Below are 108,069 nucleotides of genomic sequence, written 5' to 3'. Positions count from 1 at the left end.
TCGCGCTGCATCCAGGTGTCAGGAATCGACCGCGCAGCGTAGTCAGAAAAACGCATGATGGTGACCGATTTGGGATCCAGCCCGTCGATGATCACCGTCTCGGTGGGCCGCTCTGCACCCAGTTGGGGCTGGTAGCGGCGGTAATAGGCGGTTTTGAGCAGGCGCGAGGAATCCGCAAAAAAGCGCGCCTTAATGGGGCGATTGTTTTCGGCATCAACCCACATCTCGATGCTGGCATACGTCACATCCGGGTTGGCAGCCGTCAGCGCCAGTTTATGCGCCTTGCGCAACTGGCGCTCGCCGTTTTGTACCTCTTCTTCGCCAGAGAGAACGGCGGTGTAGTCTTTGGCCAGGTTGACGGTGGCCACGTCGCCATTGGAGGCCTGGCCCAGCAGGCGTTGCTGCGGCGACAAGCGCACACTGGCTTTGGACAGCGGGTCGTAAAACCACATGTCGTTGCCGTTCTTGAGCATCAGCTTGCCCGCGTCACGCGCAGGCAAGACAAACTGCACCAAGCTGGCAAATTGCCCGTTGGACTGTGTTCTGGAATAACTGGTCAAGGTGCTGGCATCAACCTGTTTGCCCGCCTGAAACTCGGTCAGAGTCACTGTGACGCTGAAAGCGCCGCCCGGGTTGCGTATGGCGTCGCTGGCGCCCAGGATGCTGTTGGCAGTGGGCGCCGCAGACGCCGCGCTGGCCGCGAAGAAAAACAGCGGTAGCAAAAGGGATGTCAGGGTCTTCATGGTGTGCTCCGAAGCGGCTTGCGCTTGATGTTCTGGACAAGACCATCCTTGAGAAAAATGGTGTCGTCGGCCGCCTTGATCACTTCGCGGTCGTGCGACGAGAAGATGAACGAAATCTCGAAGCGGTTCACCATGTGGCGCATCAGCGCCAAGATGCTGGCGCCGGTGACGCTGTCCAGATTGGCGGTGGGCTCGTCGGCAATCACCAGTTTGGGCTTGCGCGCCAGGGCGCGTGCAATGGCCACGCGCTGGCGCTGCCCGCCAGAGAGCTGCCCCGGCAGATTCTTGGCGAGGTCGGCTAGGCCTACGGCCTCCAGCAGTCGGGGCACCCGCTCGCCGCGGGCCTTGGCCGATTTGCCCGCCAACAGCAGCGGGTATTCCACGTTTTCGTAAGCGCTCAACACCGGCAGCAGGTTGAAGTTTTGAAAGATGAAACCGATGTTTTTGGCCCGAAAGTCCGACAACTCGTCGTCAGAGAGCGCGGCTACCTTGCAGTCGGCCACGATGACTTCGCCTTTGTCAGGCTTGTCAATGCAGCCAAACATGTTGAGCAGGGTGGTCTTGCCGCTGCCAGACGGCCCTAGCAGCACGGTGAAACAGGCGGGGCGCACCAGAATGTCCACCCCTTTGATGACCGGCACGCTGACCGAATCCATGGTGTAGGTTTTCTCAACCCCGGTCAGTAGCGCTACCGGCCCCCGGACCGCGGGTTGCTCGGTATTGGGTTCGGTCATGTCTGGCTATTGTGGTGGGAACCACAGCGGTGAGAATCGGAGTGGCTCATGGCGTAAATTATTACCGCGTAGCGCAAGCTTAACCACACTAATTGCCATGCTGTGAGGCTGTAACTATTTACTTAAGCACTTTGAAAAGTCTAATCTCGGCAACCATTGCCCGAGCAACCAGGTTTGCGTTCAATTGCGCGAGCTGGTGCCAGCTGTGAACTTGCAGTTCAGAGGCTCACAAAACCACAAAGTGGTCTGGTTTGGCCCCGTGAACGGCGCTCAACGGGATGCGCTGGTCGAAGCTGACCAGGCAGCCTTGATGCTTGACTGCCAGGCCCAGCAAATACACATCGGTTAGCTGTTTGGGGCTGTGGATGCGTGCATGAACAAATGCGCTTGCATCGAGAAGGCTGAGGTCATCGCTCCACAGCGCATGCCAGGCCGTGGCTGTCGAATTTTGCAGCATCTGAACCAGCACTGACAAGGGCTGAGGGTTGCTGTAAGCGCTTTGGCTCATGATGCGCAAACAGCCGTTTTGCGTCAGCGGGCTGCTGGCCCAGCCCTGCGCACTGTGCGCGTCAAGCCAGTCGGCCGCCCGCGTGTGGTGCACATGGTCCTGGTCGTGCAGGGCAATCAGCACGTTGATATCGAGCAGCGCGCGCATCAGATGCCCTCAGCATCACGCAGTCGGTCAATTTGTTCGTTGCTGACCACGCCGCCGCGCTTGGGCAAAGGACGAATGCCATAGGTGGCCAAGCCTTCGGCGGCCTGCAGTGGCGCATTCGGGTTAACGGGATTTGACCCGGCAGGGGCGGCAAATGCGCGCCTGGCCAGTTCGCTGATCACCTGGCCGAGCGATTTTTTCTCACGCTGCGCCAATTCTTTGGCGGCAAACAAGATGTCGTCGGCAATGTCCAGGGTTGTGCGCATGATCGGTCCTTTAGGGTGATGTTTGATGCTAGCACATCAAACATCACCAAGCAATTAACCCACACCAGACGCGCCAGCCCATCGGAACTGGCCTGGGCTGGCACCTGCGTGCAACGGCTCGGCGGCAGTGTTGCTGGACAGTCGGGCTGTGTCCGCCCTACCGGCTGCTCGGAAAGCTAAATACCGCACCTTCTCGCACACCGGCGCTGGGCCAGCGCTGGGTGATGGTTTTGCGCTTGGTGTAGAAGCGCATCGCATCCGGGCCGTAGGCATGCAGGTCGCCAAACAGGCTGCGTTTCCAGCCGCCAAACGAGTGGTAGGCCACTGGCACGGGCAGCGGCACGTTCACGCCGACCATGCCGACCTGAATGTGGTCGGTGAAGTATCTGGCGGCTTCCCCGTCGCGGGTGAAGATGCAGGTGCCGTTGCCGTATTCGTGGGCGTCGATCATGTCCATCGCCTCTTGCAGCGTTTTGACGCGCACCACGCCCAGCACCGGGCCAAAAATCTCTTCCTGGTAGGTGACCATGCCGGGTTTGACGTTGTCAAACAGGCACGGGCCGAGGTAGTAGCCGTCTTCATGTTCGGGCACTTTCAGCCTGCGGCCGTCCACCACCAGCGTGGCGCCTTCTTTCACGCCTTGGTCAACATAGGCTTTGACCTTCTCAAAGTGCGGCTTGGTTACCAGTGGGCCCATGTCCACGCCCGGCGCGGTTCCGGGGCCGACTTTCATCTTGGCAATCTCGACTTTCAGGCCGGCAATCACCGCGTCTGCTGTGGCGTCGCCCACCGCCACCACCAGCGGAATGGCCATGCAGCGTTCGCCGCAGGAACCGTAGGCCGCACCCATCAGCGCGTTGACCGCATTGGCGATGTCGGCATCGGGCATCACCACCGCGTGGTTTTTGGCGCCGCCCAGGGCTTGCACCCGCTTGCCGTGCTTGCAGCCCTCAGAATAGATGTACTCGGCAATGGGTGTGGAGCCGACAAAGCTCACCGCCTTGACGCGCGGGTCATGCAGCAGGGCATCCACCGCTTCTTTGTCGCCATTGACCACGTTGAGCACACCGGGTGGCAGACCCGCCTGCAGCGCCAGCTCGGCAATGCGCAGGGTGCTGCTGGGGTCGCGCTCCGATGGCTTTAAGATAAAGGTGTTGCCGCAGGCCACCGCCATCGGCCACATCCACAGCGGCACCATGGCCGGGAAGTTGAACGGGGTGATGCCGGCGGTCACGCCCAGCGGCTGAAATTCGGACCATGAGTCGATGGACGGCCCTACGTTTTTGCTGTGCTCACCTTTGAGCAGTTCGGGCGCGTAAGAGGCGTATTCGACGTTTTCAATGCCGCGCTGCAGTTCGCCCAAGGCGTCTGACAGCACTTTGCCGTGCTCGGCGGTGATGAGCGCGCAGAGTTCGTCGGCGTGTTGCTCCAGCAAGACTTTCAGGTTGCTCATGACGCGGGCGCGCTTGAGTGGCGGCGTGTTGCGCCAGGCGGGGAAGGCGGCCTGAGCGCTGGCAATGGCTTGCTCCAGCGTGGCGGCGTCGGCCAGCAGCAGGGTTTTCTCAATCTGGCCGGTAGCGGGGTTATAGATTGGCTGGCTGCGGGTGCCGCTGTGAACGGTTTTGCCGTCGATCAAATGGCCAATGGTGGGAAGCTGGGACATGGTTTTATACGTAAAAAACGCCGCTAGCCCCTGTATAACAAGCGCAAGCAGCTATTAAAAAAAGAGTAATCGGGGTGCTCAGGCGGTCGCGTTCAGGCAGTCGCCCAACGCGTTGACCAGGCTGTCAATTTGTTCGGGGGTGCTGATGAAGGGTGGGGCGAGCTGGATGGTGTCGCCGCCGTAGCGCACATAAAAACCTTTTTCAAGCATCGCCATCGCCACCTCATAAGGGCGTTTGGCGGGCTCACCGGGCAAGGCGTCGATGCTGAAGCCTGCGGCCAGACCCAGGTTGCGGATGTCGGTCACATGTTTGGCGCCTTTGAGGCTGTGCACCGCGTTCTCAAAATAGGGCGCCAGCGCCTTGACGCGGTCAATCATGTTCTCGCGCACCAGAATGTCCAGCGTGGCCAAGCCCACCGCGCACGGCACCGGGTGGGCCGAGTAGGTGTAGCCGTGGGCAAACTCCAGCATGTACTCCGGGCCGCCTTGCGCCATGAAGGTGTCGTAAATGTCTGTCGTGGTCATCACCACGCCCAGCGGCTGGGCGCCGTTGGTGATCTGCTTGGCGGCGTTCAGGATGTCAGGCGTCACGCCAAAATACTCGGCGCCGGTGTAGCTGCCCAGGCGGCCAAAGCCGGTGATCACTTCGTCAAAAATCAGCAAGATGTTGTGGGCGGTGCAGATCTCGCGCAGGCGCTGCAGGTAGCCTTTTGGCGGTACCACCACACCGGCTGAGCCCGACATGGGTTCGACAATGACGGCGGCGATGTTGCTCGCATCATGCAGGTTGATCAGGCGCAGCAGGTCGTCGGCCAGGGCCACGCCAGTGTCAGGGCAGCCACGGTAAAACGAGCCGGCAGGCGGCTGGGTGTGCGGCAGGTGGTCGGCCTGGATGCCCTGGCCGAAGGTTTTGCGGTTGCCCACAATGCCGCCGACCGAAATGCCACCAAAGTTCACGCCGTGGTAGCCTTTTTCGCGGCCAATCAACAGCGTTTTGCTGGCCTGGCCCTTGGCACGCCAATAGGCCCGCGCCATCTTCAGCGAGGTGTCGGCCGACTCGGAGCCCGAGCCGGTGTAAAAGGTGTAGTCCAGCCCAGCAGGAGTGAGTTCTTTGAGTTTATTGGCCAGCGCAAACGACAGCGGGTGGCCGTACTGGAAGGCGGGGGAATAGTCCAGCGTGGCCAGTTGGTGGCGGGCCGCCTCGGTGATCTCGGCCCGGCCATGGCCTAGGCCGCAGCACCAGAGGCCCGACAAGCCGTCGAAAATCTTGCGGCCGTCGCTATCGGTGTAGTAGCAGCCTTCGGCGCTGACCATCATGCGCGGGTTGGCCTTGAAATTGCGGTTTGCCGTGTAAGGCATCCAGTGCGGCTCCAGCCAGGCAGCGTCAAGGCGGGGCTGGGCGAGAATTTTGGCATCGGTCAGGTTCATGGGTAGGCCCTCGGTGGAAAACAAGATTGACGATTGTCAAGGTCTGATCACTCTTATGATTGCTTAACTATCACTATTTGGTTGCTGCTCAATGCAAGTAAACACCCGTGCTGCGCTGGGTCAGTTGAGTGACATGGACATCCGCTTGCTGCGGGTGTTTAAAACCGTGGCCGACTGTGGCGGCATGACAGCCGCCGAGCTAGAGCTCAACATTGGCACCAGCACGGTGAGTCGCCATATCAAGGACCTGGAAACCCGCTTGGGCCTGAGCTTGTGCCGGCGTGGCCGCGCCGGTTTTGCCCTCACGCCCGAGGGCGAGCAGATTTACGCCGAGACGCTGCAGCTGCTGGCCGGGGTGGACGCGTTTCGCAGCCGGGTGGATGAAATCCACCAGCGCATGGGCGGTGAGCTGCACCTGGCGGTGTTTGACAAGACCGCCAGCAATCCGCAAGCGCACATTGGCGAGGCGATTGCGCTGTTTGCTGCGCAGGCGCCAGGCGTGAGCCTGCACCTGCATGTGGCGCCGCTGAACGTGATCGAGCGCGGCGTGCTGGACGGGCAGTTTCAGATGGGCATCATCCCCGGCCACCGCGCCTCGACCGCGCTGGCCTATGACGAGCTGTTTACTGAAAAGATGTTTTTGTACTGCGGCCAGGCACACCCGCTGTTTGTAGCCAGCGCGGCACAGGAGCCCGCCGACTGGCGCGCCTTGGACCCGTACCCGTTTGCCGGGCTGGGTTACCACTCGCCGAATATGGAGCTCACCCAGCAAGTGCGCCTGAGCCGCCAGGCCACCGGTTACGACCAGGAGTCAATTGCCACGTTGATCCTGTCCGGGCGCTTTTTGGGTTTTTTGCCGGACCACTACGCCGCAGACTTTGTGCAGCGCGCTCGCATGCGGGCGCTGCGTTCGCAGGTGTTTGGTTATCAGTGCAGCTTTTTTGGCATTTTGCGGGCCTCGCCGCAGCCCGCGCGGGTGACGCTGGCGCTACAGGCCTGCCTGCGCCAGGCACATGCCATGAATGCACCGACCGGGAGTGCAACAAACTGAGGCCATGATTTAGGCGTGTTTTTGGCCTCTAGCCCTTATTCTATAAGCGGTAGAAGCTACTTATTTAATAGGGTTCACTGCTGCGCTGGGCACGTGACCCGTTTGCCGTGCGGCAGGCTGGACAGCCGGGTGAACATGTCACGGCAGTAGCCGTTGATCTTCAGGCACTTGTTGATTTCATCCACCGGCAGCGGGCCAGACACCACCACGATGTCATTGGCTTTGGCCAGCGCGCCCGAGGCCCGTAGCCGTCGACGGGCATTGGCGGCCCAGGAATGGATGCGCATCGGGCTGCCATGTTCACGCAGCGCGCCAGTGCTGGCATCAAACGCGATGGCAATGGTGTCTGATTTGAGCCGCAACCGATGCTCGCCGGTGATCCGGCTGGCGGGGGTGCTCAGGTCGTACAAATGGTAGTTGCCGTGTTTGAGTTGGTATTGCAGTGTCATGAAGTCTCCGGTTCTGCTCATTATTTTGCAGTATGGCATGGCCTGCTAAAGCGCCAAAAGCGGGTAAAAGGTCTTTTTTTTGTACTCTGTCTAGAGCCGTACGGCTGGCGTGCGTGTTGGCAGCCTGGGGTGTGCGTGTGCGGCCCGAACTCAAGGTGCATGAGCCTGCATGGTGGCCGGCTGGTTGATCTGCTGCCTAGGCCTCGCTTTGTGCTGGCGTTGTGTTGGCACTGTTGGAATCTCAACTCAGCGGTGCTGGACGCACTGACACACGCGCTCAAGAGCGCAATGAATACGGCTCTCCTGCCGCCGCTGCATGAATCTAAACCAGTTGGTAGTAAAACAGTCAGACTGGCCATAAAGTAAAGCCTTGGGCTAGAATAAGGCCATGAATGCTATTACTACCCCCAAAGCCTCTTTCAAGCAACGTATGCTGCAGGTCCGCGAAGACGCCATTGTTCACGCAGTAAACCGCTTGCTGGCTGAAAAAGGTTTCGACGCCATGACGGTGGACGAAGTGGCCGCCCAGGTGGGCATTGCCAAAGCCAGCCTGTACAAACACTTTCCCAGCAAAGAAGACCTGGCCGCCGCTGCCATGGTGCGAGTGATGCGCCGCGCGCAGGATTTCATCAGCGAACTGCCCGCTGATGCCGCCCCGGTGGAGAACCTGCGCGCTGTGGTGCGCTGGGTGTTGCAGGTCAAACTCGCCGGCGATATGCCCACCCTGCCCAGCCAGAATTCGAGCTTGCGCGCCACCCTGATGGGTAATCCGGATTACATGGACGGTTTGATGGAGATCAGCGATCAGCTCGGCGGCTGGATCGAGGCGGCGCAAGCGCGCAACGAGCTCAGCCCGACTTTGCCTGCCATTGCCATCCTGTACACCTTCTATGCGCGCGCCTGCGACTCGGTGGTGGAGTTTTTGCAGATGGGTGGGCTGTTCCCCGACGAGCAAATTATGGAGATGGTGTTGACCACCTGTTTTGAGGGCTTAAACGCCCGCTAGCCCTTACAGATAAAGCGCAAGTAGCTACTTAATAAGTAGCGGTTTAGCGTTTAGCGCTAAGTGGTTTAGCGGACGATCAGAACCGGCACCTTGCAGCCTGCCAGCACCTCGGTAGCCACCGAGCCCATCACCAGGTTCATAAACGCGCCGTGGCCGTGGGATCCCATCACCACCAAGTCAAAGTTGCCTTCTGTGGCCGTTTTGGAGATGAATTCACCAGGTTTGCCAGTTTTCCAGAGGCATTTAGCAGTAATGCCATGGCGCAACAGGTATTTGGTGACTGGTGCCATCACCCGCTGACCTTCGTCTTCGTAATACTTGTGGACCAGTTCCCTGCCCAGTGCAGTGCGTGCTTGTGAGGGCAACGCCATCTGGGCCGTGACGGCGGTGTATTCATTCGTTGCCGAGAACAACTCGTGCGCCGCCATATAAGCCAGCATCTTTTTGGTATAGGTGCTCCCGTCAACGGCTAACAATATCTTCATTTTCCAACTCCTGCAAGTGTGCACAGTAGTTTAACCAGAGGCCCCGGCACGGTCTGGCGGACAGCGTATCCCCCATTTGGGGGATAGGCAAGACGCTGATTTCAGCGTAAATTGCGCCAACTTTGTCGACTGATCAACAATAATCAAGGCGTAATGCTGGTGAGAATCCTCCTGTTGGCTTTTTTTTACGCGTGCGTTGCTAGTGCCCCCCGGCGTGCTGCACTGGATTCGCATTGGCGCATGTGTTGATTGATCTTTTTACCCAGCTGCTGGCAAACCTTGGTAACGAGGGCATGGGCCTGGCGGGGCGCCCGTCGGCGCTGGTGGCATCGCGTCAGCGTTTTCAGAGCCTATTTCAAAACGTGGCGCAGATGGTCTGGCTCAAAGACCCCCAGGGGCGCTACCGGGCCTGCAACCCGGCTTTTGAGGTCTTTATGGGCTTGCCAGAAGCCCGGTTATGCGGCAAGTTGGACGACGACCTCTACAACCCCGAAGATGCACAACGCTACCGTGAGAGTGATCTGGCCAGCCTGCGCGCCACCCAGCCGGTGGTCAAAGAGTTATGGGCCAGCGCGGTCGGCGGCAATGGGCGCGCGTTGCTGGAAATCACCAAGGTGGCCTTGCGCGATCCGGACGGCACACCCAACGGTGTTTTGGGCATTGCCCGCAACGTGACCGCGTGCTGGCAGCTGTCGCAGTTTGAGCAGTTGCGCAGCCGCACGCTGGAGCTGCTGGCGCATAGGGCTGAGTTGTCACACTTGCTGCGGGTGCTGGTCGACGGCTTGCGGGTTTTGCAACCCGAGCAGGCGTGTCTGATGGCGCTGGTGACTCCTGGTGCAGGCGGGTTAGTCTGGCGAGTGGCCGCAGCGGCTGGCCTGAGCAGCGCTGTCATTGGCGCGGTGGAGGGTCAGCCGGTGCAGGCCGGACAAATGCCTTGTGTTGCGACTGCCCTGCACTGCGCAGCCCAGCCCTTTGCCAATGCCGATGGCAAGATGCTGGGGGTGCTGTTGGTCTACGCAGCTTTGCCCACCCAACCTGACCCGGTTGGTCTGGACCTGCTGGCGCAGTTGGCCCGCTTGGCCGGTCTGGCGGTGGATCGCCACCAGGTGACAGAGCAATTGCAGGCCAACGAAGCCAGTTTTCGGGCGCTGGCCGAGCACACCCCCGAAGCGGTTCTGGTGCACCGCAATGGCAGCATTTTGTATGCCAACCCGGCGGCGCTGCGCTTGTTTGGCGCGCGATCGGATACCGATTTGCTGGGTACCTCCGCACAAGACCGCATTGCGCCGACCTACTTGGGGCAGCAGTTGTCGCGCCGGGGAGCCATCGAAGCGGGTCAACCCATTGAGCCCCTGGTGGAGTCGCGCTTTGTGCGCCTGGACGGCAGTGAATTTGACGTGGAGGTGCAGGGCACGGCCTTGGTGTATGGCGGTCAGCCAGCCATCCATGTATCCATCCGCGATATTTCGCAGCGCAAGCACGCTCAGGAGCAGTCGCGCGTGGCCGCCAGCGTGTTCAGCCACGCGCTCGAAGGCATCATGATCACCCAGCCTGATGGTTGCATCATGGATGTCAACGCCGCCTTCAGCCGCATCACCGGCTACAGCCGCGAGGAAGTGCAGGGCCACACGCCCAGCATGCTGAACTCGGACCGCAATTCGCCGCTGTTTTACCAGGAGTTGTGGCAAAGCCTGGTGCAGCAAGGCAGTTGGTCAGGCGAGTTGTGGAGCCGCCGCAAAGACGGTGAGGTCTACGCGCAGCTGCTGCATATCAGCGCTGTGCACGACCAGTTTGGCCAGGTGATGCAGTATGTCGCGCTGTTTTCAGACATCACCGAGCGCAAAGTGCATGAAAAGCGGCTTGACCAGTTGGCCCACTTTGACGCGCTCACAGGGCTGCCCAACCGGGCTTTGCATGCTGACCGGCTGCGGCACGCCATGGCGCAGGCGATCCGGCGCAAACAAAAGATTGGTGTGGCGTTTGTTGATCTGGACGGCTTCAAGGCCATCAATGACACCTATGGTCATGAGGCGGGCGACCACCTGCTGATTACCCTGGCACAGCGCATGCGTCAGGCGCTGCGCGACTCAGACACGCTCTCGCGCCTGGGCGGTGATGAATTTGCCGCAGTGATTGTGGATCTGGCGCATGAGAGCGACTGCGACCCGCTGCTGCAGCGCCTGCTTGCGGCTGCCAACCAGCCGGTCATGTTTGGCACATCGTTGTTGCAGGTGTCAGCCAGCGTTGGGGTGACGTTTTTCCCGCAGGCCAAAGCGTTGAACCCGGAGCAATTGCTGCGCCAAGCCGACCTGGCGATGTACCAGGCCAAGCTGGCTGGAAAAAACCAGTACCAGTTCGCGGGCTTTGTCGAGGCGAAATTTTGACTTGCCGGGAAGTGCCCCGGGGCTTACCGTGCCCGGGTGCCCAGCCAGGCTGCAGCGATGATCATTGCCGTGGCCAGGCCAACGTTCCAGGTCAGGGGCTTGTCGCTCACCGCGATCAGCACGGCGGTGGACAGCAGCGGCGTCAGGTAGCTCAAGATGCCAATGTGCCGCGTGTCACCCAGCTTCAAAGCCTTGTCCCACAGAAAAAACGCCGCGCCCATGGGCCCCAGCCCGATCACGGTTACCAGCGACCAGTCGCGCAGGCTCAAAGACACGGCAGGCTCCATCAGCGCATGGCACAGCAGCGACAAAACGCCTGAAGCCAAAGCGAAGCTGCCGATGGCTGCTGTCGGAAACGCGGCCACCCGCTTGGTCAGCAGCGAGTAACTGGCCCAGATGAAAGCCGCCGCCAATGCGGGCAGGTAGCCCCAGGCCCAGACCGCCGTGCTGCCCTCAGAGCCGCTGCCCACAGAGGAACCACCCAGAATCACCGCCGCCGCCCCGGCAAAGCCCAGCAGCGTGGCAAAAACATGCACCGGGCGCAGTGTCATGCCTGGCAGCAGGACTGGCGAGAGCACCACCATCAGCAGCGGCCACAGGTAATTCACCAGATTGGCCTGCACGGGTGGCGCATGGCGTAGCGCCAGGAAAAGTAAAAAGTGATAACTGAAGAGGCCGTAAATACCCAGGGCGAGCGTCGATAAAGGCACTTTCCAGCGTGAGAGGTTGAAGCCCGACATTGGCAACGCAATCAGGCTGCCAATCAGTAGCGACAAGCCAGTCAGCTAAAACGGCGGCACATGGCCCAGCGCCACACCCAGCGTGGCCAGACTGCTCCACAGCCCGATAGCACCAAGGGCTAGCAGGCTGGCGCGGCCAGACCTTGTCATGCGCGCAGGGTTTGCCAGGCTGCCCGGTGATCCATTGCGGGCACGCCCGCCATCTTTCCCACGACGTGGCGCTGCTGGCGCATCAGCTTGATGCCGAGGAGCGTTGCCACAGGTTGATGCCGCCGTCCACCGCTTGTTGGTCAATGCGCGCCAACTCTTCGGGTGAGAACGTCAGGTTTTTCAGTGCGCCCAGCAGCTCGGTGATCTGCTCTGGCTTGCTGGCGCCAATCAAGGCCGAGGTCACCCGTGCGTCGCGCAGCACCCAGGCGGTGGCCATCTGCGCTAGGCTCTGGCCGCGGGCCAGCGCCATGTCGCTCAGCGCGCGCACATGTTGCAGGTTTTTCTCGTTTAGGAAATCCGGCTTGAACGAGCCGCCGCCGGGCTGGTTGATGCGGGCGTCGGCGGGCACGCCGTTCAGGTATTTGTCGCTCAGCAAACCTTGCGCCAGCGCACTGAAGGCAATACAGCCCATGCCGAGTTCGCCCAGAGCATCCAGCAAGTCTTCCTCAACCCAGCGATTTAGCAGGCTGTAAGACGGTTGATGAATCAGCGCTCGCACACCCATGCTTTGCAGAATAGCGTGGGCTTCGCGGGTTTTGGCGGCTGAATAACTGCTGACACCCACGTACAGCGCCTTGCCCTGCTGCACGGCCGTGGCGAGGGCGCCACAAGTTTCTTCCAGCGGCGTGTGCGGGTCAAAGCGGTGGCTGTAAAAAATATCGACATAGTCCAGCCCCATGCGCTTCAAGCTCTGATCCAGGCTGGCCAGCACATATTTGCGCGAGCCGCCGCCCTGGCCGTAGGGGCCGGGCCACATGTCGTAGCCGGCCTTGCTGGAGATGACCAGCTCATCGCGATACGGTTTGAAGTCACGGCGCAGGTGTTCACCAAAGTTGGTTTCGGCGCTGCCGTAGGGCGGGCCGTAGTTGTTGGCCAGATCGAAATGTGTGATGCCGGCATCAAACGCGGTGCGCAGCATGTCGCGCTGCGTCTGAAACGGCGTGGCATCGCCAAAGTTGTGCCACAGGCCCAGGGTGATGGCAGGCAGTTTCAGGCCGCTGGCGCCGCAACTGCGGTAGGCCATGCTGTCGTAGCGGGTAGGAGCGGCTGAGTAACCCATGATGTCGACCTCAAATCTTATATGTAAAAAACCATTCTAGCCCTTATTGAATAAGCGCTAGTAGCTATAAACATCATAGTATTGAAGTCAAGCCGAATGTGGTCTGGCTGGGTGCCAGGGCGGCTGCTGTGGCGCGGGAGCAGCGCTTTTTTGGCGGCTTGGCTGGCGCAGGTGGCCCGCCAGTGAGGGGCTCAGTTCAACAGGTAGTCGTCCTGGGCGTCAACGTCTTGTGCGTCAATCATCGCGTCATAGGCGGCGCGGCTGGCCAGTGCGGCTGAGGTGTAGGGAATCAGCGGTTTGTCCAGCGGGCGCAGTTTGTGGCGGCGCAAGGACCGCAGTTGCTGGGAATGCGCCATGGCCTGCAGCACAAGCTCAGGCTCCATCATCAAGCTGAACGGGTTCAGTGCTTCGGTAGCGGTGGTGGTCATGGTGTGCTCCTGCTTCTGTCAAACACGCTTTGCGAATTGCAAATCGTTGAATTGAACTGTATCCCTGCCGCTTCAAAAGCTAAAGTCGGCGAATAGACCGATCTTGTGTCAGAAGTTGCCTGACACGCTGTCAGTGGTTTGCGGGATCAGGCATGCGCTGACGCAGGTGTTATGGCGTTTCGGAAGTGGCGTTGTGCACGGTATCGGCAACGCCGCGCAGCAGCCGGTGTTTAGGGGCGTCCGCGGAATTTTCAGAGCACACCACGGATGCCCCATTATTTGGACCGCTGCCCGCACCCATCAATATTCATGCGTTCAATGAACAGCATGTCCATGCTGGAAGTCCCTCACGATGGGTTGCAAAGTCACGTCTCGGTATGCAGAGCGTGGGGCTGCAGAATAGATCGTGGGGCGGCGGCTGGGAGTTACTCCGCGTAGCGGCTTCGTCCAACAATGAGTTCGCCTCCACAGTTCGGGCAAATGCCCAGAAGCACGCTCTATGCTTACGAAGCGCAAAAAGTGCACTCGAATGAGCAAATCCGTGCATCAGATGACTCTGGCGGAAGTGCCGGCTGTCACAGCATTCGCATGACGGTTAAAGATATAGCATTTCGTGCCAATGTCATTTTCTAGAAGGCCTGCAGCATTCAAGGCCCACTTATGGGGAGTTATTCTTCGCGGTATAAGTTTTAAAGTGAGCCGCTAACGTTAAACGGTGGCGGACTTCAGGTACTGGTACACGGTCTCGCGACTCACACCAAAGTCCCTGGCCAGCGCCGCTTTTGACTCGCCGGCCGCTGCCCGCGACTTAATTTCTGCCACCTGTTCCTGTGCTAAGGACGGCTTGCGACCCTTGTAGGCCCCAGCCACCTTGGCCAGTGCTATCCCCTCAGATTGCCGCTCACGAATAAGCGAGCGCTCGAACTCCGCAACCGCGCCCAGCATCGACAACATTAGGTTTGACATCGGGCTGTCTTCGCCGGTGAAGCGCAGACCCTCTTTATGGAACTTCACGACCACTCCCCTGGCCGTCAGCTCCAGGACCAACTTGCGCAGGTCGTCGAGGCTTCTGGCCAGCCTATCCATGGCGTGCACATGAAGCACATCATCAGCTCGCAGGTGCCCCAGACAGGCCTCCAAACCAGGTCGTTTTGTGTCTTTGCCGCTGACCTTGTCGTCAAACACCCTGTCGAGCGCAACCCCTTCGAGCTGACGTTGGTTATTCTGACCCGCGCTGCTGGCGCGAATGTATCCGACTTGTTGACCGACAGCCATAGAGATCTCCGAAGTGTCAGGTTAGGTTCTGAACCTTGCTGGCATTATGTCAGGAAACTCAATAAACCACCCCAGCCTGACATAAAATATGTGTCAGGCAAAACTGAACTCGTTGGGTACAGCCAAATCTGACAGTGCTGAGTCCGTGTTTTATGTATATCCTGTATATACTGCAGTTTTCAGGAGGTTTGCCATGTTGACCAGAGTTTTCAAAAGCGGCAATTCGCTTGCAATGCGCATCCCCAAAGAGTTGGGCTTTGTAGATGACGCGCAGGACGTTGAGGTTGAGCGTGTTGGCAACACTCTGGTGGTGCGCCCGGTCGCGATCGGCACCTTGTCCGGCCTGGGCGATATCTTTGCCAGTTTCAGTTCGAGCTTCATGGCGCAAGGTCGTGAGTTTCACGATGAGCGTGAGCGCGACTGGACTGGAGGCGACCAAGCACAACAAAAAGGGTGATTCATGCGCTACATGCTCGACACCAACATTTGCATTTACCTGATCAAGTGCCAGCCCCCGCAGGTACTGCGCCGCCTGGAGGCATTAGCGCAAGGCAGCACGGTGATGTCTATGGTGACCTATGCTGAACTGCGCGCTGGTCTGGAAATGCAAACCAGCAACCGGGCGCAAGATGAGCGTGTGCTTCAAGCCCTGACGAGCCGTATCCCCGTGTTGTCCCTGGATAAGGCTGCAGCCGAAAGTTACGGCGTGCTCAGAGCTGCGCTACGCGAACGCAGCCGCGACGCCATGGACCGATTGGTTGCTGCGCACGCCGTAAGCGTTGGTCTCACGCTCGTCACCAACAACGGGGCCGACTTCAGAGACTATCCAGGATTGCAGGTTGAGAACTGGGCAGAGTCTGCGAAGGGGTGCAGAGGGACGTGACCAACCCCAAAACGAAGCGCTGCCAATCACCGCTGGGCGACATTCACGTCGCAGCTCAGAGTTGTGACCTTGGTACGTTTCGCAAATCAAATGGGTGAATTTGCTTGACCAGGGACTTCGACGACCGCTATCTTGCAAATGCATGGAAGACTGCTGTTGGTCGGGTGCCACCATATGAGGCCAATTTGTTAGATCAACCGCCTGTGCCGCCAGCCACCGGCATTTCACCACCCAGTGCCTCCAGCACATCGGGCAGCATCTTTTGCAACTCGCCGGTGGAGATCGCCACATCGGCGTCAAAGTCGTCGTCCTTGTGTTTGCTGGCGCTGCTGGCTTCAAACACGCCGTCCAGAAACGCCAGCTTCTTTAATTGCAGCCCTTCGGTCAGCATGAACGACACCCGCTCGTTCCAGGTCAGCGCCAGGCGGGTTGGCATCTTGCCTTCTTTGATGTGCTGCTGCACTTCTTCGGTATCCAGGCGGTGGCGGGCGTAGCGCACCACGGCTTTGGTTTCGTCAGCGGCTTTCAGCTCGCATTCGCGGTCCACACTGAAACCCGCTGGGGCTTCCAGGCTCAGTAGCCACTCGGCCATGGCGGCCACTGGCGACACCTGGGTATTGATCAGCGTGGCAGCAAAACCGGGCAGGGCCTGCACCAGAAGCGCCACCACCTCATCAGCGCGCGCCTGGCTGGCGGCGTCCACCACCAGCACCTTAGCGTCACGGTCCAACCACACCAGCGAACTGGACTGCTTGGTAAACGCCATTGGCAGCAGTTCCAGGCGCATATCGTCTTTGATGTCACGAGTTTCTTTCTTGCCGGGTTTGCGGCCCGTGGTGGCCTCGATCTGTGCCAAGCGCTCTTGCGCCTTGCGGTTCACTACCGAGGCGGGCAGCGCGCGGGTTTCCACCATCAGCTTGATAATCCATTGCCCGGCCACCACTTCGAGTAAGGGGCCGCTGGCCTGGCCGCGGGGCTCGATCCAGCCAAAGGATTTTTCCTGGCTGGCGCCGCACTCGACAAAGCGCCCAGCTTTCAGGCGCTCTTGAACTTGCTCGGCCGACGTGGTCCAGCTGGGGTCGACACGGTAAAAAATGATGTTCTTGAACACGGGGAGCCTTTTTGTTGGTCGCTGTCAGATTTGACAAGGCGCCGATCATCCCACCAATCCAAGTGCAAACCCTTCATGCATCTTTACATTGTTACGAACAGGCGTCATAGTCGCGATACATGCGGCGTTGATACTTCTTCTCACGCCGATGCCATTTTCAGGTCAGCGGCTCTACGCAAAGGAAGTCATCATGAAATCAACTCTCAAACTCTCTCTCATCACCGGACTGCTGGTTGCTACCAGCGTTGCCTACTCTGGTCAGCGTGGCGGTCAGTGGAACGACTGTGACCCAATGATGGGCCCCGGTAACAGCACGCTGACCTATGGCATGCGCAATGACCGCATGAGCAAGATGGACCCTACACGCATGCAAGCCATGATGGACCAGCGTCACGCGGCAATAAAGACCCTGCTGAAGATCACCCCTGAGCAGGAAGCGGCTTGGACTCTGTTCATCGATTCGGCGAGACCTGGTGCCGCCATGATGGCCCAGTGGCCTGACCCTTCTGAGATGGCCAAGCTGACGACCCCTGAGCGCATTGACCAGATCAAATCCCTGCGCAGCCAACGCATGACTGACATGAACGCTGCGATGGACAAACACTTTGATGCCACCAAAGCGTTGTACACGGCACTCACGCCCGAGCAGCAAAAAGTGTTTGATATACAAGCCATGCAAGGCCCGGGTCGCAGTGGCAAGCGCGGCCCTGGCAACGCCCCAATGCAGCCGATGGCCCCCAGGTATTGAATCGCTTTTTCCAACAGCTCCGGTTAGCCCAAATTGACCGGATGCTGCAACCCTGGGTTGGCATGAAGAGCAGGCTTGGCGTGACGCTAAGCCGGGCATTCCAGAAATCTTGTGGCAACATGGCGGCGTTTTCAACGTCACAAGGGGTCGCCGGTGCCTAGGGGCTACCGTTGCGGCACCACCATTCAAAAAGCGCCATGCCCAATGTCCCGTCAAAGGTTCTGCCTGCGCAGCACGCTGCGTTTGCCGGGGTGCGCACCGTTGCGCTTAGCCAGCCACTGCGCTGGCTTGGGCTCGGCTGGAAGGACTTATGGCGCGGGGGTTGGCTCAGTCTGATGCACGGGGTAGTTATGGCCTTGATGGGCGCCATCCTTTTGGGTCTTGCAGGGCAGCGGTTCTGGTTTCTGGTTGGCGCCTTCTCAGGGTTTTTGCTGGTCGCGCCCATTCTGGCGACCAGTCTTTATGCCATCAGCCGGGCCATCGCGCGAGGCGAACTGGTGCGCTTTGCGCTGATTCTGCGCACTTGGCTGAATTGGCAAAACGGGCGCGTTGTCGCCTGGGATGCCGGGCATTGGCGTCTGGTGAAGTTTGGCCTGCTGTTAGCCGTGGCAGGCACGGTTTGGGTGCTGACGTCGGCCTCGCTGATCACGCTGATGGCGTCGACGCCTATCACCACGCCGATGGCGTTCATCGAGCATGTGGTGTTGGCCCCTCAGGGCTATCTGTTCGAGCTGTGGCTGGCGCTTGGTGGCATGCTGGTTGCGCCCATCTTTGCCTCGACGGTGATCACCGTGCCACTGCTGCTGGATCGTGACATCAGCGTCAAACAGGCCGTGTTGAGCAGCTGGCAGGTCGTTGTGGCCAATCCGCTACCGATGGCGTTCTGGGGCGCATTGATCATGGGACTCACTTTGTTGGGTTTTGCTAGCGCGCTGGTTGGGCTGATCGTGTTGGTGCCACTGCTGGGCCACGCCAGCTGGCACGCCTACCGTGACCTGATTGATGCGTCGGCACTGCCTGAACGGGAGCCAGGCTGATGTGGGGTTTTACCGAGGCGCAGATCAGCGAATTTGGCATGACCTTTGGCATCGGTGCGGGCATTCTCTTCATGCTGTTCATCATCGGCCAACTGGCCTGGGAGTCCAAGGCCGGCAAATTTGGTACGTTTGTGCTGTTTCTGGGGCTGGCGTTTGGTTTTGTCGGGTTTCTGGCAAAGTACCTTATCCAGTATTTCATGGGCATCAAGTAAGGCGGCGTGGCCACCCCACCCGTCAGTCCATCGGCCTATCAGCCAAACGGCTTGACACCGAACAGCCAGCCGTGCAACCAAAAGGCAAACACCACCCAGCTCACCACCCCCACCACCACGGTGATTACCGTGGCTTGCGCGCTGGTGGTTACCGGCACTGAGGCGGTTTGGCGGTCACGCTTTCGGGCGGCAATGAAGTCCACCACCGCCCAGGCCAGAAAGCTGCCAAACAGGATGATGTGCGCCAGGTTGCCGTTGGCCATCAAATGCGCTATCGCCCAGAGCTTGACGCCAGCCACCATCGGGTGATGCACCCGCGCCCTAATGGCGTTGCCCGGCACATAAGCCGCCACCAGCAAAATGAACGCCAGCAGGTTCAACAGCGATGCAGCGTGGCGCATGCCCAGCGGCGGTATCCACACCCAAGTAGGCGCTTCACGCACCATGCCCCAGCCCCAGACCAACAGTACCAAGCCGATCAGTGACAGCACTGAGTAGATGCCGCGCCAGGTGTTCACCCCTAGCTTGCGCCGCTGCGTGTCACGCCAGTCGTCCGCCACGATGCGCACCGAGTGCACGCCCAGAAACAGCAGCAATCCCGCCAAAAAAATCATCATGGCCATGTCAGACTCCTTTAAATATCAGCTGAATCAGGCACCCAGCACGCGGTTTTTACCCGCACGCTTGGCCAGGTACATGGCCTGATCGGCCCGTTTGATGGCCTGCGGCCCGGTTTCATCAGGGCCCAGTTGCGCCACACCCGCACTAAAAGTGATCAGCACCTTTTCGGTACCGGCCATGAAAAAGCGCTTGGTCAGCTCGCGCTGCAGCCGGGTCATGGCCTCAATGCCTTTGTCCAGCGGCGTGTCGGGCAGCAGGATGACAAATTCTTCGCCGCCATAACGCGCCAGCGTGTCCTGCGGGCGCATCACCTCGCGCGTGACGCCGGCCAGGTGCGCCAGCGCGATATCGCCGGTGGCGTGGCCCAGGGTGTCGTTGAGCTTCTTGAAGTTGTCAATATCCAGCAAGGCCATGCACAGCGGCGTGTCTTGGCGTTTGACCTTGGACACTTCACGGTTCACGGCTTCTTCCAGACCCTGGCGATTCAGCGCCCCGGTGAGCGGGTCGTGGCGTGCCTGGGCGCTGACGCGGTCCAGCTCCCTGTGCAGTTTGGTGATTTCAGCCTCGGTGGCTTCGGCGTGTTTCTTCATGCTTTGCAACTCGTCGCGCGCCACCTGGCTGTCGCGCGCCATGGTGCGGGTGGCACCCACAATGTCTTTCAGCACCGGTGCAATGTCGGCCAGGGTTTTGGCCTGATCAATGAGTCTGGCACCGGCCTCCAATTGCTCATGAAAGCCGCTGGTGGACTCGTTCATGGCGGCGAGGCGCTCGATGAAGGTGGCCAGCATCTGGCGCATTTCTTCCTGCGCTTGCACCGCGCGGGATTTGGCCTCGGTCTGCTGGAAGATCACGTCTTTGAGCTTTTGCTCCACGTCGTCTAGGCGGCGCAGTGTCAGCGGTGGCACACAGGCAGCCATCAGCGCCTCGGTCTGGCCTGTGAGCCAGCTGTCGTCAATGCCCAGGTGGCTGATGTTTTCCACCAGCAAGTACAGCAGCTTCAGCAGCACCGTCTTGATCTCGGCCTGGTCTTCGGCTGCAAACGACAAGCGGTGGCTGTACTGCGCCAGCATCTGCTTGACGGTGATCGCATCAGTGGATGGGTCACGCAGGGACTTCAGCAGCGCTTGCGTCTGCTCCAAAAAGCGATCGTCGTCGCTGCCCAGCGCGGGCAGGGCGAACTCGATCATGCGGGCAATCTGGCCAAAAAAGTCGGCGGTCAGGGCGGGCGCGGTGATCACCGCAGGCGCCAAGGCGATCTCGATGGGCGGAGAGGGCAGCAATTTGGGCGTGTCCGACAGCAACAGGCCGGTTTTGCCCGACTCGGGTGCCGCCGGGCTGAAGCCGCCATAGGCCATGAGGGCGGTTTTAACGCCGCCCCAGTTGAGCTGGTTGATGGCGGACTCCAGCAGGCCGCGCTGCTTTTGCTGGCCAGGCGTTTTGGTGGGCAGCGCCAGCGCAATCTCCCGAAGGCGCTCGGCTGGAAACGGCGGCTCGAACGGCAACTGCGCAACTTCGCTATAAATCTTCTGGTAATTCAGCGGCGTGGGTGCCAGCTTGCGAAGCGTGAGCTGTTTCAGCGTTTCCCGCGCAATCTCGAACGGAGTTTTCTCGGCCATGGCGTACCTTGCTATGAATTTAGGTGCTGCTCGCGCTTACTGCATAAGGGCTAGAGGCGGATAATGTCTGTAACCTGTGAAAGTCGATACAAAGATAGGTTGAATCAAAATCAACTGCCTTTGCAGCGTATTTGAGCGTTTTTTAACTTTGTTCTTACGCAGGCTGCAAATATCCTGCAGCGCTGACACAGCATTCAATTATCGCCAAGCCCACAGGCCGCTTGAAAATCGCCTCGCCATGCATCATCCCTACGCCATTGAACCCACCCGGTTCAATCGTTGGCGACGCGAACGATCAGTTTGCCGAAGTTTTTGCCTTCGAGCAGGCCGATAAAGGCTTGCGGTGCGTTCTCCAGCCCGTCGACGATGTCTTCGCGGAACTTGATCTTGCCTTGTGCAAGCCATTGGCCCATGTCTTTGGCAAATTCAGGGTAGCGGTGGCCGTAGTCGTCAAAAATGATGAATCCCTGCATGCGGATGCGTTTGGTCAGCAGGTTGCGCATCAGCACCGGGGTGCGGTCCGGGCCGTCGGGCAGCGTGGTGGCGTTGTAATGGGCAATCAACCCACACACCGGCACGCGGGCGCTGGTGTTGAGCAGCGGCAACACCGCCTCAAACACCTTGCCACCGACGTTTTCAAAATACACGTCGATGCCTTTGGGGCAAGCTGCTGCCAGCAGCGCGGGCAGCTTGGGGCTGTGGTGGTCGATGCAGGCGTCAAAGCCCAGCTCTTCCACCGCAAAGCGGCATTTCTCCGCACCACCGGCAATGCCCACCACGCGGCAACCCTTGATCTTGGCGATTTGCCCAACGACCGAGCCGACCGCGCCCGTGGCAGCAGCCACCACCACCGTCTCACCGGCCTTGGGTGCGCCAATATCCAGTAAACCCATGTAGGCGGTGAAGCCGGGCATGCCCATCACGCCCAGTGCGTAGGAAAGCGGTCCGATGTTCGGGTCCAGTTTGGTCAGACCGGTGCCGTCGGACACCGCATAGTCTTGCCAGCCCGCATAGGCCAGCACCCAGTCACCCACGGCAAATTTGGGGTTGTTTGAGGCCTCAACGCGGCTGACCGTCCCCGCCACCATGGGCGTGCCCACGGCCACCGGTGCTGCATAGCTGGCGGCATCGCTCATGCGGCCGCGCATGTAGGGGTCAAGCGACAGGTACACCGTGCGCAGCAACACTTCACAAGCGCCTGCGCTCGGCACGGGCGTAGTGACCAGTTTGAAATCGGCAGCCTTTGGCGCGCCTACCGGTCGGGCAGCCAATTGGATCTGGCGGTTTTGGGTCGTGGTTTGAGTCATGGCCAAGCCTTTCAAGTACGGTGAAGAAATTGGCATTAGAGCCTAGCCGCAAAGGCTTGACGGCTGATTGCCGAGGCCTGGCCATGCTGCGCACTGCGCTATGTCATGCCGCAACTGCTGCAACTCACTTGTCCACAATCGTCTGGCCAATGGGTGCCAGAGCGATACCTGCAAGTTTCAGATGTTGCAGGCCGAAGGGAATGCCGATGATGGTCACAAAACAGAACATGGCGCAGAGCAAGTGCCCAATGGCGAGCCAAATACCCGCAAAGACGAACCAGATGATGTTTCCAACCATGGCCAAAGTACCGGTGCCGATATCTTTGACGCCAGTCAAATCCGAGCGGTTCACGGCTTTTTTGCCAAAGGGCACAAACGCAAACTGGCCGACAACGAAGCAGGCCTTCGCCCACGGCAACCCCACTATCGTCACGGCGCAGAGCAGCCCGGCAAGCCACCAACCCAGCCCCATGACAAAGCCGCCCAGGATGAACCAGAAGATGTTGGCGATAAAACGCATGGGAAGTCCTTGGGAGTTGGGTGTCAGAGAGGGTGGGGAAGATATCACGGGCGCCCGTGCGTTACCGCCTTGAACATCGTCGCGTACTTGTCTTGTATGGCGTGCTCCCGAAAGTCTCCAAGAAAACGCGACTGCTTGGGGCTCGCCCAATGAAACACGCCATACGCGTGCGGGATAATGCCTCTGAAATGGAAGGTGGCGGATGCATAAGAAAAATTTGTCCGAAAGCAACATCTGCGAGAAGTTCATCCGTTGCGAGCTGGTGCAGGCCGGGTGGTGCGTGGCAAAAACGCCCAGCGCGACAAATCCACCGTTCTGCGGGCCGACTACGCTTTGTTTTACAAGCCCAATATCCCGTTGGCGGTGATTGAGGCCAAAGACAACCAGCACGCTATGGGCGCTGGTGCGTGTCCGTCGCCCACCGAGCTGTGGGACAAATACTGTGCCTGCAAAGGCTGGACGCCAGCGGTGCGCCAGGTCGCCGCATAGGATTACTCAGCCAGCAAAACGCCGCGCTATTACCAGCTCAACGCTATCAACCGCTCGGTCGAGGCCATTGCCACTGGCCAAAACCGCGTGCTGCTGGTCATGGCCACCAGCACTGGCAAAACCTACACCGCGTTTCAGAACATCTGGCGGCTGTGCAAGAGCAAGGCCAAGTAGCGCATCCTGTTTCTGGCCGTGACCTATTTCTCCAGCGCCACGCAGGTGGGCCTGACCGCCACGCCCAAGGAAACGAAAGACATCTTCAACAGCGACTACTTCGGCGCGCCGCTCTACACCTACAGCCTCAAGCAAGGCATTGAAGACGGCTACCTGGCACCCTATAAAGTGGTGCGGGTGGATTTGGACAAAGACACGTTTGGCTGGCGCCCCACGGCGGGCATGATCGGCAAGCATGGCCACGTCATTGAAGACCGCATCTACAACACCACCGACATGAACCGCAAGCTGGTGCAGGAAAGCCGTGAGGACACTGTGGCCCGCAAAATTACCGAGTACCTCAAGGCCACCGACCGTTACGCCAAAACCATTGTGTTTTGCGAAGACATTGACCACGCCGCCCGCATGCGCCAGGCCCTTAGCAATGCCAACGCCGACATTTGCGCCGCCAACCCAAAATATATGGTGCAAATCACCGGTGACAACACGCAGGGCAAGCGCGAACTCGACACCTTCATTGACCCCGAGAAAACCTACCCAGTCATCGCCACCACCTCCAAACTCATGAGCACCGGGGCGGACGCCCAGACCTGCAAGCTCATCGTGCTGGACCAAAACATCCGGTCCATGACCCTGTTCAAGCAGATCATTGGCCGCGGCACGCGCATCAACGAACAAATGGGTAAAACCTGGTTCACCATTCTTGACTTCAAGCGCGCCACCGAACTCTTTGCCGACCCCACGTTTGACGGCGAGCCGGTGCAAATTTACGAGCCGGTAGGCGACCAGCCTGTGGCGCCACCCGACGAGTCGCTAGACCCATCCGGCCAGCCCGGCGACCCAAACAACCCGTTTGACCCCGAAAACCCGCTCGGACCCTTTGGCAACGGGAGTGGCGACGCACAGGCGCCCAAGAAATACATCGTCGGCGGCATAGTCATCGTCGCGGTGGCGCGTGAACGGGTGCAGTACCTCACCGCCCAAGGCAAGCTCATCACCGAGAGCCTGCGCGACGACACCCGCATTAACTCGTTCAAGCGCTTTGACTCGCTCGACCAGTCCCTGCAAGCCTGGAATGACGCTGAACGCAAGGCGGTGCTGCTGCAAGAACTGGAAAACCAGGGCGTGTTGATTGAAGCGCTGGCCGAAGAAGCGACACAGGCTGGCCTGACAGAGCTAAACCTGTTCGACCTATTGCTACACGTCGCCTACAACCAGCCACTGCTGACCCGGCGCAAGCGCCAGCCGTGTCAAAAAGCGCAACATCTTCACCGAGTACGGCCCAGTGGCCCGCAAGGTCATGGAGGCGCTACTGGACAAATACGCCAACGAAGGCATCACCACGATTGAGAGCGATGAAGTGCTTAAAGTGCAGCCCTTCACCCACATGGGCAGCGCCAGTGAACTCATTCTGAGCTTTGGCGGGCGCAGCCAGTATTTGCGCGCCCTGCAATCTCTGGAGCGTGCTTTGTATGCACCCCGCAAAGCCATTCGTTGAAATTATCTTAATTTATCAACAAAAAGATAAACTATCCAAATTAAGATATTTAAGGATAGTTCATGCTGTACTACCCGCGAACCCATCTCGCCGCCACCATGGCGGATGCCTTGCAAGGCAAAGCGGCGTTCACTGATGCGCCCAATGGCCTTTTTCTGGCGGCTCCCCGGCGCACTGGCAAATCCACCTTCTTGCAGTCTGATCTCATGCCCGAGCTCACACGACGGCAGGTGGTGGTGGTGTATGTCGATCTGTGGGCTGATCAACAACGTGACCCAGGCAGTCTGATTGCCCAGGCGGTGGGCCGTGCCCTCATCAAGCAACTGGGCGTAGTGGCCAAAACCGCGAAGTCCGTCGGGCTGGAAAGTACCAGCGTCGGGGGCATCAAAATCGACACCTCGAAAATTGGCCGTGTCGATGGTGCCACTTTGGCCGACGCCTTGCGTGCCCTGGTCGAAGCGGCCAAAAGTCCGGTGGCGCTGATCATTGACGAGGCGCAGCACGCCTTGACCAGCAACGCAGGCGAGACCGCCATGGCGGCTCTCAAGTCTGCTCGCGACCAGCTCAATCGGCCTGGCCAAATCAAACTCATGCTGGTGACGTCAGGCTCCGACCGCGACAAGTTGCTGCGCCTGGTCAACACCCATGCTGCGCCGTTCTATGGTTCGCAGATTCAACGCATGCCCGAGTTGGGCCCGAACTTTGTGGCGCATATTGCCGACCTCATCATCCGCCAGCGCCCCGATCTGGGCGCAGTGAATCAGGCCACCTTGTCGGATGCCTTTGCTTTGTTTGGCCAACGCCCCCAATTTTTTATGGAAGCTCTCGGCCAAGTGCTGAGTCCATTGGCCAGCCACACAGGCCGGTTTGAAGAAGCCATGCTCACCAAAGCGGCAGAGCAACTGCGCAACGACGAGGCCCAAATGGAGAGTGACTACACGGCTTTGAGGCCGCTGGAGCAAGCGGTACTCTGGCGCATGCTGGCGCTAGGCACACGCTTTCGGCCCTACGACGCCGATGCCCTGCAGTTCTACAACGACAAAACAGGCGCCAAGGTCAGCGTTGCCAAGGCGCAAAAAGCCCTAGAGGGCCTGCGCGCCCACCAACCCAGTCTGATTTGGAAATCCGCCCGCAGCGAATACGCCGTAGAAGACGCTGCCATGCTGCGCTGGTTTACCGAGCGCGCGCAGGCCGGGACCTGGCCGCCTGTGGCCCGACAGTTCGACTGGCTGGAGGAATAGACCCTTGCGCAGCCATCGGGTTAGCTACTACATTCATAGTGGCTTGCGCTTATACCATAAGGGCTAGAGCCCTATTTCTTATATAAAAGAATATCGTCATATCCAACCTCTCAAGCGTCATCAAATTCATCCAAGACAGCATGCGCCAAGACAGCAGCGGTAGTGTTGCCTAGACAGTAGCAATGATGGTCAACAAGGAGAAGACAGGAGTGAAGACGCGTTGATAGTTGTTTTGGATGGGCTGTTGCATCAGCCATGTGAGCAGGCGACGGTCGAGTTCAAATCCAACTGAGACTTGCGCCAGCGCTTGGCCACCAGCCAGACCGCCCAAGCCCAACTCGCCGAGGCGCTGGTAGCATCAGTTGCGGCCTGAAACGCCTTGCCAGTCACCGCCCCACACTACCGAGAGCCAATCCATGAAAGCCATCTACACCATCCTCCTCGCCCTTAGCGCAGGGTTCGTCCATGGCGCAGACGGTGCGCCGCCCGCTGTGCCTGCCCTGACGCCTATCGCCAGTCTGGATGTGCCGCGTTACATGGGCACCTGGTACGAGATTGCCAAGTACCCGAACAGTTTTCAGAAAAAATGCGTGGCCGACACGCGGGCCAACTACAGCCAGCAGCCCGATGGCCGGGTGCAGGTTATCAACCGTTGCCGCCTGGCAGACGGTGAGATCGACGAGGCGGTTGGTGCCGTGCGGCAGTTGGGAGACGCGCAGTCTGCCAAGCTGGAGGTGCGGTTTGCGCCGGCCTGGTTGTCGTTCATTGCGGCGGTTTGGGGCGACTATTGGGTGATTGATCTGGACCCGGCCTATCAGCTGGTGGCGGTGAGCGAGCCCAAGCGCGACTACCTGTGGGTTTTGTCGCGCACCGCCAAAGTGGCGCCTGCAGCTTATGACGCTTTGCTGGCGCGGCTCGCCAACCGGGGGTTTGATCTGAAGCGGCTGGAGCTGAGCGTGCAGTCGGATTGACTGGGGTAGAGTCGCGCATGCCTGATGACGCCCGCACCGCCCCCACCATGAACCGCTTGCAATCTGAGTTGCACCGCCTTTACCTGCCGCACGGTGGCGATGACGGTGCCGGTGAACAGGTGCGCGCCATGGTGCTGGCGCTGGCCCACCCCGCTGACTGGGCCGCGCTTGCCGCGGTGTGGCAGGGCGTGCAGGCTGATCTGGCGCTACCAGCCGCGGCCATTGCCGTCTCAGGTGTTGATGCTTACCAGCTTTGGTTCTCACTCGCAGCGTCGGTGCCCGTGGCGCAGGCGCAGGTGTTTTTCGAGGCTTTGCGCCTGCGCTATCTTGGGGACGTGGCCCCGCAGCGGGTGCGTCTGATGCCTTTGCTGCCCTCAACACCTGGGCAAATGGTGCCAGCGCTGCAAGAGGCCACGGGCCATTGGTCGGCTTTTGTGGCCCCGGATTTGGCGTCTATTTTTGCCGATGGCCCTTGGCTGGACCGCCAACCCAATGTGGATGGGCAGGCTGATCTGTTGTGCCGCCTGCAAAGCATCCAGCCTGCGGCATGGGAGGCAGCATTAAGTGTGCTGCAGCCGTTTGTGGTGCCCGTCAAGCTGGCCCCGGCAACAAGCCCTGCTACGAAAGGCAGCGTTATCGTGGGTGGGGCTGCGCTGGACGCCCAACGTTTTCTGCTCAAAGTGATGAACGATGAAGCTGTCGAGCTGCCCTTGCGCATTGACGCGGCGAAGGCGCTGTTGCCTTACACCGCCTGAGCGCGAGCCGAACCGGCCACCGGTTTACCCGTACCGCCTCAGTTTTTTGAGGTGATGGGCTCTTTCGACCAAAGGGTCAAATATCGATATTGCCCGCCTGCAAGGCATTGGTCTCAATGAACTCGCGCCGGGGCTCTACCTCGTCGCCCATCAGCATGGTGAAGACTTTGTCGGCCTCGATGGCGTCGTCAACCTGCACGCGCAGCAGGGTGCGCACGGTGGGGTCCATGGTGGTTTCCCAGAGTTGTTCGGGGTTCATTTCGCCCAGCCCTTTGTAGCGCTGGCGGCTGCTGCTGCGCTCGGCTTCGGCAATCAGCCAAGCCATGGCTTCGCGGAAGTCGCCCACTTTTTGCTCTTTTTGTCGCTCGCCCTCGCCGCGTGTGACACGTGCGCCAGTGGCCAGCAGGCCCTTGAAGGTTTTGGCGGCCTCGGCCAGCGCGGCGTAGTCGGCGCCATGCACAAAGTCTTGGGTCAGCACGCTGCTCTTGATGTTGCCGTGCAGGCGGCGGCTGATGCGCAAAATGGGTTTATCGGTGCGCACATCAAATTCGCCAGCCACTTCGGCGTCGGGCAAGAAAGCCTGCAAAGCGGCGGCAGAGGCTTCAGCATCGGCCACAGTGTCCAGATTCAGCGCCACGCCATCGGCCACAGCACGCAACGCGGATACATCTAAAAAGTGAGCTAGACGCGCAATCACCGCTTGGGCTAGCTGGTGTTTTCTCGCTAATTCTGTGAGCGTGTCGCCGGTCAAGGTGGTGCCGTTTTCACCACCGGTGTGAACTGTGGCATTAACCAGCGCAATGCGCAGCAGGAAGTTATCCAGATCGGTGGCGCCTTGCAAATACAGTTCTTCGCGCCCGGCCTTGACCTTGTACAGCGGTGGCTGGGCAATGTAGATGTGGCCGCGCTCCACCAGTTCGGGCATCTGGCGGTAAAAGAAGGTCAGCAGCAGGGTGCGGATGTGCGCGCCGTCGACGTCGGCATCGGTCATGATGATGATGCGGTGGTAGCGCAGCTTGGCCACGTCAAAGTCGTCGCTGCCAGTGCTTCCGCCTGCCTTGCCGATACCGGTGCCCAAGGCGGTGATCAGCGTCAGAATCTCGTTGCTGGTTAGCAGTTTTTCGTAGCGGGCTTTTTCTACGTTCAAAATCTTGCCGCGCAACGGCAAGATGGCTTGGAACTTGCGGTCACGGCCTTGTTTGGCGGAGCCACCGGCGGAGTCGCCCTCCACGATGTAGATTTCGCACAGTGCCGGGTCTTTTTCTTGGCAATCGGCCAGCTTGCCTGGCAGACCCATGCCGTCGAGCACGCCTTTGCGGCGCGTCATGTCGCGCGCTTTGCGGGCCGCTTCGCGGGCGCGGGCGGCTTCGATGATCTTGCCGACGATGATCTTGGCATCTGCCGGGCGCTCTTGCAGGTAGTCGTACAGCAGTTTGCTGACGATGTCTTCCACTGGGCCTCGCACTTCACTGCTGACGAGCTTGTCCTTGGTCTGGCTGCTGAACTTGGGCTCGGGTACTTTGACCGACAACACACAGCACAGGCCTTCGCGCATGTCGTCGCCGGTGACTTCGACCTTGGCTTTTTTGGCGATTTCGGTGTCGTCAATGTATTTGTTGATGACGCGCGTCATCGCGGCGCGCAGGCCGGTCAGGTGGGTGCCGCCGTCGCGCTGCGGGATGTTGTTGGTGAAACACAGCACCTGTTCGTTGTAGCCGCTGTTCCACTGCATGGCCACTTCGACGCCAATGTTGGTGTTCTGGTCACTCTGGCGGTCGCCAGTGGCGTGGAAGATGTTGGGGTTGAGGATGGTTTTGCCCTTGTTGATGAAATTAACAAACCCTTTGACGCCGCCTGCGCCTGAGAAGTCGTCTTCTTTGCCGGTGCGCTCGTCTTTCAGGCGAATGCGCACGCCATGGTTCAAAAAGCTGAGTTCGCGCAAACGCTTGCTCAAAATCTCGTAATGGAAGTCGGTGTTGGTCTGGAAGATTTCCAGATCAGGCAAAAAGTGCACTTCGGTGCCGCGTTTTTCAGTTTCGCCAATCACCTTCATGGGCGAGACGTCAACGCCGTTCACCGACTCAATGATGCGGTTTTGCACAAAACCCTTGCTGAATTCCATCACATGCACTTTGCCGTCGCGCCGGATCGTCAGGCGCAGCATTTTGGACAGCGCATTCACGCAACTCACGCCCACGCCGTGCAGTCCGCCGGAAACCTTGTAGCTGTTCTGGTTGAACTTGCCACCCGCGTGCAACTCGGTCAGCGCGATTTCGGCGGCACTACGCTTGGGCTCGTGCTTATCGTCCATCTTCACGCCGGTCGGAATGCCACGGCCGTTGTCCACCACGCTCACCGAGTTGTCGGTGTGGATGGTGACCAAAATGTCGTCGCAATGCCCCGCCAGCGACTCGTCAATCGAGTTGTCCACCACCTCAAACACCAGATGGTGAAGGCCAGTGCCGTCGGACGTGTCGCCGATGTACATGCCCGGGCGCTTGCGCACCGCCTCCAGGCCTTCCAGGATCTGGATCGAACCTTCACCATAAGCCTCAGACGCCCCGGCCTGGTGCGCGTCGATGGTGGGCTGGAAATTGGAGCTGTCGGAGGCGCTCTCACCCGTGTGAACGCCGTTACCGATCGGTTCAATGGAGGGGACGGGCTTGTTTTCTTCGGTCATGACACACTCTTGGACAGGTTAACTCGGGGAAGTCTGGAAACATCAAACCCGCAAAGAACGGATTGCTCGTCGCGGGTTTGTTTGGGTGCAGCTGCAGCTTGCGGCTTAAATACGCATCGGCATCACCACATATTTGAATTGGTCGTTCTCGGGAATGGTCAGCAGGGCGGAGCTGTTGCCGTCGGAGAGCTCGATCTTGATCATCTCTTGCGACATGTTGCTTAAAGCATCAATCAGGTAAGTGACGTTGAAGCCAATTTCGATGCTGTCGCCGCTGTAGTCGATGTCAAGCTCGTCCACCGCTTCTTCCTGCTCGGCGTTGTTGGCGGCCACGCGAAGCGTGCCAGGGTCGATGTTCAGGCGGACCCCCTTGAATTTGTCACTGGTCAGAATGGCGGTGCGCTGCAGGGTGGACAACAATGCGGTGCGGCCCAGAATGATGCTGTTTTGGTGGTTGCGCGGAATCACACGGTTGTAGTCCGGAAACTTGCCTTCCACCAGCTTGGTGACAAATTCCATGCCGCCAAAGCTGAACTTGGCCTGGTTGTTGGCAAACTGCATCTCAATGGCACCCTCAGCGTCTGACAGCAGGCGCTGCAACTCCAGCACGGTCTTGCGTGGCAAGATCACTTCTTGCTTGGGAACTTCCACGTCGAGCGTGGCGCTGACAAAGGCCAGACGGTGACCGTCGGTGGCCACCAGGCTGAGTTGTTTGCCCTCGGCCACAAACAAAATCCCGTTGAGGTAATAACGGATGTCGTGCACCGCCATGGCAAACGACACCTGACTTAGCAGATTTTTAAGGGTCTTTTGCGGCACGCTGAACACCGGCCCAAAGTTGGCCGACTCTTGCACCAGCGGAAAATCTTCGGCGGGCATGGTTTGCAGGGTGAACTTGCTTTTGCCGCCTTTGAGAATCAGCTTGGCCGCGCTGGATTCGAGCGACACCGTCTGGTCAGCTGGCAGGCTGCGCAAAATGTCGATGAGCTTGCGTGCGCCCACGGTGGTGGTGAAATCGCCGGTGTCGCCACCCAGGTCAGCGGTGGTGCGGATCTGGATTTCCAGGTCGCTGGTGGTGAGTTGCACGCTGGTTCCGGTTTTGCGGATCATGACGTTGGCCAGAATCGGCAGCGTATGACGCCGCTCCACAATGCCTGAGACGGCCTGGAGCACAGAGAGCACTTTACTTTGGGTGTCTTTGATCACAATCATGTTGTCTTCTTCCGGTCACTGGTCAATGGATGGGTCGATACGGCAAGGGCTATTTTCCCACTCATTCGCCTCAGCCTTTGAGGGTTTGTTCAAGCACATGCAACTGTTGGTTGAGTTCGGTCAACTGCTGACGTTCCCCGCCAATTTTTCTCACCGCGTGCAGCACTGTGGTGTGGTCGCGCCCGCCAAACAGCTCGCCAATTTCGGGCAAGCTTTTTTGCGTGAGCTCCTTGGCCAGGTACATGGCAATCTGGCGCGGGCGGGCAATGCTGGCCGGGCGCTTCTTGGAATACATGTCGGCGATCTTGATCTTGTAATAGTCGGCCACGGTTTTCTGGATGTTTTCCACCGAGATTTGCCGGTTTTGGATCGACAGCAGATCGCGCAGCGCTTCACGCGCCAAGGCGATCGAAATTTCTTTCTGGTTGAAACGCGAGTACGCCAGGATCTTACGCAGCGCACCTTCGAGCTCGCGCACGTTGGAGCGCACGTTCTTGGCAACAAAAAATGCCACTTCTTCGGGCATCACAATGCCTTCAACGTGCGCCTTGTTGATCAAAATGGCCACGCGCATTTCCAGCTCGGGCGGCTCAATCGCTACCGTCAGGCCGGAATCAAAGCGAGACACCAGCCGCTCATGGATGTCAGCCAGGCCCTTGGGGTAGGTGTCGCTGGTCATCACGATGTGTGATTTGCGCGCCAGCAGCGCCTCAAACGCGTTGAAAAACTCCTCCTGCGTGCGCTCCTTGTTGGCAAAAAACTGCACGTCATCGATCAGCAGCAGGTCTAGCGAGTGATAACGCTCCTTGAATTCATCAAACGCCTTGCGCTGGTAGGCCTTCACCACATCGGTGACAAACTGTTCGGCGTGGATGTACAGCACTTTGGCGTTGGCACGCTCGCTGATCAACTGGTTACCCACAGCGTGCATCAAATGGGTTTTACCCAAGCCGACTCCACCATAAATAAACAGCGGGTTGTACAAATGGCCGGGCATACCCGCTACATGCATGGCGGCAGCGCGCGCCATGCGGTTGGCGCTGCCCTCGACCAATGTGTCAAAGGTCAAGCCGGCATTCAGGCGGTTTTTAAGTGGCTCATTGGCGGCGTTGTCCTGGCTCGGTGCACTTGGCTGGCCGGGTACGTTGACAGCCGCTGTAGCCATGGGCGCTCTGGGCGTGGCTTCGCGGGCGGCCAACGCCAACTCTATAGCCACAGGCTGCCCGGTAAGTCGCTCCATCAGAGAGGATAAGCGGGCGCTGTACTGCGCCCGGATCCAGTCCAGCTTGAAGCGGTTGGCAACAAAAATGGTGACTTTGGAAAGATCGTCAGACACCTGGGCTGTCAACGGCTTGATCCAGGTCTGAAACTGCTGTTCGGGCAGTTCCTGCGCCAACTGGTCGATACAGGTCTGCCAGAAATCGGGGGTTCCCTGGACTTCCGGGGGGTCTGTTCGGTGGGGGGATCCCTGCGTCATGTGGTGTCAGCTTGGTGTGGATAGTTTTAAATTGTTGTGCCTCATATTCTAAATTATCAAAACCTTATCCACACCCGGGACAACCCCCGAATCTTCAGTGCTTTACGGCTTCACAGGTCATTACCATTGCTGCGCCAAGATGCTGGTCCAGAAAATTTGCGATAATCCGCGGTTCCCTGAAGTTTTCAGGAGAAGCCCGATCGCCAGTAGATTGGGTTCGCGCGCTGACTTGCGCTGCGCTCAACCGCTTTTGCCTCTTAGGATTTTCAAAATGAAACGCACATACCAACCCTCCAAAATTCGTCGCGCCCGCACACACGGTTTTTTGGTCCGCATGAAAACCCGTGGCGGCCGCGCTGTGATTAACGCTCGTCGCGCCAAGGGTCGCAAGCGTCTGGCTGTTTAATTCCAGCGGGATGGGCCAGCGGCTGATCAGCCTTCTTCAAACGGCCTGACTTTGCAGCGTCTCAAGAGCCGCCCACAATTTCAGGCGGTATTGGCTGGCTCGATCTTGGCGCGAACACCTCACTTTGTCCTGCATCGTGCGCCTCTGCATGCCAGCCGCGCGGAACCAGCCCAGACGCTTTTCGCCGTCGACGATGTCTGGCTGGGCGCCATGGTGCCCAAGCGCTGGGCTAGGCGTGCGGTCACCCGCAACACCATCAAGCGTCAGGTCTACACCGTGAGTCAAGAATTTGAATCCTCTTTGGCGCACGCGGCGCATGTGGTGCGCCTGCGCAGCGGGTTTGATCGTCAGCACTTTGTGAGCGCCACCTCTGACGCCCTGAAGGCAGCGGTGCGCGGTGAGTTGCAGCAGTTGTTTGCGCGAGCGGCGCCTGCGCCCGAGCCACTGGCTGGAGGCCGCTCATGATGGCGCGCCTGCTGATCCTGCTGGTAAAGGGTTACCGCTTGTTCGTCAGCCCGGCACTGGGCTCATCCTGTCGCTTCGAGCCGACTTGCTCGGCCTATGCTTTGCAGGCGTTGCAGACCCATGGTGCTGGCAAAGGGAGTTATTTAACGCTCAGGCGCATTGGGCGCTGCCACCCCTGGTGTGATGGTGGCTTGGACCCGGTGCCGCCAGCGCGCTCAGGTCACCAAGGTGGCGTGTTTACCCGGTTGATCTCAACTTCCTCTGAAAAGAAGTCTTCATGAACGATATTCGTCGCACGATGCTGTGGGTGGTTTTTGGCATGTCTTTGGTCATGCTGTGGGACCAATGGCAGGTCTACAACGGTCGCCAGACAACGTTTTTCCCCTCGCCCACGCCGGTGGTTGCTGCCTCTGGCGCTGCGCCGTCCACCAGCGGCGTGCCCAGTGCCATTCCACAAGCCACCGCGGTAGCGTCTAGCGCTGATATTGCCAAGGCGACAGGCTCTGCCGCACCGCAAAGCGGCATGGCTGCGGCGGTGCATGAGCAGGTGGTCGTGAAAACCGATGTGCTGAAGGTCACGTTTGACACCGAAGGTGGTTCGGTGGTGCGCACCGAATTCCTCAAACACGTGGACATGGCTGACAGTTCGCGCAACTTTGTGTTGCTCGATGACAGCAAAGAGCGCGTTTACCTGGCCCAGTCGGGTCTGATCGCCGCCAATGGCGGCCCGGCCTTGCCCACCCACAAGGCGGTGATGACGCTGGCGCCAGGGGAACGCGAACTACAAGACGGCAGTCAGACGCTGGAGCTGCGTTTTGAGTCAGCCGATGTGGGTGGCGTCAAGCTGATCAAGACCTACACCTTGACACGCGGCAGTTATGCCATGACGGTCAAACATGAGGTGGTCAACGTTGGCAACACGCCGGTGGTGCCGCAGCTATACCTGCAACTGGTGCGTGACGGCAACAAACCGCCGGGCGAGTCGAGCTTTTACTTCACCTTCACCGGCCCAGCGGTTTATACCGAAGCCAAAAAGTACCAAAAAGTCAGCTTTGAGGACATCGAGAAGAACAAGGTCGATGTCGAAAAGTCTGCGACCAATGGTTATGTGGCCATGGTGCAGCACTACTTTGCCAGCGCCTGGCTGCTGGGTGATGGCATCCAGCGCGACCTGTTCTTGCGCACGGTGGACACCAATCTTTACTCGGTGGGCATGATTGCGCCGCTGCAGGAACTGGCACCTGGCGCACGCAAGACCGTGGAGACCACGCTGTTTGCCGGTCCCCAAGAGGAGACGATTCTCGAATCCCTGGCGCCTGGTCTGGAATTGGTTAAGGACTACGGCTGGCTGACCATCCTGGCCAAGCCGCTGTACTGGCTGTTGGTGCAATTGCACAACGTGATCAGCAACTGGGGTTGGTCGATCATCGCGTTGGTGGTACTGCTCAAGATCGCGTTTTATTGGCTCAATGCCAAGGCTTATGCCAGCATGGCCAAGATGAAAGCGGTAAACCCGAAGATCACCGAGATGCGCGAGCGCCTGAAGGCTGACCCGCAGAAGATGCAGATGGAGATGATGCGTATCTACCGCGAGGAAAAGGTCAACCCGATGGGTGGCTGCTTCCCGATCATGATCCAGATTCCGGTGTTTATTGCGCTCTACTGGGTGCTGCTGTCCAGCGTGGAAATGCGAAACACACCTTGGCTGGGCTGGATCCAAGACCTCTCAAGCCCAGACCCGCTGTTCATTCTGCCGGTCGTCATGGCCCTGACCACAGTGCTGCAAACCTCGCTGAACCCGGCACCGCCAGACCCACTGCAAGCCAAAATGATGTGGTTCTTGCCGCTGGCATTTAGCGTCATGTTCTTCTTCTTCCCGGCTGGCTTGGTGCTGTACTGGATTACCAACAACGTGCTGTCAATCGCCCAACAGTGGTTCATCAATACCCGCATGGGCGTGCCGCCGAAGTTTCACTTTCCGAAGTTTTAAGGGGTTTGATCATTTTCTCCTTCCGAAATGGGGGGTGCGAGTCTGTGATGCCCAGGTACTCTTAAAAACGTAGCTGCTAGCGCTTTATACACAAGGGCTAGAGGCCTAAAAAGCATATAGAAATCGTCCACTGGCAATCAGCTCTTGCCTAAGTTGGGTTCAGCGTTTTAGCCAGAAAGGCTCCCTGTGACCTTGCCACGCCACCAAGATCCGATCGTCGCCGTTGCTACCGCCCCCGGCCGTGGCGCGGTGGGCATTGTGCGGGTGAGCGGGCGCTCTCTGCAGGCTCTGATTCACACGCTGTGCGACAAGGTTTTGACCCCGCGTGAAGCTACCTACACCGGGTTCTTGGACGCGCAGGGCGTGGCCATCGACCATGGCCTGGCACTGTACTTTCCCGCGCCACATTCGTTCACCGGTGAAGACGTGCTGGAGCTGCAAGCCCATGGGGGTCCGGTGGTGTTGCAGCTGTTGCTGGCGCGCTGCCTGGAAGCTGCCGGGCAAACACTCGCCGACGCTCGCCCCACGCTGGCGCACCTGCGGCTGGCGCTGCCGGGCGAGTTTTCCGAGCGGGCGTTTTTGAACGACAAGATCGACCTGACGCAGGCCGAGGCCATTGCTGACCTGATCGACGCCAGCACCGAGGCGGCCGCGCGCAGTGCCAGCCGCTCACTCAGTGGCGCGTTTTCCCAAGAGATTCACCAGTTGCGTGACGCGCTGATCCACCTACGCATGCTGGTGGAGGCCACGCTGGACTTTCCTGAGGAAGAAATTGACTTCCTGCGCAAGGCCGATGCGCTTGGGCAGCTCTCGAAGCTGCAGCAGGGTGTGCTGGCGGTGCTGCAGAAGGCGCGCCAGGGCGCACTGTTGCGTGAAGGCATCAAGGTGGTGCTAGCCGGGCAGCCCAATGCAGGCAAGTCCTCGCTGCTGAACGCGTTGGCCGGAGCCGAGCTGGCCATCGTCACCGCCGTGCCGGGCACCACCCGCGACAAGGTGCAGCAAACCATTCAAATCGAGGGCGTGCCGCTGCATGTGATCGACACCGCCGGGCTGCGTGAGAGTGATGACGAGGTGGAGAAAATCGGCATTGAGCGCGCCTGGCTCGCCATTGCTGAGGCGGATGCGGTGTTGTTCCTGCATGATCTGACGCGCCTGGATGCTACGGAATACATAGCTTCTGACGCAGCAATAGCAAGGACAATGACCCAAAAACTGCCTCAAAACATCACCATCCTGGATATCTGGAACAAGGCCGATGCAGCACCCAGCCAAGTGCCAGAACATGGGGTGGTGGTGTCGGCCAAAACCGGTGTGGGACTGGACGTGCTGCGCCACCAGCTGCTGCAGTTGGCGGGCTGGCAGCCCGGTGCCGAGGGTATTTTTACGGCCCGCGCGCGCCATGTGACGGCGTTGCGGCGGGCACAAGATCACCTGGCCGTCGCCTCACAGCATCTGGCGCAACAGGCGCAGGCACTCGATGTACTGGCCGAAGAGCTGCGTCTGGCGCAAAATGCACTCAACCAGATCACCGGTGAGTTCACGTCAGACGATTTGCTGGGGGTTATTTTTTCGAGTTTTTGTATCGGAAAATAGGGTTTCACCCGCAGCTGCAAGGCTGCACTGGCCGAAAATGTCCTGACCTGTTCGCTCGACCGTTTGAGAGGTTCTCCATGTCCTTATTCAGTTGGTTGTTTTCCAAGCCTGCGCCAGCAGCCCCATCGGGCTTGTCCGCTGACGCCTTTAGGGGCGCGGCCCCCAAGTCGGTGCCTGCGCCAACATCGGTTGACCCGCTGGTCGATCTCAAGCATCAGCGCCATGAACGCCGCGAGCATCTGTATGACGTGGTTCGTAGCGTCATGCTGCGCAGTGAGGTTCTAGCATCGCACTACAAATTCAAGGTGTTGTCACTCGATGCGCGGGGCCGCCAGTTTTTGGTGATGATCGACTTGCTGGGTGAGGATGTTCTCTCGCCCGAGCGTTGGTTGCCGATAGAGCAACTGATGACCATGACCGCCGCGCAGCGCCACGATTTGCAGGTCAAGTCGGTGTATTGGCGGATGCTCCCTGCGCAGGCTGGCCAGACGGTTAAAGCCGCGGCAGCCTTCAGCGCGCCGGTGGTGGCCGAGGCCATGCCAGCGAAAGTGGTCGAGACTGGTGTCGTGGCAGGTGAAGCCCGACATGGCTTTGATCCGATTGACAACGATGAGGTGATGGCCTTCAAGCGTGCCATCTCGGATGCCACGCCGGAAGAGCAAGTAGCCGCGAAATCAGGCCGGGTGGTGACTTCCGGGCCGCGCAAGCCGGCCCCGCAGCCTGGCTATGAAGACACCCAGTTGCTCGAACCCGATGACGCGGCCTCGCCGCTGAGCCGCACCCAATTTGGCGGCCTGGACTGAGCGACTTTGCCCTGGGCCTCTCAATGGCCCTCGAAATCAATCAGGGTAAATAGCGGCAAACCACTGCTGTGCAGCTTGGCTGAGCCGCCCAGCTCGGGTAAGTCAACAATGGCGGCCCCTTCCATCACCACTGCACCGAGTTTTTCCAGTAGCTTTTTGCCCGCCATCATGGTGCCGCCGGTGGCAATCAGATCGTCAATCAGCAGCACCCGATCGCCGGCTTTGACCGCGTCCACGTGCACCTCTACGGTGGCACTGCCGTACTCCAACTCGTAGGTTTCTTCCACGGTCGTGAAGGGCAGCTTGCCTCTTTTACGGATCGGGACAAATCCCACGCCGAGTTCATAAGCGATGACCGAGCCAATGATGAAGCCGCGCGCATCCAGCCCGGCCACCACATCGGGGCGAAGCGCGGGGTCCATGTAGCGGTGCACAAAAGCGTCAATCAGCACGCGGAAAACCTTGGCATCCTGTAGCAGCGGGGTGATGTCACGGAACGCCACGCCAGGCGCAGGCCAGTCCTGCACGGTACGGATGTGGTCGCGAAGGTAATGGTTGACGCTGGTGTTGTACATGAGGCAGCCGGTAGAAAACGAAACCGCTATTGTGCCCGCCCGCCAAGCCAACCTGGGTTGGGCGAGATCAACCTTTGATCAGTCTGAGTTCAGTCTGGGCGATGGCGTCGGCCTTGCCAGAGATCACCAGTGTGTCGCTGGCCATGAACAGCACGTCGCCCCCCAAGGTCACGCTCTGGCCAGCTGCCCGGCGCATACTGACCAGCCGCGTGCCTAAAGCGTGCAGGGCCAAGTCGTCGATCGTGCGGCCAATCGCTTTTGCGTATGGCGGCAGCTGAATGCTGCTGAGCCGTTCCAACTCGGTTTCATCCGCGTCGCCATCATCGGCGCCCCGGAAAAAACCGCGCAGCAAGCTGTAGCGCGCGTCGCGATGCTCGCGCACGATGCGGATCACCCGGCGCATTGGCACACCGACCAGCGCCAGGGCTTGGCTGGCCAGCACCAGCGAACCCTCGATGGTTTCGGGCACCACCTCGGTGGCACCGGCCTTTCGCAACAGTTCCAGATCATGGTCGTCCTGAGTGCGGATGACCACCGGCACGTGCGGCGCGTGTTCCTGGATGTTGGCCAGCACTTTCAGGGCGCCAGCGGTTTGCAGGTAAGTCACGACCACTGCGCTGGCGCGTGCCAAGCCAGCCGCCATCAGCGCCTGCAGTCGCCCGGCGTCACCAAACACCACCGAATCGCCTGCCGCAGCGGCCTGGCGAACCCGGTCGGGGTCTAGGTCAAGCGCCATGTAGGCGATGTTTTCCTTGTCCAGAATGCGCGCCAGATTCTGGCCGCAGCGGCCATAACCGCAGATGATCACGTGCTTGTTGGCCTTGATCGATTTGCGCGCGATGGAGGTCATTTGCACGGACTCCATCAGCCACTCATTGCTGACCAGTCGCATCACGATGGCCGAGCTGTGCATGATGATGAAAGGCGTGGCCAGCATCGACAGAACCATCGCGGCCAGGATCGGGTTGAGCAGTTCAGGGGGGACCAGGTTATTGTTCTGCGCCAAGGTCAGCAGCACAAAGCCGAATTCGCCCGCCTGCGCCAGATACAAACCAGTGCGCAGGGACACCCCCGCACTCGCGCCAAAACCTTTGGTGATCAAGGTGATCATGGCCGCTTTGAACAGCACCGGCAGGGTGACCAGAATCAGCACCAGCGGCCAGCGCTCCAGCACCAACCGCCAGTCCAGCATCATGCCGATGCTGATGAAAAACAGGCCCAGTAATACATCGTGAAACGGCCGGATGTCGGTCTCCACCTGGTGCTTGTACTGGGTTTCAGAAATCAGCATGCCGGCAATGAATGCACCCAGCGCCAAGCTCAGGCCCGCCAATTCGGTCAGCCAGGCCAAGCCCAGGGTGACCAGCAGCAGGTTCAGCACAAACAGCTCCTCGCTCTTGCGCCGCGCCACCAAAGTCAGCCACCAGCGCATGATGCGCGGGCCGCCCACCAGCAACAAGGTGATGAGCGCAGCCGCTTTCATGGACGCCCACAACAAGGTTTCGGCCATTTGCTCGGGTGGCGCGCTGAGCGCCGGAATCAGCACCAGCAGCGGCACCACGGCCAAGTCCTGAAACAGCAGCACACCCATGACCCGCTTGCCGTGTTCGCTCTCCATTTCGATGCGCTCTGACATCAACTTGACGACAATCGCGGTGCTGCTCATGGCCATGGCGCTGGACAGAGCCAGAGCGGTTTTCCAGTCCATGCCCCACTGCGCGGGGGCCAGCACCGCAAATGCCATGCTGGCTGCCGTGGTCAGCAACAAGGTCAGCGTCACCTGAGACAGCCCCAGCCCGAACACATGTTGGCGCATGGTGCGCAACTTGGGCAGATTGAACTCCAGCCCGATTACGAACATCAAAAAAACCACGCCGAACTCGCCAAGGTGGCGCACACCTTCCGCATTTTTTGCCACCGCCAGGGCGTTCGGGCCAATCACCACGCCCACGGCCAGATAGCCGAGCATCGGCGGCAATTTCAGGCTGCGGCAAGCCACCACCCCAAGGACGGCGGCCAGCAAATACATCAGGGTTAATTCAAGTGGGCTCACCCCCGGATACTACCAATTGGGCCGCGCCCTAAGCGTGGTGGCCGATAAAATGCCGCGATGAACTCCATGCCCACCCCCGCGTCATTTTTCGACGCCGATCGCGTCCTGTTGCTGGCCCGAGAGACCCTGAAGGTGGAGGCCGCGGCGGTACTCAACCTGCAGCACCATTTGGGGGCAGATTTTGTCAAGGCGGTGCGCCTGGTGCTGGCCAGTCAGGGGCGTTTGGTGGTGATGGGCATGGGCAAAAGTGGCCATATTGGTCGCAAAATTGTCGCTACGCTGGCCTCCACCGGCACGCCGGCCATGTTTGTCCACCCCGCCGAGGCCAGCCATGGCGACCTGGGCATGATCCAGCCGGTAGACGTGGTGCTGGCGATTTCCAACAGCGGCGAGTCTGATGAGCTCAACGTGATCCTCCCGATCATCAAGCGCCTGGGTGTTGCGCTGCTGGCCATGACCGGCAACCCGGCGTCCACGCTGGCACGCCACGCCGATGCATTTTTAAACAGCGGTGTGGCAAAAGAAGCTTGCCCACTCAATCTGGCGCCAACTGCCAGCACCACTGCGCAGTTGGCCTTGGGAGATGCGTTGGCGGTGGCCCTGCTGGACGCGCGAGGTTTCAAGGCCGAAGATTTTGCTCGTTCGCACCCCGGTGGTGCGCTGGGTCGCAAGCTGCTCACCCACGTGCGCGATGTGATGCGCAGTGGTGATCAGGTGCCCAAGGTGCTGACCACAGCTGGCTTCAGCGAGCTGATGCGCGAAATGAGTGCCAAAGGCCTGGGTGCAGCGGCGGTGGTGGACGGTACGGGCCAAGTGTGCGGTGTCTTCACTGACGGCGACCTGCGCCGTTTGATTGAAAAAGGATTTGATTTGCGCCAAGCCACAGCACAGCAGGTGATGCACCCCAACCCGCAAACCATTAGCGTTGACGCGCTGGCGGTGGAAGCGGCGGAGTTGATGGAGCTGCGCCGCATCACCAGCGTGCTGGTGCTCGATGCCCAAGGGCAGCTCTGCGGCGCCCTCAACAGCAACGACCTGATGCGTGCCAAGGTCATCTGATGGCAGCGGTCTTGAACTTCTCCCCCGAGCTGCTGTTGCAGGCGCAAGCCGTTCGCGTGGTGTTTTTTGATGTTGATGGCGTGCTGACCGATGGCGGTCTATACTTTTCCGAGGCGGGCGAAACCCTCAAGCGCTTCAACACGCTGGACGGCCACGGCCTGAAGCTGTTGCAGCGCGCTGGCATCACCCCGGCAGTAATCACCGGGCGCGACTCGCCCGCCTTGCGGGTACGGCTGGCGGCGCTGGGCGTAGAGCATGCGCATTTCGGCACCGAAGACAAGCGTCCGGCGGCCGAAGCCACCCTCAAAGCACTGGGCCTGGACTGGTCCCAGGCGGCTGCCATGGGCGACGACTGGCCGGACCTGCCAGTGATGACGCGCTGTGCTTTTGCCTGCGCGCCAGTCAATGCCCAGGCCGAGGTTCTGGCCGCAGCGCACCACATCACGCAAAGACGCGGCGGCGAGGGCGCGGTGCGTGAGCTGTGTGACCTCTTGTTGGTTGCCAGCGGCCGCTACGCCCAACTGTTGCAGGCGTATCTGCAGTGAACACCCTGCGCTGGGCGCTTGATCGCCTGACACTCTACCTGCCAGTGCTATTGATGGGCGCGCTGGCCATGGCCAGCTACTTACTGGTGCGCAGCACACCGTCACAAAGTGAAGTGGTCGCATCAGCGGTGGCGCAACATCAGCCGGATTACTTCATGCGCGAGTTTGCCGTCAAAACATTTGATGCCCAGGGGCAGCTTAAAAGCGAGGTCAAGGGTCGGGAGATGCGCCATTACCCGGACACCGACACCCTGGAGATCGACCAGGTGGTGATCCGCTCGTTTGACGAACAAGGCCACCTAACCACAGCCACCGCTCGCCAGGCGCTGACCAACGCCGACGCCTCAGAGGTCACATTGATCGGCGACGCCCGGGTGCTACGCGCTGCCACCGTCAGCCCGGCAGGCAAGCCGCAGCCTGCCATGAGCTTTCAGGGCGAGCAGTTGCATGCCCTCGTTGACACTGAACGCGTGCGCTCCGACCAGCCCGTGACCTTGACGCGTGGGCAAGACCAGTTCACCGCCGACAGCATGGACTATGACAACCAGCAGCAGGTCATCGAGATGCAGGGACGTGTCAGGGGCGTGCTGTTTCCTGGCAACAAGCCTTGAACGGGCGTGATTGAGAAAGCATGGGCAAGCTTGTCATGATCACCGGTGCCTCCAGTGGCATTGGCCAGGCGCTGGCGCTGCATTACGCGGCACAAGGCTGGCATCTGGCCTTGGTGGCACGCCGAGAGTCTGTGATCAAATCATGGCTTGACCCAATTGGAATAAGCGCTGATAGATACCAAATTTATAGCGCTGACGTGTCCGATATTGCCGCTATGCAGCGTCTGGCGCAAGACTGTATGACACACCAAGGCCTGCCTGACGTGGTGATTGCCAACGCCGGCATCAGCATCGGCGTGGATACCGCCCTGCCCGAAGACTTGCCGGTGATGGCGCTTATTCTGGCCACCAACGTGATGGGTGTCGCCGCCACGCTCGGGCCATTTATCCCTGCCATGGTCGCGCGTGGCTCCGGCAAACTGGTGGGCATTGGCAGCGTGGCCGGTATCCGGGGCTTGCCTGGGCATGGTGCCTATTGCGCCAGCAAGGCAGCAGTTATCAGTTATTGTGAGAGCCTGCGTGGTGAGTTGCGCAACAGTGGTGTGCAGGTGGTGACGCTTTGCCCCGGCTACATTGCCACGCCGCTGACACAAAACAATGGCTACAACATGCCGTTTCTAATGCAGCCCAATGTGTTTGCCGAGAAAGCTTGTCTGGCTATTGCCGCAGGTGACAGCTACCGGGTAATTCCCTGGCAGATGGGAGTCGTGGCCAAACTGCTGCGTTTGTTACCAAACAGTATTTTTGACAAAGTGTTTGCCGGGCGACCGCGCAAACCACGTATGACGGATTCTTGACGATCGTCAAAAAGCAAAAAGGGCCCCGAGGGACCCTTTTCGTTTCAGGCTAGAAGCCTGCGCCAGACAAGCGATTGCTTAGTAGCTGCTACGGCCACCGCCGTAACCGCCGCCACCGCTGCTGCCACCACCGTAGCCGCCACCGCCACCGCCACCGGAGCGGCTACCGCCACCACCGTAGCCGCCGCCGCCACCACCACTACCACCACCAAAGCCACCGCCACCGGAGCGGGGGGGGCGCGGTTCCATCGGACGGGCTTCGTTGACCACGAGGCCACGTCCACCGAATTGTTGACCGTTCATCGCGTTGATGGCGGTTTGTGCTTCAGCATCGCTACCCATTTCGACGAAACCGAAACCTTTTGAGCGGCCGGTGTCACGTTCCATCATGACTTTGGCGCTGGTTACGGAGCCGTGTTGGGAAAACGCCTGTTGCAGGTCATCATCACGGAAAGAATATGGCAGATTGCCGACGTAAAGTTTGTTGCCCATGTAAGGACTCCTCAAAATAACTCAAAACGCGATGGAGTCCATGACCGCAACAACCAAACCCCTGAAGACTTAGAGCAGACGCGAAACTGGCATTCACCGCAAACCAAGTATTGCTATCAAAAAAGCAACACGAATCAGATCATACGTCAAGTTCCCTTTTTTAAAACTTTTTTTGCATTGGGGCAAAAAAAGCCCACATTCGTTGTGTGGACAGGGGAATGGGGTGAATCCGGACTTAGCCCACGCGGCTGCGGCGCTCCGGGCGCACTGGCAAGCGCGGGGCGTCCAAGTAGTCTTGGGCGATGTTGATACTGCTGCGCACGCCCAGGTCGCACGCGCTTTGCGCCAGCCATTGCCGTGCATGGCTTTGACCCAGATCGTGCAGGGCGTTGATCAGCGGAGCGTCGGTGCTGAGCTTGGTGGCAGCGCCCAACTGCTCCAACACTGCACCGCCATCAATGCGGTGCAACAGCACATCTTTGTAGTGGGTCGGGTCAAGCTTGCCCATGACCAGCAAGCGTTTGACAAAGTCAATGGCGCGCAGTTCGGCGATCAAGGTGGCGTTGAAGTTGATCTCGTTGAGGCGATCCATGATTTCGACGGCGCTGGTGGGCAGCTTGGCGCGGTGGATCGGGTTGATCTGCACCAGCAGGACGTCACGGCTGTCGCAGTCATAGATCAGCGGGTGAATGGCCGGGTTACCCGAGTAGCCGCCGTCCCAGTAATGCTCGCCCTCAATCTCCACGGCCTGAAACATCATCGGCAGACAGGCCGAGGCCATCACCGCGCTGGCAGTGACGCGCTGGCCGGTAAACACTTCAGCCATACCGGTACTGACTTTGGTGGCCAGCACAAACACTTTCAGTTCGTCAAACGCAGCCAGGCGCTCAAAATCGATCTGCCGTTCGACAAAGTCTTTCAGTGGGTTGATGTCCAACGGGTTTGCCTGGTAGGGCGACATCGAACCGGACCAGGCGCGGGCCATGGCGTCGGCCCATGGCCCGGTGGGTGAGCTGTCCATCCCCGCCAGGCCAAACATCAGGTCAAACGGCGCGCGCTGCGCCTGGCCGAGCGCACCCATGGACACGATACCGTTCCAGAAGTCGGCCAGCGACTCGCGTGCCGCTTCACGCGCCTGGAGCGCTGTCTTTCCCTGCGCTTTGGCAAAACCGTGCGCTAGCGCCACCGCGTTCATGGCCCCGGCGCTGGTGCCGCTGATGCCTTCGATGTCGATGCGCGTGTCTTGCAGCAGCACATCCAGCACGCCCCAGGTAAAGGCGCCGTGCGAGCCACCACCTTGCAGGCCAATGTTGATACGATGGGCGCGGGCGGAGGATGAGCGAGGAAGTGAAGACATGCGTGAAGCTTAGCAGCCTGCGTGGCTGTGCTGATGAAGCGGCGTGAAACAGATCGGGGAAACCTTTTTATGCTATTTTATATATAGCTATAAGCCCCTTATAAATATGGGCTAGAGAACGTTTTTATCTATAAACAGTTTAGCCGCTCTGTTCATTGTGGCGAGCCAGTGCTAAAGTCACTTGATGCGTGCGTGGCGTTCGGGGGCACCTTGGCAGATCAACCAACAAGCGTCATATGACATCCTTGTATTTACTTGGCGAATGGGTCGTTTTGCTGGCGTTCACCTCGCTGAGCGCGTGCCAGCCCGAATCCACCGAGCAACCGCTGACCTACCAGGTTGCACCCGCGCCGGGCAGCGTGCCGCAATACCGGCTGGCGGTGTACCCGGGGTACAACCCCAACCTGCTCGCGGTGGCCTATCAGCCGCTGGTGGACCACCTCAACACCGAAGTGACCGGCGCCCAGCTGATACTCGAGGCCTCCCGCGACTACCCTGCTTTTGAGAAAAAGTTTGCCGAGCGCGAGCCGGCTTTTTTGCTGCCCAACCCGTGGCAAACCTTGCAGGCCATCCAGAGGGGCTATCAAGTGATCGCCATGGCGGGCGACCCGCAGGATTTTCGCGGGATCTTCATCGTGCGCCGCGACAGTGGCCTGCGCCTACCCACCGACCTGAAGGGCAAGCGGGTAAGCTACCCCGCGCGCACTGCGCTGGCGGCATGCATCATGGCGCAGTACTTTTTGCACACCCAGGGTCTGGCGGTGCATGACACCCAAAGCCTGTACGTGGGCACACAAGAGTCCTCCATCATGAATGTCTATCTGGGCGACACGGCAGCTCGTGCCACCCGGCCGCCGGCCTGGCGCCAGTTTCAGAAAGACCATTCCAAAGTAGCGGCTGAGCTGAAGGTGATCTGGCAAACTGAGCCCCTGATCAACAACTCTTTCATGGTGCGTGATGACGTGCCCGCGCTGGTGCGCGCCCAGGTGCAGACAAGCTTGCTGGGTCTGGCGCAAACCTTTGCCGTGCAGGCGATTTTGGCCAACATGGCCACGGCGGCGTTCTACCCGGCCAGCAACGCGAGCTACGACGTGGCGGCGCGCAACATAGAACGTTTTGAGCGGGAAGTGCGCCCCGTGGAGAAGCCGTGATGTTTGGCACCCTGCAACGTCTGTTTTTTGGCACGCTGCGCCGCCAGTTGATGACCGGCATGGTGCTGACGGTAGCCTTGACGATGGCGGCCTTCGTCTGGGACCTCACACGCCGCCAGCAGCAGGTGGCTGTGGCGCAGCAAGTGTCGCAAGCCACCAGCATGGCCCGCAGCGTGGCGGCGTCGGGCGCGGTTTGGCTGGCCGCGCGCGATGCAAGTGGCCTGCAGGAAATTGTGCACGGCCTGTCCAGCTACCCGGAGCTGCGCTATGCCATGGTGCTGGATGCGCGTGGTGAGCTGCTGGCGCACACCGAGCCCGAGCGGCGCGGCCAGTACCTGACCGATCTACCGGCTCAGCCCGCTGAGCAGGTGCGCCAGCGCGGCGCCTATCTGGTAGACGTGTACAGCCCGGTGATGCTGAATGGTCGGTCGATTGGCTGGGTGCGTATTGGACTTGCTGGAACGGCGCTGGAAGCCAGCCTGGCACAGGTGGCGCGCAACGGCCTGATCTACATGCTGGTAGCGATCATCCTGGCGGCGCTCATTTCGGCGGCGGTCAGCCGCTTGCTTACGCGGCGTCTGGCGGCCATGTCCGAGGTTGCCAACGCGGTTGAGCAGGGCCAAGCCGGGCTGCGGGTGGCGACCGATGGCGACGACGAGGCGGCGCAACTTGCGCGCCAATTCAATACCATGCTCGACGCGCTGGCCCAGCGCGACCAGGCATTGAAAGACAGCGAGACGTTCAAAACCGTCATCCTTGACTCGGTCGCCGCAGAAATTGCGGTGATTGACCGCAGCGGCACCATTCTGGCGGTCAATGAGCAGTGGCAGCGCTTTTCTGTGGAGAACACCAACCTCCCCGGTCAGCGCGCGCCGCACACTGACGTGGGCGCCAACTATTTGGAGATGTGCATCGACAGCAACAGCATCCACCGCGCCAGCCTGGGCGTAGCGCTGGCACACGATGGTATTGCCGCGGTGCTGGAGGGGCGCTCGCCACACTTCATCCTGGATTACCCCTGCCATTCCCCGCAAGAGCAACGCTGGTTCACCATGGTCGTACGCCCGCTGGGCAGTGACCGGCGCAGTGGTGTGGCCATCACCCACACTGACATCAGCGCGGTCAAGCTGGCCGAGCGCTACGAGCAGTTTCGCAGTCAGATGCTGGAGCTCATGGCTGGCGAAACCGCCTTGCCGGAGCTATTGCGCGCCATGGCCAGCGGCGTGGAGAACTTGCACCCGTCCATGCTGTGCAGCATCCTGCTGCTCACCGATGACGGAAAGCGTCTGGGTGAAGTGTTTGCACCGAGCCTGCCGGCGTTCTACAACCAGGCTGTCGTGGGGCTGGAGATCAGCCTGGGGTGTGGCTCCTGTGGCACTGCCGCGTTTACCGGGCAGCGGGTGGTCGTACAAGACATTGCTACCCACCCATACTGGGCTAATTACAAGGCGCTGGCGCAGCAGGCTGATCTGGGTGCCTGCTGGTCGCAGCCCATTCTGGCGTCCGGCGGGAAGGTGCTGGGCACCTTTGCTATTTACCACCGCCAGGTGCATGCCCCAACAGCGCACGACATTATGGTGATAGAACAATCCGCCCGGTTGGCCAGCATTGCCATAGAACACAAACGCACCCAAGCGGCACTGCTGGCCAGCGAAGACATGTTCCGCACGCTGTTTGAGACCCTGCCTACCGGTGTGCTGTATCAAAACGCCGATGGTTACATCACCTCGGCAAATGCGGCGGCGCAGCGCATCCTGGGCTTGACGCTGGAACAGTTGCGGGGCAGCACCTCGACGGACCCGCGCTGGCACGCGGTGCATGAGGACGGCAGCCCCTGCCCTGGCAACGAGCACCCGATTTCGCAGGCCATCAGAACCGGTCAACCGGTGCGCAACATGACGATGGGGATTGCCGTGCCTGACCGGGACCTGGTGTGGATTCTGGCCAGTGCCATGCCGCTGTTCAAAGACGGCAAGCTGGATCAGGCCTACGTGGTGTTTGAAGACGTGACCGAGCGTCAAAAAATGGTGCAGCACGTGCGCCAATTGGCGTTTTACGACCCGCTGACCGAGTTGCCCAACCGCCGCCTGCTCAGCGAGCGCCTGGCGCAGGCCATCAGTGCCAGCAAGCGTAGCGACTGTTTCGGCGCAATGATGTTTTTGGACCTGGACAACTTCAAGCCGCTCAACGACGAGCACGGCCACGAGTTGGGCGACCTGCTGTTGGCAGAAGTTGCCCAACGCTTGAAAAACAGCGTGCGCGCGGTGGACACGGTGGCGCGCATCGGTGGTGACGAGTTTGTGGTGATGCTCACCGACTTGAGCCCTGGCCGCGCTGAGGCCACTACGCTGGCAGAAGCTGTGGCTGAAAAGGTCCGCGACGCGCTGGCGCAGCCGTATCTGCTGGCCTTGACGCGTGAAGAGGGTGACCACATCACTGTGGAGCACCGCTGCAGTGCCAGCATTGGCATCACGCTGTTCTCACACCGCGACAGCAACCACGAGCAGATTCTGCAACGCTCGGACGCCGCCATGTACCAGGCCAAGGAAGAAGGGCGCAACCGGCTGAAGTTTGCGTCACCGAAACCAGAGTCGGCCGAGATGCGTTGAGATGTGGGGCCACGGCCCGCGCCCACCATCAACGCACCCAATGGGTTCTACAATCTTCGCTGTCATTGGGGAGTAGCCGCCCTTCTTCATTGAGAGGGGCTTGCGTCAACAGACTTGCCTGGCCATCACCGGCCACCATGGCGCAAGCTAAGTCCTGCAACAGGATTTTGGCGAGACCTTTGACTGCGCACCTCCGTTTTTGGCCGGGGATGCTGCGCAGTCATTGGTTTCATCAACCGGCCGGAGACCCTCATGGAAGCCTTTTTAGTATCTACCGGCATCGTCGCATTGGCGGAGATGGGTGACAAAACGCAGTTGCTCGCCCTTATTCTGGCCGCGCGTTTTCGTCAGCCCTGGCCCATTGTTGCGGGCATTTTTGTGGCCACCCTCGCCAACCACGCCCTAGCCGGTGCGGTGGGCGCCTGGGTCAACACGGCGTTGGGGCCAGATGTGTTGCGCTGGGTGTTGGGCGCGTCCTTCATTGCCATGGCGGTGTGGATGCTGATCCCCGACAAGATCGAAGACGACGATGCGCCCGCCAAACCGCGTTTCGGCGTGTTTGGCACCACCGTGGTGGCGTTTTTTTTGGCCGAGATGGGCGACAAAACCCAGGTGGCCACGGTGATGCTGGCGGCGCAGTACAGCGCCTATTACTGGGTGATTGCCGGCACCACGCTGGGCATGATGCTGGCCAATGCGCCGGTGGTCTGGCTGGGTGAGCGCATGACGCGGCTGGTGCCGCTGCGCGTGGTGCACATTGTCTCGGCGCTGATCTTCATGGGCCTCGGGTTATGGGCACTGCTCGCATAGTTATAAGCCTTTTAGGCCGCTAGCCCTTATGAATAAAGCGTGAGTAGCTATCAAATTAATTATTGCTCAAGCTGCTGCCTGAAACAGCACCGCCCGAAAAGCGTTCACATTGGTAGGGGTGGGGCCGGTGGCCACGCTGTCGCCCAGGGCTTCAAAAAACCCTTGGCCGTTGTTGTTGGTCAAGTGTTCCAGCAGGGCCAGGCCTTGCGCCCAGGCGCGTAACAAGGTGTCGGGCGTAGCCACGGCACCTGCACCTGCACCCAGCGTGAACGCCAAAGGAGCCCGACACTGCGGCTCACTGAAGTCATGTCAACGCTTCAACGCTTTACCACATCACCACTCAAAGACAGTTCCAACAAAGGCGGGAACGAAGTGCACTCCAAACCTTTGGCTAAGGGTTGCCATCATGGCGAATCCTGTGCAGTGGTTGGCCGCAATCAGCTCTGGCGCATAGTCCTGCAGCGCGTCAAGAGTCGCATGCTGCTGCTCAGCCGAAACCGGTGCCAGATGGGTTCCGCCTATCCAAGTGTGCATTTTTGTCTGGCCGGTGAGTGCAAGACCGTGGCGGATCGTATTGATCATGCCCGCATGCGCGCATCCGCCAATGACCCTGAGACCTTGCGCGCTGCCATGAAAAAGCGAGACGTCATCTGCAATGAGATCTTCCACGCAGTGGCCGTCGCTCTGACAGGTGAGCAATCTGGCATCGCCTTTTTCAAAGTCAGTCAGCCTTGGAATCTCGCCGCTGAACCACAAGCCGGGAATGATCTCGACGGGCTCCTTTGACAAGACCCACTGTGCGCCAAGGCTGCTCAATTGGGGTTCGGTAAACGGTATGCCAATAAAGTGCCTTTTACCCGCCGTGGAAATGTGTGTCTGAAAGATGTCACTGTGCGCATAAACCGGCAGCGGCTTGGCGGCATGCTGAAGCACACGCATCAGGCCGCCAACATGGTCGTAATGCCCGTGACTCAAAACAACTGCCTCAAGGCTTGCAGGATGCACCCCCAATAGACTCAGATTGTTCACCACGGCACCCGTCTGCCCAGTATCGAAAAGAACCCGTTTGCCCTCGCTCTCAATCAGCAGAGCCAGGCCATGTTCGGCGACAAAGGGGCTGCGCATTCCCGGTGGAACGGCATTGTCAATCACCACAGTTACTTTCATTGAAACGCTCCTTTGATAAGTTGTGTCTGGCACGAACCGACGACCATAGTAAGGGCTCGTTACGGCTTAAGCTGTGCATTTGGGTGTCGGATTTGGGATGCCGTGCTAGGCGTAAAACGTGCCGATTTGGAACGACGCAACGCCCCAGAAGCTGACAAGACAAATGTGCATGTTATTGCGCGACGAGCCCTTAGTGCCAGCAAACACCCCAGACCTGGCATCTGACCTGGCATCTGCGCTGATCTTCAAGGCTCAGGGGTTGGGGCATGGCTTGCAGATTTATAAGCCTTTTAGGCCTCTAGCCCTTACGGATAAAGCGCAAGCAGCTATGAAATTAGGTGTTACTTAAGCAGCGCTTTGAATCAGTACCACCCGAAAGTCGTTCACATTGGTGAGGGTGGGGCCGGTCACCACGCTGTCGCCCAGGGCTTCAAAAAAACCGTGACCGTTGTTGTTGGCCAGATGCGCCAGCGGGGGCAGGCCTTGCGCCCAGGCGCGTGACAGGGTGTCGGGCGTGGCGATGGCACCGGCAATTTCTTCCTGCCCGTCCACACCGTCGGTGTCGCCCATCAGGGCAAACACGCCGCTTTGGCCGCGCAGGGCGATGGCCAGCGACAGCAGGCACTCCACATTGCGCCCGCCACGGCCCTGGCCGCGCACGGTTACCGTGGTTTCGCCACCAGACAGCAGCACACACGGTGCCTGAAACGGCTGGCCGCGTTGCGCCACCTGCAGAGCCATACCGGCCAGCACCTTGCCCACCTCGCGTGCCTCGCCCTCCCAGGCGTCGCCCAGAATGTGCGCGGCAAAACCGTGTTCGCGGGCGACGCTGGCGGCGGCTTCCAGTGCCGTTTGTGGCGTGGCAATCATGCGTGTCTCTGCGCGGGCTAGGCGCGCATCGCCCGGTTTGACCGACTCGCCACGGCCGCTTTCCAGCACTTCCAGCACGGCCGGCGGTGGCGTCATGCCGTAGCGCCGCACAATCTCCAGCGCGTCCTGGCAAGTGGTGGGATCGGCCACCGTGGGGCCAGAGGCGATGTCCATTGGGTTGTCGCCTGGCACGTCCGACAGCAGCAAGGTGATGACCCGCGCCGGGTGGCAGGCTGCAGCCAGGCGCCCACCCTTGATGGCCGAGAGGTGGCGGCGCACACAGTTTATCTCGCTGATACTCGCACCGCTGGCCAGCAGCGCGCGATTGACTTGCTGCTTGTCTGATAGCGTTAAACCCTTGATGGGTAAGGGCAAAAGGGCTGAACCGCCACCAGAAATCAGGCATAAAACGATGTCGTCTTCGTTCAGGCCTTGCACAGTCTCCAGCAGCCGTTGGGCGGCCTGCGCACCAGCATCATCCGGCACCGGGTGCGCGGCCTCCACGATCTCGATGCGCTCGCACGGCACGCTGTAGCCATAGCGGGTCACCACCAGCCCGCTCAGTGGTCCGGCCCAATGGTCTTGCACCGCACGGGCCATGGCGGCGCTGGCCTTGCCCGCACCAATCACCACCAGCCGCCCGCTGCCCAGCTCTTGCGGGTGGGGCAGGTGCGCTGGCACACAGCGCGCCGGTTGGGCGCTGGCAATGGCGGCTGCAAACAGGCGGCGCAGCAACTCCGTGGCTGCAGTGGGGTTCATGGGCTTCTTCATGGCATGGCTGGGTGGCTGTCGGGTGGTTAGGTCAGGCAGGCTGCTGGCCGATGTCGAAATTCGCCATCATTTCCAGGGCGCGCACCATGGCCGAGTGGTCCCAGGCTTTGCCGGCGTGGGCAACGCAGGAGTTGAACAGCTCTTGCGCGGTGGCGGTGTTGGGCAGTGAGACGCCCAGCGCACGGGCGCTGCTGAGCGCCAGGTTGAGGTCTTTCTGGTGCAGTTCAATACGAAAACCGGGGTTGAAAGTGCGCTTGACCATGCGCTCGCCATGCAATTCCAGAATTTTCGAGGCGGCAAAACCACCCATTAAAGCCTGGCGCACGCGTTCCGGGTCAGCACCGGCGCGGGCGGCAAACAGCAGGGCTTCGGCCACGGCTTCAATGTTCAGCGCAACGATGATCTGATTCGCCACTTTGGCGGTCTGGGCGTGGCCGTTGCCACCCACCAGAGTGATGTTTTTGCCCATCAGCGCAAACAGCGGCTTAACCTTCTCAAAGGCGGCCTCTGGGCCACCCACCATGATCGACAGCGTGGCATTTTTGGCACCGACTTCGCCGCCCGACACTGGCGCGTCGAGGTAATCGCAGCCCAGTGCGTTGATATTTTGCGCAAAGGCTTTGGTGGCAATGGGTGAGATGCTGCTCATGTCCACCACAACTTTGCCGCCGTGCCCGTCTGCGCTGCGCTGCACGCCCTGCACAGCGGACGCCACACCGTGCTCAGAAAACAGCGCCGCTTCCACGTCTGGCGTGTCAGGCACCATCAGGAAAATGATGTCGGCTTGTTCCGCCACCGCACGCGCTGTGGCGCAAACCGTGGCCACGCTGTGGGCGATGGCGTCGGGCACCTTGCTGCGCGTGTGCACAAATAGCGTGTGCCCGGCGGCGATCAAATGGCCGGCCATGGGTGCGCCCATGGTGCCCATACCAATAAAGCCCAAACGTGAGGATGCAGTGTTCATACAGTGTTCTCCGTGTGTGGATGTTTTGGTCGGGTTCAACCGGCTGCGTGGCTGGGGTCGATGTTTTCGCGCCAGCCCACGCCAGCCAGCGTGGTGGTTAGCGGTTTGTACTCGCACCCAACCCAGCCGGTGTAGCCTAGCTCGTCGAGTCGCGCCAAAAGGTAGCGGAAATTAATTTCGCCGGTGCCGGGCTCATGGCGGCCCGGGTTGTCGGCGAGCTGGATATGGCCGATGCGCGCCAAGTGCTGCTGCAGCGTAGCGGCCAGCTCGCCTTCCATGCGCTGCGCGTGGTAGACGTCGTACTGCAGATAGGCGTTGTCAGCGCCGACCTCGTCCAGAATCGCCAGCGCCTGCGCGGTGCGGTTGACATAAAACCCGGGAATGTCATAGGTGTTGATGGGCTCGATGAGCAGTTTGAGCCCGACGTTTTTCAGCTCGGCGGCGGCAAAACGCAGGTTTTGTACCAGCGTTTGGCGCAGCAGCGCATCCGCCACGCCAGCCGGGGCCTTGCCTGCCAGGCAATTGAGTTGCGACACGCCCAAGGCCTTGGCATAGCTGATGCCTTGGCGCACGCCGGCACAAAATTCCTGCACCCGGTCCGGGTGGCAGGCGATGCCGCGCTCACCAGCTTCCCAGTCTGCGGCGGGCAGGTTGTGCAGCACCAGTGTCAGGCCGTGTTGGTCTAGCTCGGCTTTGATGACCTCAGCAGGCCAGGCATAGGGAAACAAAAACTCCACAGCGGTGAAGCCGGCGCTGGCGGCACGCTCAAAGCGCTGCAGAAACGGCACCTCGGTAAACAGCATGGTCAGGTTGGCGGCAAAGCGGGGCATGTCTTCTCCTGTTTTTAATTGCGATGGATTATTCCAGCAGACCGGCAGCCACCAGGCCTTCGCGGCCCGCCGGGTGTAGGCACTCAATGTCTTCAAACTCGTTGATGGCATTGATCTCGGTGCCCATGGCGATGTTGGTGACCCTCTCCAAAATCACCTCCACCACCACTGGCACGCGAAACTCCCGGGCCATGCTTTGCGCCTGACGCAGCGCGCCCTGCAGCTGGGCCGGGTCGGTGACGCGCAACGCTTTGCAGCCCAGGCCTTGCACCACCGCTTTGTGGTCCACGCGGTAACCTTGCAAGGTCGGGTCGCTGACGTTCTGGTTGTCAAAGGCGAGTTGCACGCAGTAATCCATCTCAAAGCCGCTTTGCGCCTAGCGGATCAGGCCCAGGTAGCTGTTGTTGACCAGCACCTGCACATAGGGCAGGCGGAACTGCGCACCCACAGCGAGCTCTTTCACCAGAAACTGGAAGTCGTAGTCACCACTCAAGCCGACCACGGTTTTCGTTGGGTCCGCTGCCACCACGCCCAGCGCGGCGGGAATGGTCCAGCCCAGCGGCCCAGCCTGGCCGCAGTTGATCCACTGGCGCGGCCCAAACACTCGCAGAAACTGCGCGCCTGCAATCTGGCTCAGACCGATGGTGGAGACAAAAACCGTGTCGCGGCCAAACGCTGCATTCATCTCCTGGTAAACGCGCTGCGGCTTGATGGGCACATTGTCATAGGCAGTTTTGCGCTGCATCAGCCGTTTGCGCTCGGCACAGCGGGCGGCCCACTCGCTGTAGTCGCGCAGGGTGCCAGCGGCCTGGCGTTCGCGCGCCACCTGCACCAACAGCTCCAGGGCTATTTTGGCGTCGCTGACGATGCCCAAATCGGGGTTAAAGACCCTGCCGATCTGCGTAGGCTCAATGTCCACATGGACAAATTTGCGGCCCTGGGTGTAGACCTCAACCGAGCCGGTGTGGCGGTTCGCCCAGCGGTTGCCAATGCCTAAACAAAAGTCGCTGGCCAGCAATGTGGCGTTGCCGTAGCGGTGGCTGGTTTGCAGGCCGCACATGCCCGCCATCAGCGGCTGGTCATCAGGAATAGCGCCCCAGGCCATCAGCGTGGGAATCACCGGCACGCCGGTGAGTTCGGCCAGTTCCACCAGCAGGTCAGCCGCGTCGGCATTGATGATGCCGCCTCCGGCAATGATCAGCGGCTTGGTCGAGGCGGCGAGCATGTTCAGCGCCTTCTCGATTTGCTTGCGCGTAGCGGCTGGCTTGTAGGCGGGCAGTGCCTCATAGGTGTCGATGTCAAACTCGATCTCGGCCAATTGCACGTCAATCGGCAAATCAATCAGCACCGGCCCCGGCCGGCCTGAGCGCATCAGGTGAAAGGCTTGCTGGAAGACACGCGGCACCAACGCTGGTTCGCGCACCGTGACAGCCCATTTAGTGACCGGCTTGGCAATCGACTCAATGTCTACCGCCTGAAAGTCTTCCTTGTAAAGCCGGGCACGGGGCGCCTGACCTGTGATGCACAGAATCGGAATGCTGTCGGCGCTGGCCGAATACAGGCCGGTGATCATGTCGGTGCCCGCTGGGCCGCTGGTGCCAATGCACACACCAATGTTGTCGGCGCGGGCGCGGGTGTAGCCCTCGGCCATGGCTGCTTTCATCTTTGGCATGAGGGTCTCCAATCGGTTTAATAAGGTTGCGGGGTGGGCTTGGGTGTGATGGTCGCTGCGCCACGCGTTGCAGGGAATGCCGCCCTGGCGCATTTATCTCATTCCATGGTGGAATAGCTGCCTTCTCACTACCGAGGGCAATCTATGGAGCGAATTCAGGCGATCAAGTTGTTTGTGCGGGTGGTGGACTTGGGCTCGTTCAGCAAGGCCGCCGGCGAACTGGGTGTGGGCCACCCGCCGCCACCAAGCAGGTGGGCCGGATGCAGGCGCAGCTGGGTGCGCGCCTGCTGCACCGCAGCACCCAGGGCGTAACCCCGACCGAGATCGGCTTGCTGTACGACGACAAATGCAAGCTGATTGCCCACCATGTGGAAGAAGCCAGCTCAGTAGCGGCGCTGATGCAGACGCAGGTACAGGGCTCGCTACGCATCAACACCTCGGTGGCTTTTGGGCGGCAGGTGCTGGCACCGCTGGTGATGCAGTTCATGCGCATCAACCCCCAGTTGCAGGTGGACCTGCACTGCGAAGACCGCTATGTGAATATGGTGGAGCAGGGGGTGGACGTGGCCGTTCGTATGGGGCGCTTGGCGGACTCCTCGCTGGGCGCGCGTTATCTGGGCCTGAATCCGTGGGTGCTGGTGGCTGCGCCCCATTACCTGGCGCAGCACGGCCAGCTGCTGGCGCCGTCCGACCTGGCCAGCCACACGGCACTCATCTACAGCAGCGTGCAGGGCGATGCGCGTTGGCACTTCAGCGGCCCCACCGGGGCGACCGAATCGGTGGCAGTGCGTGGCAACCTGCGCTCCAACAACCTCTCCACCCTGGCCGCAGCCGCCCGTGCTGGCCTGGGTGTGGCCGCTTAGCCACGCTATGTGGCGCACAACGCGCTGGTGGCAGGCACGCTGGTGAGTTTGCTGGAAAGCTGGCAACTGCCGCAGCAGGAAATCCACGCAGTGTTCCCTTCGCCACGCATGGTGCCCGCCAAGGTGACGCAATTCATTGCCTGGCTACAAGGGCAATTTGGCCCAGACTGGTGGGCGCGACCGGTGCCCTGATGGGTTGGGGTGGCGTTGCTATACTGATTCCTGCGCCGATTTGACAGAATTGCGGGCGCGTAACAAGTACCGCTAAAGATGCCAGCCCACCCGGTTTTGCCTTTAGCACCATCGGGTTTTTTCTGGAGCTTTGCCCCCAAGTGACTACGCAACTGATCGCGACACCTCAGTCGATGCATTTTGCAGCTGCCCTGCCTCTGCAAAGCGGTGCCAGTCTGCGCGACTACCACCTGAGCTTTGAGACCTACGGCCAGCTCAACGCCGCCAGAACCAACGCTGTGTTGGTCTGCCACGCGCTGAATGCCTCGCACCATGTGGCGGGCAGCTACGTCGGCCAAGACAAGTCCGAGGGCTGGTGGGACAACATGATTGGCCCCGGCAAACCGCTGGATACGAACAAGTTTTTCGTCATCGGCGTGAATAACTTCGGCTCGTGTTTTGGCTCCACCGGCCCGATGCACCGCAACCCCGATACCGGCCAGGTTTACGGCGCTGATTTCCCGGTGATGACCGTGGAAGACTGGGTCGACGCGCAGGCGCTGCTGCTCGATGCCATGGGCATCCAGACGCTGGCGGCGGTGATGGGCGGCAGCTTAGGCGGCATGCAAGCCCTGAGTTGGACGCTGCAATACCCTGACCGCGTGCGCTATGCGCTGGTGATTGCCAGCGCACCCAACCTGACAGCTGAGAACATCGCCTTTAACGAAGTAGCGCGCCGCGCCATCGTCACCGACCCCGACTTCCACGGCGGCCACTTTTACCAACACGGCACCGTGCCCAAACGCGGCTTGCGCATTGCCCGCATGATTGGTCACATCACCTACCTGAGTGATGATGTGATGAACGAGAAGTTTGGCCGCCAGCAAAAAGCCCCCTCGCCTGTCACCGCACTGGCTGCGTCTGCTGCGCTACCTCCCGCAGGACTTCTAGCGTCCCGGGGCAGCCCGGCGGCGCTCGATGCGGTGCTTCAGAGCTACAAATACAGCACGCAAGAGGTCGAGTTCCAGATCGAGAGCTACCTACGCTACCAAGGTGACAAGTTTGCCGAGTACTTTGACGCCAACACTTACTTGTTGATCACCCGTGCGCTGGACTACTTTGACCCGGCGCGCGCTTATGGGGGTGATTTGAGTCTGGCGCTGGGGCGCGCTACCGCCAAGTTTTTGCTGGTGAGCTTCACCACCGACTGGCGCTTTTCGCCCAAACGCAGTCGCGAGCTCGTCAAGGCGCTGCTCGACAACAAGCGTGATGTGAGCTACGCCGAGATTGATGCGCTTCACGGGCATGATGCCTTTTTGCTCGATGACCCCCGTTACACAAGCGTCATACGCTCTTATTTTGCTAGCATTTTGCAAAGCCTAGAGGGCCAGCCATGAACGCCCACCACACCGCTGACGGCTTGGTCAGCAGCACCTTGCAGCTAATCGGCGAACTGGTGCCTGAGGGCGCGCGCGTGCTTGACCTGGGCTGTGGCGACGGCACCATGCTGGCGCACTTGCAAAAAATGCGCGGCTGCACCGGCTACGGCATTGAAATTGACGACGCCAATGTGCTGGCCTGTGTGCAGCGCGGTGTCAACGTCATCCAGCTCAACCTGGATGAAGGCCTGTCGATGTTCGAAGATGCCACCTTTGACGTGGTGCTACAAATTGACACCCTGCAGAACCTGCGCAACGCCGAGGTCATGTTGCGTGAGACGGTGCGTGTCGGCCGCTTTGGCGTGGTGGCTTTCCCCAACTTTGCCCACTGGCCGAACCGCTTGAGCGTGCTCAAGGGGCGCATGCCGGTGACCCGGCGGCTGCCTTACCAGTGGTACAACACGCCCAATATCCGCGTCGGCACCCATGCCGACCTGGGCGTGCTGGCGCGCGCCTGTGGCCTGAAAGTGCTGGATCAGTTTGGCATTCACGACGGTGATACCGTGCGTTTTGCGCCCAATCTGCTGGCGGGAACCTCGGTTTACAAGCTCAGTCGATAGCGCCAAAGGGCATGCAGCGCCCTTTCTATCCGAGGGCCTGGGCCCGCGCTACCATGACTCTTTGCTTCCAGGAGGTCTCTTATGCCGCACTCACACGCCACGCTTTTCAATTCCGTTCAAGCCGGTGACCTGAATTTGGCGAATCGCATCGTCATGGCGCCACTCACCCGCAACCGGGCGCCCGACGCCACGCCCACCGCACTCATGGGCGAGTACTACGCCCAGCGCGCCAGCGCCGGACTCATCATCAGCGAGGCCACCGCCATCTGCCAGCAAGGCCAGGGCTACGCCGACGTGCCGGGTTTGTACGCCGAAGAACAGGTTGAGGCGTGGAAGCCGGTCACCCGTGCGGTGCATGCTGCTGGCGGCAAGATTGTTTGTCAACTCTGGCATGTAGGCCGCATCTCGCACACCAGCCTGCAGCCTGGCAATGCCCAGCCAGTGGCCCCTTCAGCGCTGCGCGCCGAAGCCAAAACCGTGCTGATCAAGGACGGTGTGCCCAACTTTGTGGTCACCTCAGAGCCACGCGCCCTGCAGGCTTATGAGTTGCCCGACATCGTGCATAACTATGCCGCAGCCGCCCGCAACGCGGTGCACACCGCCGACTTTGACGGCGTGGAAATTCATGCAGCCAATGGCCACCTGATTGACCAGTTCCTGAAAAGCGGCTCCAATCAGCGCCGCGACGACTTTGGCGGCAGCATCGAAAACCGCGCCCGCTTTCTGCTTGAGGTGGTGCGTGCGGTGACCGACGCCGTCGGTGCGGGTCGGGTGGGCATCCGCTTGTCGCCAGTCACCCCCGCCAACGACGCCTTTGACCCCGACCCCCAACCGCTGTTTGACTACGTGGTGCGCGAGCTGGCGGCGCTCAAGCTGGCTTATGTGCACATCATCGAAGGCGCCACCGGTGGCCCGCGTGAGCTGGTCGACCGCCCGTTTGACTACACCGGCCTGCGCCGCGCCTACCGCGCTGCAGGCGGCAAGGGCGCCTGGATGGTCAACAACGGGCTGGACAAAGCCATGGCCGAGCAAGCCGTCAAAGAAGGCGCCGACTTGGTAGCCTTTGGTCGCGCCTTCATCGCCAACCCCGATCTGGTGGAGCGCCTGTGCAGTGGCAGCGCGCTCAATGAGGGCGACCGCAGCACCTACTACGGCGGCGGCGCCAAGGGCTACACCGACTACCCGGTGCTGGGCCAGAACTGACCAGATTTTGGCGGCCTGGCGGGTGCGCCGCCAGGCCTTACGGTGCGCCAGTGGGGCCAGTCGGCAATCCTAGCCGAGCGCCAGCCGCTTGGCACGGGAGCGGATGTTGAGCGCCTCCACTGCCAATGAGAACAACATGGCGGTGTAGACGTAGCCTTTGGGCACATGCGCGTCAAACGCCTCGGCCACCAACAGGGTGCAGACCATGATCAGGAATGCCAGCGCCAGCACCTTGATCGAGGGGTGTTTGTCGACACAGTCGCCAATCGGCTTGGCGGCAAACATCATCACCGCCACCGAGGCCACCACCGCAGCCACCATCACGCTGATGATGTCGACCATACCCACGGCGGTGATCACCGAGTCCAGCGAAAACACGATGTCGACCACGCCAATCTGCGCAATGGTTCCCTAAAACACGCTGGTACCAACTTTGACGTCGGCCACCCCGGCGCGGGTTTCCTTGCTTTCCTGGACTTTCACCTCCATGAAAATCTCATGCGAGGCCTTGTAGAGCAAACACACACCGCCACCCAGCAAAATCAAATCGCGTCCACTGATCTCCTGGCCCAGCAACGTGATCAGTGGGGTGGTTAGCGTCATCACCCAGGCCAGACTGAACAGCAGCGCCATGCGCGACACCATGGCAAACCCCAGCCCAAGGCGGCGCGCCAAGTCACGCTGCTCCGGCGGCAGCCGCCCCAGCAGAATACTGATAAAAATGATGTTGTCGATGCCCGGCACGATCTCCAGGGCGGCGAGCATGAAAAAGGCGATCCAGATGTTTGGCTCGGTGAGTAGTTCCATGGCGGGCGGTGTGCGGCCATCAAAGCGCCGGAGTCTAGCGATGCGGAGAAAATCCTATGACCTGTGGGCCCAGCCCGTTTTGCAGCGCTGTCGCGTGCGCCATGTAGGCGCCAACAACCGCCCGATGGACTCTCTCGGTGAAAGCCTAAACCACAGCGCTACTGTCCGGTAGAGGTTGTTGCGCTTTGACGAAAACCCAATAGGCATGCGGGTTTGCGAGCAAAAAAGTTTGGTGTCGATTTGAATTTCATGATGCTTTTCACTGGTCATTTCCCTAGCCCGACAACTCGGGGAATTTATTGTGAATCTTGGAAAGACGCTTTTTTCGCAGGTGATGGACTTCGTGCCATGGACCAGCTTCGCTCGCATCGTGGCTCGCTACTCGGGAGATGCACGGATTTCGACTTTGCTCAGCACCGAGCACTTTCGAATCATGGCCTACGCGCAACTGACCTGGCGCGAATCCCTGCGCGATATCGAAGTGACCTTGAGCGCCAGTGCGCCAGTGCGCCAGTTTGGGTAATCACATGGCAATCCTGGACACCCGGCTGGATGACACGATGGGCGGGGCCTTTCGGGACCACGCCGGTACCCTGGGGCTAAGCTACGGCGCCGCTTACACGCCGTGGCTGCAGGTGCACCACGGCTGCCCGAGAAGTGGGTGGTCGACTGCAAGTGTGTCGGCTCCGGTGAGAAGACCTTGGTCTACCTGGGGCGCTATCTGTACGGGGGGGTGATTCAGGAGGGTGACATTTTGAGCTGCGAAGATGGGCAGGTGAGTTTCAGATACCGCGATGCCAAGAGCGACAAGATGCAAGTGCGCGCCCTCACTTAGGGCCTGATGACGTTTTGTTGCTTGACCGCGGCTATCCAGCCGCCTGGCTGGTGTCGGTACTGTGCGAGCGCGGGGTTTGCTTGTGTATGCGCTGCGACAAGGAGGTCACGGGTTGTTCGCCCAACGCTCCTGAGGTGCGAATGGTTCGCAATGTGTCCCCTAATGCCTGGGTGCGCGTGATGGCCACCAATCTGGATCCTGTGGATTTCCCTTGGGGGTGTTTTGGCGAGCTGTGTCACAAGCGCTGGCGCATCGAGGAGGCGTTCAAGCGGCTCAAGCATCACATGCGGTTGGAGGCCGTCTCGGGTCTGAGCCAGCAGGCTTTGATCATCGATGTCGCTTCCAAGGTGCTGGCCGATAACATGGCTTCTTTGCCTTATCGGTGTGCGCTGGCTGATGGTCCTGAGGCTGCATCGGTACCTGGTACGGGTATAGCGCCTACAACCCGGAGAATCTGGCCAAGACGCCTGAGATTTTTCGGGTGTTTTGCAACTACTGCAAGGCGGGAAACGACAAGCAGACACCGGCTATCCGGCTCGGGCTGGCGAAGGCGCCAATCGCCTTAAAAGATATTCTTTACGCCACCCCGTAAGGCAGATGCGAGAGGTTGCGCGATGACCGAAGTCACTCAAGTTCGACACTGTTTTTCCGAATTCCTGGTTTTCCCGCCCTGGCTTACCAATGAATTCAACCACTTACGTTGATTTTCTGGTTGAAAGCAAAAAGTGCATGTAGTGGCACGTTTCATTTGGTGGGTAGTTTTCGTTTTTTCTGACTTGCGCTACACTCAGCGCCATGTTCATCAAAGTCACCCAGTCTGGCGGTCGCCGCTACGCCCAGTTGGTGGAGTCCTTTCGCAATGATGAAGGCAAACCCCGCCAGCGCACCGTCTGCACCCTGGGTCGTCTGGAGTCCGGCGGCGACGTTGACACCCTGATTGCCTCCTTGCAACGCGCCCGAGGTATTGCCCCTGCTGCGTCTGCACTTGATGACCTGCGCTTTACTGACAGTCGCCATGCTGGTGACATCTGGGCCTTGTCTGAACTCTGGCGAACCTTGGGCTTTGATGATTTGGCGACTTCTTGGCGGCGCTCCAAAACAGAGATTGATGTTCTGACCTGTTTGCGCCTGATGGTCTTCAACCGCCTGTGTGACCCTGGCAGCAAACTCGGTGTGCTGCGCTGGCTGCAAACCGTGGCTTTGCCCGCAGGCTCTGGCATCGTCACTGAGCATCAGCACCTGCTGCGCGCCATGGACGTGCTCGATGAGCACAGCGACAAACTCAAGCTCCGACTGGCCACGCTCATGCGTCCGCTGATTGACCAAGACCTCTCGGTGGTGTTTTATGACCTCACCACGGTTGCGGTCACCGGACAGACGGATTTGCAAGACGATGTGCGCGCTTACGGCTTGGCCAAGTCGGGCCTGATTGAGCGCCAGTTCATGTTGTCCTTGGTGCAAACCTGCGAGGGCCTGCCCATCGCGCATGAAGTACATCCCGGTAACACGGCAGAGGCCAAAACCCTGCTGCCCATGATTCGGGGGTTGTTGGTGCGTTACCCGCTCAAGCGTGTGGTGCTGATTGCCGATCGGGGGCTGCTCAGCACGGCCAACATTGAAGAGTTGGACAAGTTGCAGGCCCAGTTGAAAAAGGATGGCCGTGATGTCGCCGTTGAGTACATCCTGGCGGTGCCGGCGGCGCGTTATGGTGACTTTGCAGATGATCTGCAAAAACTGCATAAGGGCCAGGATGCCACCCAAGAATGGTGCGGTGAAACAAAATGGAGCGATAGCCGTCTGGTGGTCGCACACGACCCGGTGGCTGCCAACCGGCGCACCACGGCGCGTGACAACACGATGGCAGAGTTGCTCAAATTGGGCCAGCAGTGCAGTGTCAAACTCGATGCGCAAGACGAGAGTCAACGCGCGGGTCAAAAGAACAAAAGCAAAGGCCGCCCGATGTCGGATTCGGGGACCAAAGCACGCTTCTACCATGCAGTCAAAGACGCGCATATGGCGCATTTGATCAAGGTGGATTTGAAGGCCGACCTGTTCAGCTATTCAATTGATGAGGATAAGAAGCGCTACCTGGAACTACTCGATGGCAAGTTGCTGCTGGTGACCAACACCAATGCACCAGCGGCTGAGGTGGTGCAGCGTTACAAGAGTCTGGCCGATATTGAACGGGGATTTCGGGTGCTCAAATCTGACATCGAGATTGGCCCGGTGTACCACCGGCTGCCTCAGCGCATTCGCGCGCATGCACTGATTTGCTTCATGGCGCTAGTGCTGTACCGGGTGATGCGCATGCGCCTGAAAGCTGCGAAGCGATCCGAGTCGCCCAGCACGCTGCTGGAGAGCCTCAAGCGCATTCATCAGCAGACCGTGCAGAGCGGCGATGGCAAAACGCTGGCGGGTTTAACTGAGATCACACCGGCTCAGAAGTCGCTGTTTACCGCACTGGATTTGACACCGCCAACCCCGTCTGACTTGGCTAAGCCTGTTTTGTAGTCTACGCTTTGAAGTCCGTTTCTAATGAAATCAATCACTTGCGTGCAGGAAGTGTCGAACTTGGGAAGTCAAGGCAACGCTGGCCGCGTTGCTTGCGGCTCGACTGCGAGTCCTGTCGCCGAAGCCATACCCGAATAGGGGAAAAGGTCGTATCTATAACAGATACGACCTTCAATCAAGGGGGCCACTCGGTTCCGTCGCCATCAACACTTTAAGCTAATGGCTAGGCGTTTGGGCAGCGGGCTTTTAGTAATTCGGTCTTATGACGCGATGAAGGGCAGTATTGGGGAGTGCTTGCCTAGCACAAAATCTCGATAAAGGAAAATATGGCCGAACGACGAATAGAACTTAACCTGTCAATTTGACCAAGTCTTGGTCGACACATAAGAGGCTTTTTGCACCAGTGTGCAACGGATACGGAGGCGGTGAGATTCGAACTCACGGATGTCGCAAAACATCGCCGGTTTTCAAGACCGGTGCCTTAAACCGCTCGGCCACGCCTCCAAATCTCAGTATAACTGAGTGACTGACTCGCTTGAACGCGTCAATCCTGAGCGGTGCACTGCCGAATTCGACAGTCTGAAGATGCTCCTGCTTTGGCCATCGCGTGACGCTACTCCTTCTGAGGCGTCATTAGCGCACGAATTGCCGTCAATACAAGACGGTGTTCCACCGGCCGCTGGCCAGCAGATCGCCGTGAAGGGCTGCCCAAGCGTCGCGGCCAGCAACGATTTTCGCGAAGGCTTCTTCTACTCTGCCAAGCATCGCTTGCGGGCCAGCGATAAAGACCTGCGTGTTGCTGTCTTGCAGCATCTCACGCACCTCGGCGGCGTTTTGTTGAATCGCCAGCTCAATGGCTGGCGGCTCGTCAAAATGCGGCCGTGGGCTCACTGCCTGAAAGGCTTTGAAGGTTGATTGGTCAAAGTAGTTCGCCAAATCCTGGTTTTGGTCGTTCATATAAAGCATTTCCAAGCCACTGCGGGCACCGTAAAACAGACGTACCTTGCCTTCCCAGCCGCCCAGAGTGTCGTAAATGCGGTTCACCAGACCTCGAAACGGCGCAATGCCCGTGCCCATGCCGATCATTAGCAGTGGTGATTGGTGGTTGGCCGGAATGGTAAACGGGTGGCCTGAGGGGCCAGAAAACGTTATCGCACTGCCCAGAGGTAGATTGCACAGGTAGTTGGACGCGACGCCAGCATAGCGTTCGCCGCTGAAATCATCGATGTAGCTGCAGCGGCGCACCAGCAATGAGAACTCGGTGCCCTGCGAGTCAATGTGCTCAAGGTGCGCCAGAGAGTACAGGCGGCTGTGATGCAGGTTACCGAACTGACCTGGTGCCATCACCTTGATGCAGTGGCCAATCCGCGCGTCAAAACCTGCGTCGTCGGTGGTAAAGGTCATTTGCCGCACATCTTCCGGCGAATCGGGTGGCGTGATCCGGCTACTGGCGATCAGTTTGGCGGTGTGAAGTTTTTCGTCGACGCTGGGGAGTGTTTCAAATGTTGGCATAAGGTGTCTCACTGAGGTTCTTGAATGGTGTAAAGCGTTTGGCGAGATGACATGGTGCAGTCTTGCTCGGTGTCAGATGCATCGGCGCTGCTGCATGAGGAAGTGCAGGAGCAGTTGCCGCTGCCGCAGCCCGCGCGCTCCTCCCGAAAGGGGCCCAGATGTGGGTTGTGCTCGGCAAAGCGTCTCGCCAGCGTTTGAACGCTGGCCCAAAAAATCAGCATGCCCATGACGGCGACCATGGCAATTAGGTAGTTGAGGATCACCTTAGCTCCCCAGCCCGGCAAAGCCCATAAAAGCCAGCGAGAGTATGCCGGCCAGCATCAGCGCCAGCGCTGTGCCCTGGGCGATCTCTGGCACTTCCACCAATTGCACCCGCTCGCGCAGGCCCGCCATCAACACCAGTGCCAGGGTGAAGCCGATGCCGCCACCCGACGCAAAAGCCATTGACTGCACAAAGCTGTAATCACGCGAGGTTTGAAACAACGCCACACCCAGCACGGCGCAGTTGGTGGTGATCAGCGGCAGGAAAATGCCTAAAGCGCGAAACAGCGCCGGGCTGTGCTTTTTGAGCACTATTTCCACCAGTTGCACCGCCGAGGCAATGATCACGATGTAAGAGATCAGCCGCAAAAACTCCAGATGCAGCATACCCAGCAGCCAGTTGAGCCCGAAAGCGCACAGAGAGGCAACCAACATCACAAAAGTGGTGGCTATACCCATGGGAACTGCGGTCTCCAACTTGCCCGACACACCCAAAAACGGACACAACCCCAGAAACATGGCCAACACGAAGTTGTTGGCAAGGATCACACCAATAAAAATCTGATAAGCCGATTCCTGCATCATGCTCAAGCCTTTACCGACGTTGTCTTCAAAGCGGCTGGCTGACGCTTGCGTTTTTCCCACCAGGCGAAAAGTAGCAGCCAGGAGCCCAGCACAAAGAAGCCACCAGGTGGCAAGACCATCACCACCCACGGCTGGAAGTCCGGGCCAAACAGCGAGATGCCAAAAAGGGAACCTGCCCCCAAAATCTCACGCACCGAGCCCAGCGCGAACAGGCCGATCATGAAGCCCAGGCCCATGCCCGCCGCGTTGACCATTGCGCGCATCGGCGGGTTTTTGGAGGCGTGGGCCTCGGCTCGTCCCAAAATGATGCAGTTCACCACGATCAACTGGATGAACGCCCCCAGGGCTTCATACAAGCTCAGGCTGATGGCCTGAATGGCGTAATCCACCACCGTGACAAAGGTGGCGATGATGACAATATAGGTGGCAATGCGCACCTCTTTCGGAATCAGCTTGCGCAACAGCGACACCAGCAGGCTTGAGCACACCAGCACCAGCAGCGTGGCTACCCCCATTGACAGTGCGTTGACCGCCGAAACCGTCACCGCCAAGGCCGGGCACATGCCCAGCATCATCACAAACAAGGGGTTCTGGCGCCAGATGCCTTCCATGAAGTCTTCCAAGCTGACGCCGCCAGTGGCATCCACAGCCAGTTTGGGATTGGGTTGCTCACTCATTTTGACGGTCCGATCTTGTCGATTTGTGGCACCAGTACAGGCAGCAGCGCCTGCGCCGCATCGTTGATGGCGCGGCCCACCGCCCGCGAGGTCACGGTGGCTCCTGAGATGGCGTCAATCTGCCAGGCCTGGGTCTTGGTGCCGTGCTTTACCGTTTTGACTTCGTTGGCTAGGGTCTTCATGTCTTTTGCGAGCCGCACGTCAAGCGCCTTGAAGTTGGCCAGGAAGTTGGCGTCTTTGAGAATCTTGTCGCCAATGCCGGGGGTCTCTTGCATGGAGACCACGCCGAAACCGACCACACAATCGCAGCCAGGCGAGTAGCCAAACATGATGCGCACATTACCCGCATAGCCTTTGGCCATGCCTTCGGCGGCGATCCCCATCAACTGCCCGGCCGCATCAAAAGCGGCATGAAACGGCATTGCGTCGTCGGGCGCCTCTTCGCTGCCAGCCAGGGTGATGCTGCCGTTTGGCAGGGCCAGATATGCCACTGTCAGGGCGGCTCCTGGCAACACTTTGTGGATCGCACGTTCCATCGCGACACGTCGGTTTTCCTTCACAGAACCGAGGCTGGCTTCATACGCCACCACGATGATCAGCCCACAGATGGCAGCCACCAGACCTAGCGCCACCAGCATCGCCCGGGTCGGCGTTCGAGGCGCCCCAATTTGAAAGGCGGGTGTGCTCATGATTTGGGCTTGTTTTTGAAGAATTTCTTCTTCGGCGTGACGGCATTCGCCTCTTCACGCGAGATGTACTCGGGATGCAGCGGGTAGCTAGCGGTTCGCTTGGGGCGCAACAGGCCAGATTTTCCAAAGGGTGTGGGTTGGGTGAAGCGTTCAATCAAGGGGGTGGCTGCGTTGCCCAGCAAGATGGCATACATCACCCCTTCAGGCAGGCCGCTGTAGTAGCGGATCACCACGGTGAGCAAACCAATCGTCGCACCGTACACCCACATGCCTCGCGGCGTAACGGGGGATGTCGACATGTCGGTCGCCATGAACACCGCACCCAAAATCAAGCCGCCTGAGAACAGCATGAAAAACGGATCCGGGTAGTGCTGCGGGTCAATGCCGTACAAGATCCATGCGGTCAAGCCCGCGCTGCCAAGGATGGCCAGGGGAATGCGCCAGTCCATGAAGCCGCGCACGGCAAGGTACAGCCCGCACAGCAGAATCAGCACAGGTGACGGCCCCACCGCCATGTGCCCAGCCAGTGAGGTCAATAGGTCTGCCGCCGGAGTTAGCACTCCCTCAAACTTCCATTTGGACAGCGGCGTAGCACCACTCAACGCATCCACATGTTTGCTACTGAGCCAGGCGGCAGTGTCGGCTGGCACCATGAAGGGCCAGGCCAGGGTGCTGGGGATGAACTCGGTAAACCGCCCCGACATAAAAGACGGTGTGTAAGTGGCAATTGCCGACGGAAAAGCCGCCTGGGCAAAGGCGCGCCCAACCAGTGCCGGGTTACACATATTGAACCCAATGCCGCCAAATACCGCCTTACCCAAGGCCATGGCAATAAAACCCGCCACCACGCCCATCCACAAGGGGTAGCCGGGTGGCAGGGTCAGGGCCAGCAAAAGGCCGGTGATGGTGGCTGACCAGTCCGCCAGCGAACCAGACTGGGTGCCGGTTTTTACAAAGAACCGCTCGGTTAACAGACAGGTAGCGGTCACCACCATGATCGAGGCGAGCGCCGAAATGCCGTACTGGTAAACGTAAAAAGCACATACTGGCAACAGGGCACCCACCACATTGCGCATGATCTGTTCAACACTGCGTGGCGCCTTGATGTGCGGCGCACTGCGGATCTCAATGGTGGCGCTCATGCTGCACTTGCCTTTTCACGCAACACCTGCTTGGCAATGCGAAACTGTTGAACCAGCGGGATGTTGGACGGGCAGACATAAGTGCAGCAGCCGCACTCAAAACAGTCGCCCAGGTGGTAACGCTGCGCCATCAGCTCGTATTCGCGCTTGGCGGCCAGCAGGCCCAGCGTGGAGGGGTTAAGCCCCATCGGGCACGATTCCACACATTTGCCGCACTTGATACAGGGGTAGGTGACACGCCCGTCGCGGTCGGCCATGTCTTCCGGCTGAAAAACCAGAATACCCGAGACACCCTTGGTCACCGGTGTATCCAGCGACGCCACCGACTGGCCCATCATTGGGCCGCCCAGCACCAGTTGGCAGGCGTTGGCGGAATCCTTGCCTGGCTGCCTCAGTGCGCCGGCCCACTCCAGCACAAATGAAATCGGCGTGCCAAGCGGTACGCGGTAATCACCGGGGCGGCTGACACCCGGTCCTGCAATGGTCACCACGCGTTCGGTTAGCCCTTGTCCTGCGGGCAACAGCCTGCCCAAGGCAGCCAGCGTGCCCACATTGTTCATGACCATGCCCAAAGACACAGGCAGCGAACCAGACGGAATTTCAACGCCAAACAGCGCCATCAGCAGCATCTTCTCAGACCCTTGCGGGTACTTGGTGGGCACCGCCTCCACAAACAGGTTGTCTGCCTTGCTGGCGTTAATGGCCGCCAGGATGGCGGCCACCGCATCGGGCTTGTTGTCTTCCACGCCGACGATACCGCGCACCGCACCGGTGGCGCGCATGGCCAATTGCATGCCCACTATCAAATTGGGCGCGTTTTCCAGCATCACCCGGTGATCGCAAGTCAGGTAAGGCTCACATTCGCAGCCGTTCACCACCAGCGTGTGTACCTTGGCCTGCTTGGGGACCATCAGCTTGGCATGGGTGGGAAAGGCCGCGCCGCCCAAGCCCACCATGCCGGTGTCCCACACCGCCTGCAGAATCTCGGCGGCGTCCATGCCGTTCATGTCACGCGGCGTGCCCCAAAGGTCTTCTTGTGTTGCACCGGCGTGCGGGCGGATCACAATCGACTCGGTCCAGGGGCCACGCGCTGTCGGGCGCAACTCGATGGCCTCAACCACGCCGGTGGCTGGCGCATGGTGTGGCACCGACAACCAGTCGCTGGCTTTGGCAATCGGCTCACCGCGCACCACCTCTTGCCCAACACGAACGATGGCTTGCGGCGCTTTCCCGATGTGTTGCGACAGCGGCACGATCAGCTGCGGCGCAAACGGCAAGCGACGAATCGGCGTGCGCGCAGTGTGCTTGTTCTGCGGCGGATGGATGCCGCGCGCAAAGGTCTCACCACGCAGGAAGTTGAGAAACTTCATAGAGTCGGTTCTGCCTTGGCCATCAGTTGTACTTGGCCGCGCGTGCCAGCAGCTTGACCAGACCGGGTTCGGTCTGGTCCCAGGGGGTACCCGGATGCAGGCAACCCGCCGTGCACTTCTCAGCGGCCTTCACCAGGTCCTTGAACTTAGCGGCTTTGCCATTAACCACCACCACCTGTTTCTGGTCGTTATAGGCAAACACCTTGGGTGCGAGGGTGATGCATTCGTCGCAGGCGGTGCATTCTGGCGTTTCGACCCAGCAGGCTTCATAACCACCGCTTGGCGCAGCAGACGTCGGCGCAGGCAAGGCCGGCACAGGCGTTGCTTTGGCGACAGCGGCAGGCGCAGGGGTTATATCCGCAATGGACACGCCCAGGCTGGCGGTAATGCGTTGCATCAGTTCGGCGCGGACCTGATTAGCAATCGCGCTTGGGTCAACCTCGACCCGCACATCAGGCAGTTTGGCGATATCTTTGAGCTGCTGCCAGAAGGCCTGGCGTTCTTCACAGGCCAGCACCAGTTCTTTGGAGACCAGCAGGCGCATCAGGCGGTTCTTGGTGTCGGTGGCCCAGATATAGGGGTAACGGTCTTCTCGCTCGTCTTGCGGCAGGGTCAGCAACTCTGCCAGCGGCAGCATGGCGTCGTTCCAGGTCTCTGGCGGTGCTTTCCTGAACTGTTTGCCAAAGCGCCCTTCGGTGGCGGCAAAGTCGGCAAAAGTGACCGGCAATTCCATGCGCTGCGTTTCGCCCGCTTCGTCCAGATACGCCAGCGAATACACCGGCCAATCGGTGTCAACGGACGGGTTGCCCTCCAGGCTGACGCATTCAGAGAAGGTGGTACCCGCGTCCGGGTCGTAGCGCAACAGCGGATAGGCCCGGCTTTCTACAGCCAGCTTGCTCTGGTCGACGCTCTTGTCGTCACCCACACCATGCTCTGGCGGGCAGACCGCGTAAATGTTGAACAGCGCAGGGCGGCGCGAGTTCAGGCCGTCGATATATCCCTCCAGCAAATGGTTCACATGCGCGATGGTGCTTTGCAGCACAAACGAGGTGCGGTGCGCCATGGCGATGACGCTCATTTCCTTGCGGATCTCGGTCTTGCCATGCATGGCTTTGCCGTAGGGCGCCATATCCGACACCTGGCTGATGAAGCCTGAGGTGCAGGCCTGGCCGCCCGTGTTGGAATACACCTGCGTGTCCACCACCAACACCTTGATCGGCTTGCCCGACATCATGGCGCGTGAGAGGTTCTGGAAGCCAATGTCATACATGGCACCGTCACCGCCCAGGCTGACCACCGGTGGGCACAGATGCCACTCTTCGTCGCTGAACTGAGGCCAGTCAAAGCGTTTGAAGAAATCGGCATCGCGCTCATGGTTGTACTCGCCCTTGAGTTCCATTTCAGCCATGCGCACGGCCTTGAAGCCTTCCGCCATCTTCGCCATGTGACCTTCAAACAGGCCCATCGCCACCGAGGGCGAATCCTGAAACAGGTGCGATGTCCACGGGAACGGGTACGGGTGGTAGGGAAAAGTGGAGCCCCAGACCGAGGTGCAGCCGGTAGAGTTGACGATGCCCATGTCGGCGCGGCCCCGCTTGGTCGGTCCCTCCAGGTAACGCCAGCGCAGATCCTTGAGTTTTTCCAGCAGTTGTGCCGTGCGCTTGATCCAGTCCGGGTCGAGCGGCTGTGACGGTTTGTTGGCTGAGAGGCTGGCAGCCAAGTTGGACAGCGTCAAGTCGCTGCTGCTGGCATTCACCGCTGACACCACCGCGTTGGTGTCAGACAGGTCGATGGCATTGGCCAGCCGATTGCGAATGTGTTGCTCAAGGTCGATGATGAGCTGGTCGAGCTGCGTCACAAGTGTGCGCACCCGGGGCTGCATCAAGGCCGCCGCCGCCGCCGTGAACAAATGGATGGCGGTCTTTTCGCCGCAGCCCAGGCAGGCACCGTCGCCGCAGTTCATTGAGTTGTAGTTGGACTTGTCCAGCAGCAAGGTTTCTAGCGCACCGATCTTCTCGTCCAGACTGTCGATACGGCCATATTCCTTGGGTGTGGTGGGAAGGTCCAGCCAGAAGTCCCAGTCCTTGCGCAGCGTGTTCACCGAAGTTTCGGTCTGCGTCACCATCTTCAGCGCGTTGTCATTACACACGGTGACACACAGGGCGCAGGCTTTGCAGGTGAGCGGATTGACGGTGATCGAGAACAGACCACCGCTGCCGGGGAACTTTTTCTCTTTTTGTGACCAATACGGCTTGGTGGCAGCGAACTGGAAGTCTCCCAGCTCCGCCTGCAACAGCGCGAACTCGGTGCCCAGCTTGACGCGCTCTTCTTCGGGCGCATCAGCGATGGTCGCTTCGATCGCTTGGTCGATCAGCGCACGCATGGCCACACCGTCACCCACCGTCAGTGCCCGCAGTTTTTTCTCCGCCACGCGCACTGCGCGGCGCAGGAAACGTGTCGGTTTGCCGCCGGTTTCAATGCGCTGCAACGCGGTGTTGAAGACTTCGGCCACGCTGTTGACCAGGCCAGGAATGGCGCTGTCTGGGCAGACGGTGTAGCACTCGCCGCAAGCCGTGCAGTTTTCCGCCACCCAGACCGGATGCTCAAAGCGGATGCCGGTCATGTCGCGGTAAACGCCGGTGGAAGCTGGCATCAGCGAGGCGCCAATGAACGGGTCGACCAGGTTGTCATTGCCTTTTCCTGTGGCATAAAAGTGGCCGGTTTGCTCCCAAAACCTGTGAAAGTCAGACACTGGCGGCATGTGCTTGGCATCGGCCACCGGCGTGCGCAGCAGCATGGTGGGCAGTGCGGCGCTGGTCTTCGTCAGGGCCTTTTGGTGGGTGCCCAGCGGCTTGTCGGTGATCTCATGGGTTTCAACATAACCGCGCTTGACCACCGTCAGATTGTTTTGCACGACCCGGCCACCTTTGCCGCCAAACTTGGCTTGCAGCTGTTTTTCAATCGCGCCAAACAGGGTTTCTTCGTTCAGGCCAGCATTGGCGCATACCGGTGAAGCGGCGAAAAAGGCACCCTGGAACGCGTTGCCCTGCATGCGCAGCATGAGTTCAGCGCTACCGGCTTCTTCGCGGGCAATCTGGAAAGCATCCAGATAAAAGACGCGAATATCCTGTTCAACGATGTGTTTTTGCGCCCAAGCCGGAAACGCGCCCCAGGTCGTCTTTCCCAAGTTGCTTTGGATGATGAAGACGCCGCCTTTTCTCAGCCCGGCGAGCGGGTTGGAGTGGCCAAACACGGCTGGGTCGGGCGATAGAACTACATCCAGGTGCACGTATTCGCTGTTCACGCGGATGGGCTGCGGCGCTGCCGACAGGTAATAGGTGGTGGGCTGGCCTTTTTTCTCAGAGCCGTACTTCGGGTTGGCCTTGATGTCATAGCCCAACAGGTCGAACAGGGTCATGGCCAGGTTTTTGCCGGTGGTGATGGCACCCCAGCCGCCAATCGAATGCATGCGCACCGTGATGGCGCCAGCGGGCATCAGGTTCGGGTTTTCGCTGCCGCGCACCGAGAGTTCGCGCAGTCGCGGATAGGCAGCTTGAAACGCCTCTTGATGAAGTTCGTCTTTTGGATTGAGCGGGTCACGGGCAAAGTCCACCGACAGATAAAAGAACGGGCGGCGCGGGCCTTGCGGCAGCATGTTCTCAAAGGCACCAATCAAGCCTTCGGGCTGCAGGTCGCGTGAGCCTAGGCCGTAACAGCCCGAGTACAGGCGCGGCATCTCGCCGGCGGCAATGGTGGCGTAGCCTGGGTAGGGCGGTTGCGGATCTTTGGTGCTGCTACGGTCCGCCGCTGCCTGAGCGTTTTCCTGGCATTTGGACAGGGTCGCGCGGATTTCACGCATCAGCGGCAGGTCTTCGGCCAGCGGCTGGTCGGTGCGTTCCAGCACCGCCACGCCCTTTTTGCCGCGCAACACATGGCCCAGCAGGTCGCCTGGGAACGGCCGGAACATGGTTAGGTTGACCACGCCGACCTTGAGCTTTCGCGTCACGCGCAGGTAGTCAGCCACCGCTTCGGCTTGCACTACCATGCTGCCCATGCCAAGAATCAGGTAGTCGGCGTCTTCGGCCGTCCAGGTGCTCACCCGTTGGTAGCTACGCCCGGTCAGCTGGGCGTATTCGGCCATGCATTGATCAGTCAGCGGGCCGATGTGGTCAAAGAAATAGGGGCGCTGTCCAGCCACCGACTGCATGTAGGCGTCCTGGTTTTGCACCGTGCCGGACACCATCGGCACGTCCACATCCCAGATCGCCGGGATGCGGCGGCGCTTGGGGCCATACAGCATGGCTTGGGCGGGTGTCGGGGTGTCAATCAGGTCGTCTGGGCGGCCCAAAAACTCGGCTACCAGCGCGCGCTCAGGCAGCAAGGCAGATTCGATCAGATGAGTGGTCAGAAAGCCGTCTTGGCCGACGATGGCGGGGGTGAGCGAAAGCTCGGCCACTTTGCGGGCGATCAGGTTCAAGTCGGCGGCTTCGGTAGCGTTTTTTGCCAGCACCTGAATGAAGCCGGTGTCGTCAATGCAGTGGTAGTCATCGTGCCCGGCGTGTACGTTTAGGCTGGCTTTGGTGATGGCCCGGCAGCCAATATTGAGCACATAGGGCAAGCGTTTGCCGACCGTGGCGTACAAGGACTCGTGCATGAAAGCAATGCCTTGGCCCGACGAGAAGTTGGTGGCGCGCAGCCCGGTCATTGACATACCTGCAGTCACGCCAGCGGCGGCGTGCTCTGATTCAGGCTCAACAAAAATCAGTGGCCGGTCAGAAATATTCAGGTGCCCAGCAGCGACCTCTTCGGCCCAATATTCACCCATCTGGGTTGATGGCGTGATGGGGTAGGAGCCAGCAGCATCAGACGCCTCGCGCTCGACGTGGATGACCGCGGTATTGCCGTCTACCGCATCGCGGATGCCAGGGTATTTCACGGCGGCTGCGTCTTTGCCAGCGCCGCTGGTTTCGCGAACCAAATAATCGAAAACTTTTTTAAGCATGGTGGTATTCCTGGGGCAAATAGTTGAATCGGTGGGGTGGCTGTCGGCGCACCGCGCTAGTTTTTGAAGGGCAACGGGTCGTTGCGCAGAATTTTTTTGGCGGAATGTCCGCGCACGCCCAATTCCGGGTCGGTAAACCAGACGATGGCACCGGTGGGGCAGCGATCTGTCAGGCTTTGGCTGGCCTTGTCATGCCAGTCGTAGTCGATTTCGACCAGGTTGTTGCGCACGGTCAACAGGCCAGGGGGTGCATCGGCGACGCACTTGCCGCAGGCGGTGCAGGCGACCTCGCAGGCGGCTTCGGCGGCATCGCCATCGGCGCGGTTGCGGCAGGCAATCCACAGTTTGCGGGTGACCGGCTGAAGGGAGAACAAACCTTTGGGGCAGACCTCCACACAATCATTGCAGGCAGTGCACTTCGACGGATCAACCACGGGCAGGCCGTGGCGGTCCAGGTGAATAGCGCCTTGTTTGCAGACGGTGACGCAGTCACCCAGCCCGAGGCAGCCCCAGACACATTCTTTGCCGCCGCCGCTGACCACCGCCGCTGCACGGCAGGTAGACAAACCAGCGTAGCGTGCCCGGGTGTAGGCCACGTGTTTGCCGCCAGCACAGGCCAGCCGCGCCACCCGGCGCTCGACATCGCCCTCGTCCACGCCCAGCAAATGTGCAATCTCGCTCACCTGGGCGGCACTGCACACGGTGCATTGCGCGGGTGTGATGTCGCCGGAAATGACTTTTTCGGCGAAATTACGGCAGCCCGCCAAGCCGCAGGCGCCGCAGTTGGACTTGGGCAGCAGGTCTTCGACCGCATCAATGCGCGGGTCTTCAAAAACAAACAGGCGGCGATTGGCAAACGCCAGCACACCGGCCAGCAGCAGGCCTAGCGCGGCCATAAATAGGCCTGCGCTGCCAATGGTTCCAGCTAGTGCTAACGTATGCGCTCCTAAAGTATCAAGTTCAGTCAAAGCCGTGTTCAGGCTGACAGCTCAGGGAAATCGGCAGTTCTCTGCTGGCTGCCGTTCTTGTGAATCAGCAGCGCATCAACTCGCGGCAGGCGGGCCGCCAGTGCCAGCGCCTTGTCAGCGCCAAGCACCATGAAGGCGGTGGACAGGCCGTCGGCCATCATGCCGGTGGGGGCCAACACGCTGACACTGGCCAGCGGGGTGGGTGAGTAGCCGGTTGCGGGGTCAAAAATATGGTGGTGGCTGAAGTCAGCGCTGAAGAAGGTTTCGTAGTCGCCTGAGGTGCAGAGGGCGCGACCGTCCATCGGCACCCGGGCTGTCAATGCATCCGTTTGCCGCGGGTTCTTGATGCCCAGAACCCAGGGCTGATCGCTGCCCTTGGTGCCAATGACGCCAAACTCGCCGGTATCCAGCAGGGCGTGTGCCACGCCCTTGGCGCGCAATGCCGCCAGCGCCAGATCAACTGCGTAGCCTTGGGCCAGTCCATTCAGGGTGATGGCCATGCCCGGCGCTGCCAGTTCAATCTGATCGGGTTGCGTCGTGACACCCTGCCAGTTGACCAGCGCCCGGACCCGTGCCAGGGCCAGTGGTTCAGGCAGTTGCCCGTTGGCCTGCGCTTGGCTGAAAGCTTGCCACAGGGGCTGAACGGTGATGTCAAACGCGCCGCCGGTCTGGTTAGAGAGCTGCCTGGCATACGTCAGCACCGCCAAGAGGTGCGGGTCGGGATGGTTCAGTTGGCCCTGGGCGTTGAGTTGGTAGACCTGGCTGCGCGGCTGGTGCACACTCATCAGGGCATCCACCAGGCTGACCTGCTGCAAAGCGGCGGTAATGGCGGCCTGAGCGCTCGCCGGGTCCGGGTGCAGCACCTGAATCGTCACGGTGGTGCCAAAAGCCTGCGCCGAGCCTGCATGCAGTGCAAGCCCAGACGGCGCGATGCGGTTGACACCGACATAGCCCAACCCTGCCAAGGTACCCAGGCCAAGTGAAGCAGAAAGCAAAGAACGGCGACGCATCCGAATCCCCTGTAAACAATTGTGCGCAGTTGCGAACATTTGTGAACATTTTAAGTTCACTACGGGTTTCCCCGGGCCGGTTTGAACCTTGCGTTACATAGGGCTGTAATCGCTATAAGTCATTGATTTATATTGATTTAAGAGATAACTTATGTGGAAACGCGCATTTAACGTTGTGGGCGCTTGGCGCTCGGCACGCCCGCCGGTTTCCTAATATGGGACACGGTTTCATCAATCCGTCTGGCATCACGCCCCCGCTAGCGCAGTCAGAATCAGCCGCCTTGGCGCACACGCAGCCATGGCCAATCAGGTGCTAAACGACAAAATCAGGAGTCGTGAGGCGTCGCTACCATCGCGACAGCGCAGACTAAAACCTTTAGAGAAAATTAGGCTCTAGCCCTTATCAACAAAGCGCTGATAGCTATTTTTATTGAAGCAAAAAAGCCTTGACGGCTGGCAGTGACGCCTCGGCGGCCTCTTCCTGCGGCAGGTGCCCCACGCCGTCAAGCGCCACCAGTTGGCTGCCTGCAATGGCGCTGGTGTAGTTGGCCGCGTTACTAAACGGGATCATCGCGTCTTGCTTGCCCCAGACCAGCAGGGTCGGCGCCGTGATGCGTATAAGCAAGGGCAGCGGGTCGGTCAGCATGGTTTGTTGCATGCGTTTGATCAGCGCTTCCCGCGCGCCGGGGGCCAGCATCAGTTCGTAGTAGCGCGTGATGCGCTCGTCGGTCATGGCGCTGTCATTGGCATAAGCGGGTTTCAGGTTCATCCGCAGTAACCATTTCGGCAGCGCGTAGCGCATGAGCTGCAGGACGCTTGGTACGTCGACTGGCTTGGCGTATTCAAACCCCGGGCTGGCAAAGCCGTCTGGGGCGACCAGCACCAGTTTGTTCACCCGCTCGGGGTGGGTGGCGGCCAGCCTCCAGGCCATGCGCCCGCCGATCGAATGGCCGACGACGCTGGCTTTCTCAAGCTGCAGATGGTCCATCAGCGCCAAAATGACGTCAATCGAGCGTTGATCGGAGTAGTCGCCAGTCGGGTCCGGGCTGCTCAGGCCGCTGCCGGGCAAGTCCAGGCGAATCACCCGCAGCTCTGGCGCCATCGCCTGCGCCCACGGCTCCCAACTGTGCAGGCTGCCACCCATGCCATGCACCATCAGCACCGCCGGTGCGTTGCGCGGGCCGGTGTCGCGCACGTGCAAATTGATGCCCTGCATCATCATCATGTCGGCAGGGTCGGCCAGATAGCGGCGCTCCAGCGTGGCGCGATCCATGTCGGGTGTCCATAAAAGCCAAGCGGCCAGAGCCAAGAGCAGAGCAGCCATAAGCATCTTCATCAGGTTATCGCGCTGAGCGCTCAAGGTAGCGCTTGCGCCAGAAAAATAACGCCAGACCGCCGGCAATCAGCCCCATGGCGCCCAGGGTCAACCAGAAGCCGTTGGCGCGGTTCAACAGGGGAATGGAGTCAAAGTTCATGCCAAAAATACCAGCAATCAGGTTCAGGGGTAGAAAAATGGCGGTCAGCACGGTGAGCGTGCGCATGATCTCATTGGCGCGATGACTTTGTGCGTTGAAGTGAATTTGCACCGCCGTTTCGGCGTTTTGCTCCAGCTGGCGCACATGTTGTACGACGCGGTCAATGTGTTCCAGCACGTCGCGGCTGCGCACTTGCAGCATGTCGCGCTCTTTCGGGGTGAGCGTGCTGTCGGCGTCGGACCAAGTTTTTAGGGCCTCGGTCCAGTCCTGCATGGCATCACGCTGGTCGTCACAAATGTCGTCCAACTGGTGCAGCGCTTTGCGCGCGTCGAGCAGGGTGCTCCAGTTGGCAAAGCGTGCCCTGGGGTTGATGAGCTCGGTTTGCCAGCGCTCAAGCTGGCGGCTGAGCTCGCGACGCAAGGCCAGAAAACCGTCCACCATGTGGCTGACGATGCGCAGCATCAGGTCGGCCGGGCTGCCAGGCACGCCGCGCGCGCCAGCAGAATGGCCATCGGGCACCATGCCAGCATCGCTGATCTGGGCGCTCACCTGGGCGCTGCCCGCGCTGAGCAGGCGCTGCACATAGCTGTCGCGCAAGGCACCGTCTTCGGGGTGAACCGAAAGCAGCACCCGGTCAAACACCACAAAACCCACTGCGCTGGTGTCAATGCGCCGCAAAATTGGTGGCCCACCACGCTTGGGCGGGGGTTGCGGCTGGGCCGTGGACGCCTCTTCTGCGGTGCTGGCTTCTGCCAGACGACGAAACACCAGCAGGTCATAGTCAGAGGTGAAGTCGTAGCTGGAAGGCAACTGCTCGTTGAGCAAATCCGACACATGCAAGTCCACCAGTTGCACGCCGCACAGGCGCTGCAACGTGGCTTGCAGCGCACTGTGCCCGTGCTTCAACTCCTCCAGTGAGCAAGACAGCCACAGAAACCCGTGCTCCGGCAGACGCAAGGTCTCCAACTGTGGCGCCTGGTCTAGGCGAACACTGGTGCCGTGAATGAGAAAGACCTGCATGTCAGTTCAAATATATAAGAAAATGGCCTCTAGCCCTTATGGATAAAGCGCTAGCAGCTATTAACTTTGTATCAAACGGGCAGCATCACGGGCAAAATAGGTGAGCACGCCATCGGCCCCGGCGCGCTTGAAGGCGAGCAGGCTTTCCATCATCACCGCGTCGTGGTCGAGCCAGCCGTTTTGCGCGGCGGCTTTCAGCATGGCGTACTCGCCTGACACCTGGTAGGCGAAGGTCGGCACCCGAAATTCGTCCTTGACGCGGCGCACGATGTCCAGGTAAGGCATGCCGGGCTTGACCATCACCATGTCGGCGCCCTCGGCAATGTCCAGCGCCACCTCGCGCAACGCCTCATTGCTGTTGCCAGGATCCATCTGGTAGACCTTTTTGTTGCTCTTGCCCAGATTGCCTGACGAACCCACTGCGTCGCGGAACGGGCCATAAAAGGCGCTGGCGTATTTGGCGCTGTAGGCCATGATGCGGGTGTGAATGAAATGGTTGGCCTCCAGGGCTTGGCGAATCGCGCCAATGCGGCCGTCCATCATGTCGCTGGGGGCGACGATATCGGCACCAGCGCCCGCCTGCGTTAGCGCCTGTTTGACCAGAATCTCCACCGTGGCGTCGTTCATGATGTAGCCGTCTTCGGCAGGGTCCGGATCAATCAGGCCGTCTTGGCCGTGGCTGGTGAACGGGTCCAAAGCCACGTCGCACATGATGCCGAGTTCTGGGAACTCCTTTTTCAGCGCCTGCACCACGCGTGGCACCAGGCCTTCGGGGTTCATGGCTTCGCGGCCATCGGGGGTTTTTAAAGACTGCTCAATCACCGGAAAGAGTGCCATCACCGGAATGCCCAGCTTCACACAGTCTTCGGCCACCGGTAGCAGCAGGTCCAGGCTGAGGCGCTCCACGCCGGGCATGGACAGCACCGGCTGGCGCTGTTGCTGGCCGTCCACGACAAACACCGGGTAGATCAGATCGCTGGCGGTGACCAGGTTCTCACGGACCAGATTGCGGGTGAAACTGTCGCGGCGCAGGCGGCGCGGGCGGCCCAGGGGGTAGGGTGCGTAAGGGGTCATGCTCAAATTCCTTGGCTTAATTTTGGGGTGGTAAAGACATTATTTTTTGCTTGACTTGAAACAAGGAAAAATTTTTGTTAAATTACGAACCGGGCAGTTTACTGCTCCCCGCTTTTCCTCCCTGAGCGGGGCCTTGATGTGTGACAGCAAATAGGCTTATCGCCCCAGTCTTCGGACTGGGGTTTTTTTTGCGCTTAGGTTTTCTATCCTAAACTGACCAAATGCCTGCAACCTCTACCCGGTGAACCCGACGTGCCGATGCACAAGACTTCGGCATGGCCGCTGGCGCTGGTGTATGCAGGCCTGATCGTCTATGCCAGCCTGTATCCGTTTGCCTATTGGCGCGACCAAGGCGTCTCGGCCTGGCTTTTCCTGAGCGCACCGTGGCCCAAGTACTGGACAGGTTTTGATGTTGTCTCGAACGTGTTGGGTTATGGGCCGATCGGTTTTTTTCTGACGCTGGGCGCGCTGCGCACGCGTCACCTGCGCTGGATGATTTGGCTGGCCGTACCGGCTGCGTTCGTGCTGTCGCTGGCCATGGAAGCCTTGCAAATTTACCTGCCGGATCGAGTTCCGTCTAATTTGGACCTAGTGCTGAACATTCTGGGTGCAGCGCTGGGGGCGATGTCAGCTTGGGGCCTGGAAAAACTCGGGGTGTTACAGCGTTGGAGTCGTTTTCGCGCCAGCTGGTTTGTGCCGGATGCGCGCGGTGCACTGGTGTTGCTGGCGTTGTGGCCAGTGGCTTTGTTGTTTCCGACGACCGTTCCGTGGGGCCTGGGTCAGGTGCTGGAGCGCCTGGAGGCGGCGTTGGCAGATGTGCTGGCAGGCAGCCCTTTTTTGGAATGGTTGCCCGTGCGCGAGATTGAACTGCAGTCACTTTTGCCGGTGACACAGTGGCTGTGTGCCTTGCTGGGGCTGGTGATTCCGGGCTTGCTGGGGTACTGCATCATTCGCCGTGGCGCTAAACGGCTGTGGTTTCTGCTGTGGCTTGCGGCTTTTGGCGTAGGCGTCACCGCCCTGAGCGCCACTCTGAGCTTCGGCCCAGAACACGCTTGGAGCTGGTTTGATGTTTGGGTGCGCGGCGCATTGGTGAGCGCACTGGTGCTGCTGGTGTTACTGCTGTGGTTGCCTGGGCGCGCGGCCGCGGCGCTGGCTGTGCTGGCGTTGGGCGTTGACCTGAGCCTGATCAACCAGGGTGCGATGGATCCGTACTTTGAGCAAACCCTTTTCCTCTGGGAGCAGGGGCGCTTTATCCGCTTCCATGGGCTGGCGCAGTGGCTAGGCTGGTTGTGGCCGTTCGCAGCACTTTGGTATGTACTCGCCCGGCTGTGGGGAAAAGAGTCAGCGGCCTAAAATCTTGATATGACCCATTCCACATCTCCCGAAGCGGTTCCGGCAGAAAGCGCGCCGACTGCGAGTTATTTTCAGAGGCATATTTTTTTCTGTACCAACGAGCGTCAAAACGGCGAAGCTTGTTGCGCCCAGCGTGACGCGCTGGCGGCTTTTGAGCGCTGCAAATTGCAAATCAAGGCTGCCGCGCTGTCCGGCCCCGGGCAGGTGCGTGTCAGCAAGGCAGGTTGCCTGGACCGCTGTACTGCCGGTCCGGTGGCAGTGGTCTACCCCGAGGCCGTTTGGTACAGCTATGTCGATGCCAGCGACATCGATGAAATCGTCGAGTCACACCTGAAAAATGGCCAAGTGGTTGAGCGTTTGCTGACACCGGCCTATCTGGGGCGTTAGACGGTATTCATTGGCACTGTTGCCATTATTGGCGTCTAGCCCTTATACTTAAAGGGTTAGTAGCTATTTAAATCATAGTGTATTCAATTCAAAGCTGGCTTGATTGCCGCTTTTAACCTCATCTTCATGAAAAAAATTCTCGTCACTTTGGTTGCTTGGGTCGCCTTGTCGGTAGCCGCCCAAACCCCGCAAACGCCTGAAATTGCAGCGCGTTCTTACCTGTTGTTGGATGTCACGGCGAACCAGATACTGGCGCAAAAAGACATCGACATGGCCATAGAGCCCGCGTCGCTGACCAAGCTGATGACCGCCTATTTGGTATTTGACGCCCTGCGCAACAAAAAAATCGACCTCAAGCAAACCCTACCCGTGAGCGAGCGCGCCTGGAAAATGCCCGGCTCGCGCATGTTCATTGACCCCAAGATGCAGGTGCCAGTGGAAGACTTGATCAAAGGCATGATTGTGCAAAGTGGCAACGACGCCACCATAGCGCTGGCAGAAGGTGTCGGCGGCAGTGTCGAGCGCTTCGTCGAAATGATGAACGCGCAGGCCAAGGTGTTGGGTATGACATCCACCGGCTATAAAAACCCCGAAGGCCTGACTGCAGCGGGTCACACCACCTCTGCGCGCGACCTGAGCGTGCTGGCCACCCGACTGATGCGCGACTTTCCCGACTACGTGGCTTACTACGCCATCAAAAAGTACCGATACCCCGGCACGCCGGCGGCCAACGACAACAACCGCAATGCATTGCTCTTTCGCGACCCGACTGTGGATGGCCTGAAAACCGGGTACACCGATGCGGCCGGGTATTGTCTGGTTGCCACCGCGCACCGCGATGTGTCCGGTGTCGGTAACCGCCGTCTACTGTCGGTCATGCTGGGCACCGCTAGCGAGAATGCCCGCGCCAATGAGTCGCAAAAGTTGCTGAACTGGGGTTATACCGCTTTTGAGGCTGTCAAATTGTTTGACGGCAACCAGCCGGTGGTGACGCCCGCCGTCTGGAAGGGCACGTCCGCCACGGTGGCATTGGGGCAGCCCCAGCCAATCGTGGTGGCGGTGCCCGCAGGCACGCGCGCGAAACTGACCACCGAGGTCGCTCGGCCCGAGCCACTTGTGGCGCCTTTGACCAAGTGGCAGCCGATTGGAACGCTCAAGGTCAGCAGCGAAGGCCGTCTGGTGGCCGAAGTGCCCTTGCTAGCCTTGCAAGGGGTTGATGAGGCTGGCGTCCTCGGACGTGCCTGGGACTCACTTCGTCTGTGGATCAAGTGATTCTGCTTGCAGCAGCCCAGTTGGCCTGATATAGTTGAGGGCTTTTCGGAATTTCCGAAGGGATTCACGTTTTTGTTATTTTCAAGTTTTAAGCGTTTAGGGACGTTTAGTTTTTAGGAGGCGCAATGCCAACCATCAATCAGTTGATCCGTCAAGGGCGCTCGGTCGAAGTGATCAAGTCGAAGAGCCCGGCGATGGAAAATTCTCCACAACGCCGTGGTGTTTGCACTCGCGTGTACACCACCACCCCGAAAAAGCCTAACTCGGCTTTGCGTAAAGTTGCCAAAGTGCGCTTGACCAACGGTTTCGAGGTGATTTCTTACATCGGCGGCGAAGGCCACAACCTGCAGGAACACAGCGTGGTGCTGGTTCGTGGCGGTCGTGTCAAGGACTTGCCCGGTGTGCGTTACCACATCGTGCGTGGCTCGCTTGACTTGCAAGGCGTGAAAGACCGCAAGCAGTCGCGTTCCAAATATGGTGCAAAACGTCCCAAGGTTAAATAAGCTTTCGGTTTGATTGTTTGAAAGGTGTTTGTTGCTGCGTGGCGCAGCCAGCAAACGTAGTGACCCAAGATTCGGGTCGAGTAAGTGAGAGTCTTATTTTTAACTCTCGCGGTGTCAGAGATGGCGCCAACTGAAGCAATAGAGGTGAAAAAATGCCACGTCGTCGCGAAGTCCCCAAACGTGAAATCCTGCCGGATCCTAAATTCGGCAATGTCGAGCTGTCCAAATTCATGAACGTGATCATGGAAGGCGGCAAAAAAGCGGTTGCTGAGCGCATCATTTATGGTGCGCTGGAGCAAATCGCCAAGAAGCACCCCGATAAAGACGCTCTCGAAGCGTTCACCGTGGCCATCAACAACGTCAAGCCGCTGGTTGAAGTGAAGTCCCGCCGTGTGGGTGGTGCCAACTACCAGGTACCTGTTGAAGTGCGCCCGGTTCGTCGCCTAGCACTCTCCATGCGCTGGATCAAGGAAGCCGCCCGCAAGCGTGGCGAAAAATCCATGGCGCTGCGTTTGGCCAATGAATTGTTGGAAGCCACCGAAGGCCGTGGCGGTGCCATGAAAAAGCGTGACGAAGTTCACCGCATGGCTGAAGCCAACAAGGCGTTCTCTCACTTTCGCTTCTAAGTAGCGGCTACTGCGCGGCTTTCAATGGTTGTTGCCGTCCCGGGTAGTGCATAGCACAGCCTGGTTGGCGGCCCGGTTTGATTGCCGCTCGCTGCGCCGCTGAGGTCAAAAGCCTTGAGCGGCGTCGTAGGTTAAAAATATAGATCAACCAAGGATCCATCATGGCTCGCCATACCCCCATTGAGCGCTATCGCAATATCGGCATTTCGGCTCACATCGACGCTGGTAAAACCACCACCACCGAGCGCGTGCTTTTTTACACCGGTGTGAACCACAAGATTGGTGAAGTGCACGATGGTGCGGCCACCATGGACTGGATGGAGCAAGAGCAAGAGCGTGGCATCACCATCACGTCTGCTGCGACCACCTGCTTCTGGAAGGGGATGGACAAGTCCTTGCCCGAGCACCGTATCAACATCATCGACACCCCTGGACACGTGGACTTCACCATTGAAGTCGAGCGCTCAATGCGTGTGCTTGACGGCGCCTGCATGGTGTACTGCGCCGTGGGTGGCGTGCAGCCCCAGTCTGAAACCGTCTGGCGTCAAGCCAACAAATACAAAGTGCCTCGCTTGGCCTTTGTGAACAAGATGGATCGCACCGGTGCCAACTTCTTCAAGGTCGTGGATCAGATGAAACTGCGCCTGAAGGCCAACCCTGTACCGATGGTGATCCCGATTGGTGCCGAGGAGCACTTCACTGGTGTCGTTGATTTGATCAAGATGAAAGCCATCATCTGGGACGAAGCCTCGCAAGGTATGTTGTTCGACTACCGCGAAATCCCTGCCGAATTGCTGGCTCTGGCCAAAGAATGGCGCGAAAAGATGGTCGAAGCTGCTGCTGAAGCCTCCGAAGAGTTCATGAACAAGTACCTTGAAGAAGGTGACTTGACTGAGGAGGAAATCAAGCTCGGCATTCGCACCCGCACCATTGCGAGCGAAATCCAGCCGATGTATTGCGGCTCGGCGTTCAAGAACAAAGGCGTGCAGCGCATGCTGGACGCAGTGATTGAATTCATGCCGTCACCCGTGGACATTCCTCCGGTCAAGGGCATGAATGAAAACGAAAACCCGGTGGTTCGGCAAGCTGACGACAAGGAAAAGTTCTCTGCTTTGGCCTTCAAGCTGATGACCGACCCGTTCGTTGGCCAACTGACCTTTGTGCGCGTGTATTCTGGCGTGCTAACCAAGGGCGACACGGTCTACAACCCGATCCGCGGCAAGAAAGAGCGTATTGGTCGTATTGTGCAAATGCACGCCAACAAGCGCGAAGAGGTCAGCGAAATTGTTGCAGGTGACATCGCAGCGTGTATTGGCTTGAAAGATGTGACCACTGGTGAAACCCTGTGCGACCCAACGGCCATCATCATGCTGGAACGCATGATTTTCCCTGAGCCGGTGATTACCCAAGCGGTTGAGCCGAAAACCAAGGTTGACCAGGAAAAAATGGGGATTGCATTGCAGCGTCTGGCGCAGGAAGATCCGTCTTTCCGCGTGAAAACCGATGAGGAGTCCGGACAGACACTGATCGCCGGTATGGGTGAGTTGCACTTGGAAATTATTGTTGACCGCATGAAGCGCGAATTTGGCGTGGAAGCCAATGTCGGCAAGCCGCAAGTGGCCTACCGCGAAACCATCCGCAAAACCATTGAGGACGCTGAAGGCAAATTCGTGCGCCAGTCCGGTGGTAAAGGCCAGTATGGCCACGTGGTTTTGAAGATCGAACCCAACGAGCCAGGCAAGGGCATTGAGTTCGTGGACGCCATCAAGGGCGGTACCGTGCCGCGCGAGTACATTCCTGCGGTTGAAAAAGGGATCAATGAAGCGGTGACGCAGGGCGTGTTGGCCGGTTACCCTGTGGTGGACGTCAAGGTGACTTTGCACTTTGGTTCGTACCACGATGTTGACTCGAACGAGTTGGCTTTCAAAATGGCTGCGATCTTTGGTTTCAAGGAAGGCTGCCGTAAAGCCAGCCCGGTGATTCTTGAGCCCATGATGGCGGTGGAAGTCGAAACGCCGGAAGACTACGCCGGCAATGTGATGGGGGATTTGGCGTCACGCCGCGGTATGGTTCAGGGCATGGAGGACATGCTCGGCGGCGGTAAGGTCATCAAGGCTGAAGTGCCGCTGTCTGAAATGTTTGGCTATTCCACGACCCTGCGGTCGATGTCACAAGGTCGTGCCACCTACACGATGGAATTCAAGCACTACACAGAAGCGCCGCGTAACGTCTCTGAAGCCATCATGGCTTCTCGCGCCAAATAAATTAACCTTGTCTGCGACGGTGTGCCGCCCTGTTCCCGTGCGGGGCGAATCAGCAACACCGTGCAAACATTAAACCAACACACGGGAACCAGCTCTTTGGAGAATTGAAAATGGCAAAAGAAAAATTCGCACGCACCAAGCCCCACGTCAACGTGGGCACCATTGGTCACGTTGACCATGGCAAAACCACCCTGACAGCAGCCATCACCACCGTGCTGGCAGCCAAGTTCGGCGGCACCGCCAAAGGCTACGACCAAATTGATGCCGCACCTGAAGAAAAAGCGCGTGGCATTACCATCAACACCGCTCACGTCGAATACGAAACAGCCAACCGCCACTATGCCCACGTGGACTGCCCAGGACACGCTGACTATGTGAAAAACATGATCACCGGTGCTGCTCAGATGGACGGCGCTATTTTGGTTTGCTCCGCAGCCGACGGTCCCATGCCGCAAACCCGCGAACACATCCTGCTGGCGCGCCAGGTTGGCGTGCCCTACATCATCGTGTTCCTGAACAAGTGCGACATGGTCGACGACGCCGAACTGCTCGAACTCGTTGAAATGGAAGTTCGCGAGCTCCTCGACAAATACGACTTCCCAGGTGACGACACCCCCATCATCCATGGCAGCGCCAAGCTTGCCATGGAAGGTGACAAGGGCCCACTGGGTGAAGAAGCCATCATGAAGCTGGCTGACGCCTTGGACAACTACATCCCCCTGCCAGAGCGTGCGGTGGATGGTGCCTTCCTAATGCCCGTTGAAGACGTGTTCTCCATCTCCGGTCGCGGCACCGTGGTGACCGGCCGTATTGAGCGCGGCATCGTCAAAGTCGGCGAAGAAATCGAAATTGTCGGCATCCACGACACCGTCAAGACCACCTGCACCGGTGTGGAAATGTTCAGAAAACTGCTGGACCAAGGTCAAGCTGGCGACAACGTCGGCATCCTGCTGCGCGGCACCAAGCGTGAAGACGTGCAGCGTGGCCAAGTGCTGTGCAAGCCGGGATCGATCAAACCCCATACCCACTTCACCGGCGAGATCTACGTCTTGTCCAAAGATGAAGGTGGTCGTCACACCCCGTTCTTCAACAACTATCGCCCCCAGTTCTACTTCCGTACCACGGACGTGACTGGTGCCATCGAGTTGCCAGAAGGCAAAGAGATGGTGATGCCTGGTGACAACGTGTCGATCACTGTGAAGCTGATTGCCCCAATCGCCATGGAAGAAGGCCTGCGCTTTGCTATCCGTGAAGGTGGCAAGACGGTTGGTGCCGGTGTGGTTGCCAAAATCATTGCGTAAACAGGGAACATCATGGCAACTAAACAAAAAATCCGTATTCGCCTGAAGGCGTTCGATTACAAGCTGATCGACCAGTCTGCGGCAGAGATCGTAGACACTGCTAAACGCACCGGCGCCATCGTCAAAGGCCCTGTGCCTTTGCCGACACGCATGAAGCGTTTTGATATTCTGCGTTCACCACACGTCAACAAAACCAGTCGTGACCAGTTTGAGATCCGCACACACCAGCGTTTGATGGACATCGTCGATCCGACAGACAAGACCGTTGATGCGCTGATGAAGCTTGATCTGCCAGCAGGCGTGGACGTCGAAATTAAATTGCAGTAAGCATTTGGCAGGCCGATGCCTAAGTTTCGCTTGTGATAAGAAGCAATCGGAGCATATAATCGTCGGTTCTGCAAGCTGGCTCTGTAAAGAGTTTTTCTTGCAGAGTTTTATTAACCCTCTTTCACATCCAAACAGCCTCGCCAATTGAAGTGATGCTGGTGAAGGTAATGGAGAAAACAATGAGTCTGAGCAATCACTTTGGATTGCTTGGTCGCAAGGTTGGCATGATGCGTCTGTTTACAGACGACGGGAGCGCGATTCCTGTCACTGTGATCGATGTATCTAACAACCGAGTGACTCAAGTCAAAACCCAAGAGAACGATGGCTATGTTGCTTTGCAAGTGACATTTGGTGCGAGAAAAGCGTCTCGTGTCAATAAGCCAACCGCTGGGCACCTCGCCAAAGCAGGTGTTGAAGCCGGTGAATTGATCCGCGAATTCCGCGTGGCGCCACAAACTGCGGCGTCCTATCAGGCGGGCGCTGTTGTGCCCGCCTCGTCGGTATTTGCTGCAGGTCAAAAAGTCGACATTCAAGGTACCACGATCGGTAAAGGCTTCGCCGGTACCATCAAGCGTCACCACATGAGTTCGCAACGTGCCTCGCACGGTAACAGCCGTTCGCACAATGTGCCCGGCTCTATCGGTATGGCGCAAGATCCGGGTCGTGTTTTTCCTGGTAAGCGCATGACAGGTCATCTGGGTGATGATCTGGTCACAACGCAAAACCTCGATATCGTCCGCATCGACGAAGCGCGCCAATTGCTGATGATCAAGGGTGCTGTCCCTGGCTCTGCGGGTGGGTTTGTGACCGTACGTCCGGCCGTCAAGGCAAAATCCGCTGATGTGAAAGGAGCGAACTGATGCAGCTCGAACTCCTGAATGATCAAGGGCAAGTGGCTTCTACGATGGACGTGCCTGACGCAGTGTTTGGTCGTGCCTACAACGAAGATCTGGTTCACCAAGTTGTGGTTGCCTTCCAGGCAAATGCCCGGCAAGGTACGCGTGCTCAGAAAGACCGTGAGCAGGTTCACCACTCGACCAAGAAGCCTTTTAAGCAAAAGGGAACCGGTCGTGCCCGCGCCGGTATGACGTCTTCTCCGTTGTGGCGTGGCGGTGGTCGAATTTTCCCGAACATGCCTGACGAAAATTTCACTCAAAAAATCAATAAAAAGATGTACCGCGCTGGTATGGCGGCCATACTCTCGCAGTTGGCCCGTGAAGGCCGTCTCGCGGTGGTTGATTCTCTGACGGTTGAGTCACCCAAGACCAAAGCGCTGGCAGCAAAGTTTAAAGCGATGAACCTTGCCTCGGTGCTGGTGATTGCTGACGAAGTGGATGAAAACCTTTACCTGGCGTCGCGTAATCTGGTGAATGTGCTGGTGGTTGAGCCTCGCTATGCTGACCCGGTATCTCTTGTTCACTACCGCAAGGTTTTGGTCACCAAGGCGGCTATGGGTAAACTGCAGGAGATGTTCGCATGAGCCATGCTAATAAACCCAATCAAAAATTCGATGAGGGCCGTTTGATGCAGGTTCTAGTCGCTCCTATCGTGTCTGAAAAGGCCACGATGGTTGCTGAAAAGAGCAACGCAGTGACCTTCAAGGTGCTTCAAGACGCAACCAAGTATGAGATCAAGGCCGCAGTGGAATTGATGTTCAAGGTTGAAGTCAGGGGCGTTTCTGTGGTGAACACCAAGGGCAAGACCAAGCGTTTTGGCAAATCCGTGGGTCGGCGTGACAACGTTCGCAAAGCCTATGTGATGCTCAAGCCTGGTCAAGAACTGAACCTTGGTGGGGAGGCTGCGTAATCATGGCTGTTATCAAAATGAAACCCACTTCACCCGGCCGCCGTGGCGCGGTGAAGATCTCGCGTAATCACCTGCACAAAGGTGCGCCGCACGCTGCTTTGTTGGAGCCTCAGTTCCAGCACGCTGGTCGTAATAACAACGGCCACATCACCACTCGCCATAAAGGCGGTGGTCACAAGCATCATTACCGCGTTGTCGATTTTTTGCGCAACAAGGATGGCATCGCTGCCAAGGTTGAGCGCATCGAGTACGACCCCAACAGGTCTGCGCACCTTGCGTTGGTTTGCTATGCAGACGGTGAGCGTCGCTACATCATTGCGCCTCGCGGTCTCGAAGTCGGCGGCTCCATCATGAGCGGTGCTGAAGCGCCGATTCGTGTTGGCAATACCTTGCCGATTCGCAATATTCCTGTGGGTTCAGTGGTGCATTGCATCGAATTGCAGGTTGGCAAAGGTGCTCAAGTGGTTCGGTCGGCGGGTGCATCGGCTACCTTGCTGGCACGCGAAGGTACTTACGCTCAGATTCGCTTGCGTTCTGGTGAGGTTCGTAAGATCCACATCGAATGCCGTGCAACTCTGGGTCAAGTCGCTAACGAAGAGCACAGTTTGCGCCAACTTGGTAAAGCTGGTGTCAAACGCTGGATGGGTATTCGTCCGACCGTTCGCGGTGTGGTGATGAATCCGGTGGATCACCCGCACGGTGGCGGAGAAGGCAAGACCGGAGAAGGCCGTCATCCAGTCGACCCTTGGGGTAATCTGACCAAGGGTTACCGTACCCGAAACAACAAGCGCACGCAGGTCATGATCGTGTCGCGTCGCAAGAAGTAAGGGGTAGGCAATGACTCGTTCTCTCAAAAAAGGTCCATTTGTTGACCATCACTTGGTAGCCAAAGCCGAAAAGGTAGTGGCAACCAAAGACAAAAAGCCGATCAAGACTTGGTCGCGTCGCTCTATGGTTTTGCCGGATTTCATCGGCCTGACCATTGCTGTGCACAATGGCAAACAGCATGTGCCTGTGTATATCACTGACCAAATGGTCGGCCATAAGTTGGGTGAGTTCGCTCTGACCCGTACTTTCAAGGGCCACCCTGCGGACAAAAAAGTCCAGAGAAAATAAGGAGGTGACCATGGAAACACGTGCAACCCTTCGTGGCGTTCGTTTGTCAGTTGACAAAGGCCGTTTAGTCGCGGATTTGATTCGAGGCAAAAAAGTGGATCAAGCTCTGAACATCTTGCAGTTCACGCAGAAAAAAGCTGCTGTGATCATCAAGAAGGTTCTGGAGTCTGCGATTGCAAACGCTGAGCATAATGACGGCGCTGATATCGACGAGTTGAAGGTGAAAACCATCTACGTCGAGCAAGGTGCTTCGCTGAGGCGATTTACGGCCCGCGCAAAAGGCCGCGGCAACCAAATCAGAAAACCCACGTGCCATGTGTACGTGACGGTTGGAAACTGAAAGAGGCCAGAAAGTTATGGGACAAAAAATCCATCCAACAGGCTTTCGGCTGTCGGTTAGCCGCAATTGGTCTTCGCGCTGGTACGCTAATGACCGCGATTTCGCGGGTATGCTGGCTGAAGACATCAAGGTACGCGAGTACCTGAAAGCCAAACTGAAGAACGCTTCCGTTTCGCGCGTTCTGATCGAGCGTCCTGCCAAGAACGCACGCATCACCATTTACTCGGCACGTCCGGGTGTGGTGATCGGCAAAAAAGGCGAAGACATTGAGAATCTGAAACGTGAACTTGGCCGCCAACTGGGCGTGCCCGTGGCAGTCAACATCGAGGAAGTGCGTAAGCCGGAAACCGACGCCAAGTTGATTGCCGACTCAATCACCCAACAGCTCGAAAAACGGATCATGTTCCGTCGTGCCATGAAGCGTGCCATGCAAAATGCCATGCGCTTGGGTGCGTTGGGCATCAAAATCATGTCGTCTGGCCGCCTGAACGGCATCGAGATCGCTCGTTGTGAATGGTACCGCGAAGGTCGCGTGCCGCTTCACACTCTGCGCGCAGACATTGACTACGGTACTTCTGAAGCCAAAACGACCTATGGCGTGATCGGCGTGAAAGTCTGGGTTTATAAGGGTGATACCTTGGGTCGCAATGACCTCCCCGCTGTCGAGAGCCCGCGTTCCGATGATGAGCGCCGTCCACGTGGTCCGCGTCGTGATGACCGCCGTCCAAGCAGTGACCGTCCTGCACCACGTGGCGTCCGTCGCCCGATGGGTGCAAACGCGGCGCCGGCAGATGGCAGTGACAAACCCGCAGAAGCCATAGGTGCTGACGCCAACAAACCCACCGTTCAGCGCGTCCGCAAGGTAGCCGCGCCAGCCGCTGCAGCAGCCGACGGTAAAGGAGAATAACTATGTTGCAACCCGCTCGTCGCAAGTACCGCAAAGAGCAAAAAGGCCGTAACACCGGTATCGCGACCCGAGGCAGTTCGGTAGCATTTGGTGATTTCGGTCTGAAATGTACTGATCGTGGTCGCTTGACTGCGCGCCAAATCGAAGCCGCACGTCGCGCCATTTCCCGGCACGTCAAGCGCGGTGGTCGTATCTGGATTCGGGTCTTTCCCGACAAGCCGATCTCTCAAAAGCCTGCTGAAGTGCGAATGGGTAACGGCAAAGGCAACCCAGAGTACTACGTGGCTGAAATTCAGCCTGGAAAGATTGTCTTTGAAATCGTCGGTGTGACTGAAGAGTTGGCCCGTGAAGCGTTTCGTTTGGCGGCTGCCAAGCTGCCTTTGCGCACCACTTTTGTGACCCGCATGATTGGTCAGTGATCAGGAGAAAATGATATGAAAACGACTGAATTACGGCAAAAAGACGTTGCGGGTTTGAAAGCTGAAGTCAAAGAGCTGCAAAGAGCGCACTTTGGTCTTCGCATGCAGAAGGCGACGCAACAACTCACCAACACGGCCACGATCCGCACTGCGCGTCGTGACATCGCCCGAGCTAAAACCATCTTGGTTGAAAAGCTCGCGGCTGACTCATCCGCCAAATAAGGAGCGATAAATGACGGAAGCTAAAAAATCCCTCAAGCGCACTTTGATCGGCAAGGTGGTCAGTGACAAACGTGCCAAGACGGTAACCGTGCTGATTGAGCGTCGGGTAAAACATGAGTTGTATGGCAAGATTGTTGGCAAGTCCAGCAAGTACCACGCACATGACGAAAAGTGCGAGTTCAAGTTGGGCGACATGATCGAAATCACTGAAAGTCGTCCAATTTCTAAGACAAAAAACTGGGTGGCAACACGCCTGGTGCAAAAAGCAGCGCTGGTTTAAGCGCCAGCTTGCGGGGTTGGGCGATTCGTCGCTGGACTTGGTTGATACAAAAAAAGGCCCACTAGTTGGGCCTTTAGTCATTTCTGAAGCTGAGTGGAACTCATGCCTATTTACAGGTGTACGTTTCCCACTTCGCGTTTAGCCAAACCATTGCAGCGCGCCGACAATGATCCCAGCGCTGATTGCAAGGATAACCAAGGCTTTGATTCGGTCAGATGTCTTGTCTGAAGAAGAAGGGGCTGGAAAATCAAGCAGCTTGTCACCGGTAAGCATAGGTTTGATTAGATTCTGCTTTTTCTTGAACAAATAAAACATGATCGCAGTGACGTGCAGGGCGATAAGCGCCATCAGAATATATTGTCCAATGTCTTTATGGTACCAAGTGGCGTTTGAGACCCATTCTCCCGAGACGAGGTGGGCGAAGGGACCGGTGGTAAAGATTTCATCGTCGCTAAACAAGCCTGAAAAGCCTTGCAACGTCAGCATGACCAAAAAGGCATAGACCGACAGTGCGCCTACCGGGTTGTGACCGATCCGGTCTTTCGGGATGCTCTTGCCACGCAGATAGTTAACAACCTCCTTTGGCGAATACACAAAGGCACTGAAGCGCGACCAATGACCGCCCAATACCCCCCAGACCAGTCTGAACAACAGCAGGGCTAAAACCGCATAACCTAGCCAGAAGTGCCACTCCATAGCAGTACCTCCAAGGTTCGCAGTAATCACCAGCGCGATCACAGCAACAGTCAACGACCAATGAAACAAGCGTGTGGGGGCGTCCCAGACGCGAATTTTGCGCAGCATAGTAAACTCCTCGAACTGTTGTTGGCGCATCGACTTGGAAAAGTCACGTTGCCAACAGTGTCATACAGTTTAACTTTCAAAGGAATTTCATGAAAAAAATCACCGCCCGTGCCCTTGCCATAGGTGCTCTCGCGGCGACATTTGTCGCTCCCGCCTCTGCGCAGTTTGCCAAGCCTGCCGACGCCGTGGAATATCGCCAAGGCGCATTCACCGTGATGCAACACCATTTTGGTCAGGTGGCTGGCATGGCTGCTGGCAAGATTCCTTTTGATGCGAAAGTCGCCGCCGAGAGCGCAGTTGTAGCCGAGTACGTGGGCAAACTTCCTTTCGCCGCTTTTGGACCAGGCACCAATAAAGGTGATACGAAAGCCAAGGCCAGCATCTGGACCAACAAAGCAAAGTTTGATGATTACGCATCCAACATGCAGGTTGAGATGACCAAGCTCACAGCCGCTGCGAACACGGGTAATCTGGATGCAATTAAGGTTGCGGTGAATGCTGCCGGTGGCACCTGCAAGTCGTGCCACGATGATTTCAAATCCAAATAAGTAACGCCTTATCGTAACGCTGGGCTGCAATCAGAACTGGCATTGCACCCCGGCAGTTACCACTCAGCCTCTATTCTTTTACGGGGCTCGGTTATGGATCGTAGGTCTTTCACGTATTGGTCGATTACCGCACTGGCCAGCTCGGGCTTGGTATTGCATCGGTCCGGCTATGCCTTGTCAATCGACGATCTGACCAATACGCAGGCTGCTCAAGGCCTGAGGGCAGCGCCGGAGAAGGGCGCGCGCGCTGCGGTTGCCTCCCTTGGACAACCTGGCGGCAGAGGCCGCGGTGCCGCTGTCCAAAGACATGTTGGTCAATGCTGTTAAATCCATGAATGTGCAGGATGCAAAAAATATTTTGCGCGGTGGGGAAATCTCGGTCACGCAGTTTTTTTCCGACAAGACCCGCACGCTTCTCGGTGTCAAATTTTTGCCAGTGATCACAAAGACGACCGCCAAAGTCAACCTAGCGGAAAAGTACAATCAGATCGTCGGCAAGGCTGCAGGGATGGGGCTTATCAAGGGCGAAGCGGTGAGCATTGAGAGTTATGTCACAAGTAAAGCTCTTGATGGCTTGTACTTCATGATTGGCGAGGAAGAGAAAAAAATCCGGCACGACCCGGTGGGTACCGGCAGCGCTTTATTGCAAAAAGTATTTGGCGCCTTGAAATAGACCGGCGGCAAGCCGTCCAAAGTGATAATCGGGACACAACGGTTTCCTGAAGGCACGACTCCATGACACATTTGACCCGACGGGTAACAGTGCGACTGCATGAATAACGGCATTTTTATCATCGCGCATGCCCCTTTGGCGAGCGCTTTGCGCGAGTGCGTGTTGCATGTGTTCCCTGACTCAGCGAATGGCTTGACGGTGTATGACGTTCAGCCAAACATGCCCACTGAGGAATCGCTGGAGGCAGCTCGGTGGACGATGTCGATGCTCAGCACCCCGTGCACCCTCATCCTCGCTGATGTGTTCGGCGCGACGCCCTGCAACATTGCGCAGAAACTGGCTGACGACGTCAGCACCCGATTGATCGCTGGAGTGAATGTGCCCATGTTGATGCGCGCTGTGACTTATCGGCATGAATCAATGGATGCGCTGGTGGCGCGGGCGCTGGCGGGTGGCACGCAGGGAGTGATGCTAGTCGCGGTCACCGCACCCCAGAATCAAAAAAGTGAACCTCATGATCCAAGCGACCACAACCATCAATAATAAGTTGGGCCTGCACGCCCGCGCTTCCGCCAGACTGACCAAGCTCGCTGGTAGTTTTCCGTGTGAGGTGTGGATGGCGCGCGGTGGGCGGCGCGTCAACGCCAAAAGTATCATGGGTGTGATGATGCTGGCCGCCGGAATGGGGGCTCAGGTGCAGGTAGAAACCAGTGGTGAGCGCGAGCAGGAGGCCATGGACGCGCTGCTGGTCCTGATCAACGACAAATTCGGCGAAGGCGAGTAAATGATCTGGGTTTTACAGCCATGACTTTTTCCATTCACGGCCTGCCGGTTTCCCGGGGCATAGCCATTGGGCGCGCAGTATTGGTGGCTTCGAGTCGGCTGGATGTGGCGCACTACTTTATCGAGGCGTCACAAGTGTCGGCCGAGATCAACCGGGTACGGGATGGGCGTGACGCAGTCATTGCGGAAATCCAGCGGCTGCAGACCAGCATCGTCCAAATGGGGCCCAAAGACACACCGCATGAGCTCGCAGCCTTGCTGGAAGTGCACCTGATGCTATTGCAGGACGAGCAGTTGACGCATGGCGTCAAGCACTGGATCAAAGACCGCCTCTACAACGCCGAATGGGCCTTGACCAGCCAACTAGAAGTAGTGGGTCGACAGTTTGACGAGATGGAAGACGAGTACCTGCGCGAGCGCAAGTCTGACCTCGAGCAGATTACTGAGCGCGTTCTACGTGCCATGCGGGGTATTTCTTCGCCGCTGATCCAGCCCTTGGGGCGCGGCATGCGCAAGCCTTCCCAACAGGACCTGCTGCTCGACGACACCATTGACGTGCCGCTGATTCTGGTAGCGCACGACCTGTCGCCAGCCGACATGTTGCAGTTCAAGCAGAGCGTATTTGCTGGCTTCATCACTGGTGTCGGTGGCAAAACTTCGCATACTGCCATCGTTGCGCGCAGCCTGGACATTCCCGCGGTGGTGGGTGCGCGGCTGGCGAGCCAGTTGATCCGTCAGGACGATTGGGTCATTGTGGACGGTGAGGCTGGTGTGGCGGTGGTTGATCCATCGCCGATAATTTTGGCCGAATACGGCTTCAAGCAGCGACAAAACGAGCTGGCACGTGGCAAGCTGGCGCGCCTGTTACACACACCAGCGGTCACGCTGGACGGGCAGAAAGTGGAGCTTCTGGCAAATATCGAAATGCCTGACGACGCTGCCAGCGCCATCCGGGCTGGGGCGGTAGGCGTTGGGCTATTTCGCAGCGAATTTTTGTTCATGGGCCGCCACGGCAAGCTGCCCAACGAAGATGAACAGTACCAGGCCTACCGGCGTGCTGTGGAAGGCATGCAGGGCTTGCCTGTGACCATACGTACCGTGGATATTGGCGCAGACAAGCCGCTGGACGACACCGCTCGCAATGTCGGCTACCTGAATCCGGCGCTGGGTTTGCGTGCGATTCGCTGGAGCCTGTCAGAGCCGGCCATGTTTCTGACCCAATTGCGTGCGATTTTGCGGGCTGCAGCGCATGGCCAAGTTCATCTGCTGATTCCGATGCTGGTGCACGCCAGTGAAATCCGCCAGACCATGGCGCTGATTGACCATGCTAGGGTGCAGCTCGACAACCGCGGTTTGGCTTATGGCCCGGTGAAGATCGGCGCCATGATCGAGATTCCTGCAGCGGCGTTGACGCTACAGGTGTTTTTGAAATACTTCGACTTTTTGTCCATTGGCACCAATGACCTGATTCAGTACACGCTGGCAATTGACCGTGCTGACGAATCGGTCGCCCACCTCTACGACCCGTTGCACCCCGCCGTGCTGCGTCTGGTGGCCAGCACCATTGCCGAGGGACAGGCTCAGGGCAAGCTGGTGAGTGTCTGCGGCGAAATGGCGGGTGATATCAGTATGACCAAGCTCCTGCTGGGCATGGGTTTGCGCAGTTTCTCGATGCATCCGGCGCAGATTCTGGCGGTCAAGCAGGAAATATTGCGCTCAGACACCAGCAAGCTAAAACCCTGGGCGCAAGCTGTTTTGGCAGACGACGAGCCCAACCGGCGCATCCTCGTGCGCCCTTGACCGCAGGCTGCGCCCCGACGCGCGGTTAAAACAGCCAGAACAGCAGCGGCATCAGTAGCGATGCCAGCACCACCTGCAGCCCCAGCGCCAGCCCTGCATAGGCGCCGGCATCGCTGTTGACTTGCAGCGCACGCGCAGCACCTATCCCGTGCGCTGCGGTGCCCAGGGCAAAACCGCGCGCCATCCAGCCCAGCGGGGTGGTGGGTATCTTCAGCCAGCCCAGCAACACCTCGCTGCTCAGGGCGCCGACCATGCCGGTGACTACCGCAAACACGGCAGCCAACGCCGGGATGCCGCCAATTTTGTCGGCAATGCCCATGGCCACAGGTGCTGTCACGGATTTGGGTGCCAGCGACAGCAGCACATCGGAGGGCAGCCCAACCGCCCAGCCCAGCGCCAGGGCTGAGCCACTGGCGGCCACGCCACCCACCACCGCCGCCACCAGCAGCGCCCGCCAGCGCTGCTGCAGCTCATGGCGGCGCTCCCACAGCGGCCAGGCCAACGCCACCACAGCGGGCCCCAGCAGAAAGTGGATGAATTGCGCACCCGAAAAATAGGTCGGGTAGTCGACCCCGGTCAGCGTCAGCAGGCTGGCCAGCACCACCACCGACCACAGCACCGGATTCGCCCAGGCAGCCTGGTCCAGGCGGTTATAGAAGGCTTGTGCCAGCACATACACCACCAAAGTGGCGGTCAGGCCGAACAGTGGTGTGGCCGACAGGTAGACCCACAGCTCGACAAAATTAGGCATCGTGTGATCCACTCATGGCGCGCACCACCAGCGCCGTCACAGCCAAACCAACCCAGGTCGACAGCACGATGACCGCCAGCATACGCACGCCATACTGGTCCAGCAAGCCCAGGTGCGTCATCACGCCAACGCCCACCGGCACGAACAGCAAAGACAGGTGCGAGAGCAAAAAGCCAGCGCACGCCGCCACCGGCGCACGCACCACCGGCCAGCGCAAGGCCAGCACCATCAGCAATATGCCAATCACCGGGCCAGGAAAGGGCAGATGCAGCCCACGCGACAGGAGCTCACCCAGCGACTGCATAGCCAAAAGCCATGCCAGCCCTTGTAATCCTTGCATAGTGTGCTATTAAAAACGCGGGATATCGGCAAACTTAAGCTGCCCGCCGCGCACCAACATCTTGCCGTACTCGGCGCAGCGCTGGAGCGTGGGAATGACCTTGCCCGGGTTCAGCAGGCTTAAGGGATCAAACGCGCGTTTGATGCCAAGCATCTGTTCGTTTTCTTCCGCGCTGAATTGCACACACATGCTGTTGAGCTTTTCCACACCCACGCCGTGTTCGCCGGTCACGGTGCCCCCCATGGCGACACTGGTTTCCAGAATCTCGGCGCCAAACAGCTCGCAGCGGTGCAGCTGATCGGGGTCATTGGCATCAAACAAAATCAACGGGTGCAGATTGCCGTCGCCGGCGTGAAACACATTCGCGCAGCGTAAGTTGTATTTTTTCTCCATGCCTTGGATCGCAATCAACAAATCGGCCAAACGCTTGCGCGGGATGGTGCTGTCCATACACATGTAGTCGGGGCTGATGCGCCCGGTGGCCGGGAAAGCGTTTTTGCGCCCGCTCCAGAAGCGCAGACGCTCGGCCTCGTCACGGCTCACCGTGATGGCGGTGGCACCGCAGGCGCGCAGCACATCACTCATGCGGCCAATGTCTTCGGCCACTTCTTCGGGGGTGCCGTCGCTTTCGCACAGCAAAATCGCCTCGGCATTCAGGTCGTAGCCAGCGTGCACAAAGTCCTCCACCGCGGCGGTCATGGGTTTGTCCATCATTTCCAGCCCGGCCGCAATGATGCCGGCACCAATCAGGCTGGCCACCGCGTCACCGGCTTTGCGCATGTCGTCAAAACTGGCCATGATGCAACGCGCCAGGATCGGCTTGGGGATGAGTTTGACGGTCACCTCGGTGGTTATCGCCAGCATGCCCTCGCTGCCAATCACCACGCCCAGCAGGTCCAAGCCAGGTGTGTCGAGGGCGTTGCTGCCCAGGGTGAGCTCTTGACCATCCATGGTGAAGCCTTTGACCTTGACGATGTTGTGCATCGTCAAGCCGTATTTCAGACAGTGCACACCACCTGAATTTTCGGCCACGTTGCCACCAATGGTGCAGGCAATCTGGCTGCTCGGGTCAGGCGCGTAATACAGGCCCAGCCCAGCCACCGCCTCGCTGATGGCCAGGTTGCGCACGCCGCACTGCACGGTGGCGATGCGGGCTTTTTTGTCAATTTTGAGGATCTTGTTGAATTTGGCCAGCGACAGCGTCACACCCATGGCGTGCGGCAGCGCGCCGCCAGACAGGCCAGTGCCCGCACCGCGCGCCACCACTGGCACCCCCAGACGGTGGCAAGTGCGCAGCAACGCCTGCACCTGCCCTTCGTTTTCCGGCAGGGCCACCACCAGCGGGCGCTGGCGGTAAGCAGTCAAGCCGTCACACTCGTAAGGCGTGGTGTCTTCCGCATTCCACAGCAGGGCGTGGGCTGGCAAATGGGCTTGCAGCTCTTTCACAATCAGCGCTTGTTGCTCTGATCTTTGGAGTGGCGTGACTTCCTGGGGGGAGCCGATTGCGTTCATGTCAGATCCTCAAATGGGCGAGTTGTGGCCAGGCTGCGACTCTACTGCGAGCCTGACCCGCGCTGCGTGAGTATTTTTGACAGCTATGTTGAAATATTGGAATGCTCTGATAAACATAGCTATTGACGCTTTATCCACAAAGGTTAGAGGCCAATTGTCTTTATAAAACTCATGCCAGACTGGCCTTCAACCAGTCGGCAAAGGCGACGCACTCCCAGCGTTCCATCATGCCGGTGCGCCAGCACAGGTAATGGGCGTGCGGGCTGGGGATGTTGCGGGTGAAGGCGTCGCTGTGGCCCAGACGCACCAGCGCACCGTGCTCCAGCCAGGGCTGCGCCAGCTTGAGCCGCGCCAGCGCCACGCCCATGCCAGCAGCGGCGCAATCGCACATCAGGCCAATGTCGTTGAACTGCGAGCCTTCCAGCGGTTCGGGCCAGTCCAGCCCCTGCGCGGCAAACCAGGTGCGCCAGGGCTCCAGCGGGCTGCGCAGCAAGGGCTCGCCTTCCAGGTCTTGCGCCAGCTCAAACGGCCCGTGTTCACGTACAAAGGCGGGCGAAGCCAGTGGGGTGACCTCGTCTTTGGTCAGGCAAACGTGTTCCATATCCGCATAGCGGCCGGTGCCAAAACGAATGATCAGATCCGCGTCTTCCGCCACCACGTCCAGCAGTGGGATGGACACCTGCAATGTGATGTCAATCTCGGGGTAGGCCTCGGTGAACTGGCGCAGCCGCGGGATCAGGATGGAGCGGGCAAAGGTGGGCGTGACGGCCAGGCGCAGCTTGCGTTTGCCCGAACTGGCGGCGGAGCTGGGAAAGCGCTGCAACATGTCCAGGCCTTCGCGCACATGCGCCAGGTATTCCACGCCTTCCACGGTCAGTGAAAAATCGGCGCGGCCAAACAGCTTGGTGCCGATGATCTGCTCCAGCTGTTTCACGCGGTGGCTGACCGCGCTAGGTGTCACACACAGCTCTTCGGCAGTCTGTGTCACGCTGCGCAGGCGTGCCAGCGCTTCGAAGGTCAGCAGGCATTGGATTGGGGGGATGCGGACAGGCATCAAGTGATTGTGGCACTGGCCGGGGGCACTTCAGTAAAATCGCTGTTTTCGCCAAGTCAAGCCACCGCCCCTTAGCTGACACTTGACGTCTTCTTTTCCAGAGCAGCGCCGCGCGAGCTTGTTTTCACCCCCTTTATCTCCAACTGGTGTCACTATGTCTGACCGCTTTGCCCTTTACTTGCAATATCTTTTGCCCAAGCAGGCGCTCACTTGGTGGGCTGGCAGCATTGCCCGCTCGCATGGTGGGGCGCTCACCACGCGGCTGATTGCCTGGTTTGTGAAGCGTTACCACGTCAACATGGCGGAGGCCGCCAACCCCGACATTGCCAGCTACCCCACCTTCAATGCCTTTTTTACCCGTGAGCTCAAAGCCGGTGTGCGCCCGCTGGCCCGCGCGGCACTGATTTGCCCGGTGGACGGCGCCATCAGCCAGTGTGGCCAGATCCAGGGCCAGCAAATGTTTCAGGCCAAGGGCCACCATTTCAGCAGCACCGCGCTGGTGGGCGGCGATGCCGCACTAGCCGCGCAGTTTGACAATGGTTTTTTTGCCACGCTGTACCTGAGCCCGCGCGACTATCACCGCATCCACATGCCATGCGATGGTCGCTTGACACGCATGATTTACGTGCCGGGTGACCTGTTTTCCGTCAACCCCGCCACCGCTCGGGGTGTGCCCGGGCTGTTTGCCCGCAACGAGCGGGTGGTGTGTGTGTTTGAGGGCAGCAGCGGGCCGTTCGTCATGGTGCTGGTGGGCGCCACGATTGTGGGCAGCATGGCCACCGTGTGGCAGGGTGCCGTCAACAACCCTCGGGCCGGTAAAGTATGCGACTGGCGCTATGACGATCAGAGCATTGTTTTGAGGCAGGGCGGAGAGATGGGGCGCTTTTTGTTGGGATCCACGGTGGTGATGCTATTCCCCAAAGGGCCGCTGCAGTTCAACCCGGCGTGGGTGCCGGGCGGGGCGGTGCAATTGGGGCAGGTGATGGCGGTGGATACCGCGACAGTGACCTGAAAATCACCGTCTTGTGACCATTAATCAGCACGCGGTGCTCGCCATGCCATTTCACCGCGGGTGCCAGCACTTGGCTCTCGGTATTGCGGCCTAAGGCGGTCAGGTCTTCCACCGTTTTGCTGTGGTCCACGCGGGCCACATCCTGCGCGATGATCGGACCTTCGTCCAGATCAGCGGTCATATCGCTGCAGCTGGTCTGGAATCTGGTCTAGTTGCCTTGAAGGAGGATGTCATGCCACAACTTTTGACCATTGGTGCCTGTGAAGCCAAGACCCACTTGGCCGACTTGATGCCCCAGGTGCGCAGCGGCCAAGAATTCACTATTACCCAGCGTGGTGAACCTGTGGCAGACCTGTTGCCCGCCGGTAGCGGTGTGCGTCAGGCAGGGCGGGCTGCGGCGCTGAAAATGCGACGGTTCATGGCCGATGTCCAAACCCGCGCACCTTGTGACATCAAGGCGCTGATCGAAGAAGGGCGCGACTGAAGCGGTTTGTGCTTGACAGCTCGGTGGTCATGCGCTGGCTGCTGCAAGATGGCAGTGATGAGTGATTGGCCTATGCCGAGAAAGTGTTGGCTATATTGGCACAGGAAAACAGTGAGGCACTGGTGCCGAGCATTTGGACACTTGAAGCTGCCAATGTGATGCTCAAGGCTCAGGGGAAAACCCTGGTGACCGAGGCGCGCTGTGCTGCTTTTGCTGGTTTGTTGCAAGACATGGACATCGCCACAGATCCGTTGACGGCTACCTACGCGGTGGGTGACACATTGCAACTGGCACGGCGCTTCAAACTGTCTTCTTGCGATGCGTCCTACCTAGAGCTCGGTTTGCGTGACGGCTTGCCACTGGCCACGCTGGATGGCGATTTGCGCAGCGCCATGCTGCAAACTGGCGTGGCGCTGGCTTGATCTTTACCTGAAAATCACCGTCTTGTGACCATTAATCAGCACGCGGTGCTCGCTATGCCATTTCACCGCACGGGCCAGCACCTGGCTCTCGGTGTCGCGGCCTAAGGCGGTCAAGTCTTCCACCGTTTTGCTGTGGTCCACGCGGGCCACGTCCTGCTCGATGATCGGGCCTTCATCCAGATCCGCGGTGACATAGTGCGCGGTGGCGCCGATCAGTTTCACACCTCGGTCATGCGCTTGGTAGTAGGGCTTGGCGCCCTTGAAGCTGGGCAGGAACGAGTGGTGAATGTTGATGGCGCGGCCTGACAGGCTTTTGCACAGGTCATTGCTCAAAATCTGCATGTAGCGCGCCAGTACCACCAGCTCGGCTTCTTCGTTCTGAATGATCTCCAGTTGTTTGGCCTCAACCGCTGTCTTGGTCGCGGCGGTGACTGGCAGGTGATGAAACGGCACGTTGTAGCTGGCGGCCAGTTGGTAAAACTCGCGGTGGTTGCTGATGATGGCACGGATGTCCAGCGGCAACAACCCGGTTTTCCAGCGAAACAGCAGGTCGTTGAGGCAATGGCCTTCTTTGCTAACCAGAATGACGGTGCGCATCGGCTGCGCTTGGGCGTGCAATTTCCACAGCATCTCATAGGGGTGGCCAAACTCCGACATCTGGGTTTTGAGGTTGTTAAAGCTGTGTTTGACGCAGGCAAACTGCACCCGCATGAAAAACAGGCCGGTGCTCTGGTCGTTGTATTGGGCCGCTTCTTCGATGTTGCCGCCGCGCTCCATCAAAAAACCGGAGACGGCATGCACCAGGCCCAGACGGTCGGGGCAGGAAAGGGTCAGGATGTAAACAGGGTTCATAGGGGCAGTATTGTCGCAGGCACTTTTGGTGGTTTTTGGCGGCCGGACAGGCTGTTTTTCAGGCGCTGCACCGCCTTGCAAGTCAAGCACTGAGTCGTGTGTCTGTTCCGTACGGATACGGCTTGCTGGGCTTGTGTTTTTATAAGCTTTTTGAGGCTCTAGCCCTTGTCCTACTTGCGCGGACAGCTATCAAATAAGTAACAGTCAGAAGCTGAATTTGACCAGTGCCTCGCGGTTGTGCACTGTTTGACGCGGGGTGTTTAAGCCTGTTGCTGATTCCCCGCTGGTGCCAGCGTTGGCAAAATGAATGGCTCAGTGTGTGGTGCAGGAGGCGCAACGCACCGGCATCCGCACGGCGGCCCCGGGTGGGCAAAAGGATGGTGGATGGGTTAACCGGGAATGCGTTGCCGCAGATTTGCCAAGGCGACAGAAGGAAAGGCTTAATTCAGGCGCTATGCAGGTTTGGTGATCAGTGCAGCACAACCGGGTTTTGCGCCAGTTCGGCGTACTGCTCCAGCTTGTCTTCCACTTCTTCTTGGGTGGGCGTGTTGAGCTGCCAGGCAGAAATCTGCTGCTGAAACAACTCGGCCCAGGAGCCGTCAAGGTAAACCTCTTTGCCATTGCGTTTGTCCACGATCTCAAAGCCGTGACGCGCCAGCCGCGGCACGATCAGCAGTTGCTCGCCTTCTTTCAGCGTGTCTGCTGGCACCTCTGCCGCCACGGCGTTGGCCAACATGTGCGTGACAGAGTAGGTATCAGAGTCGTAGAGGGTGTGCATGAACAAATTATGCTTGATTGCAGTTGCCAGTGCAGGTGGACGCCAAAGGCCGCAATTCAAGTGCCGGGTTGACAACTGGGTCAGGCTCGGATGAGGTCAGTCAGATCCGTCGGCAGAACTGGTGGATTCCCATTGCTGGTCAATGCTGTCGCCATTGGTCTCGGTGATGCGCACGCGCGCGGGCAGATAGCCCAGCTGCGGCGACAACCAGACTTCAACCTTCTGGTCATACGGCTGGCGTGGGTTGCGCTCCAGCCTCAGGCCGTCCACGCTGCCACCGGGCAAGTTCAGCACCTCAGACTGGATGACGGTGAACAACCAGACATCGGCAAAACGCGGTCCCACGGTTTGCAGGCTCACGGTGGTGCCGGGCAGATAGCGCTCGGGCGCACTGGCCACCAGTGCGCCTAGTTGCACCAGCACACTCAGGCGGTCTTGGGCGCCGGGCAACAGCTCAGCGTCTGGCGTGTTGGCGCTGAAGCTCACTTTGCCTTGGACATAGTTGAAGTGCGCAGCCACTTCGCTACGGTACTTGTCGGCAAAGCGTTCGGGTGCCAGGCCGGTGGGTGTGATGCGTCCCTGGCTGGTTTGCATCCGGGTCTGGCCCAGAATGCTGTAGCGCAGGCGCGCGCTGTAGTCAGCTCCCTGGTTGCGCCACAGAAGTTCGCCGCTCAGGGGGAACGGGAACTTGCTGGTCTTGACGACGTAGCTGAGCCTGACTGATGCACTTAGTTTGTCGGCGCTGAACGCCAGCGGCAGTGCCTGGGGTGATGCCTGTGGCTCGTCAGGTGGCTGCGAAGACGGCACAGCCGCCGATGGCGAATCTGCCTGCGCTAGGTCAGGTGCAGATGCCGCTGGCACTGTTGGCGCGGCGACTGGCGCGGACTCGGTGCCCCCCGCATTGGCAGTGGTCTCGGGCTGCTGTGTGTCGGGCGTGGCTGGGGCGATGGCGGCACTCTGGCGTGCCGACGCTTCAGCCTCGCCTTTGAGCCGGGTGGCTGTCTTAGGCGTTGCTGTGACAACTGAGCTTGGGGCAAGCGGCGCCTGGGCGTCTGGTTCTGACAGCGTGCGGGTCGAGAACATCACGGCTGGCATGTCGGCTGGCTGGGTTTGGTCGAGCGCGTTAGGCAAGGCGCGCAACAGCACCAGATGTGCCAACAGCACGGCCAGGCTCAGGACAAACCAGCTTTTAACAGAGGGCCAGCGGGACATGGTTGCCAATGCACAGGGAGTGAGCAGC

General features: G+C 59.2%; 101 protein-coding genes, 1 tRNA gene, 12 pseudogenes and 1 riboswitch. Of the genes and pseudogenes, 59 read left to right on the top strand and 55 right to left on the bottom strand.

Annotated features, from left to right (window positions below; genetic code table 11):
• From BLL52_RS04955 to aptA, 6 genes are all read right to left on the bottom strand, one after another.
• Positions 1-743, bottom strand: a 743-nt coding sequence (locus tag BLL52_RS04955) for an outer membrane lipoprotein-sorting protein (protein ID WP_075585565.1), incomplete at its 3' end; no start/stop codon positions are given.
• Entirely contained in the window at positions 740-1,477 is a 738-nt protein-coding gene (locus BLL52_RS04950) for an ABC transporter ATP-binding protein (protein ID WP_075585564.1), read from the bottom strand. The genes BLL52_RS04955 and BLL52_RS04950, both read right to left, overlap by 4 nt.
• A 226-nt stretch (positions 1,478-1,703) precedes the next feature.
• Positions 1,704-2,132, bottom strand: a complete 429-nt coding sequence (locus BLL52_RS04945; protein WP_075585563.1) for a TA system VapC family ribonuclease toxin — start codon at positions 2,130-2,132, stop codon at positions 1,704-1,706.
• Positions 2,132-2,398, bottom strand: a complete 267-nt coding sequence (locus tag BLL52_RS04940) for a hypothetical protein (protein ID WP_075585562.1) — start codon at positions 2,396-2,398, stop codon at positions 2,132-2,134. Before BLL52_RS04940 ends, BLL52_RS04945 begins: the two co-directional genes overlap by 1 nt.
• 157 nt (positions 2,399-2,555) lie before the next feature.
• A complete protein-coding gene (locus BLL52_RS04935; RefSeq protein WP_075585561.1) occupies positions 2,556-4,061 on the bottom strand; it encodes a CoA-acylating methylmalonate-semialdehyde dehydrogenase in 1,506 nt (501 codons plus the stop codon).
• 78 nt (positions 4,062-4,139) lie between these two features.
• Positions 4,140-5,489 carry an omega-aminotransferase AptA gene (gene aptA / locus BLL52_RS04930; protein WP_075585560.1) on the bottom strand — a complete coding sequence of 450 codons (1,350 nt, stop codon included), beginning with the start codon at positions 5,487-5,489 and terminating at the stop codon, positions 4,140-4,142.
• A 91-nt stretch (positions 5,490-5,580) separates the two neighbouring features.
• Here aptA and BLL52_RS04925 point away from each other — a divergent pair, with 91 nt between their 5' ends.
• Entirely contained in the window at positions 5,581-6,540 is a 960-nt protein-coding gene (locus BLL52_RS04925; protein WP_075585559.1) for a LysR family transcriptional regulator, read from the top strand.
• A 74-nt stretch (positions 6,541-6,614) separates the two neighbouring features.
• Here the strand turns inward: BLL52_RS04925 and BLL52_RS04920 are convergent, their stop codons facing one another.
• The gene (locus BLL52_RS04920; protein ID WP_075585617.1) at positions 6,615-6,989 is read right to left on the bottom strand and encodes a hypothetical protein; all 375 of its coding nucleotides are present in this window, start codon (positions 6,987-6,989) and stop codon (positions 6,615-6,617) included.
• Positions 6,990-7,377: 388 nt separating this feature from the next.
• Here BLL52_RS04920 and BLL52_RS04915 point away from each other — a divergent pair, with 388 nt between their 5' ends.
• Positions 7,378-7,995: a TetR/AcrR family transcriptional regulator gene (locus tag BLL52_RS04915; RefSeq protein ID WP_075585558.1), complete on the top strand. Its 618-nt coding sequence runs from the start codon at positions 7,378-7,380 to the stop codon at positions 7,993-7,995.
• A gap of 65 nt (positions 7,996-8,060) precedes the next feature.
• Here BLL52_RS04915 and BLL52_RS04910 read toward each other — a convergent pair whose 3' ends face one another.
• Positions 8,061-8,480, bottom strand: a complete 420-nt coding sequence (locus BLL52_RS04910; protein ID WP_075585557.1) for a universal stress protein — start codon at positions 8,478-8,480, stop codon at positions 8,061-8,063.
• Between the two features lie 245 nt (positions 8,481-8,725).
• Here BLL52_RS04910 and BLL52_RS04905 point away from each other — a divergent pair, with 245 nt between their 5' ends.
• Positions 8,726-10,864 (top strand): PAS domain S-box protein, encoded by a 2,139-nt coding sequence (locus tag BLL52_RS04905; protein WP_139313298.1) that lies wholly within the window; start codon positions 8,726-8,728, stop codon positions 10,862-10,864.
• A 23-nt stretch (positions 10,865-10,887) separates the two neighbouring features.
• Here the strand turns inward: BLL52_RS04905 and BLL52_RS04900 are convergent.
• The 5 genes and pseudogenes from BLL52_RS04900 to BLL52_RS04880 form a co-directional block, all read right to left on the bottom strand.
• A pseudogene (locus BLL52_RS04900) lies at positions 10,888-11,754 on the bottom strand (DMT family transporter).
• 82 nt (positions 11,755-11,836) lie between these two features.
• Positions 11,837-12,874, bottom strand: a complete 1,038-nt coding sequence (gene mgrA / locus BLL52_RS04895) for an L-glyceraldehyde 3-phosphate reductase (protein WP_075585555.1) — start codon at positions 12,872-12,874, stop codon at positions 11,837-11,839.
• A 191-nt stretch (positions 12,875-13,065) separates the two neighbouring features.
• Positions 13,066-13,302 carry a hypothetical protein gene (locus tag BLL52_RS04890; protein ID WP_075585554.1) on the bottom strand — a complete coding sequence of 79 codons (237 nt, stop codon included), beginning with the start codon at positions 13,300-13,302 and terminating at the stop codon, positions 13,066-13,068.
• Between the two features lie 431 nt (positions 13,303-13,733).
• Positions 13,734-13,897, bottom strand: a pseudogene (locus BLL52_RS21955) (DUF1272 domain-containing protein); the annotation flags it as partial.
• A gap of 113 nt (positions 13,898-14,010) precedes the next feature.
• Entirely contained in the window at positions 14,011-14,577 is a 567-nt protein-coding gene (locus BLL52_RS04880) for a recombinase family protein (RefSeq protein ID WP_075585553.1), read from the bottom strand.
• Between the two features lie 193 nt (positions 14,578-14,770).
• Between BLL52_RS04880 and BLL52_RS04875 the strand changes: the two genes are divergently transcribed.
• Complete coding sequence (locus BLL52_RS04875; protein WP_075585552.1) at positions 14,771-15,034, top strand: antitoxin; 264 nt, start codon at positions 14,771-14,773, stop codon at positions 15,032-15,034.
• A gap of 3 nt (positions 15,035-15,037) precedes the next feature.
• Positions 15,038-15,460, top strand: coding sequence for a type II toxin-antitoxin system VapC family toxin (locus tag BLL52_RS04870; protein WP_075585551.1), 423 nt, complete (start codon positions 15,038-15,040; stop codon positions 15,458-15,460).
• 193 nt (positions 15,461-15,653) lie between these two features.
• Here BLL52_RS04870 and BLL52_RS04865 read toward each other — a convergent pair whose 3' ends face one another.
• Complete coding sequence (locus tag BLL52_RS04865) at positions 15,654-16,571, bottom strand: recombination-associated protein RdgC (protein WP_075585550.1); 918 nt, start codon at positions 16,569-16,571, stop codon at positions 15,654-15,656.
• Positions 16,572-16,761: 190 nt separating this feature from the next.
• Between BLL52_RS04865 and BLL52_RS04860 the strand changes: the two genes are divergently transcribed.
• From BLL52_RS04860 to BLL52_RS04850, 3 genes are all read left to right on the top strand, one after another.
• Positions 16,762-17,319, top strand: a complete 558-nt coding sequence (locus tag BLL52_RS04860) for a Spy/CpxP family protein refolding chaperone (RefSeq protein ID WP_075585549.1) — start codon at positions 16,762-16,764, stop codon at positions 17,317-17,319.
• 197 nt (positions 17,320-17,516) lie between these two features.
• Positions 17,517-18,356, top strand: coding sequence for a DUF2189 domain-containing protein (locus tag BLL52_RS04855; protein WP_075585548.1), 840 nt, complete (start codon positions 17,517-17,519; stop codon positions 18,354-18,356).
• Positions 18,356-18,568 carry a DUF2788 domain-containing protein gene (locus BLL52_RS04850; protein WP_198930591.1) on the top strand — a complete coding sequence of 71 codons (213 nt, stop codon included), beginning with the start codon at positions 18,356-18,358 and terminating at the stop codon, positions 18,566-18,568. The genes BLL52_RS04855 and BLL52_RS04850 overlap by 1 nt, the downstream gene beginning before the upstream one ends.
• 38 nt (positions 18,569-18,606) lie before the next feature.
• Here BLL52_RS04850 and BLL52_RS04845 read toward each other — a convergent pair whose 3' ends face one another.
• From BLL52_RS04845 to BLL52_RS04830, 4 genes are all read right to left on the bottom strand, one after another.
• Entirely contained in the window at positions 18,607-19,191 is a 585-nt protein-coding gene (locus BLL52_RS04845; protein ID WP_320060574.1) for an NnrU family protein, read from the bottom strand.
• Between the two features lie 27 nt (positions 19,192-19,218).
• Complete coding sequence (locus BLL52_RS04840; protein ID WP_075585546.1) at positions 19,219-20,805, bottom strand: GGDEF domain-containing protein; 1,587 nt, start codon at positions 20,803-20,805, stop codon at positions 19,219-19,221.
• Between the two features lie 272 nt (positions 20,806-21,077).
• Complete coding sequence (locus tag BLL52_RS04835) at positions 21,078-22,112, bottom strand: NADP-dependent oxidoreductase (protein WP_075585615.1); 1,035 nt, start codon at positions 22,110-22,112, stop codon at positions 21,078-21,080.
• Between the two features lie 124 nt (positions 22,113-22,236).
• Complete coding sequence (locus BLL52_RS04830; protein ID WP_075585545.1) at positions 22,237-22,632, bottom strand: YccF domain-containing protein; 396 nt, start codon at positions 22,630-22,632, stop codon at positions 22,237-22,239.
• A 202-nt stretch (positions 22,633-22,834) separates the two neighbouring features.
• Here BLL52_RS04830 and hsdR point away from each other — a divergent pair.
• The 4 genes and pseudogenes from hsdR (at position 22,835) to BLL52_RS04810 (ending at position 27,760) form a co-directional block, all read left to right on the top strand.
• Positions 22,835-24,793 (top strand): annotated as a pseudogene (gene hsdR / locus BLL52_RS04825) (EcoAI/FtnUII family type I restriction enzme subunit R).
• Between the two features lie 62 nt (positions 24,794-24,855).
• A complete protein-coding gene (locus tag BLL52_RS04820; RefSeq protein WP_075585544.1) occupies positions 24,856-26,034 on the top strand; it encodes an AAA family ATPase in 1,179 nt (392 codons plus the stop codon).
• A 416-nt stretch (positions 26,035-26,450) separates the two neighbouring features.
• The gene (locus BLL52_RS04815) at positions 26,451-27,005 is read left to right on the top strand and encodes a lipocalin family protein (RefSeq protein WP_075585543.1); all 555 of its coding nucleotides are present in this window, start codon (positions 26,451-26,453) and stop codon (positions 27,003-27,005) included.
• Between the two features lie 17 nt (positions 27,006-27,022).
• Complete coding sequence (locus tag BLL52_RS04810; RefSeq protein WP_083633786.1) at positions 27,023-27,760, top strand: hypothetical protein; 738 nt, start codon at positions 27,023-27,025, stop codon at positions 27,758-27,760.
• A 76-nt stretch (positions 27,761-27,836) separates the two neighbouring features.
• Here BLL52_RS04810 and gyrB read toward each other — a convergent pair whose 3' ends face one another.
• The 3 genes from gyrB to dnaA form a co-directional block, all read right to left on the bottom strand.
• Positions 27,837-30,440, bottom strand: a complete 2,604-nt coding sequence (gene gyrB, locus BLL52_RS04805; RefSeq protein ID WP_075585542.1) for a DNA topoisomerase (ATP-hydrolyzing) subunit B — start codon at positions 30,438-30,440, stop codon at positions 27,837-27,839.
• Between the two features lie 105 nt (positions 30,441-30,545).
• Entirely contained in the window at positions 30,546-31,652 is a 1,107-nt protein-coding gene (dnaN, locus tag BLL52_RS04800) for a DNA polymerase III subunit beta (RefSeq protein ID WP_075585541.1), read from the bottom strand.
• A gap of 70 nt (positions 31,653-31,722) precedes the next feature.
• Entirely contained in the window at positions 31,723-33,129 is a 1,407-nt protein-coding gene (gene dnaA, locus BLL52_RS04795; protein WP_075585540.1) for a chromosomal replication initiator protein DnaA, read from the bottom strand.
• 271 nt (positions 33,130-33,400) lie between these two features.
• Here dnaA and rpmH point away from each other — a divergent pair, with 271 nt between their 5' ends.
• The 6 genes from rpmH (at position 33,401) to BLL52_RS04765 (ending at position 38,386) form a co-directional block, all read left to right on the top strand.
• Entirely contained in the window at positions 33,401-33,535 is a 135-nt protein-coding gene (gene rpmH / locus BLL52_RS04790; protein ID WP_006299042.1) for a 50S ribosomal protein L34, read from the top strand.
• Between the two features lie 51 nt (positions 33,536-33,586).
• Positions 33,587-34,000 carry a ribonuclease P protein component gene (locus BLL52_RS04785; protein ID WP_075585539.1) on the top strand — a complete coding sequence of 138 codons (414 nt, stop codon included), beginning with the start codon at positions 33,587-33,589 and terminating at the stop codon, positions 33,998-34,000.
• The gene (yidD, locus tag BLL52_RS04780; RefSeq protein WP_075585538.1) at positions 33,997-34,281 is read left to right on the top strand and encodes a membrane protein insertion efficiency factor YidD; all 285 of its coding nucleotides are present in this window, start codon (positions 33,997-33,999) and stop codon (positions 34,279-34,281) included. The genes BLL52_RS04785 and yidD overlap by 4 nt, the downstream gene beginning before the upstream one ends.
• Positions 34,278-35,990: a membrane protein insertase YidC gene (yidC, locus tag BLL52_RS04775; RefSeq protein ID WP_075585537.1), complete on the top strand. Its 1,713-nt coding sequence runs from the start codon at positions 34,278-34,280 to the stop codon at positions 35,988-35,990. Before yidD ends, yidC begins: the two co-directional genes overlap by 4 nt.
• Before the next feature lie 186 nt (positions 35,991-36,176).
• Positions 36,177-37,583 carry a tRNA uridine-5-carboxymethylaminomethyl(34) synthesis GTPase MnmE gene (gene mnmE, locus BLL52_RS04770; RefSeq protein WP_420852614.1) on the top strand — a complete coding sequence of 469 codons (1,407 nt, stop codon included), beginning with the start codon at positions 36,177-36,179 and terminating at the stop codon, positions 37,581-37,583.
• Between the two features lie 77 nt (positions 37,584-37,660).
• Positions 37,661-38,386 carry a hypothetical protein gene (locus BLL52_RS04765; RefSeq protein WP_075585536.1) on the top strand — a complete coding sequence of 242 codons (726 nt, stop codon included), beginning with the start codon at positions 37,661-37,663 and terminating at the stop codon, positions 38,384-38,386.
• A 20-nt stretch (positions 38,387-38,406) separates the two neighbouring features.
• On the opposite strand, the gene BLL52_RS04760 is transcribed toward BLL52_RS04765, so the two are convergent.
• Both BLL52_RS04760 and BLL52_RS04755 read right to left on the bottom strand, forming a co-directional pair.
• A complete protein-coding gene (locus BLL52_RS04760) occupies positions 38,407-38,961 on the bottom strand; it encodes an adenine phosphoribosyltransferase (RefSeq protein ID WP_075585535.1) in 555 nt (184 codons plus the stop codon).
• A 67-nt stretch (positions 38,962-39,028) separates the two neighbouring features.
• Positions 39,029-41,014: a monovalent cation:proton antiporter family protein gene (locus BLL52_RS04755; protein ID WP_075585534.1), complete on the bottom strand. Its 1,986-nt coding sequence runs from the start codon at positions 41,012-41,014 to the stop codon at positions 39,029-39,031.
• Positions 41,015-41,071: 57 nt separating this feature from the next.
• On the opposite strand from BLL52_RS04755, the gene BLL52_RS04750 reads away from it, so the two are divergent.
• Genes BLL52_RS04750 through BLL52_RS04735 form a run of 4 tightly spaced genes read left to right on the top strand, consistent with a single transcriptional unit; the run spans position 41,072 to position 44,026 of the window.
• A complete protein-coding gene (locus BLL52_RS04750) occupies positions 41,072-42,073 on the top strand; it encodes a KpsF/GutQ family sugar-phosphate isomerase (RefSeq protein ID WP_075585533.1) in 1,002 nt (333 codons plus the stop codon).
• Positions 42,073-42,618 (top strand): KdsC family phosphatase, encoded by a 546-nt coding sequence (locus BLL52_RS04745; protein WP_083633785.1) that lies wholly within the window; start codon positions 42,073-42,075, stop codon positions 42,616-42,618. Before BLL52_RS04750 ends, BLL52_RS04745 begins: the two co-directional genes overlap by 1 nt.
• Complete coding sequence (gene lptC, locus BLL52_RS04740) at positions 42,615-43,229, top strand: LPS export ABC transporter periplasmic protein LptC (RefSeq protein ID WP_274534888.1); 615 nt, start codon at positions 42,615-42,617, stop codon at positions 43,227-43,229. Before BLL52_RS04745 ends, lptC begins: the two co-directional genes overlap by 4 nt.
• Before the next feature lie 20 nt (positions 43,230-43,249).
• The gene (locus BLL52_RS04735) at positions 43,250-44,026 is read left to right on the top strand and encodes an SDR family oxidoreductase (protein ID WP_075585531.1); all 777 of its coding nucleotides are present in this window, start codon (positions 43,250-43,252) and stop codon (positions 44,024-44,026) included.
• 87 nt (positions 44,027-44,113) lie between these two features.
• On the opposite strand, the pseudogene BLL52_RS04730 reads toward BLL52_RS04735, so the two are convergent.
• Both BLL52_RS04730 and BLL52_RS04725 read right to left on the bottom strand, forming a co-directional pair.
• Positions 44,114-44,518, bottom strand: a pseudogene (locus BLL52_RS04730) (RNA recognition motif domain-containing protein); the annotation flags it as partial.
• A gap of 235 nt (positions 44,519-44,753) precedes the next feature.
• Positions 44,754-45,875, bottom strand: a complete 1,122-nt coding sequence (locus tag BLL52_RS04725) for a patatin-like phospholipase family protein (protein WP_075585529.1) — start codon at positions 45,873-45,875, stop codon at positions 44,754-44,756.
• A 236-nt stretch (positions 45,876-46,111) separates the two neighbouring features.
• On the opposite strand from BLL52_RS04725, the gene BLL52_RS04720 reads away from it, so the two are divergent.
• The 3 genes from BLL52_RS04720 to BLL52_RS04710 all read left to right on the top strand — a co-directional run bounded on the left by BLL52_RS04720 (position 46,112) and on the right by BLL52_RS04710 (position 50,445).
• A complete protein-coding gene (locus BLL52_RS04720; protein ID WP_075585528.1) occupies positions 46,112-47,026 on the top strand; it encodes a phosphate/phosphite/phosphonate ABC transporter substrate-binding protein in 915 nt (304 codons plus the stop codon).
• A complete protein-coding gene (locus BLL52_RS04715; protein ID WP_075585527.1) occupies positions 47,026-49,635 on the top strand; it encodes a diguanylate cyclase domain-containing protein in 2,610 nt (869 codons plus the stop codon). Before BLL52_RS04720 ends, BLL52_RS04715 begins: the two co-directional genes overlap by 1 nt.
• 55 nt (positions 49,636-49,690) lie before the next feature.
• Positions 49,691-49,884, top strand: a riboswitch (yybP-ykoY riboswitch).
• 3 nt (positions 49,885-49,887) lie between these two features.
• Positions 49,888-50,445: a TMEM165/GDT1 family protein gene (locus BLL52_RS04710; RefSeq protein ID WP_075585526.1), complete on the top strand. Its 558-nt coding sequence runs from the start codon at positions 49,888-49,890 to the stop codon at positions 50,443-50,445.
• Positions 50,446-50,511: 66 nt separating this feature from the next.
• On the opposite strand, the pseudogene BLL52_RS04705 reads toward BLL52_RS04710, so the two are convergent.
• From BLL52_RS04705 to gcl, 6 genes and pseudogenes are all read right to left on the bottom strand, one after another.
• A pseudogene (locus tag BLL52_RS04705) lies at positions 50,512-50,697 on the bottom strand (MOFRL family protein); the annotation flags it as partial.
• A gap of 81 nt (positions 50,698-50,778) precedes the next feature.
• A complete protein-coding gene (locus BLL52_RS04700; protein ID WP_075585524.1) occupies positions 50,779-51,612 on the bottom strand; it encodes an MBL fold metallo-hydrolase in 834 nt (277 codons plus the stop codon).
• Positions 51,613-51,957: 345 nt separating this feature from the next.
• On the bottom strand, positions 51,958-53,241 hold the full coding sequence (locus tag BLL52_RS04690; RefSeq protein WP_075585611.1) for a glycerate kinase type-2 family protein: 1,284 nt from the start codon (positions 53,239-53,241) through the stop codon (positions 51,958-51,960).
• Between the two features lie 43 nt (positions 53,242-53,284).
• Complete coding sequence (locus BLL52_RS04685) at positions 53,285-54,256, bottom strand: 2-hydroxy-3-oxopropionate reductase (protein WP_274534887.1); 972 nt, start codon at positions 54,254-54,256, stop codon at positions 53,285-53,287.
• Positions 54,253-55,047 (bottom strand): hydroxypyruvate isomerase, encoded by a 795-nt coding sequence (hyi, locus tag BLL52_RS04680; RefSeq protein ID WP_075585521.1) that lies wholly within the window; start codon positions 55,045-55,047, stop codon positions 54,253-54,255. The genes BLL52_RS04685 and hyi overlap by 4 nt, the downstream gene beginning before the upstream one ends.
• 28 nt (positions 55,048-55,075) lie before the next feature.
• Positions 55,076-56,698: pseudogene (gene gcl / locus BLL52_RS04675) on the bottom strand (glyoxylate carboligase); the annotation flags it as partial.
• A 165-nt stretch (positions 56,699-56,863) separates the two neighbouring features.
• Here gcl and BLL52_RS04670 point away from each other — a divergent pair.
• The 4 genes and pseudogenes from BLL52_RS04670 to BLL52_RS04655 all read left to right on the top strand — a co-directional run bounded on the left by BLL52_RS04670 (position 56,864) and on the right by BLL52_RS04655 (position 60,955).
• Positions 56,864-57,774 (top strand): annotated as a pseudogene (locus BLL52_RS04670) (LysR family transcriptional regulator).
• Between the two features lie 173 nt (positions 57,775-57,947).
• Positions 57,948-59,150 carry a homoserine O-acetyltransferase MetX gene (metX, locus tag BLL52_RS04665; RefSeq protein WP_075585520.1) on the top strand — a complete coding sequence of 401 codons (1,203 nt, stop codon included), beginning with the start codon at positions 57,948-57,950 and terminating at the stop codon, positions 59,148-59,150.
• A complete protein-coding gene (gene metW, locus BLL52_RS04660) occupies positions 59,147-59,752 on the top strand; it encodes a methionine biosynthesis protein MetW (RefSeq protein ID WP_075585519.1) in 606 nt (201 codons plus the stop codon). The genes metX and metW overlap by 4 nt, the downstream gene beginning before the upstream one ends.
• Before the next feature lie 81 nt (positions 59,753-59,833).
• Complete coding sequence (locus tag BLL52_RS04655) at positions 59,834-60,955, top strand: alkene reductase (protein WP_075585518.1); 1,122 nt, start codon at positions 59,834-59,836, stop codon at positions 60,953-60,955.
• A gap of 69 nt (positions 60,956-61,024) precedes the next feature.
• Here BLL52_RS04655 and BLL52_RS04650 read toward each other — a convergent pair.
• Positions 61,025-61,762: pseudogene (locus BLL52_RS04650) on the bottom strand (TerC family protein).
• A 301-nt stretch (positions 61,763-62,063) separates the two neighbouring features.
• Here BLL52_RS04650 and BLL52_RS04645 point away from each other — a divergent pair.
• The 4 genes and pseudogenes from BLL52_RS04645 to BLL52_RS04630 all read left to right on the top strand — a co-directional run.
• Positions 62,064-62,264, top strand: a pseudogene (locus BLL52_RS04645) (DUF4372 domain-containing protein); the annotation flags it as partial.
• A gap of 141 nt (positions 62,265-62,405) precedes the next feature.
• Positions 62,406-62,594 (top strand): annotated as a pseudogene (locus BLL52_RS04640) (transposase); the annotation flags it as partial.
• A gap of 53 nt (positions 62,595-62,647) precedes the next feature.
• On the top strand, positions 62,648-63,163 hold the full coding sequence (locus BLL52_RS21950) for a transposase (protein ID WP_420852617.1): 516 nt from the start codon (positions 62,648-62,650) through the stop codon (positions 63,161-63,163).
• 229 nt (positions 63,164-63,392) lie between these two features.
• Positions 63,393-65,108 carry an IS1634 family transposase gene (locus tag BLL52_RS04630; protein ID WP_075585441.1) on the top strand — a complete coding sequence of 572 codons (1,716 nt, stop codon included), beginning with the start codon at positions 63,393-63,395 and terminating at the stop codon, positions 65,106-65,108.
• A gap of 417 nt (positions 65,109-65,525) precedes the next feature.
• Here the strand turns inward: BLL52_RS04630 and BLL52_RS04625 are convergent.
• The 14 genes from BLL52_RS04625 to hemB all read right to left on the bottom strand — a co-directional run bounded on the left by BLL52_RS04625 (position 65,526) and on the right by hemB (position 81,893).
• Positions 65,526-65,612 (bottom strand) — tRNA-Ser (locus BLL52_RS04625).
• A 147-nt stretch (positions 65,613-65,759) separates the two neighbouring features.
• Positions 65,760-66,620, bottom strand: a complete 861-nt coding sequence (locus BLL52_RS04620) for an FAD-binding oxidoreductase (protein ID WP_075585515.1) — start codon at positions 66,618-66,620, stop codon at positions 65,760-65,762.
• 8 nt (positions 66,621-66,628) lie between these two features.
• Entirely contained in the window at positions 66,629-66,883 is a 255-nt protein-coding gene (locus BLL52_RS04615; protein ID WP_198930590.1) for a hypothetical protein, read from the bottom strand.
• A gap of 1 nt (position 66,884) precedes the next feature.
• Positions 66,885-67,526, bottom strand: a complete 642-nt coding sequence (locus BLL52_RS04610) for an electron transport complex protein RnfA (RefSeq protein WP_241839001.1) — start codon at positions 67,524-67,526, stop codon at positions 66,885-66,887.
• On the bottom strand, positions 67,469-68,143 hold the full coding sequence (rsxE, locus tag BLL52_RS04605) for an electron transport complex subunit RsxE (RefSeq protein ID WP_075585513.1): 675 nt from the start codon (positions 68,141-68,143) through the stop codon (positions 67,469-67,471). Before rsxE ends, BLL52_RS04610 begins: the two co-directional genes overlap by 58 nt.
• A complete protein-coding gene (locus tag BLL52_RS04600) occupies positions 68,140-68,832 on the bottom strand; it encodes an RnfABCDGE type electron transport complex subunit G (protein ID WP_075585512.1) in 693 nt (230 codons plus the stop codon). Before BLL52_RS04600 ends, rsxE begins: the two co-directional genes overlap by 4 nt.
• The gene (locus tag BLL52_RS04595; RefSeq protein WP_075585511.1) at positions 68,829-69,974 is read right to left on the bottom strand and encodes an RnfABCDGE type electron transport complex subunit D; all 1,146 of its coding nucleotides are present in this window, start codon (positions 69,972-69,974) and stop codon (positions 68,829-68,831) included. Before BLL52_RS04595 ends, BLL52_RS04600 begins: the two co-directional genes overlap by 4 nt.
• Entirely contained in the window at positions 69,971-71,344 is a 1,374-nt protein-coding gene (gene rsxC, locus BLL52_RS04590) for an electron transport complex subunit RsxC (RefSeq protein WP_075585510.1), read from the bottom strand. Before rsxC ends, BLL52_RS04595 begins: the two co-directional genes overlap by 4 nt.
• A 22-nt stretch (positions 71,345-71,366) precedes the next feature.
• Positions 71,367-76,346, bottom strand: coding sequence for a 2-oxoacid:acceptor oxidoreductase family protein (locus BLL52_RS04585; protein WP_083633782.1), 4,980 nt, complete (start codon positions 76,344-76,346; stop codon positions 71,367-71,369).
• Positions 76,347-76,402: 56 nt separating this feature from the next.
• Positions 76,403-77,242, bottom strand: coding sequence for an RnfABCDGE type electron transport complex subunit B (locus BLL52_RS04580; protein WP_075585509.1), 840 nt, complete (start codon positions 77,240-77,242; stop codon positions 76,403-76,405).
• An 80-nt stretch (positions 77,243-77,322) separates the two neighbouring features.
• Entirely contained in the window at positions 77,323-78,324 is a 1,002-nt protein-coding gene (locus BLL52_RS04575; protein WP_075585508.1) for an FAD:protein FMN transferase, read from the bottom strand.
• 427 nt (positions 78,325-78,751) lie between these two features.
• The gene (locus BLL52_RS04570) at positions 78,752-79,648 is read right to left on the bottom strand and encodes an alpha/beta fold hydrolase (protein WP_241838999.1); all 897 of its coding nucleotides are present in this window, start codon (positions 79,646-79,648) and stop codon (positions 78,752-78,754) included.
• 16 nt (positions 79,649-79,664) lie between these two features.
• Positions 79,665-80,819, bottom strand: coding sequence for a magnesium transporter CorA family protein (locus BLL52_RS04565; RefSeq protein ID WP_075585507.1), 1,155 nt, complete (start codon positions 80,817-80,819; stop codon positions 79,665-79,667).
• A gap of 60 nt (positions 80,820-80,879) precedes the next feature.
• On the bottom strand, positions 80,880-81,893 hold the full coding sequence (hemB, locus tag BLL52_RS04560) for a porphobilinogen synthase (protein WP_075585506.1): 1,014 nt from the start codon (positions 81,891-81,893) through the stop codon (positions 80,880-80,882).
• Positions 81,894-82,151: 258 nt separating this feature from the next.
• Here hemB and BLL52_RS04555 point away from each other — a divergent pair, with 258 nt between their 5' ends.
• The 18 genes from BLL52_RS04555 to rpsQ all read left to right on the top strand — a co-directional run bounded on the left by BLL52_RS04555 (position 82,152) and on the right by rpsQ (position 95,016).
• Entirely contained in the window at positions 82,152-83,246 is a 1,095-nt protein-coding gene (locus BLL52_RS04555; RefSeq protein ID WP_075585505.1) for a VanZ family protein, read from the top strand.
• A 9-nt stretch (positions 83,247-83,255) separates the two neighbouring features.
• On the top strand, positions 83,256-83,633 hold the full coding sequence (locus tag BLL52_RS04550) for a (2Fe-2S) ferredoxin domain-containing protein (protein WP_075585504.1): 378 nt from the start codon (positions 83,256-83,258) through the stop codon (positions 83,631-83,633).
• 126 nt (positions 83,634-83,759) lie between these two features.
• Positions 83,760-84,905, top strand: coding sequence for a D-alanyl-D-alanine carboxypeptidase family protein (locus tag BLL52_RS04545; RefSeq protein WP_075585607.1), 1,146 nt, complete (start codon positions 83,760-83,762; stop codon positions 84,903-84,905).
• 125 nt (positions 84,906-85,030) lie between these two features.
• On the top strand, positions 85,031-85,408 hold the full coding sequence (gene rpsL, locus BLL52_RS04540) for a 30S ribosomal protein S12 (RefSeq protein WP_075585503.1): 378 nt from the start codon (positions 85,031-85,033) through the stop codon (positions 85,406-85,408).
• A gap of 152 nt (positions 85,409-85,560) precedes the next feature.
• Complete coding sequence (gene rpsG, locus BLL52_RS04535) at positions 85,561-86,034, top strand: 30S ribosomal protein S7 (protein WP_075585502.1); 474 nt, start codon at positions 85,561-85,563, stop codon at positions 86,032-86,034.
• Between the two features lie 161 nt (positions 86,035-86,195).
• Positions 86,196-88,298 carry an elongation factor G gene (fusA, locus tag BLL52_RS04530; RefSeq protein WP_075585501.1) on the top strand — a complete coding sequence of 701 codons (2,103 nt, stop codon included), beginning with the start codon at positions 86,196-86,198 and terminating at the stop codon, positions 88,296-88,298.
• Between the two features lie 110 nt (positions 88,299-88,408).
• Positions 88,409-89,599, top strand: a complete 1,191-nt coding sequence (gene tuf / locus BLL52_RS04525; protein WP_075585500.1) for an elongation factor Tu — start codon at positions 88,409-88,411, stop codon at positions 89,597-89,599.
• 12 nt (positions 89,600-89,611) lie between these two features.
• Positions 89,612-89,926, top strand: a complete 315-nt coding sequence (gene rpsJ / locus BLL52_RS04520) for a 30S ribosomal protein S10 (protein WP_028250951.1) — start codon at positions 89,612-89,614, stop codon at positions 89,924-89,926.
• Between the two features lie 179 nt (positions 89,927-90,105).
• Positions 90,106-90,786: a 50S ribosomal protein L3 gene (gene rplC, locus BLL52_RS04515; protein WP_075585606.1), complete on the top strand. Its 681-nt coding sequence runs from the start codon at positions 90,106-90,108 to the stop codon at positions 90,784-90,786.
• Entirely contained in the window at positions 90,786-91,406 is a 621-nt protein-coding gene (gene rplD / locus BLL52_RS04510) for a 50S ribosomal protein L4 (RefSeq protein WP_075585499.1), read from the top strand. Before rplC ends, rplD begins: the two co-directional genes overlap by 1 nt.
• Positions 91,403-91,732 (top strand): 50S ribosomal protein L23, encoded by a 330-nt coding sequence (gene rplW, locus BLL52_RS04505; RefSeq protein ID WP_075585498.1) that lies wholly within the window; start codon positions 91,403-91,405, stop codon positions 91,730-91,732. Before rplD ends, rplW begins: the two co-directional genes overlap by 4 nt.
• Before the next feature lie 2 nt (positions 91,733-91,734).
• Positions 91,735-92,559 carry a 50S ribosomal protein L2 gene (rplB, locus tag BLL52_RS04500; protein WP_075585497.1) on the top strand — a complete coding sequence of 275 codons (825 nt, stop codon included), beginning with the start codon at positions 91,735-91,737 and terminating at the stop codon, positions 92,557-92,559.
• Positions 92,560-92,569: 10 nt separating this feature from the next.
• Entirely contained in the window at positions 92,570-92,848 is a 279-nt protein-coding gene (gene rpsS, locus BLL52_RS04495; protein WP_075585496.1) for a 30S ribosomal protein S19, read from the top strand.
• A gap of 10 nt (positions 92,849-92,858) precedes the next feature.
• Positions 92,859-93,188 (top strand): 50S ribosomal protein L22, encoded by a 330-nt coding sequence (gene rplV, locus BLL52_RS04490; RefSeq protein ID WP_075585605.1) that lies wholly within the window; start codon positions 92,859-92,861, stop codon positions 93,186-93,188.
• A gap of 16 nt (positions 93,189-93,204) precedes the next feature.
• The gene (gene rpsC, locus BLL52_RS04485; RefSeq protein ID WP_075585495.1) at positions 93,205-94,095 is read left to right on the top strand and encodes a 30S ribosomal protein S3; all 891 of its coding nucleotides are present in this window, start codon (positions 93,205-93,207) and stop codon (positions 94,093-94,095) included.
• Positions 94,096-94,097: 2 nt separating this feature from the next.
• Positions 94,098-94,514, top strand: a complete 417-nt coding sequence (rplP, locus tag BLL52_RS04480; RefSeq protein ID WP_075585494.1) for a 50S ribosomal protein L16 — start codon at positions 94,098-94,100, stop codon at positions 94,512-94,514.
• A gap of 15 nt (positions 94,515-94,529) precedes the next feature.
• Entirely contained in the window at positions 94,530-94,736 is a 207-nt protein-coding gene (gene rpmC, locus BLL52_RS04475; RefSeq protein WP_075585493.1) for a 50S ribosomal protein L29, read from the top strand.
• Positions 94,737-94,746: 10 nt separating this feature from the next.
• Positions 94,747-95,016, top strand: coding sequence for a 30S ribosomal protein S17 (gene rpsQ / locus BLL52_RS04470; protein WP_075585492.1), 270 nt, complete (start codon positions 94,747-94,749; stop codon positions 95,014-95,016).
• Between the two features lie 138 nt (positions 95,017-95,154).
• Here the strand turns inward: rpsQ and BLL52_RS04465 are convergent, their stop codons facing one another.
• Entirely contained in the window at positions 95,155-95,820 is a 666-nt protein-coding gene (locus BLL52_RS04465; RefSeq protein ID WP_075585604.1) for a cytochrome b/b6 domain-containing protein, read from the bottom strand.
• A gap of 89 nt (positions 95,821-95,909) precedes the next feature.
• Between BLL52_RS04465 and BLL52_RS04460 the strand changes: the two genes are divergently transcribed.
• The 5 genes and pseudogenes from BLL52_RS04460 (at position 95,910) to ptsP (ending at position 99,624) form a co-directional block, all read left to right on the top strand.
• The gene (locus tag BLL52_RS04460; protein WP_075585491.1) at positions 95,910-96,368 is read left to right on the top strand and encodes a c-type cytochrome; all 459 of its coding nucleotides are present in this window, start codon (positions 95,910-95,912) and stop codon (positions 96,366-96,368) included.
• A gap of 93 nt (positions 96,369-96,461) precedes the next feature.
• Positions 96,462-97,041 (top strand): annotated as a pseudogene (locus BLL52_RS04455) (DUF4197 domain-containing protein).
• 99 nt (positions 97,042-97,140) lie between these two features.
• A complete protein-coding gene (locus BLL52_RS04450; RefSeq protein ID WP_075585490.1) occupies positions 97,141-97,584 on the top strand; it encodes a PTS sugar transporter subunit IIA in 444 nt (147 codons plus the stop codon).
• Positions 97,556-97,825: an HPr family phosphocarrier protein gene (locus BLL52_RS04445; protein ID WP_075585489.1), complete on the top strand. Its 270-nt coding sequence runs from the start codon at positions 97,556-97,558 to the stop codon at positions 97,823-97,825. Before BLL52_RS04450 ends, BLL52_RS04445 begins: the two co-directional genes overlap by 29 nt.
• A gap of 20 nt (positions 97,826-97,845) precedes the next feature.
• Positions 97,846-99,624: a phosphoenolpyruvate--protein phosphotransferase gene (gene ptsP / locus BLL52_RS04440; RefSeq protein ID WP_075585488.1), complete on the top strand. Its 1,779-nt coding sequence runs from the start codon at positions 97,846-97,848 to the stop codon at positions 99,622-99,624.
• Positions 99,625-99,649: 25 nt separating this feature from the next.
• On the opposite strand, the gene BLL52_RS04435 is transcribed toward ptsP, so the two are convergent.
• The 4 genes from BLL52_RS04435 to BLL52_RS04420 form a co-directional block, all read right to left on the bottom strand.
• Entirely contained in the window at positions 99,650-100,375 is a 726-nt protein-coding gene (locus tag BLL52_RS04435) for an LrgB family protein (RefSeq protein WP_075585487.1), read from the bottom strand.
• The gene (locus BLL52_RS04430; protein WP_075585486.1) at positions 100,368-100,715 is read right to left on the bottom strand and encodes a CidA/LrgA family protein; all 348 of its coding nucleotides are present in this window, start codon (positions 100,713-100,715) and stop codon (positions 100,368-100,370) included. Before BLL52_RS04430 ends, BLL52_RS04435 begins: the two co-directional genes overlap by 8 nt.
• A gap of 9 nt (positions 100,716-100,724) precedes the next feature.
• On the bottom strand, positions 100,725-102,227 hold the full coding sequence (locus tag BLL52_RS04425) for an FAD-linked oxidase C-terminal domain-containing protein (protein WP_075585485.1): 1,503 nt from the start codon (positions 102,225-102,227) through the stop codon (positions 100,725-100,727).
• A gap of 169 nt (positions 102,228-102,396) precedes the next feature.
• Positions 102,397-103,281: a LysR substrate-binding domain-containing protein gene (locus BLL52_RS04420; protein WP_075585603.1), complete on the bottom strand. Its 885-nt coding sequence runs from the start codon at positions 103,279-103,281 to the stop codon at positions 102,397-102,399.
• Between the two features lie 154 nt (positions 103,282-103,435).
• Here BLL52_RS04420 and asd point away from each other — a divergent pair, with 154 nt between their 5' ends.
• A complete protein-coding gene (gene asd, locus BLL52_RS04415) occupies positions 103,436-104,293 on the top strand; it encodes an archaetidylserine decarboxylase (RefSeq protein ID WP_075585484.1) in 858 nt (285 codons plus the stop codon).
• Here the strand turns inward: asd and purU (BLL52_RS04410) are convergent.
• Positions 104,289-104,474 (bottom strand): annotated as a pseudogene (purU, locus tag BLL52_RS04410) (formyltetrahydrofolate deformylase); the annotation flags it as partial. The gene asd and the pseudogene purU (BLL52_RS04410) sit on opposite strands and share 5 nt — an antisense overlap.
• Positions 104,475-104,525: 51 nt before the next feature.
• Here purU (BLL52_RS04410) and BLL52_RS04405 point away from each other — a divergent pair.
• Together BLL52_RS04405 and BLL52_RS04400 are read left to right on the top strand one after the other, a co-directional pair.
• Entirely contained in the window at positions 104,526-104,777 is a 252-nt protein-coding gene (locus BLL52_RS04405) for a type II toxin-antitoxin system Phd/YefM family antitoxin (RefSeq protein ID WP_075585483.1), read from the top strand.
• An 86-nt stretch (positions 104,778-104,863) separates the two neighbouring features.
• Complete coding sequence (locus tag BLL52_RS04400) at positions 104,864-105,199, top strand: type II toxin-antitoxin system VapC family toxin (protein ID WP_198930589.1); 336 nt, start codon at positions 104,864-104,866, stop codon at positions 105,197-105,199.
• Between the two features lie 3 nt (positions 105,200-105,202).
• On the opposite strand, the gene purU (BLL52_RS04395) is transcribed toward BLL52_RS04400, so the two are convergent.
• From purU (BLL52_RS04395) to BLL52_RS04385, 3 genes are all read right to left on the bottom strand, one after another.
• A complete protein-coding gene (gene purU, locus BLL52_RS04395; protein ID WP_075585602.1) occupies positions 105,203-106,051 on the bottom strand; it encodes a formyltetrahydrofolate deformylase in 849 nt (282 codons plus the stop codon).
• Positions 106,052-106,520: 469 nt separating this feature from the next.
• Entirely contained in the window at positions 106,521-106,829 is a 309-nt protein-coding gene (locus BLL52_RS04390) for a BTH_I0359 family protein (protein WP_075585482.1), read from the bottom strand.
• A 96-nt stretch (positions 106,830-106,925) separates the two neighbouring features.
• Positions 106,926-108,041: a DUF3108 domain-containing protein gene (locus BLL52_RS04385; RefSeq protein ID WP_075585481.1), complete on the bottom strand. Its 1,116-nt coding sequence runs from the start codon at positions 108,039-108,041 to the stop codon at positions 106,926-106,928.
• Positions 108,042-108,069: the final 28 nt, after the last annotated feature.

This window comes from Rhodoferax antarcticus ANT.BR (assembly GCF_001938565.1).
GTDB classification, from domain to species: Bacteria; Pseudomonadota; Gammaproteobacteria; order Burkholderiales; family Burkholderiaceae_C; genus Rhodoferax; species Rhodoferax antarcticus.
Note: the sequence above shows the minus strand (reverse complement) of the source record. Positions and strands in the feature narration are given on the sequence as shown.

Bases quoted from the DNA above. Each gene is read 5' to 3' on its own strand.
- BLL52_RS04950 (WP_075585564.1), bottom strand. From the start codon at position 1,477: ATGACCGAACCCAATACCGAGCAACCCGCGGTCCGGGGGCCGGTAGCG.
- BLL52_RS04945 (WP_075585563.1), bottom strand. From the start codon at position 2,132: ATGCGCGCGCTGCTCGATATCAACGTGCTGATTGCCCTGCACGACCAG.
- BLL52_RS04940 (WP_075585562.1), bottom strand. From the start codon at position 2,398: ATGCGCACAACCCTGGACATTGCCGACGACATCTTGTTTGCCGCCAAA.
- BLL52_RS04935 (WP_075585561.1), bottom strand. From the start codon at position 4,061: ATGTCCCAGCTTCCCACCATTGGCCATTTGATCGACGGCAAAACCGTT.
- aptA (WP_075585560.1), bottom strand. From the start codon at position 5,489: ATGAACCTGACCGATGCCAAAATTCTCGCCCAGCCCCGCCTTGACGCT.
- BLL52_RS04925 (WP_075585559.1), top strand. From the start codon at position 5,581: ATGCAAGTAAACACCCGTGCTGCGCTGGGTCAGTTGAGTGACATGGAC.
- BLL52_RS04920 (WP_075585617.1), bottom strand. From the start codon at position 6,989: ATGACACTGCAATACCAACTCAAACACGGCAACTACCATTTGTACGAC.
- BLL52_RS04915 (WP_075585558.1), top strand. From the start codon at position 7,378: ATGAATGCTATTACTACCCCCAAAGCCTCTTTCAAGCAACGTATGCTG.
- BLL52_RS04910 (WP_075585557.1), bottom strand. From the start codon at position 8,480: ATGAAGATATTGTTAGCCGTTGACGGGAGCACCTATACCAAAAAGATG.
- mgrA (WP_075585555.1), bottom strand. From the start codon at position 12,874: ATGGGTTACTCAGCCGCTCCTACCCGCTACGACAGCATGGCCTACCGC.
- BLL52_RS04890 (WP_075585554.1), bottom strand. From the start codon at position 13,302: ATGACCACCACCGCTACCGAAGCACTGAACCCGTTCAGCTTGATGATG.
- BLL52_RS04880 (WP_075585553.1), bottom strand. From the start codon at position 14,577: ATGGCTGTCGGTCAACAAGTCGGATACATTCGCGCCAGCAGCGCGGGT.
- BLL52_RS04875 (WP_075585552.1), top strand. From the start codon at position 14,771: ATGTTGACCAGAGTTTTCAAAAGCGGCAATTCGCTTGCAATGCGCATC.
- BLL52_RS04870 (WP_075585551.1), top strand. From the start codon at position 15,038: ATGCGCTACATGCTCGACACCAACATTTGCATTTACCTGATCAAGTGC.
- BLL52_RS04860 (WP_075585549.1), top strand. From the start codon at position 16,762: ATGAAATCAACTCTCAAACTCTCTCTCATCACCGGACTGCTGGTTGCT.
- BLL52_RS04855 (WP_075585548.1), top strand. From the start codon at position 17,517: ATGCCCAATGTCCCGTCAAAGGTTCTGCCTGCGCAGCACGCTGCGTTT.
- BLL52_RS04850 (WP_198930591.1), top strand. From the start codon at position 18,356: ATGTGGGGTTTTACCGAGGCGCAGATCAGCGAATTTGGCATGACCTTT.
- BLL52_RS04845 (WP_320060574.1), bottom strand. From the start codon at position 19,191: ATGGCCATGATGATTTTTTTGGCGGGATTGCTGCTGTTTCTGGGCGTG.
- BLL52_RS04840 (WP_075585546.1), bottom strand. From the start codon at position 20,805: ATGGCCGAGAAAACTCCGTTCGAGATTGCGCGGGAAACGCTGAAACAG.
- BLL52_RS04835 (WP_075585615.1), bottom strand. From the start codon at position 22,112: ATGACTCAAACCACGACCCAAAACCGCCAGATCCAATTGGCTGCCCGA.
- BLL52_RS04830 (WP_075585545.1), bottom strand. From the start codon at position 22,632: ATGCGTTTTATCGCCAACATCTTCTGGTTCATCCTGGGCGGCTTTGTC.
- BLL52_RS04820 (WP_075585544.1), top strand. From the start codon at position 24,856: ATGCTGTACTACCCGCGAACCCATCTCGCCGCCACCATGGCGGATGCC.
- BLL52_RS04815 (WP_075585543.1), top strand. From the start codon at position 26,451: ATGAAAGCCATCTACACCATCCTCCTCGCCCTTAGCGCAGGGTTCGTC.
- BLL52_RS04810 (WP_083633786.1), top strand. From the start codon at position 27,023: ATGCCTGATGACGCCCGCACCGCCCCCACCATGAACCGCTTGCAATCT.
- gyrB (WP_075585542.1), bottom strand. From the start codon at position 30,440: ATGACCGAAGAAAACAAGCCCGTCCCCTCCATTGAACCGATCGGTAAC.
- dnaN (WP_075585541.1), bottom strand. From the start codon at position 31,652: ATGATTGTGATCAAAGACACCCAAAGTAAAGTGCTCTCTGTGCTCCAG.
- dnaA (WP_075585540.1), bottom strand. From the start codon at position 33,129: ATGACGCAGGGATCCCCCCACCGAACAGACCCCCCGGAAGTCCAGGGA.
- rpmH (WP_006299042.1), top strand. From the start codon at position 33,401: ATGAAACGCACATACCAACCCTCCAAAATTCGTCGCGCCCGCACACAC.
- yidD (WP_075585538.1), top strand. From the start codon at position 33,997: ATGATGGCGCGCCTGCTGATCCTGCTGGTAAAGGGTTACCGCTTGTTC.
- yidC (WP_075585537.1), top strand. From the start codon at position 34,278: ATGAACGATATTCGTCGCACGATGCTGTGGGTGGTTTTTGGCATGTCT.
- BLL52_RS04765 (WP_075585536.1), top strand. From the start codon at position 37,661: ATGTCCTTATTCAGTTGGTTGTTTTCCAAGCCTGCGCCAGCAGCCCCA.
- BLL52_RS04760 (WP_075585535.1), bottom strand. From the start codon at position 38,961: ATGTACAACACCAGCGTCAACCATTACCTTCGCGACCACATCCGTACC.
- BLL52_RS04750 (WP_075585533.1), top strand. From the start codon at position 41,072: ATGAACTCCATGCCCACCCCCGCGTCATTTTTCGACGCCGATCGCGTC.
- BLL52_RS04745 (WP_083633785.1), top strand. From the start codon at position 42,073: ATGGCAGCGGTCTTGAACTTCTCCCCCGAGCTGCTGTTGCAGGCGCAA.
- BLL52_RS04735 (WP_075585531.1), top strand. From the start codon at position 43,250: ATGGGCAAGCTTGTCATGATCACCGGTGCCTCCAGTGGCATTGGCCAG.
- BLL52_RS04725 (WP_075585529.1), bottom strand. From the start codon at position 45,875: ATGTCTTCACTTCCTCGCTCATCCTCCGCCCGCGCCCATCGTATCAAC.
- BLL52_RS04720 (WP_075585528.1), top strand. From the start codon at position 46,112: ATGACATCCTTGTATTTACTTGGCGAATGGGTCGTTTTGCTGGCGTTC.
- BLL52_RS04715 (WP_075585527.1), top strand. From the start codon at position 47,026: ATGTTTGGCACCCTGCAACGTCTGTTTTTTGGCACGCTGCGCCGCCAG.
- BLL52_RS04710 (WP_075585526.1), top strand. From the start codon at position 49,888: ATGGAAGCCTTTTTAGTATCTACCGGCATCGTCGCATTGGCGGAGATG.
- BLL52_RS04700 (WP_075585524.1), bottom strand. From the start codon at position 51,612: ATGAAAGTAACTGTGGTGATTGACAATGCCGTTCCACCGGGAATGCGC.
- BLL52_RS04690 (WP_075585611.1), bottom strand. From the start codon at position 53,241: ATGAACCCCACTGCAGCCACGGAGTTGCTGCGCCGCCTGTTTGCAGCC.
- hyi (WP_075585521.1), bottom strand. From the start codon at position 55,047: ATGCCCCGCTTTGCCGCCAACCTGACCATGCTGTTTACCGAGGTGCCG.
- metX (WP_075585520.1), top strand. From the start codon at position 57,948: ATGCATTTTGCAGCTGCCCTGCCTCTGCAAAGCGGTGCCAGTCTGCGC.
- metW (WP_075585519.1), top strand. From the start codon at position 59,147: ATGAACGCCCACCACACCGCTGACGGCTTGGTCAGCAGCACCTTGCAG.
- BLL52_RS04655 (WP_075585518.1), top strand. From the start codon at position 59,834: ATGCCGCACTCACACGCCACGCTTTTCAATTCCGTTCAAGCCGGTGAC.
- BLL52_RS04630 (WP_075585441.1), top strand. From the start codon at position 63,393: ATGTTCATCAAAGTCACCCAGTCTGGCGGTCGCCGCTACGCCCAGTTG.
- BLL52_RS04620 (WP_075585515.1), bottom strand. From the start codon at position 66,620: ATGCCAACATTTGAAACACTCCCCAGCGTCGACGAAAAACTTCACACC.
- rsxE (WP_075585513.1), bottom strand. From the start codon at position 68,143: ATGAGTGAGCAACCCAATCCCAAACTGGCTGTGGATGCCACTGGCGGC.
- BLL52_RS04600 (WP_075585512.1), bottom strand. From the start codon at position 68,832: ATGAGCACACCCGCCTTTCAAATTGGGGCGCCTCGAACGCCGACCCGG.
- BLL52_RS04595 (WP_075585511.1), bottom strand. From the start codon at position 69,974: ATGAGCGCCACCATTGAGATCCGCAGTGCGCCGCACATCAAGGCGCCA.
- rsxC (WP_075585510.1), bottom strand. From the start codon at position 71,344: ATGAAGTTTCTCAACTTCCTGCGTGGTGAGACCTTTGCGCGCGGCATC.
- BLL52_RS04585 (WP_083633782.1), bottom strand. From the start codon at position 76,346: ATGCTTAAAAAAGTTTTCGATTATTTGGTTCGCGAAACCAGCGGCGCT.
- BLL52_RS04580 (WP_075585509.1), bottom strand. From the start codon at position 77,242: ATGGCCGCGCTAGGCCTGCTGCTGGCCGGTGTGCTGGCGTTTGCCAAT.
- BLL52_RS04575 (WP_075585508.1), bottom strand. From the start codon at position 78,324: ATGCGTCGCCGTTCTTTGCTTTCTGCTTCACTTGGCCTGGGTACCTTG.
- BLL52_RS04570 (WP_241838999.1), bottom strand. From the start codon at position 79,648: ATGGCTGCTCTGCTCTTGGCTCTGGCCGCTTGGCTTTTATGGACACCC.
- BLL52_RS04565 (WP_075585507.1), bottom strand. From the start codon at position 80,819: ATGCAGGTCTTTCTCATTCACGGCACCAGTGTTCGCCTAGACCAGGCG.
- hemB (WP_075585506.1), bottom strand. From the start codon at position 81,893: ATGACCCCTTACGCACCCTACCCCCTGGGCCGCCCGCGCCGCCTGCGC.
- BLL52_RS04555 (WP_075585505.1), top strand. From the start codon at position 82,152: ATGCACAAGACTTCGGCATGGCCGCTGGCGCTGGTGTATGCAGGCCTG.
- BLL52_RS04550 (WP_075585504.1), top strand. From the start codon at position 83,256: ATGACCCATTCCACATCTCCCGAAGCGGTTCCGGCAGAAAGCGCGCCG.
- BLL52_RS04545 (WP_075585607.1), top strand. From the start codon at position 83,760: ATGAAAAAAATTCTCGTCACTTTGGTTGCTTGGGTCGCCTTGTCGGTA.
- rpsL (WP_075585503.1), top strand. From the start codon at position 85,031: ATGCCAACCATCAATCAGTTGATCCGTCAAGGGCGCTCGGTCGAAGTG.
- rpsG (WP_075585502.1), top strand. From the start codon at position 85,561: ATGCCACGTCGTCGCGAAGTCCCCAAACGTGAAATCCTGCCGGATCCT.
- fusA (WP_075585501.1), top strand. From the start codon at position 86,196: ATGGCTCGCCATACCCCCATTGAGCGCTATCGCAATATCGGCATTTCG.
- tuf (WP_075585500.1), top strand. From the start codon at position 88,409: ATGGCAAAAGAAAAATTCGCACGCACCAAGCCCCACGTCAACGTGGGC.
- rpsJ (WP_028250951.1), top strand. From the start codon at position 89,612: ATGGCAACTAAACAAAAAATCCGTATTCGCCTGAAGGCGTTCGATTAC.
- rplC (WP_075585606.1), top strand. From the start codon at position 90,106: ATGAGTCTGAGCAATCACTTTGGATTGCTTGGTCGCAAGGTTGGCATG.
- rplD (WP_075585499.1), top strand. From the start codon at position 90,786: ATGCAGCTCGAACTCCTGAATGATCAAGGGCAAGTGGCTTCTACGATG.
- rplW (WP_075585498.1), top strand. From the start codon at position 91,403: ATGAGCCATGCTAATAAACCCAATCAAAAATTCGATGAGGGCCGTTTG.
- rplB (WP_075585497.1), top strand. From the start codon at position 91,735: ATGGCTGTTATCAAAATGAAACCCACTTCACCCGGCCGCCGTGGCGCG.
- rpsS (WP_075585496.1), top strand. From the start codon at position 92,570: ATGACTCGTTCTCTCAAAAAAGGTCCATTTGTTGACCATCACTTGGTA.
- rplV (WP_075585605.1), top strand. From the start codon at position 92,859: ATGGAAACACGTGCAACCCTTCGTGGCGTTCGTTTGTCAGTTGACAAA.
- rpsC (WP_075585495.1), top strand. From the start codon at position 93,205: ATGGGACAAAAAATCCATCCAACAGGCTTTCGGCTGTCGGTTAGCCGC.
- rplP (WP_075585494.1), top strand. From the start codon at position 94,098: ATGTTGCAACCCGCTCGTCGCAAGTACCGCAAAGAGCAAAAAGGCCGT.
- rpmC (WP_075585493.1), top strand. From the start codon at position 94,530: ATGAAAACGACTGAATTACGGCAAAAAGACGTTGCGGGTTTGAAAGCT.
- rpsQ (WP_075585492.1), top strand. From the start codon at position 94,747: ATGACGGAAGCTAAAAAATCCCTCAAGCGCACTTTGATCGGCAAGGTG.
- BLL52_RS04465 (WP_075585604.1), bottom strand. From the start codon at position 95,820: ATGCTGCGCAAAATTCGCGTCTGGGACGCCCCCACACGCTTGTTTCAT.
- BLL52_RS04460 (WP_075585491.1), top strand. From the start codon at position 95,910: ATGAAAAAAATCACCGCCCGTGCCCTTGCCATAGGTGCTCTCGCGGCG.
- BLL52_RS04450 (WP_075585490.1), top strand. From the start codon at position 97,141: ATGAATAACGGCATTTTTATCATCGCGCATGCCCCTTTGGCGAGCGCT.
- BLL52_RS04445 (WP_075585489.1), top strand. From the start codon at position 97,556: ATGATCCAAGCGACCACAACCATCAATAATAAGTTGGGCCTGCACGCC.
- ptsP (WP_075585488.1), top strand. From the start codon at position 97,846: ATGACTTTTTCCATTCACGGCCTGCCGGTTTCCCGGGGCATAGCCATT.
- BLL52_RS04435 (WP_075585487.1), bottom strand. From the start codon at position 100,375: ATGCCTAATTTTGTCGAGCTGTGGGTCTACCTGTCGGCCACACCACTG.
- BLL52_RS04430 (WP_075585486.1), bottom strand. From the start codon at position 100,715: ATGCAAGGATTACAAGGGCTGGCATGGCTTTTGGCTATGCAGTCGCTG.
- BLL52_RS04425 (WP_075585485.1), bottom strand. From the start codon at position 102,227: ATGAACGCAATCGGCTCCCCCCAGGAAGTCACGCCACTCCAAAGATCA.
- BLL52_RS04420 (WP_075585603.1), bottom strand. From the start codon at position 103,281: ATGCCTGTCCGCATCCCCCCAATCCAATGCCTGCTGACCTTCGAAGCG.
- asd (WP_075585484.1), top strand. From the start codon at position 103,436: ATGTCTGACCGCTTTGCCCTTTACTTGCAATATCTTTTGCCCAAGCAG.
- BLL52_RS04405 (WP_075585483.1), top strand. From the start codon at position 104,526: ATGCCACAACTTTTGACCATTGGTGCCTGTGAAGCCAAGACCCACTTG.
- purU (WP_075585602.1), bottom strand. From the start codon at position 106,051: ATGAACCCTGTTTACATCCTGACCCTTTCCTGCCCCGACCGTCTGGGC.
- BLL52_RS04390 (WP_075585482.1), bottom strand. From the start codon at position 106,829: ATGCACACCCTCTACGACTCTGATACCTACTCTGTCACGCACATGTTG.
- BLL52_RS04385 (WP_075585481.1), bottom strand. From the start codon at position 108,041: ATGTCCCGCTGGCCCTCTGTTAAAAGCTGGTTTGTCCTGAGCCTGGCC.